Raw genomic sequence first — 115,343 nt, 5'->3', positions numbered from 1 at the left:
CGGGCTGAAGTGATGTTGGATCTGCGCCTGCAGTAATTCGGCAGTGGCAATGGCATCTATCAGAGCGTTATGGGCCGCATAGTGAGGCAGCCCATAGCGTTTTCTGCTGTCTGAAAGCCGGATGGATACCGGCTTTTCTCCAATCAGGCGCTTGAAGAAAGAGGGTTGGCGATCCGGGTGTAGGTGCGCCTCAATGGCCATGGTATCAACTAACGGAAACCGAATGCCTTCATTCAGGCGGTATTGCAGCGCCACATCGAGAAAAGGCCGCTCGATATGCCGGAAGTGCACCACGGGAATTCGGCCGTTCAGGCTAGCGAATACCTCTTCTAGTATGTCTGAAAGATCCGGAGCTTTTTCAATATCGGCGTGGGTGATGCCGTGGAAGGTGACTGACATTTGGTGCAACGGAAGTTTGGGCCGCACGATCCAGTGTTTTGCTTGGCTAAGCAAAATGGCATCTAGCGTGAAGGGCACCAAGCCGATACTAACAATCGAGTGGGCCTCTGACTCCAAACCCGTGGTTTCAAAGTCCAAGGCCACCATGGGCACGTCGCAAACCGGAGTGTCTGGAGCAACGCAACCGGCTTCGTAAAAGGCTTTTAATACCGGCGCCTTGGTATGCTTTGCCAGAGCTTGGAACTGCTCCGGCCATGGCAGGCATTTGATGCCGTCGGGCACGGAGGCGCTATCAGACATGCCGCGTCGCCTGCGAGTTGTAACGGAATCTGAGAAACTTCTGGGCGTTGCTCACAACTTGAAACGCGTCTTTGAGGTGGCTGCGTTCGAACGGCGACAGGTCTTCGGGGCGCACGTTGTTATCCGGCTCGCCTCCCGCCTCTAGCGTGAGCGCCTGATGGCGGATGCGCACAATAGAAATGAACTCCAGAGCGTCTCTCAGGTTGCTTAAATCGTCCTCCATGATGAGCTTGGTTTTGCCGATGCTCTTTAGACGCTCGAAGGAATTCTGCGCCCGGGAACCGCAAGCCAATGCGTGAATCCGGATCAGGTCAGATAAAGGCGCTGTGCCGCGGCGCTTCAAGTTAAAGGTTTTTTGATGTTTGCCGTCCTCCTCAAGCACAAAGGTGCGGAAAAAACCAAGTGGGGGCGTGCGGTTGAGCGCGTTGCGCGCCATCAGGGTTAAGAACAGTTGGCTGCTACTGGCCTTCTCGCAGATAAGAGTCTTGAGATCTTCCGCGAATTCAGTGCGGCCGTAGATGCCATCCAGATCAAAGAAGATATTACTGTTCAGTAGGGCTTGTGCCTTGGGGTTTTCAATCCAGTCGGTAAAGTAGCTGCGCCATACTTTTAATGGCTGGCGCCATTTCGGGTTAGTGGCCATGATATCGCCGGTGCAGTAGGTATAGCCGCATTCTGCTAAACCATCAGATACAAACTTCGCCAGCTCAAGAAAGTATGGATCGTGCTCTTCCGGCACGAAGCTGTCGTCCAGAATCATGGCATTGTCCTGGTCCGTCACTACCAGTTGCTCGTCCCGGGCCATAGAGCCCAACGCCATAAAGCAGTATGGCACGGGCGGTGGCCCCAGTTTTTCCTCGCCCAACTCCAGTAGACGTTGGGTAAAGCTGCGGCCAATGCCCGCCATGGCACTGCCGATCATGTGCGAGTTGGCGTCCTCATTGACCATGCGCACAAAACTGTCGCGCACATCGAGGCTTATCTTTTTCAGACCCTTTACGTGCTGCTGGTGGAAGATATTGCTCACCAAGTACAGGCTGCTCTGGCTTTCATACCGCACAATGTCGGCAAGGGCGATCACGCCTCGTACTTCCTCTCCGTCTATTACCGGCAAATGGTGCACGTTGTTGTGCAACATGGTGAGCATGGCTTCAAAAACGTAGCTGCTGGCGCGGATGGTAATCAGCCCTTCGGTCATGATTTCGCTGATGGGTGTTTCGGAGGGCAGTGCTTCGGTGACTGCGCGGGTGCGCAGATCTTTGTCTGTAATAATGCCCGTAAGGCGGTCGCTATCGCACTTATCTCCGCACTCCTCATCCATCAGCAGCAGCGCTGAAACACCCTGATCCGTCATGATCCGTGCAGCTTCCTGCAGGCGCACGGTGGTGGGTGCCGAGACGGTTTTACGGGAAATCAGGCGGCTAACGCGGGAGGTCATCAGTGCATTGGATTTTTCCCGGCGGGAGACGGCTGAGCGCAAGCGGCTCCGGTCCTCGATCTCCACAAAGTCGGCAAAGTTTTCGTCGTTTTCAAACAGGTGATGGAAGGTTTCGGCGGGAATGCTATACAGCAAGCTGTCTTCCAAGGCTCGGGCTGGAAACCTGACCTGACCCCGCATCAACAGGCCAAACTGGCCGAAAATCTCGCCTTCACCTATACGGTTATAAAGCTCGCCGGAACGGCGGAAAATTTCAACGGCACCGCTACGCACATAGTACATTCGGGTACTGATTTGCCCGGTCTCTGTTATCTGGGTTCCCGCCCGAACGTAGCTGATTTCTATGCTTTCGGTGAGCTGATTCACCAGCTCCTCCGGCATGTCATCAAATGGGGCATGCTGGATAAGATGGTTGCGAATGTCGATCAGTTCAGCCTGCATGCTGTCTCCCGGGTGGAATTGGATAACGCCTGCTCAAAACTATAGCAGAAACCGCCGTTTAGACAGTGAGACCTTCGCCGAAAGGCGATGTCGATGCAAGGCTGCGTATTTGGCCTTTTGCTTTGCGACGTGTTGGGCGGTTAGCATGCCAGCTTATCCTGCAGGGAAATAATCAATCATCATGCATACCCTTGTTCTAGGCGGTATTCGTTCCGGCAAAACTGCACTTGCAGAGCGGCTGGCGGGTGACACTCGAAACTCCGTGGTGTATTTGGCAACGGCAACAGCCGGCGATGATGAAATGCGCCTGCGCATTCAACGCCATCAGCAACAACGCCCGGCACAGTGGGGTCTTGAAGAAGAGTCTCTTGTTCTGGCTCCGGTGCTTGCCCGCCATGCATTGGCTCAAAGCCCGCCTTGCCTGCTGGTAGACTGCATGAGCTTATGGTTAAGCAACCTCTTGCATGCAGGTGAAAAAGCCTTCGCTCGTGAGCGGGAAGCTTTCTTAAATGAGGTAAGCCGTTATCCCGGCGAGCTGGTGATTGTTAGTAACGAAGTTGGGCTGGGCACCATTGGCATGGACCCGCTTACCCGTCGCTTTGCCGATGAGTTGGGGTGGCTGAACCAATCCTTGGCAAAGGTGAGTGACAAGGTGGTGATGAGTGTCGCCGGTCTGCCTATGGTGCTAAAGCCTTGAAGGCGCCGTGGGCGACCAAACTCTGAAATCGCCCATGGGCTGACGTGTCGACCTGTATCCTGCTTCGGCAGGCATAAGGTGTAGCGAGGCTGGAGAAGGCGTGTTCCAGTGGGATATTCATAACATCTGCAATGAGCATTCTGATCACGCCGCCATGGCAAACAATCAGGACGGTCTGGCTTGCAAGCTCTTGTTGCCAATACTGCCAGCTTTCAACGACACGGTGGTTAAATGCTCTCGCCGTTTCGCCGCCAGGGGGTGTGTTGGCCGCCGGGTTTGCCCAGAACTGGCTGAGCCTTTCGCCATCGCTCGCCATAACCTCATCCGCGGTGCGCCCTTCCCAGTCTCCAAAATTGATTTCCCGTAGGCGTTCATCCTTGTGCAGGGGAATACCGTAGCGATCTGACAATTCCTGTGCAAAGTGAACGCAGCGCAGCATAGGTGATGTAACAATAGCGTCCCAAACATCGCCTTCGGTAATGGCGTCGCGCATTTGCTGCCAGCCAGCCTCGCTCAGCGGGTCGTCTTTGCTGCCACGATACATGGGCCCGCCTTCGGGCTCGCCATGGCGAATTAGGTCAAATACGGTTGTGTTATCAGCCATAGTGGCGGTGCTCTTGCTAAGGGTTCGCTGTACGAGCCTTTTCCAAATGTTTTTTCTACTGCTCTTTGTTGCTAACACCAGCGTCTTCAAAACTGGCCATATTGTTGTGCAGGTCACAGGCTGCCCTAAGCAACGGAATGGCGACAGCCGCGCCGCTACCCTCACCAAGACGCATGCCCAGATCAAGCAGTGGTTCGGCGTCCAAAGCGGCTAGAATCGCTTGGTGTCCCGGCTCGGCCGAGCGGTGGGCGAACAGCAGCCAGTCCCGGATGTGGGGTTGCTGGCTTACCGCGAGCATCGCTGCAACCGATACAATATAGCCGTCGATCAGCACCGGGATAGACCGTGCGGCGCAGCCCGCAATGGCACCTGCTAGGGCCGCAATTTCAAAGCCACCGAAGGCCTTGAGTACAGCAATGGCATCCTCGCCATCATCGTCGTTATCGTGGCGTTGAATTGCCAGAATGATAACTTCGGCTTTGTGGCGAACACCGGCAACATTAAGGCCAGTGCCCGGGCCGGTCAGCTTCATGGGGTTTTTGCCCATGAGTGAACTGGCGATGGCAGTTGCAGATGTGGTGTTGCCTATGCCCATCTCGCCGCCAATAAATAGCTGGCTGCCTTTGTCTGCCGCCCGCTGGGCGGCTGCATCGCCATGGTTTAAGGCGGCGCATACCTGCTCGGTGGTCATGGCGTCGGTGGCGGCAAAGTTGCGGGTGCAGGGGGCGATGCGTGCATCTATAACACCGGGTAGGTCGGGTGGGACATCCGACACGGTGCCAAGGTTTATAACTTCCAGTTCCGCGCCCAGAGATTTGGCGAGCACGCTGATGGCTGCGCCGCCATTGGCGAAGTTGGCAATCATTTGTGCCGTAACCGCTTGGGGATAGGCTGATATGCCTTCTTCGCAAATGCCGTGATCACCGGCAAAAACGCTGATCTGTATGCGCTCAAGCGTTGGCGTGTCTGTTCCTTGCAGGCCAGCCAACTGAACGGCTGCGTTTTCCAGTCTGCCCAGAGAGCCCGCTGGTTTGGTCAGAATGCTTTGACGTTGGGCGGCCCGTTCAAAAAAGCGTACATCGGGCTGCTGGGGAGACGTGGTCCAACTACTGGGAAACGACATTTCACATACCTTCATGCATCAATAGACCGTAATGCAGAGTGCTTTTACGGTGATCAGGGCTTAGGTTCAAAACAGTATGGAGCGGGATCATACTCCGACTGGATGGAATCAGGTAGGCTTGACGGCTTCACCTTCTGAGCAGCCCGGAAATACTTGTGTTGTTATTCGCTCCATTGATTGTCTGTGTGCTTGCCCTGGCCCTTGATGTTCGGCTGGGTGAGCCGTGTCGCTGGCACCCGGTAGTCGGGTTCGGGCGCTTGGCCACTGCGCTGGAAAAGCGGCTTAATACCGCCCCTCAAGACCCCTTTCGAAGCTTGTTGGCGGGATTGTTTTCGGTGTTCTTGCTCACGGCGCCTTTGCTGGGACTCGTTATCTGGTTATCGGTGAAGCTTGATGGTGTTTTGCTGATGCTGGTACAGGCGGTAGCCCTGTGGTTGGCTATCTCTTTGCGAGGGCTGGCAGAGCATGGCAAGGCTGTCGCGGAACCCCTGAGTGACGGCGATCTTGAAAAAGCCCGGGATCAAGTGAGCCGTATTGTAAGCCGTAAGGCCAGCGCCTTGGATGAGCAAGGCGTAGCGGCCGCAGCAACCGAATCTATGTTAGAAAACGGTGCAGACGCCGTGTTTGCCAGTTTGTTTTGGTTTCTGGTTGCGGGAATGCCTGGGGTAATACTGCATAGAATGGTAAACACTCTGGATGCCATGTGGGGCTATCGCACGCCACGGTTTCTTTATTTTGGCCGAGTGGCAGCACGGCTCGACGACCTCATGGGTTGGGTGCCCGCCCGCCTGACAGCGCTTACTTATACGCTGTTGGGCCAAAGGAAGTTGGCTTGGCGGTGCTGGCAAAAACAAGCACCACAGTGGGACAGTCCCAATGCCGGGCCTGTTATGGCGGCAGGTGCAGGTGCACTGAATGTTCGGCTTGGCGGCCCTTCGCCCTATCCCTCGGGGGTTAAACATCGCCCTGTTTTGGGAGGCACCCAGAATGCAAGTTCAGACAGTGTAGACGGTGCGATTGGTTTGGTGCAGCGCGGCGTTTGGCTTTGGCTTGGCGTCATTCTGGTAGCTACGGCACTTTTGATTTTGCTGGTGTGCTTACAATGATGCTGGAGCATGGCGGGCGCTTAAACAAAGCGGCGGAGCGCTGGGGTATTCCCCGTGCGCAGTGGCTCGATCTGTCTACCGGTATCAATCCCATTGGCTGGCCAGTGCCTGAGATACCGGCGGCGTTATGGCAGAGATTGCCAGAAGCCGGTGATGGGCTAGAAGCAACGGTTTTGCAGTGGTCAGGAGCGCCGTCTTCAGCTGGTTGCGTGCCTGTGCCCGGCAGTCAGGCGGCGATCATGGCGCTGCCGAGGTTACGTAAACCCTGCCGTGTGGGTATACCCGTGCCCGGGTATCGCGAGCACGGGTACAACTGGCGGGAAGCGGGCCATAGGGTTGTTCCTATTGGCCCGAGGCAAACCTGTGGCGGAGCACCGGGTTGCGATGATCGCTGGCTGGATCAGCTAGATGTGATGGTGTGGATTAACCCCAACAATCCCACCGGAGAAATCATACCGCCCTCTACGTTATTGCGCTGGCATCGGCGGCTACAAAAGCGTGGCGGTTGGCTGATTGTTGATGAAGCATTTATGGATGCTACGCCCGCGTTCAGTGTGGCTCATCAAGCCGGGGCGCCAGGTTTGATCGTTCTGCGGTCGTTGGGAAAGTTTTTCGGGTTGGCGGGCGCGCGCGCCGGGTTTGTGCTGGCGGACGCGGCAGTGGCTAGCTCCTTGCAGAGCGTTTTAGGCCCATGGTCGCTGAGCGGGCCGGCGCGTTACGTGACGCAGAAGGCACTGAGCGATTACAACTGGCAGCGGCAAACCTTGCACAGATTACGAAGGGACTCTGATCGGTTGCGAAGCATGCTCCAGAAGGTTGGTTTTACACTTGTTGGTGGTAGCCCGTTGTTTCAGACAGTCTGGGCAGGTCAGGCACAAGCAGTGGCGGAAGGTTTTGCGCGCAATGGCCTGTTGGTTCGTTATTTCGAGCAGCCAGAAATGCTGCGGTTCGGGCTACCCGCGAGCAACCGAGACTGGGAACGGTTGGAGCGGGCAATGATGCAGCTTGGTTAACGGCATCATTGCCCTGAGCCGCTGCCTTACTTCTCGGTTTCCAAGAAGGTGACGGCAATGGGTAACAGCTGGGTTTCTACAAAGTCGACCTGCTCATCGGTGGCCGTATCAAGAATACGAATACCCTGAGCATTTGTGTTGGCATCGCCCAACCACAAGGTGCCTTCCGGGCTCAGGTTTAGAGTTCTGAAGTCTCCACCCGTTAGATCTGCGACATCTTCAAGGCTGCTCACGCCTTCAGAGGGGTTGAAGCGCTGCAGGGCAATGTTCTGCCAGCCTGAGTAGTTAAGAATGTAGGCTTGTGTTGGGCTAACAAAAACAGCGCTATTGATTTGTGTGGTGATATCTTCGTCTGCAATCAATGAGCTAACGGCATAGGTTTCCGGGTTAACAATGTCCAGACCTGTTCCGGTGAAGGGTGAACTGAATGCGCCCCGGTTAACCACGGTGAGGCCGAGACCTTCAACATGTTCGATGCGTGCTGGGTTCAGACCTTGGAGAGGAATACCTTTTAACGACTCTGAGTTCCCTGAGTTGGTGTCTATTTCCGTGTCGGTTGTTGTGTCAAACACGGCAACGTACGCGGTATTTGTCGGCTGGTAATTGCTGTCCAACCGCTGCAGCGTAATAAACAGCTTGTCGTTGGCGATCACGCCTGAGGACATGTTGGGTGCGCCAATGGTGTCTTCCGGAAGGTACGCTGACAGATCAAGTTCACCGATACGGAACTCGGACTCTGTTGCGGCTGAAGGGTTTACAATCCACGCTTTGCTGGCACCGTAGCGAAGCAGGTAGGCTTTTTCCTCATTCACGAAAACAAGCTTGTAGGGGTTGGACGACCCTTCGTCCCCCGCCGCCAATGTGGAGTACTCCCAGGTCGCTATGGCTGGCTCGCTCACATTTACTTTCTTAATGGAATCGCCGTTGAACTTTTCAATCAGGTAATAGTTCTCTCCGTATGCGTTCACGGTGATATCGGAGATCGTTGAAAAGTAGCCACCCGAAGCCGTTATATCCTCTTTATCAAGCTCCGCCAGTTCAACCTCGCCCGAGCTGTAATCGCTTGCAGCCGTTGCAATAACAGCCACATATTGCGTGTCTTCGCCTACTTGCAAATTGCCATCGTTGCCGCTTGAGCTTCCGCCACAGGCGGTAAGTGTCGCTGTGAGGGCAAGCACAAAGGGCAGCGCTAAGCTGCGTGCATAGTATTCAGTTTTCATTGATAAACTCCTTGGTTGTCGTTCATTAAAAGCGGTGTTTCATATTTACAAACCAGCCCCTGCCCGGCCCCGGGAAGCGGCTGAAGTCTTGGTAAACTTCATTCGTTATGTTCCGTAGCTCCAGAGCGATGTCACTCTCGCTGCGGTTTGCCCAGACCTTCGTCCAACTGGCGGAGGCGTTAACAAGCGTTCGCGTGTCTGCGGTCAATCGGTTGGCAGCGTCGTAATAGAGCTTGTCGTCATAGCTGTAGGAAATATCAAAGCGGAATGGCCGTATATGCCAGCGGCTGCCTGCAACGAATGATTCATGGTAAATGCCGGGCAGCCTGTGTTCGTAGCGGTCGCTGACACTGTTGTCGGTGTTTTCAGACTCTTGCAGCGTGGCGTTGGCGTAGACGTTCCACCAGTGGTAAATGCGCCATGACGCATCCACTTCTGCACCGTAAATGTGTGCGGATAAATTGGTATAGCGGCCAACGCCGCGGGCGTCATAAATAGCCGAAACTGCAGGGTCTAGGTCGCGATAGAAGCCGGTTAATTCAACATGCCCCCAACCTTGGTCTGTGCGCAGTGTGATTTCGTAATTTAGAGACTCTTCGGCTTGCAGGTCGGTGTTGCCAACAAACAACCCCTGCTGACCATAGAGCTCTTGCAAGGTGGGAACGCGAACCTGACGCGCCAGCCCGGCCGAGATTTCCCAGTTATCGGCAAAATAATGGCTCAATCCCAATTGCCAGCTGTTATAACGATTGGTGTTCGAGGTCTTCGTGATGGTGCCATTACCGAGTGTCTCGTCGGAATCGTCATCAACCCGGTACTGCCGCAGTGAAACCTGCGAGCGCCAGCGGCTGTTTGAGCTGAGCCATTGGTGAGAAAACGCAGCGGCAATCTGTAGGCGCTCTCTTTTGTCAGGAAGCTCAGAGCCCAGCTTGTCATGTTGATGGTAGTTGTAATGAGCGACATCGGCCGTCGCGGAAACCGTGTGATTGCCCAGCAGCCAAGTGAGGGTGTTGACCATGCCAAGCTGATCCGTGTCGGTAAAGACATCGGTGGTGCCTAGCCCAACGAGCCCGGTTGCGTTGTTGTAGCGTTCGCTGGTGTCCGACCAGATAAGCCGGTGGCTGGAGTGAATTTTGCCGTTCATCCAGCCTTGTTGCTGGTAGTGAAGTTGGGTGCGCAGTGTTTCGTTGGTGAGAAAGGCTTTGTTGTTGCGCCAGTTCTGAATGCTTGGAACATTTTGCTCGTTGTCGTTGTATTGGATCAGCGCATCCAGGTTGCTGGTGTTGTTGATCTCCCAGCCAAGTTTGGTGCTGACGGCATCCTGCTCGTACTCTGCGTTCCGGCGTCTGGTGTTCGCGCCATCGTTCGGATTGAACCAATTGCGGCTGTTAGGGTATTCAAAGTCGTTGTCGCTGCTTTGCCTGTCTAGCGATAGCCAGTAATAAACATCTTCATGGCTGCCGCTATCGAACAAGCCCATCTTGTAAGTATCAAACGAGCCAGCGCCCAGATTCAGACGGGTTGAGCCCTCGATATCTTTGCCGAGAGTTTCCAGTACAACAACGCCGCCAATGCCCGCTTGGGCAAATTGTGCGGGTGCGCCGTTGGGGTAAACCTGAATACGGCTTACATCGTGCAGGCCCAGCTTGCCCATATCCACACCGCCCGTAACCGGATCGTTCAGCAGCATGCCATCGACCACAACCTGAACCTGTTGTGCCGTGGAGCCTCTGAGCGACACGGAGGAATAGCTGCCTAAGCCACCACTTTGGCGGATTTGCACGCCGGTCTGCTCACTCAGTACATCCGCTAGATTTGCCGTGCGGTTTTCAAATTCTGAGCGAGGAACTACTCGTACGGGGCCAGTTGCCTTGGCGGGGTCTAGGGTTGCAGCGGCATTGGCCGGGGCACTCTCCACAACGATAAATGGCGAGGAATCATCAGCATTCGCGACGGCTAGAGGCAAAAGAAATAACAGGCAGACAATTCGTCGCATTGGAGCAGTAACCATGGCCAAATGAGCTATAAACTGCAGCCACAGAACTCTGTCTTAGCTGCGAGCACAGCTATCATCAGGAGGTTTAACGCCAACACGAGTGGGCAAAAACTCCGCGGTACCAGCCCTCCGCCAGTACACACTGATAGCCGGTAGCAGGCCGGTCTCCGGGCTTGCGGCTGGCGATGTCGCCAGAGTAGGATGCGCTCGCACCAGCTTGAAGGCTGGAACTGATCCTGCTCATTGCCACTTACCGTTGCGGGGGCAGCGTCGGACTTTAACCGAACTTCCCAGTTTCACCCTGTGCGCAATAATACGATAACGTATGTTGCGCAACGGGCACCTGCTACGGATAGAACTTGGCGCATAGTCTAGGGTCCCGTTTTATGTCAGTCAATTAATGTTGCTTGTGGCTCTGGGCCTGCCAATTTGATGGCGCTAAAAGGAATGGTTTCTTGATGGTTTTTCGTGTGTTTTTGTTGTTTTTCGCGCTCATTCCCGGTGCGTTTGCAGACGTTTGCGCCACAGATGATGCTGGGCAATCCCTTTGTCTGGCGGTTCCTGCGCAGCGCATTGCCACTTTGTCGCCGGGCGCAACAGAGCTTACTTTCGCAGCCGGGGCGGGTGACAAAGTCATCGCGGGTGTTAATTACAGTGACTATCCACCTGCCGCGCTCAAACTCCCCAGGGTTGGCAACCATACTCGAATAGATCTTGAGGCCCTCATGGCGCTTAAGCCGGATCTGGTTATCACCTGGGTAACAGGCAACCCACCGGCCCAGATTGAGTTGTTGGAGGAACTGGGTATTCCTTTGTTTGCCATTGAGCCCCGTACCTTTGAGGGGGTATCCAGCGTTCTTGAGCGGCTGTCGACTCTCGCAGGTACGGAGGAGTCAGGATTTGCTGAAGCAGAGCGTTTCAGAAAAGGCATTGCAGATATCACCGAAGAGTACCGCGATGCAGAGCCGATATCGGTTTTTTATCAGGTGTGGGAGCAGCCTCTGATGACAATCAACAATGATCATTTAATTGGCAAGGTTCTGCAGTTGTGCGGCGGAGTTAATGTGTTTGGTGACATGCCACGTTTGGTGCCTAGAATCAGCGCAGAGGTTGTTCTGGAGGCGAACCCCGATGCCATTCTTACCGGCAGTGCCGAAGGTGAAAGCGACGGCCAACTGGATCGCTGGAAGGAGTATTCCGGGCTGAGTGCGGTGGTTCGGAACAATCTTATTTTTGTTCCGGCGTCTCCCATTTCCCGACCAACTCCCAGACTGCTCGAGGCCAGTAAACTGATATGCCAAAAGCTGGAAGTTGCCCGTGGGCACTAACGGCCTAAGCGTGAACATGTGTGGTGGCGACCTGTGACTCGCGCACTTCTGAGTCTGGGCGCAATGGCATTGGCTGCCATGATGCTGGCCCTGGCTATGGGAAGTGTGACCGTCCCACTGCCTGATCTTTGGCAGGTTATTCAGGGTGACGGCAGCGCGTTACATCGCACGCTTGTTTGGGAATTGCGGCTGCCCCGCGCAGTCGCGGCCTTTGCTACCGGCGGCCTGCTTGCGGTAGCCGGTGCGCTGATGCAGGTATTGCTACGAAATCCACTTGCCGATCCTTATATTCTAGGGTTATCAGGCGGTGCGGCCGTGGGTGCGCTGTTGGCCATGCTGGCCGGAATGGGAACGCTGTTGATCTCGGGTTCGGCCTTTGCCGGTGCCATGTTGGCAACCCTGCTGGTGTTCGGCCTTGCCCATGGAACTGGCAGTTGGACACCCTCCCGCCTACTGCTCACCGGTGTTGTGGTCGCGTCCGGCTGGGGAGCTGTGATCACCCTTATGCTGGCAATTACGCCCTCCCACAAACTGCCCGGCATGCTGTACTGGCTGATGGGTGATGTTTCCTATGCTCGCACACCTTGGCCGGCTCTTTCGGTGTTGGTTGTATCGATTGCATTGATCATGCCGCTCGCCCGAAACCTTAACGTTTTAGCCCGAGGGCCTATGCAGGCAGCCGCATTGGGGGTTTCTGTGCGGCCGCTGGAGTGGTCGGTGTATCTGCTAGCAAGCTTGCTGACGGCAACAGCGGTAACGACGGCTGGCAGCATCGGCTTTGTCGGTCTGATTGTGCCCCACATGCTTCGGTTGGTGCTGGGTAATGATCAGCGCGTCATCTTGCCTGCCAGCGTTTTGGCTGGCGGCACTCTGTTGGTGCTGGCGGACACCTTGGCACGCACGGTGATTGCTCCCGAGCAGTTACCGGTTGGCGTTATTACGGCTTTGCTTGGCGTGCCTATGTTCCTGTATCTACTGCACCGGAGCCGCTGATGAGCACTTTGCGTACTCGCGATCTGATCATCAATATCCCAGAAAGGCGCGATGGCTTTGCGTTGAACATGACCATTGAGTCTGGGCAGGTCTGGGGTGTACTTGGCCCCAACGGCGCGGGAAAAACCACCTTACTGCATACACTTGCAGGGTTGTTGCCCGCCCGCAGCGGGTGGGTAGAGCTGAATAACGCTCCCGTGAAAGAGCTGAAGCGTCGTGCTATTGCCCGGCAACTGGGGCTGGTGTTTCAGGAACGTCAGGATACTTTCCCGGCAACGGTGATGGAAACAGCACTCATTGGTCGCCATCCCTGGTTGTCACCTTGGGAGAGCGAGCAAGGCGAAGATCAGGCGCTTGCCGAGCAAGCGCTGCGGGCACTGGATGTTGAAGGGTTGTCTAACCGCTTGCTCAACACCTTGTCTGGTGGCGAGCGCCAGCGTGTAGCCATTGCCACCTTAATGACCCAAAACCCGGATATCTGGTTACTGGATGAGCCCACCAATCATCTGGACCTGCACCATCAGGTCAAGGTGATGAACCTTCTTCGGAATCAAGCCCAGTCCGGAAAAACTGTGTTTATGTGCCTGCATGACCTGAACATGGCCGCACGCTGGTGTAGCCATGTTCTGCTGCTCTACACCAATGGCGATGCCTGTTGGGGGGCAACCGAAAGCATGTTGGTGCCGGAAGCACTGGAACGTTTATACAATCAGCGCCTTATCTCCTTGAAAAAGGACGGACTGTCGGTATTTGTGCCGGCTCAATAAAGCAACTTTGACATGAGGCTATCGCCATGAAGGAACGCGCAAAAGACCCCGAACGCCACGCCAAACGCATGGCAGCCAAGCAGAAAATCATGCAGGAGCGCATAGCCAAAGCCCAGAAAGAACAGGGCATATTGCTGGTGCTAACCGGTCCGGGCAAAGGCAAAAGCAGTTCCGGTTTCGGTATGGTCGCCCGCGCCCTTGGCCACGGCATGAAAGTTGGTGTTGTGCAGTTCATCAAAGGTGCTTTTAGTACCGGCGAAGAGGCGTTTTTTCGGAACCTGCCCAATGTGGATTACCACGTAATGGGCCAAGGCTACACCTGGGAAACCCAGAATCGGGAGCAGGATGTTGCAGCGGCCAATGCCGCCTGGGACATCGTTGCAGGCATGTTGAAAGACGACAGCTACGATCTGATTTTGCTGGATGAGCTCAATATCGCATTGAAGTACGACTACATCGATCTGGATCGCGTTTTGGATGACCTGCAGGCTCGCCCGGAGATGCAACATGTGGTTGTTACTGGCAGAAGTGCTCCGAAAGAACTGATCGACTTCGCAGATACCGTGACTGAAATGGGTGTGGTGAAGCACGCCTTTGAGGATCAGGGCATCAAGGCTCAGAAGGGTGTTGAGCTTTAACTCATGACCACCCTCATGATCCAGGGCACTACCTCCGACGCCGGTAAAACGACTGTCGTTGCGGCCCTGTGCCGCTGGTTGGCCCGTCAAGGTGTATCGGTTGCGCCGTTCAAACCACAAAACATGGCATTGAACAGCGCAGTCACGATCGACGGTGGCGAAATTGGCCGGTCCACCGCTCTACAGGCCCTGGCCTGTGGCCTTGAGCCACACAGCGACATGAACCCGGTATTGTTGAAGCCGCAAAGCGATTGCGGTGCCCAGGTTATTTTGCGCGGGCAAGTGCATGGCAATATGGATGCGCTGGATTATCATGCCTACAAAGCCGAAGCCATGGAGGCGGTTATGGCCGCCTGGCGCTCACTCAGCGAACGCTACGATGTAATCATTGCCGAGGGCGCTGGCAGCCCGGCCGAGGTTAACCTGCGGGCCAACGACATCGCCAACATGGGCTTTGCGGAAGCGGCAGATTGCCCGGTGTTGTTGGTGGGTGACATTGACCGGGGCGGCGTGTTTGCACAGCTGGTAGGCACGCTGGCGCTGATCTCAGGTAGCGAGCAGAAGCGTACCAAAGGCTTCATTATTAACCGTTTTCGCGGTGATATTGGCTTGCTGGAGCCGGGTCTGGACTGGTTGACCGAGCGCACCGGAAAACCAGTCATCGGGGTGTTGCCCTATCTTCACGGCCTGATTGTGGATTCTGAAGACAGCATAGGCACATCCGGCACCAGCGACGCCGGAGCGCTTAACGTAATTGTGCCGGTGTTGCCGCGCATCAGTAACCACAACGATTTCGACCCCCTGCGCCTGCACCCCGGCGTAAACCTCCAGTTTATCGGGCCAGACCAGCCCATCCCTCCGGCGGATCTCATCATCCTACCCGGCAGCAAAAGCACCCGCACCGATCTGGACTTTCTGCACAGCCAAGGCTGGGCCCAAGCCATCCGTAAACATCTGCGCTACGGCGGCAAGGTGTTCGGCATTTGCGGCGGTTTCCAGATGCTGGGTAAGCAAGTGGCTGACCCGAGCGGGCTGGAAGGAAACGCAGGATCTACAGAAGGCTTGGGTTTGCTCGAAATGACCACCAGCATGGTGGCCGGTAAACAACTGAGAAACGTGCAGGGCGTGCTAAACCTGACGGCAACGGATGGTGCGAAAGCCGAGGTTGGTTTCAGGGGATACGAAATGCACAATGGCGTTAGTGAGGGAGCGGCTCTGACGCGCCCGCTGGGCCGGATAAATGGCAGCAACGAGGGCGCGATGAGTACTGACGGCCAGATCGCCGGAACCTACGTGCATGGAATATTCGACGAGCCCACCGCCTGTGATGCAATCCTGCGCTGGGCCGGGTTGAATCAGTCGGGCGCTGCGGTGGATTATCAGCAGCATCGCATGGCGCAACTGGACCGATTGGCGGATCAGATAGAGCAGCATCTCGATACCGCGTGGTTGCGCGAACTGCTGAACCTGAGCCCGATAGCGTTCACCCCGGAGGACACCAGGCACAATGAGTCATTCAGATAACAGCTTCAGTGACAGCGAGCGCGCCGGACTCTACCGTGCCATATACGAACGCCGCGATGTGCGCTCACAGTTTCTACCAGACCCGATTCCAAAACCCGTGCTGGCAAGGCTCCTGAAAGCCGCGCACCACGCGCCTTCCGTGGGCTTTATGCAACCCTGGGATTTTATACTCATCGACAGCCTGGACGTTCGCGAGCAGGTATTGGCCAGCTTCAATGAAGAGAACGCAAAAGCCGCAGACAATTACACCGGGGAGCGCCAGCAAACCTATCGCAGCCTGAAACTGCAGGGCATTACTGAAAGCCCGATGAATCTGTGTATTACCTGTGATCGCAGCCGCGGTGGCGCCCATGTGCTTGGGCGTAACTCCATTGTGGATATGGATCTGTTCAGCACCTGCCTTGCCGTACAAAACCTCTGGCTGGCGGCGCGGGCGGAAGGCATCGGTGTGGGTTGGGTCAGTATTATCGACCAAACCAGGCTGGCCGATATTCTGAACCTGCCGGAAAACGTCTACCCACTCGCGTATTTGTGTCTTGGTTATGTCAGTGAGTTTCTGGACAAGCCGGAGCTGGAGGCCAAGGGCTGGCGATCACGTTTAGCCGTGAGCGAGCTTCTGCATGTTAATCGTTGGGGGCAATCGTTGGATGATGAGGCTCTTCAGGACGCGCTGAACCTCTGAAACCTTGTTGGGCCAAATCTTTGCCATTGCTCCGAATGGCGCTTGCTGGCAGCCACAGGCTAACCCAAAGCCCGGCCTGCCCGTCAGGCCGAGCGTTCAGCGTGAGCTGGCCGCGGTGAAGTTCCGCGATCCTGCGCGCGATAGCCAATCCCAGCCCTGCGCCGCCACCGAGCCGTTGGTCGAGCCGTACAAAACGGCTGAGGGCCCGTTCACGGGCTTCTGCTGCGATGCCCGGCCCCTGGTCACACAAAGTGATGTGATAGCCGTTGCCGGAAGGTGTCAGGCGGATCTCTACCAACGTATGTTCCGGGCTGTACTGAATGGCGTTGGCCAGCAGGGTTCGCATCAGCGTGCTGATCAGCGCATCGTTGCAACACACCGGAGCCTGACCGATATCGTCATACAAAACCGGTTCGATATTCTTTTTCAGCGCCAACGGCGTTACATCAGCAATACTTTGCTCGAGTATCGCGGACAGATCGTGATCTTGCTTCGAGAAACCGGCCCCGGAATCGACCCGGCTCAGCAGCAGCATTTGTTCCACCAGGTGCGTCATGCGGTCAACCGACTGGATCAGGGTCCGGAACTGCTGTGGGTCGTCTCCACAGGCTTTTTCAAGATTCAGGCGCAAGGCTGCCAGCGGTGTGCGCAGCTCGTGGGCAGCATCCGCTGAAAAACGCCGCTCCCGTTCCAAAGCCTGATCCAGCCGCTTGAGCAGGCTGTTTACCGCCTGCACCAGGCCTGCGACTTCCTTTGGCGCTTGCCGGTCATCAAGTGGATGGATACGTTCCGGAGCCATGTTGCGGATGGGGTGCTCCAGCCGGCGTAGCGGGCGAAACCCGACCTGGATGGCGGCGCCGGCGGCCAGCAGCAGCAGCGGTAAAGCCAGAAGCAAGGGCAGCACGTTACCCAGAGCCAGTTCCTGGCTCAGCTCCTTGCGAATTTCCTCACGCTGGGCGGTGCGAATCCAGAAGCCGGTCGCCGGGTCGCGAAGTGTGAACACGCGCCAGCGATAGCCTTGGGATTCAGCCCATGAGTAGCCCGGGGCCAAGCCTTTGGCGTCATCGGCCTTCAGCGTATCCAGCAGCGGCGTGCGATCGGGCGTCCAGACCTCAAAGGCCAGTTTTTTCTCGTATTTGTGCCCGGCACCATCGGGCAGAATTTCGTCACCATCGGCTTCCGGGCCGACATCCTGCGCAAGCGGCAAGGTCAAGGTTTCGCGCAGGGTTTGTGGCAGCTGCTCCATGGATTGGGTGTCCGCCAAGTGGCGAACCAGTCCCTGCACAATCCGCGAGCTTTGAGCCAGTTCGGCGTCGAACAGCTCTTCCAGTTCGTGATTGCTCTCAATGTAGCTCCAGGCGGCGGCAGTCAGGGCAATCAGCAGCACTGTGGAGGTAACAAGCAGCGTCAGGGTGCGGGTCAGGGACATTCCGGGTCTCCGCAAGCGGCCTGGCTGTCCAGCAGGTAGCCAACGCCGCGGATGGTGCGAATGGTCGCCTTGCCTATCCGGCGTCGCAGATGGTGAATATGCACTTCCAGAGCATTGCTCTCCGCACCCGGCTCCCAACCATAGAGCTGTTCTTCCAGCCGCCTGCGGGTGGCGACCTGGTCCGGGTGGCGCATCATGTACTGCAGAATCTGGAATTCACTGCGGGCCAGTGTGACGGACTCTGTGCCCAGGGTTAGCTGGCCAGAAGCTGTGTCCAGTGCCAGCCGGCCTAAAATCAACTCATTACGATTGGTTGCGGACTTGCGCCGGGTAACGGCGCGAATCCGGGCCTTGAGTTCGGCCATGGCGAAGGGTTTGGTCAGGTAGTCGTCGGCACCTGCATCCAGACCCTGCAGCTTCTCTTCCAGTTCCGCCCTGGCGGTCAGAATGATAATAGGAAGCTGATTGCCCTGTTGCCGGGTATGCCGAACGATATCAAGGCCGTCCACCCGGGGCAGGGTCAAATCCAGTAAGGCCAGATCAAAGTGCTCATCCACCAACGCATTCAGCGCCTGCTGGCCATCATCCAGCCAATCTACGGTGTGCTGGTCTGCCCGCAGCATATCCAGCATGGTTGTGCCCAGAAGTTGGTCATCTTCTACCAGTAATATGCGCATTAAGTAGGGCCCGTATTGGAATAGAACGTCAAACTTTCACACTTCAAATTCGTACTCGCGAAAAGTCATTTTACACAGGCATTCTTAAGCAAGTCTTAACGGATGTTCGGGAGAAACCTTAAGGCCTGTTTAAGAATTCTGGTGTCCGGGCTTAAGGCTCGGTTAAGGCTTGCGCTCTAATCTGACCGCTCACTATCACGGGCACCTTGCCCGAGAGCTGTTGGAGAGCGAGCATGACTGATCCGCTAACGATGTCCATACATTGCCCGCCAGATTCACCGGAGCTGGTTCCCGCCCTTCGTTGTGCCGGGCGCTGGTTGAGCGAGATTAGCCCGGGTACCGCGCTGGCGGCTACGGTCGCAGAGTTCATTCGGCGGCGGTTTTTGCAGGCCTATGGGGCGGAGCCCGCACTGCGGATACCTTTGTTGCTGGCCCTTACCTCGGCTCAGGGTACGCTGTTGGCAGCGGTGGGCGTTCGCGATGCCGCTCTGGAACCGCTTTTTCTTGAAGACTATTTACCTGCTCCGATTGAATCTGTAATGCCGGTGCCGGGTATTGCCCGTGAAAACATTGCAGAGATTGCCCACCTTGCCGGTGTAGAGGCGGGTGTCAGCAGGCACCTGTTTGTTTCGTTGACAGTGTGGTTGGCGGATGCCGGTTTTGAATGGGTGGTATGCACGGGCACTGATCAGTTACGGAACAGCTTTCATCGACTGGGTATTGCTACCCGGGTGTTGGCGCAGGCGGATCCAGAGCGTTTGCCCGATAGGGGCGCGGGCTGGGGCCGCTACTATGAGCACCAGCCGTTGGTGATAGCTATCAACGTGGCCGACAGTCTCAGCACTCTGCGCCAGGCAAACCTGCTGCGGCGTATTCAGCCGGTACAGGCAGGCTCTGGCTCAGGCGAATCAGAGCAAGGAGGCGCTTATGGCAACCTTGCCTGAACTGCTCCACCGGCAGGCGCTGGCGCACCCTTCGCACATCGCCTTGCGCGGGCCAGAATCAGATCTCAGTTACCAACAGATGATGCAGGCCGCAGAGGCCGTAGCGGAACAGTTGCGCCTGCAGGGCATAAAGCGGGCGGGAGTGTGTGGAGACAACACCATTGCCTGGATACTGGCCGATCTTGCCTGCCTGCTGGCAGGCGTTGTATGTGTGCCAATTCCGGCGTTTTTCTCTGAAACCCAGGTAGCGCACCTGATTGAACAGGCAGGCTTGCAAGGCCTGCTATCCGGCGAAGAGTCCGAGGAGAGTGAGTTTCTGGCCCGGAGTGTCTGGTTGCGGAGGTTGCAGGGTTCTTCAAAAGTCCTGCGAATGCCGGAAGGCACGGCCAAAATCACTTTCACCTCTGGCAGTACAGGAAGCCCCAAAGGCGTGTGCCTGTCGCTGGCGCAAATGACCGCAACCACCCTGGCCCTGAAAGAGCGGCTGGCGGAAGTAGAGCTGCAAAATCATCTATGCATTTTGCCACTGGCCACGCTGCTGGAAAACATTGCCGGGGTGTATCTGCCGTTGCTTATAGGAGCCACCGTGAACGTGGCGCCACTGGAGCGCCTGGGGGTGACTGGCAGCAGTGGCCTGAACCTGAACCGGCTGGTTGAGGGCATTCACCAAGGCCAACCCCAGTCCCTGATTCTGGTGCCGGAGCTGGCGATGGCACTGGTGAGCGCCGCCGAGCAGGGGCAGCTCGACAGCCGCTCTCTCCGGTTTCTGGCGGTTGGCGGTGGCCGGGTGTCCCCGGAACTTCTGCACCGTGGCCGTGCCGCCGGCTTGCCGCTGTATGAGGGCTATGGTTTGTCGGAATGCAGCTCTGTGGTGGCCTTGAACGTGCCGTCTGCCGAGTGCGAGGGCAGCGTGGGTAAACCACTGTCTCATGTGCAGGTGAGGGTGGATTCTGATGGCCACATCCGGATTCGCGGCAATACCCACCTGGGTTATCTGGGCGATCAGAAAGCGCCGTGTGAATGGTTGGATACCGGCGATCTGGGTGCGCTCAGCACGGGCGGTTTCCTGTCGGTTAATGGCCGTTCAAAGAATCTTCTGATCACCAGCTTTGGCCGCAATGTCAGCCCCGAGTGGCTGGAAAGTGAGCTGGTTCAGGGGCTGGGTATTCTCCAGGCAGTTGTGTTCGGTGATGGTGAACCGCAGCCCACGGCTCTGCTGACAGTGACCGATGGGCGCTCATCAGAGGCCCTTGCCCGGTCTGTAAAGCAAATCAATCAACGCCTCCCGGATTATGCCCGACTGGCCAGAGTGTATATCCGCCAGCAACCACTTCGCCAATCCGAAGGATTTATCACAGCAAATGGTCGCCCGGTGCGGGCGCAGATTCAGGCGCATTTGCCGGTCCTGCTGGCAGAAGCCTTCCCCCTGTTTGTTTCAACATCGTTTACTCATCCACAAGGAGAATCTCACATGGCATTTTTTGACAGATTGCAGCAGGAAACCGCAGAGGCACGGGCTCACGTTACCGGCGCGCCGGTGGTTAAAGCCATTGGCGAGGGCGATTTCAGCCTTGAGTCTTACACCTGGTTTCTGACTCAGGCATTCCACCACGTAAAACACACGGTGCCTTTGATGATGGCCTGTGGTGCCAGATTGCCCCGGCGCTTGGAGTTCGTCCGCAAGGCACTGGTTGAATACATTGATGAAGAGTACGGCCACGACGAGTGGATACTGAATGATCTGGAGGCCTGCGGTGCCGACAGGGAAGCCATTCGTAACGGCAAATCGGATCTGTCTATCGAGCTTATGGTGTCCTATCTGTACGACCAGATTAACCGGGGCAATCCGGCGGCGTTCTTCGGGATGGTTCAGGTGCTTGAGGGCACGTCCGTAGAACTGGCGACACCTCTGGGCGAACAGATCCAGAAACTTCTGGGGCTGCCGAATCAGGCGTTCAGTTACCTGTATTCCCATGGGGCTCTGGACCAGGATCACTTCGAGTTCTTCCGCAACCTGATGGATGGCATCACCGATCCGGACGACCAGCTGGCGGTTATTGACGCAGCACGTGTGGTGTACCGGCTTTATGGCGATATGTTGCACAGCATCCCGCTGCCCGCCACTCGCAAGGAGCAGCGGCATGAAGCTGCATGATCGGATTTTTCTCCTACTGGGGGGCACCGGCGGCATTGGCGAGGCTCTGGTCGATTCCCTGGCTCGGGCGGGTAGCCGTGTCATCGTGGCATCCCGGCACCCGGAGAATATCGGGCATAGGGAAGGCGTGTCCCCGGTACATCTGGATCTTGCTGCCATAGATCTGGATCAGCAGCTGGTGCGCTTGAGTGAGGCTTATCCGGACATCGATGGTGTGATCCATTGCGCCGGGCAGAATCGCTTTGCCGAGCTCGCTGCGATGGCAGTCAGCGAACTTGATGCCCAATTCAGTGTAAACCTGCGCTCTGCCATGCTTGTGGCCAGGCATTTTGTGCCCCGATTCCGGAAGGCTGGTAGCGGCGCCCTGGTCTTCGTAGGGTCGACGTTTGGCAGTATCGGTTTTCCCGGGTATACGGTCTATTGCGCCACCAAGTTCGGCCTTCGGGGGTTCACTGAAGCCCTGCGACGGGAACTGGCGGATACGGCGCTTCAGGTGGTTTACGTCGCGCCCAGGGCCACCGCCACGGAAATGAACCCCGAAGCGGTCAATGAGTTGAATCGTGCGCTGGGCAACCATGTTGACTCGCCACAAGCGGTGGCGTTGGTCATTCTGAAAGCCATGGAAAACGACGACCGCCGCCGCTTCCTCGGTTGGCCCGAGAAACTGTTTGTGGTGATTAACGGAATACTGCCGCGTCTTGTTGATAAAGCCATGCTCAAGAAACTACCGGTGATAAAACGCTTTCTCAATACAGGAGTACTGCAATGAGGTGGCTGTTGGTGATGATGGCATGGGTAATCGCCATGCCGCTCTGGGGCGCAGATTTTGAGACCGAGCTGAACGGGATTCAGCAGCGTTGGGCAGAAATTCAGTATCAACTGCCAGAGGCTAAACAGGAAAAAGCGTTTGCAGATCTGGCAACCGATCTGGAAGCATTCGTTGCCCGCCACAACGACCGTGCCGAGCCCCTGATCTGGCAGGGTGTTGTGTTGAGCACCTATGCCGGTGCAAAAGGTGGTTTGGGCGCGCTCGGGCTGGTCAAGGATGCCCGTAAATCGCTGGAAGCCGCTCTGGCCATTGATGCCGACGCGCTCGACGGCTCGGCCTACACCTCCCTCGGTAGCCTTTATTACCAGGTACCCGGTTGGCCTTTGGCCTTCGGGAACGACGACAAGGCCCGTGACTACCTGCAAAAAGCATTGGCCATTAACCCTGAGGGTATCGACGCGAATTACTTCTTCGGTGATTTTCTGCTGGAACAAGGCGAGCCGGAGCGGGCAAGAGCCTACTTCCGCAAAGTCCTGCAAGCACCCGCCAGGCCCGGGCGAAGCGTGGCGGATGCTGGCCGCCGTGAACAAGCAAGAAAGCGCCTGGAGGCTAACTGATTGGTTCCGGGCACGGCTTTTGAGCGCCCGCAGGTCGGGCGCGACTTCCCCGCTTCTTCAACGCCTCAAACCCGATAATCACATCCATCAGTTCGTTGGTAATTTCCGTTTGCCGAACTGACCGAAGCTCACCCTCTACCACTTCAATGCGTTCATCCACCGATTGCTCAGCCTGCTGCATCAGAGCCAGTCGGGCGGAATTTTCGGTCACCATGGCTTCGGCCGAGGCACGAAAAACGCTGGCGAAGATATGGCTGCGAATCAGGGATGATAACAGCGCGCCCGCCTCCATGGTGTAATCCGGAAGTGAGCGTGAGTCCCATTGTTTTTCACGCTGCAGCAGAGAAGGCGCAAGGGGAAGAAGGCTCTGTATGGTCGGCTCCCGCGTGCCATGTTCGCCGCGCTGGGTAAATGCCAGAGTGACGGCCAGATGGTGCAAAGGTTGGCCCCGGCTAAAACGGTCTATACGGGTAACGATATCTCCAGCAAGACGGCCTATACCTTCGGCAGAGGCCGGTGGCAGCAATACTGCTTCGGGCAGCAGGTCCTGATCATCCAGAGCATCGTTCATTTGTGCACCGATGCAGAACAGGCGCTGCTTGCCGATTGTCTGGCTCTGACAATGGTGCTGGACCACCTCTGCGAGGGCTTCGTTGTAGTTGCCGCAAAGCCCGTGATCGGAGCCAAATACGATCACCAGATGCTCCCAAGCCTCTTCCTGCTGCAGGTTGATACCGCTGGTTCGGTAAGCAAAGGCCGCAAAGCCTTCCAGTATGGTCTGGTGATAGGCCTCAATGGAGCGGGCGGCATGGTCATATGGCGCGGCGTTAATCGCAGACAGTGTTTTCATGGTGTGAACAATGCCGCGAATGCTGGTGAGGGTGTCGCTGTGCCGGGTCAGCGTCTCAAGTGTCTGGGGCACGGCTGACCTCATTTGCACTTTCAGGGTTCGCGGCCAGAGCTTTGCGCGCCGCCGTGATAATTCGTTTGCGGTCTTCCTCGTTTAAACCTTTGTTTTCACTGATGCGCTCATCGATGAATTGGAAGTGCTTTCGGGCAACGGTACGGATGCGGTCCATGGCATTGCCCAGTTGCTCTTCGGGCAAGGCATCGAAAATCCCTTCCATAGCGGCAATCAACACCGCCAGCTGCTCTGCGGCGGGCATGGGATCGCGTTCGGCCTGACGCATGGCGGTACGAACGGCCGCACCGCGAGTTAGCCGGGCGCGGGTGGTGTCGTCCAGTCTTGTGCCAAAGCGGGCGAAGTCTTCCAGTTCTTCGAACTGCGACAGTGTGACCCGCAAGTTACCAGCCACTTGCCGTAAGGTGCGGCTTTGGGCTTTGCCGCCTACGCGGGAAACGGACAAACCCAGATCCACAGCGGGGAACTGGTTTCGGCGCACCAGTCGCGGTGACAGGTAAATTTGTCCGTCGGTAATGGAGATCAGATTGGTGGGAATGTAGGCAGACAGGTTCTCCGCCTGGGTTTCCACCACGGGCAAGGCGGTAATCGAGCCTCCACCCGCTTCCTGAGTAAACTGGCCGGCCCGCTCCAATAAGCGCGCATGAACATAGAAAATATCGCCGGGGAAAGCTTCGCGCCCCGGTGGCCGGCGCAACAGAAGTGACAACTCCCGATAGGAGCGGGCGTGGTGGGTAAGGTCATCAAAAATGATCAATACATCCCGACCCTGATCGGAAAAGTATTCTGCCATGGCCATAGCGGAATAGGGCGCGATGTACGCCAACCCCGGTGTTTCTTCGTCACCGGCCGACATCACGATGCTGCGTGCCAGCATATTGCCTTTTTTCAGGGCCGCGATAACCCGGGATACGGCATCACCGCGCTGGCCGATAGCACAATAGAGACAGATAACATCCGAGCGCGACTGGTTCAGCATGGTGTCTATGGCAATGGAGGTCTTGCCGGTTTGGCGATCACCGATGATCAACTCGCGTTGGCCGAGGCCTACAGGTACGGCAGCATCAATGGCTTTAAGGCCGGTTGCCAGCGGCCGGAAAATAGCTGAGCGGCTGAGAATGCCCGGTGCTTCTGCTTCAATGGGGGTTTCTGCAACAGCGGCGATAGCTCCCAAACCATCCCTCGGGCGGCCCATGGCATCAACCACACGCCCGAGCAACGCGGGGCCGACGGGCACGCTCACCACCTTGCGGGTGCGGCGTACATCCTCGCCCAGAGTAATCAGCTCGGAAGGACCAAGCAGAATCACCCCGAGCCGGCCAGGTTCCAGATCCAGCACTATGCCCTGAACACCGCATTCGAAAATCAGCAGCTCATCGGCCAAGGCTCGAGCCAGACCGGTCACAATTGCAACGCCATCGCCTACTTCAGTGACCCTGCCGACCTCAGTTAATACCGGCGCAGGCGCGGGCGCCGCCAGCATGGATTTCCGCCATGCCTCGAACTGCTCGGCTGAATGCAATTCAGCGTGCGGTTGAGAATGTGATGGAAAGCGGTTTTCCGGAACACTGTGATCGGTGTCGGTCATAGCGATTAATCTTTCCTTTATTATTCACGACCGGGTTTATGTGCCCGTCGGCTGAATGCGCCCGGAAGCACCCGCAGCCATGCGCTCGTTTAGCAGCGCATCAAATTCTTCGGTATAGCTGTCCACAGTCCAGGCTACCTGTGCGCCGCCAACCCGCAGAACCAGGCCTGGCGACTGTTGCGGGTCGCTTTCAAAGCGCAGGTTTATGCCTGGTAGCAAGCTTTTAACGTCAGCAAGCAGCAGCGCCTGTGCCGCTTCGGGCAAGGTGTTGCGTGTGGTTGCTACCGCCTCCTTGCTGTCGCCGGCAGCATCCGAGAGTTCGCCAGCAATAGGCCGCAAACGCGCGCTTACATGGCGAACGATAGCCTCTTCCAGGGATTCATCCGCAAGATCCCGCAGTGCTTTGCGGGTCAGCTCCAGCAGGGTTTCTTCGCCGGTACGCTGCAGCTGTGCGGTGAACTTCTGGCGTTCACGCTCAAGGTGCTTGTGCCAGTCTTGCTGTTCCTGCTCCAGCTTGGCGCGAGCTTCGGCCAGCAGGCTGTCGCGCTGATCTTCCGATTCCCTCAGGGCCTGTTTGACCACAGCATCCTGATCCGACAACAGCTGTTTTTGCTGCTGGCGGAATTCCGCTTCGGCAGCCTGGGCCTTTTTCTCGGCCTCTCCTGCCTCTGCCATGCGGCGCTTTATTTCAGCCTCACGGGCATCTATGCCATCAAGAATCGGGCGGTAGAGAAAGCGCTTCAGCAGCCACACCAGCACCAGAAAGTTGGCGATCTGCGCGATAACGGTAATCCAGTCAATGGACATGATCGGCTCTAGCCTCCTGCGGCAACCTGCATGGCATCCCAGAACGGGTTGGCAAAAATAAGAATCATAGCCACCACAAAGCAGTAGATGGCGGTAGATTCAATCATCGCCAGGCTCACGAACAGGGTTCGTGACAGAGTTGGCGCTGCATCCGGTTGCTGTGCAATGGCGGCAATCGCAGCGGCGGCGGCTCGCCCTTCACCCAGTGCTGGGCCAATGGCGCCGATGGCAATGGTAAAACCCGCGGTAAATATCGAAATGGCCGCAATAATGGCGAGATCGGTCATGACTTATCCTCTTTTTTGAGCGCTGGAGCGTCTGGTTCTGCCGTGGCAGATGAAATGTAAACGGTAGCAAGAATGGCGAATATATAGGCCTGAATCATGCCGGTTAACAAGCCAAGCATGTCCATGACCACCGGGAAGAAAAACGGCGCGACGGTAAGCAGGATGGCCGCAATAACCGCCCCGCTCATTACGTTGCCGTAAAGACGGATGGCCAGTGAGATGCCCCGGGAGAACTCGCCGATGATGTTGAATGGCAACATGATGACCGAGGGCTCGATAAAGGTTTTGAGATAATGCCCTACGCCTCCACTGGCTATGCCGAATACCGGTACCGCCACCAGCACAGACAAGGCCAGTGCCGCTGTGGTGGATAGCGACGATGTGGGCGGTGAAAACCCGGGTACCACCAGCATCAGGTTTGATAAAGCGATGAACAGGAACAGGGTGCCGGCAAAGTACATCACGTGGCGTGCGGAGTTCCGGGTTACCTCTTCGATCTGGCCTTGAATCAGCTTTACGATCACTTCCAGCGAGGTGCGCCAGCGATTGGGCGGTACATCTGGCCGGAGGTTGCGGGTAATCAGCATGGAAATACCCACCAGCAACGCCATCACAATCCAGGTGTTAACGATGGTGGCGTTAACCTCCCAGCCGGCCAGCGTAAAAACGATAATGTCATCCGGGGTAAGCTGCATTATGCGCCCTCCTGTGTAGCCGTTGCGGGTGCCTTGCTGATTCTGGCCCAGAGCACGGCCACCAGCCGTGCCAGGAAAAACGCCAATGCGTAGCCGGCGATGGCCCAGTTACTGTCAGCGTAAGCCGTTACCAGAAAACCAACACCAAGCAGCATTGCAATCCGGCAAAACGAGCTGGCCATCAGCCAGAGGCCGGGCCGGTCAGAGCCCAGGGCGCGTCGCATACCCCAGGCCAGCCCTATGAAGAACAGCGCACTGACGGGTAAACCAAATGAAAACCCCAGCAATACCGCTGGCCAATCTACAATTACCAACGTTTGTCTCCCTTGCGGTCTGGCCCTTCCCGTTCGATCCAGCTCCAGGCAATGATGCCTCCTGCAACCACGCCACCCAGAATCAGGGCAATGGGCCAGGAAAAGTTCTGTGGTGCTACGTCGTTCAGCCACAGCCCCAGGAAAGCGCCCCCCACGGTGGGCACTGCAATCGACCAGCCGATGATTCCGAAGGCACCAAGCCCGCGCAGGGGGCTGACGCCGGGCTCATCCCTTGCGCGCTTCATGCGCTCGGCACTGCGCCGTATGTCCTCCGCTGAGCGATCATTTTTCTGGCTCATACTGTGGGTTTCCGTAAGTCGCCAAACCGCCGCACTATGCCTGCTTCCAGCCGGGACAAAGCCGAGCGTGCAACCCGTTCTTCCTCATCCACTTCGATAAACGCAGCCTGAATGGTTTCGTTCAAGGATTCTAGATCCTTGCCTTGAACGCCGCGACGTATGGCGATGTCTACCCGATGGCCTTTTTTCATCAGGACGCCCTCATCTACGCCAAAGAAAGCTTCGGTACCGTCGGCCGAAGTGAGAATAAGCACCGAGGGCACCAGTGCCGTCACAAAATCCGTATGGTTCGGGAGCATGCCGAAAGCACCGTTTTGCGCGGTGGCGAATAGCCGCTGTACGCTACCTTCGAACAGGGTTCGGGTGGGCAGGCGCAGTGTTACCTGCATGGATTCGGCAAGGCTCATGACTTTTTCTCCAGATCCTTCAGGGAGCCAATCATGTAGTAGTCAGTTTCGTTATCGTGAAACTCGCTCTGGTTCAGGATGGTTTCGCAACCGTCCAGAGTGTCCTTGATGGACACGCGCCTGCCGCTGTCGCCGGTCAGTGCGCCGACGGTGAAAAACGGTTGTGTGAGAAAACGCTCAAGCCGCCGCGCCCGCGCCACGGTGGCCCGGTCGGCGGCTGAGAGCTCTTCCATGCCCAGCATGGCAATAATGTCGCGCAGGTCTTCGTACTCGGTCAGGGTGCGCCTTACCGCCCGGGCAATGTCGTAATGGCGCTGGCCAACGATGGCCGGAGTCAGCATAACCGAGGCAGAACCGAGGGGGTCCACCGCCGGGTAAAGGCCCTCACTGGCACGCTTGCGCGACAGCACCACCGAGGCGGAAAGGTGCGAGAAAATGTGCGCCGCGGCCGGGTCGGTGAAGTCATCAGCAGGCACATAAACCGCCTGGATTGAGGTGATGGCACCATTGCGTGTGGATGTGATGCGCTCCTGCAACGTTGCCAGTTCGGTAGCCAACGTGGGCTGGTAGCCCACCCGGGAGGGCATGCGACCCATCAGGCCGGAGACTTCCGAGCCCGCCTGCACAAAGCGGAAAATATTATCGATGAGTAGCAGCACATCCTGTTTCTGCACGTCGCGGAAGTACTCCGCCATGGTGAGCGCGGTTTTGCCTATCAGAAACCGCACACCCGGGGCTTCGTTCATCTGCCCGAACAGCATCACGGTTTTATCCCGCACACCGGCATCGCCCATCTCCCGGTAAAGCTCTTCCGCTTCCCGCGAGCGCTCGCCAATGCCGCAGAACAGGCTTACGCCCTGATAATGTTGAACCGTGTTGTTGATCAGTTCGGTAATCAGCACGGTTTTACCTACGCCGGCACCGCCGAACAGGCCGGTTTTGCCACCGCGCTCAATGGGGGACAACAAATCGATGGCTTTGATGCCGGTTTCCAGAATGTTGCTGTGGATAACGCGGTCTTCCAGCGCCGGTGGCGGCTGGTGAATGGATCGCCGCTCAGTGGCGGCAGGAGCGGGCTTGTTGTCGATGGGTTCGCCAAACACGTTGAGCATGCGCCCGAGCACCGTATCGCCCACCGGAACCTGAATGGGCGCACCGGTGGCCTGCACCGGCATTCCCAAACCCAGCCCACGTACGGGTGCCAGCGCCATGCAGCGCACGGCGCCATTCTCAAGGAGAGAGGTAACCTCCATGGCCAGATTGCCAGCGTGAACCAGATCCTGAATACGGGGCGAGGTTGCCGGAAACTTTACATCGACAACACCGCCGCGAATTCCCACTATCTGCCCAACATCAACGATCTGATTCGACATGAATAGCAAGCCCGAGCAATTAAGAGTGATTGGTCGCGTCTTTAGTGATGAGTGTTCCGGCACGCCCATTCAGAATGTCCAGCGCATCTTCCAGCCGGCCAATGCCGCTGATGCCACCGGTGTCTGCAAAATCACAGGCCGCTACCACCTTCGGCCCCATGGAACCGGCTGGGACGTCCAGTGTTCTGCCCTGTTCGGGGGTTACGCTGCGAACAGGTGCGGCTGTGGGCGTCCCGAAATCACGATAAACCGCGTCCACATCGGTTAGCAGCAGCAAGGCATCGGCCTTCAGCTCCCGTGCCAGCAAAGCGCTGGCAGCGTCCTTGTCGATCACGGCTTCCACACCGGTCATACTGCCGTCGTTACGGCGCAGCACTGGTATGCCACCACCGCCGGTACAGATAATGACTACACCCTGATCCAGCAGTAACTTCAATACCCGCATATCGGGTATCTCTCTGGGCGCAGGCGAGGCTACTACTCTGCGCCACTTGTCACCGTCGGCTGCAATGTGCCAGCCTGCAGCCGCGGCACGGGATTCAGCTTCAGCTTTATCATAGACCGGGCCGATAAATTTGGTGGGGTTTTTGAAGGCAGGATCGTCCCGGTCGACAACCACCTGTGTAAGAAGTGTTGCCACCGGGCGGTCGTGACCCAGAGCGTTTTCCATCTCCTGCTCAATCATATAACCGATCATGCCGCCGGTTTCTGCGCCCAGCACATCCAGCGGGTAGGCTTCCTCAGGCTTGTACGCAGCACCCTGCAAAGCCAGCAGCCCCACCTGGGGGCCGTTGCCGTGGGTAATCACCAACTCATGACCGGCCTGTACCAGTTTGGCCAGTGATTTTGCGGCGATTTTTACATTGATGCGTTGGGCTTCCGCTGTCAGTGGCTCGCCGCGCTTCAACAGGGCATTGCCGCCCAGAGCTGCAACAATCAGCATACTGTGCATCCTTTGTCAGCAATTCGAGCCAGCGTCAGGCCCCGAGTGTGGCGACCAGCACCGCCTTGATGGTGTGCATGCGGTTTTCAGCCTGATCGAATACGATGGAGGCGGGGCTTTCGAAAACTTCATCCGTCACCTCCATGGCGGTAATGCCGAACTCGGCCTCTATTTCCTTGCCCACAGTGGTTTCGGTGTTGTGGAACGCGGGCAGGCAATGCATGAAGCGGGCTCGCGGGTTGCCGGTTTTTTCCATCAGAGCGGCGTTTACCTGATAGGGCATTAACAGCTTGATGCGTTCGCCCCACTTCTCCTTGGGCTCACCCATGGAGACCCACACATCGGTGTAGACAAAATCTACGCCAGCAACAGCGGCATCCAAATCTTCAGTAATCGTGATTCGGGCACCGGTTTCTTGGCCGAGGGCATGGGCTTCATCTATGATGCTCTGGTTCGGCCAGCAGGCTTTTGGTGCGCACAACCGCACGTCCATTCCCATTTTCGCGCCGCCGATCAACAAGCTGTCACCCATATTGTTTGCGGCATCTCCAACATAAACATAGGCCACCTCATGCAAGGGCTTCTCAACGTGCTCTTGCATGGTCAGGAAGTCGGCAAGGATCTGCGTGGGGTGGAACTCATCGGTCAGGCCGTTGTAAACCGGAACTCCGGCATACTCTGCGAGTTCTTCAACAATTTTTTGGCCAAAACCACGATACTCAATGGCATCGTAGACTCGCCCCAACACCCTCGCTGTATCTTTCACAGACTCCTTGTGACCGATATGGGTACCTGTGGGACCAAGATAGGTAACACGAGCTCCCTGATCGTAAGCGGCCACCTCAAAACCTACTCGCGTTCGAGTTGAGTTTTTTTCAAAGATCAAAGCAAGTTCTTTGCCGTTGAGTTGAGGAACCTCGGTACCGGCATATTTGGCTGCCTTAAGATCTTTAGACAGCTTCAGTAGAAAACCTATCTCTTGTGGAGAGAAATCCCGCAAGGTCAGGAAGTGACGGTTTTTCAAGTTAAACGCCATGATCTCTATCCTCTCTGGTCAGATGGGGTCACGCATTGTTGGGCAGCTCATGCAACGCCCGCCGCCACGGCCACGGCCTAGTTCGGCGCCGGGAATAGACAGCACTTCAATGCCTGCTGATTTCAATGCTGCGTTGGTGTCGTCGTTGCGGTCGTAGCCGATAACGACGCCTGGGCTTAGCGCCAGCACATTGTTGCCATCGTTCCATTGCTCCCGCTCACGTTCGGCGGGGTCATTACCACCGGTTGCGACAACTTCTAGAGATTGATAGCCGAGTACTTCTGCAACCACATCAAACAACGGTCTGGAATCCTGACGGAAAGCTAAGTGCTTATCACCGGTTCCCGGAGTGAGGTCGTAGCAGACTACTTCATCCGCGACCTCTTTGAACGCGGTGACAACGTTGCCGCCGCAGAATGTGAAAATGGTGTCCAAGTGCATGGCGGTTCGGGATTTCGGGATCTGACAGGCAATTACCCGTTCAGCCGTGCCTCTTTCGAATAAAGCATTCGCCAGTTGCCCTACAGCCTGCGGCGATGAGCGCTCGCCCATACCCACAAGCACAGCACCATTGCCCACGGGCATCACATCGCCGCCTTCGAGTGTGGCAAGGCCATGGTCTTTCGTAGGATCACCCCAGAGCACGTCCACCTTGCCAGCAAATTTCGGGTGGAAGCGATATACGCCCGCCATCAACAGGGTTTCAGGTTGGCGCGCAGCCCAGTACATGGGGTTTAGAGTTACACCGCCGTAGATCCAGGCGCTGTTGTCCCGTGTGAACAGGTAGTTGGGCAACGGCGGTAGTACGAAGCCGTAGTGGCCCAAGTGATTGCCGAATAGCCCGGTAGGGTCGAACGGCAGGTCTCCCACTTCAAGCCCGCCAATCAGGTATTCCGATAGTTTGATGCCTGGCAACTCGTCCATCCAAGCGCGTAGATCAGAAATCATCCCCACGCCTATGTCGTTCCAAGTAATCCGATGATCCAGAATCCATTTTCGGGCTTCTGGAATGTTCAAGGTTTCGGCCAGCAACTCGTTAACATCAAGAACCTCAACACCCCGCTCCCGCATCACGCTAGCAAACACATCGTGATCTTTTTGGGCTTGCTTCACCCAGAAAACGTCGTCAAACAACAGGGCGTCGCAGTTAGACGGGGTTAGCCTTCGGTGTGCCAGACCAGGGCGGCATACAATCACCTGCCGCAGTTTTCCGGTTTCTGAATGTACTCCAAGCTTATGTTCAGACATGTTTTAATCCTCCACTAAATGAGTGCAGCTGCGCTGATAACCACCGAAATGAAAATGGTAAGAATCAGAAGCAACGGCCAAATAAACGCTATCCAGCGGTCGTAGGACACACGGCCAATTGCCAAGCCGCCGACCACTACGGCAAAGGTTGGGTTGATCAGGTTTACTAGACCGTTGGCAGACTGGAAGGCAGTGACGACAAGGTCGCGGCCCACGTTGGCGAAATCAGCAAGCGGCGCCAGAATCGGCATTGACAGAACCGCCAGCCCGGATGAAGAGGGTACAAAGAAGCTCATGCCTATCTCAATCCAGAACATCAGGTTGATAAACGCCAGTTCCGGCAGCCCGCCGAGGGATGTTTCTGCACTGTGCAAAATGGTGTCGGCAATCATGCCCTGATCCATGATCACTACAATGCCGCGCGCAAGCCCCACAACTAGAGCAACACCCAACAGATCTCTGGCGCCATCCACAAAGCTGCCAGTAAGCTTTTTCTCGCCAAGGCGGGCAATAACGCCGATCACAATGGCGGCGCCAAAAAACAGCCCGCCCATGCGCGCCATCCACCAGCCCTGTGACGATACGCCCCATATCATGACTACGAAGGTAGCTGCGAAGATCACCAGCGCAACAATCTGTGTTCTGGTGAGAGTAGATGTTTCTATTTCATCGGCATGCTTGCCGAGAAAGAGCTTGCGATGCGCCTCCCACTGCTTCGAGACAGCAGAGCGGGATGGATCCGCTTTTACACGAACGGCGTACCGCATAACGTAGGCAGAACAAATCAGCAGACCGCCAATTAGTAGGATAAAGCGCACCACAATACCGTCAGTAAACGGGATTTGAGCAGCGTTGGCAGCAATAACTGTGGCAAACGGGTTGATGGTGGAGCCTAGCACGCCAATTCCAGCGCCCACCAGAATGATGGCGACCCCGGTTACAGCATCGTACCCCGCGGCCATCATGACCGGGATCAGAATGGCATAGAAAGCCAGAGTCTCCTCAGCCATGCCATAGGTTGTGCCGCCAATAGCAAACAGGGTCATCAATATAGGGATCATCCAGATTTCATGGCCCTTGAGATGTCGCATGGCGCTGCGTATCCCGGTATCAATGGCCCCGGTAGCGTTCATTACGCCGAGGAAACCACCCAGGAAAAGTACGAACAGGGCAACATCAATGGCATTGGCCACATAACTGTCTGGATCGTAGAATCCGGCGGTAGGCGCGAGCATTATTTCCACAAAACCCTGAGGGTTGGGATCGACCGTCTGATAGGTGCCGGGCACGGCTACTTCACGCCCGACTTCCTCGTTCATTGCCCGGTCGTATTGGCCGGCAGGTATAATCCAGGTCAGGGCAGCAACAAAGATGATCAGCAGAAACAGAATGGTGTAGGCGGTGGGGAACCGCGTTGCCAAATCCTGTTCAGGGTCGTTCGGTGGGGTGTCTAACGACTTATCAGAAGGGGCTTTTGAGGCGTTATCATGATCAGTCACAGCGATTCTCCTTTATACACATCGACAGCTATATAGGGCCAATGAAAGGTCTCGATCCCGGCTGTGAACTTTTTGCTCTTACCCAGCCAAGAGTGAGCACGATTTCCGGATCGTTAGCCTCCAAGGTAGTCGAGAAACCATGGAGTGAATTGAGTTAGGTCACTATTAATACGATTACGACATTAACTTTTGGACATATATCAATCATTAAAAGACGAGACATTATGCGTTTTTCAGATATCCATGAGCATGCCATCGCCCGCAAAGGCGGCCTCGAAGAGCTGAACGCCCTGCTGCCTAACCTGCCGCCAGCCAAAGTGCTGGAGGAACGAACAGACGACCGCTACCTCTCGGAAATCACCCGCTGTGTCTTTAACGCTGGCTTTGTGTGGCGAGTGATAGACAACAAATGGCCGGGTTTCGAGGCGGCTTTTCATGGTTTTGTGCCTGCCTACTGGCAGCAAGTGCCGCCGGAGGTTTTAGAAGAGCTGGCCCGGGATGAGCGGATTGTGCGCAACATGCAGAAAATACGCACAGTGCCGGAAAATGCCCGCATGATTATGGATGCGACGCGGGAATACGGTAGCTTTGGGGCGTTTTTGAAGCAGTGGCCTTCGGAAGACCAAGTGGGGTTGCTGCTTTGGCTAAAGCGCAACGGCTCTCGCTTGGGAGGCAACAGCGCGCAGTATTTTTTGCGTAGGGTTGGCTGGGATGGCTTTATCCTGTCCCACGATGTTGTTTCCGGCCTACGCCACGCCAAACTTTTGGATGCTTCGCCAATGAGCAAGAAAGGGTTGCAGCAGGCGCAGGCGGCGTTTACCGCTTGGCATCTGGAAACCGGCCTGCCCTACAGCCAGTTATCGCGCATTCTGTCGTATTCAGTAGATTAGGAGATTTATCGGGCCATAAACTAAACCCCCAGCAAAAATACCAACTCACAAAACACCACACTGGCCCCCAGTGCATCACCGGTATAGCCGCCCAACTGCCGCTGCAGATACCAGCCCCAAAGCAGCGCTACGACAATAACCGCAGTGGCTGCCACCAGCCACATGCCCGGTAACCACAGGCTGAAAACCACCGCGACCAGAGCGGTAAAGCCGCAGCTAACCCATAAACGATTGCGCGAAAACCCCTCTGCCACCGGCTTGCTTTTGCTTTTATTGGGGTCGGTTACATAGGGTAGAAATACCATCAGAAGCAAGGGGGTAAGCCTACTAACCGCAGGCGCTACCAGCAGGGCAAGCCAGATGCTTTGGGCGCTCATCAGCAGTGCCGCTTTCAGGCTCAGAGCCATTACCAGTGCAACGGTGCCGTAGGTGCCAATGCGGCTGTCTTTCATGATCTCCAAGCGTTTCTCAACGGTATAACCGCCACCCAGTGCATCCACGCTATCGGCAAGACCGTCTTCATGAAAGGCGCCGGTAATAAACAGGTGAAAACACAATACCAGAAGCACAGATACCAGTGGGCCCCAAGCGAAACTAAAGAGCGCAAATAAGCCTGCATACAAGGCGCCCAGCAACAGGCCTACCAATGGAAAGTACATGCTGCACTGGTTCATCAGTTTCTGGGAGTAATCAATGCGTGCCAGCATGGGAATGCGGGTGAGAAAACCAACGGCCAGCCAGAAGGCTTGCCATTCATTGGATAACGGGTCTTGTTTGACGGGCATGTGCGACTCGGTTTAGCAGAGAGTGTTCCCTCGGGCGATGAAGCGCCAGCTAGCAGGAGACACGGGAAGGTAACACGGACTTGGATGTTTTTCCCGATTTAATAGCTCTGTATGACCCTGTGAACTACACTTTTTTGAAAGAGCGAGAATGCGTGGTTAGCAAATGAGTGGCCCATGACAGCAAAGTTCAATCAGCGTCAGTTGGGAGCCGATACCGACCCTCCGCTGCGGAAATTGGTTTCCTCTATTCCCGATGTGCTCTGCACTTACTGGTTGAGTGCTGATGGCAGTTCTCATCGGTATCTGTTCATCAGTGAGCAGGTGAAGGCCATTTTGGGCATCGACCCTGGCGTGCTTCGAGAGAGCGCTGACGCTCTGTTTGCCGTAATTCACCCAGACGAGGTGTCCGATGTCAGGGCAAGTGTTGCTGAATCTGCCCGTGTTCTCACTCCTTGGAGTTATCAGGCTCGTTTGAAAGTTCAGACTGGGCACTATGAATGGTTTGAAGCCCGCGCCATGCCCGAACGCCAAGCTGATGGCAGCACAATCTGGTATAGCCAGTTTCATAAGATCCAACATTACAAAGACCTTGAACACTCCCTTAGGGAGCGGGAGGCAGAGTCTGCCTTTCAGGCTGACTTTCAAAAGTTGATTGCCAAACTATCCACCGAGTTTATCAACCTGAGCTTCGGCGCAATTGATCAATGCATTAATGAGCTACTGGAAGCTATTGGCGATTTTTTTCAGGTAGACCGGGCCTACTTGTATGAGTTTTCGCCGGATTATCGGGTTATGGATAACACTCACGAATGGTGCTCGGCCGGCGTAGCGACGATTATTGACAGTCAGCGTGATGTGCCGACTGACGGGTTCGATTGGTGGCAAAGCAAGATTGACGAGATGGTGGGTGGTAACAAGGTTATTTTTGTTGAAGAGATTGAGCAGATACCGCCGGGCCCCGAGCGTGTAATGCTGGAAGAGCAGGGGGTCTGCTCAATGTTCTGTGTGCCGGTTCGGGTACGAGGTCTGGTTACCGGTTTTTTCGGTGTGGACTCCATGCGTAATCGCACTTGGCGTGAAGATCAGGCTGATCTTCTCATCATCGTATCGGGCCTGCTCTCGGGGGCGCTTGAACGCAACCGACTTGAGACCGAACTTCTTAACCAGTCCATTCGGGACCCCTTAACAGGCCTGCATAATCGCCGCTACCTAATGCCACGGCTTGACGAAATGCTGGGCCGCTCCCGCCGTGATGGCGAGCCCTTTGCATTGGCCATGTTCGATCTGGATCGTTTTAAAAGCATCAATGACACCATCGGCCACCTCGGAGGTGATAGTTGCCTGCGCAGGTTTGCCGAGATTCTGCTGGAGCAAACCCGAACAACAGATGTTGTGGCGAGGTTTGGTGGCGAAGAGTTTGTGGTTGCGTTCAGTGGTGTAAGCCCGGCGGATGTGCGCCTAACCGTAAGCCGCATTATCTGTGCCGTGCGCGAGCATGACTTCATGTTTGAAGATAAAATTTTGCCGCTAACCGTAAGTGCGGGAATTGCTGCTATCGGAGAGCTGGATGCGATACCTGCGTCGCCAGATCCGTTGATCCGGTTGGCGGATGATCGCCTCTATTGCGCCAAGCAGGAAGGGCGCGACTGTATTGTTGATGCATCAGGGGTATCGCGCATATAAGAAAAGAGCATTTCACCTTATATTCCGTTTTGGTATATCCTTAGAATCAAACACTAAGAGCCCACCCCAACGGAGGTGAATGTCGTGAGTAACCCGATCGTTCAGCATTTTTTTGACGAACCCACCAATACCTTCAGTTATGTGGTTCGCGATCCTGCTAGTCAGGCCTGCGCCATTCTTGATTCTGTGCTTGATTTTGACTACGCCGCAGGCACAACCGATGTGCGTTCTGCCGATGAGATTATTGAGTACGTTCGGGCCAACGATTTAAAGGTTGAGTGGATTCTGGAAACCCACGTTCATGCGGACCACTTGTCTGCTGCGCCCTATCTCCATGAAAAACTTGGCGGCAAAACCGGCATTGGCGCCCACATACGGGACGTGCAGGAGATTTTTGGTAAGGCCTTTAACGCAGGTACAGAATTTGCCCGGGATGGTAGCCAGTTTGATCGTCTATTTCGGGAAGGCGATAGGTTCACCATCGGCGGTCTTGAGTGCGAGGTAATGCACACTCCGGGCCATACGCCTGCCTGCCTAACCTATGTGATTGGTGACGCGGCTTTTGTGGGCGACACGTTGTTTATGCCGGACTATGGAACTGCACGATGCGATTTCCCCGGTGGCGATGCCCGTGTGCTCTACCAGTCGATTCGCAAGGTGCTGTCGTTGCCTTCCGAAACCCGCATTTTCCTGTGCCATGATTACAAGGCCCCGGGCAGGGACGAGTATGTGCACCAGACAACCGTGGCGGAGCAGCGTGAAGCCAATATTCACGTACACGATGGCGTCAGCGAAGATGAGTTTGTGAAGATGCGCACCGAGCGCGATGCCACCCTTGATATGCCCCGGCTGATTCTACCGTCGGTGCAGGTGAACATGCGGGCGGGTGAAATGCCGCCGGCAGAGGATAACGGCCAGGTGTACCTGAAGATTCCGGTCAATTTGTTCTGAGCACGGAATGAACTTCAAACGCTATTTGCCGATTCTTCATTGGGCGCCTGGGTATGGGCGCAGCCAAGCCACCAGCGACATGGTGGCTGCGGTTATCGTAACCGGTATGCTGATTCCACAATCTCTGGCTTACGCTTTGCTGGCAGGTTTGCCTGCGCATATAGGTTTGTATGCCAGCATTCTTCCCCTGATCCTCTACGCACTCTTTGGCACAAGCCGCACGCTGTCAGTGGGCCCGGTGGCGGTGGTCTCCCTGATGACCGCCGCTGCTTTGGCGCCTCTGGCTGAGGCGGGAAGCCCGGAATACGTTGCCGGAGCCATTCTGCTGGCCGTGATGTCTGGGCTGATGCTCACCCTGATGGGCGTCTTTCGGCTGGGGTTTCTTGCGAATTTTCTAAGCCATCCGGTGATCTCCGGTTTTATTACTGCCTCTGGAATAGTGATCGCCGCCAGCCAGCTCAAGCATATTTTTGGCATAAAAGCGTCTGGCCAAAATCTGTTGACCATCGGTCAGTCGCTGGTTGGGTCCTTGGGCGATACCAATCTGCCAACACTGCTGATCGGCACGGGAGCCCTGTTGTTCCTCGTATTTGCCCGCAAGCAGTTAAAGCCGCTATTAATCCGTTTGGGCGTGGGCTCGAGGCTGGCAGATATACTCACGAAAACCGCACCGATTCTCGCGATAGTGGTGACCACACTGGTTGCCTGGCTACTCCAGCTTGATACCCAAGGCGTTCGGTTGGTCGGAGTTGTGCCTTCGGGACTCCCTGAATTGATTATGCCCTCCATGGATTTGGGGCTTTGGCAGCAGTTGACCGTCAGCGCCTTGTTGATCAGCGTGGTGGGTTTTGTGGAGTCGGTTTCGGTGGGACAAACCCTGGCGGCCAAAAGGCGCCAGAAAATCGACCCGGATCAGGAATTGATCGGCCTAGGCGCGGCCAATTTGGGGGCGGGGTTTTCCGGTGGTATGCCGGTAACCGGGGGATTTTCCCGCTCTGTGGTTAACTTTGATGCGGGTGCGGAAACGCCAGCTGCGGGCGCCTATGCCGCTGTCGGGATTGCCTTGGCAACCTTGTTTTTGACGCCTGCCATTGCGTTTTTGCCCCAAGCCACGCTTGCTGCAACCATTATTGTTGCCGTGGCAACACTGATTGACTTGCCTGCACTGGGCCGCACCTGGCGCTATTCCCGTACTGATTTTGGCGCCATGCTGGCAACTATTGTGTTGACGCTTGTGCACAGTGTGGAGGCTGGCATTATTGCCGGGGTGCTGCTTTCCATAGGGCTGTTTCTGTACCGCACGAGCCGGCCCCACTGCGCGGTTGTTGGCAGAGTTCCGGGTACGGAGCACTTTCGGAATGTTCTAAGGCACAAGGTTGAGCTGTGCCCGAAAGTCGCCTTTTTGCGGGTTGATGAAAGCCTGTATTTTGCGAACGCCCGCTTTCTGGAAGAGGCGGTGATGGATTTGGCTGCTTGCGAGCCGGAACTGAAAGACCTAGTGCTGGTGTGCCCGGCGGTTAATCTTGTGGATGCATCGGCCCTAGAAAGTCTGGAGGCCATAAATGAACGACTGAAGGATGCCCGGGTTCGGCTACACCTTTCCGAAGTGAAAGGGCCGGTTATGGATCGCTTGAAGCGCACAGAGTTTCTCTCGCATCTGAGCGGGCAGGTATTCCTCAGCACATACGAAGCCTGGCAGGCGCTCACTGGTAACCAGAGTCCATTAAAAGATGCCGCCTAGATAAGCCTCTGTTCCGGTTTTTGCTGCGTATCACCTAGATCATTGGTTACGGAGCAGGTAACACCGTTATCATGTAGCCGGTCACGGGTTTCAGAGAGCGCTTTTCATTATGGGCATGACCGACAATCTGCTATCAACCCTGCAGTGGTTTGTAACGCTGTTTCTGTTTCTGCTTATCCTGTTGCAAGCAGCACGTTCTGTGCGTTGGCACACTTTGCGCTCAGATAATGTGCTTCAGCATTCCTTTTTTGGCGCTGCAGTTGCTTTGGGTTTTATTTGGCAGCTGCGTGCTGGCATCTACCCCGGTCTCGCAATTCATATTTTTGGCATCACCGCAGTCACCTTGATGCTTGGCTGGGGGCTGGCGGTTTTCGCCGGGCTATTGGCCCTGATTCTCACGGTAGTCACCGGCCGTGAACCGGTCACCATGTTTGCTGCCAACGGGCTGGTAACCGTTATGATTCCCGCCCTTGTGACCCATGGCATCATGCTTTGGGAACGTCACCGGAATTTCAGTAATTTCTTTGCTTACATCTTTTTCTGCGGCTTTTTCGGGGCAGGTATATCCGTGGCTGCGGCAGGGCTGGTGATGTGCCTGATGCTCTGGTTTAGCGGAGTGTATGAGTTTTCGGAGCTGGTTCATGATTATCTGCGGTATTTGCCGCTGTTCATGATACCGGAGGGCTTTGTGAACGGTACGATCGTTACTGGCATGATGGTTTTCCATCCGGACCGGCTAACAACCTTGGATCAGCGTCGTTATCGATAGAAAATCGGTGTTCGGGGTGCTTACAGCTACCAACCTGCAGTGCTTGTGAGCGCTGGCCTCATCGAGTCGGGATAGCTCTGGCGCCATTGCTGAACCCACTCCAGAACAGCCCCGGCGGGCATCGGTCGCCCAACTCCGTAGCCTTGCATATATTCGCATCCCAAATCCCGCAGAGCATGGGCATGATCCATAGATTCAACACCCTCCGCCAGAATGGGATGGTGAAACCGCTGGCCCATAAAAATCACACTCTCTACGATTGCCCGGTCACTGGAGTCATTGAGCATGTTGATCACAAAACTTCTGTCCACCTTTACCAGATCGATCGGTAAAGTGCTGAGGTAGGACAATGACGAAAAGCCTGTGCCGAAGTCATCCAGAGCAACGCGGAATCCCAGTTTCTGGCAGCGGGCAAGCACATCGCTGGCACGTTTTATGTCATCCAGTGAGGTCGATTCCAGCACTTCCAGAGTTATCTGTTCAGGCTTGATTGCCGGGTGTCTATGCAAATAGTTTTCGAGGTAGGGTGTAAAATTCCTGTCCATCATGTGTCGAGCACTGATGTTTATACTGACAGATAAATCCTCACCTGCATCGTGCCAGAGACCCATCTGAATAACCGCCTCTTCAAGAACCCAGCGGCCCAAAGGCACTTCCAGATGGCTGGCTTCCAATGCTGGCAGGAAGGCGTCGGGATAAAGCAGGCCTTTGTACGGATGGTTCCAGCGAATAAGTGCTTCAAAACCAATGATTTTGTAATCTGATATTCGTACTTGAGGCTGGAAGTAGAGCTCAAACTCCTTGTTGTCCAGTGCACGGTTGAGTTCTATGAGTTGCGCGCGTTTCTGTTGGCGATGCTTGTTCTGTTGCGGGTCAAAAACGTGCAGTAAATTTCGACCTTTATCTTTGGCTGCGTACACGGCCTGATCTGCGTGGCGAATTAAGCCTTCAGCATCTGCATTGTCCGTGGGATAGCGAGTAATGCCGAGACTTGCTGTAATACTGATTGATCCCGCTTCGCCGCCAAGATCCACTGGCTCGTTGATGGTAGACAGTATCCGATCATACATAGCGTCATGGTTATCGCTTTGCAGGATAAGGCCAAATTCATCGCCGCCTATCCGGGCCACTGTGTCGCCGCTGCGCAGGCCTTGCGCCAGACGGCTGGCAAGAACGCGCAGAATTTTGTCGCCTGTCTCGACTCCAAGGTTTTCGTTGATAGCCTTGAATCCATCCAGATCAATATAGCCCACCGACAGGCTTGTTTGATGGATATCCGCCTGTATCTGGGCTTGGCGCAATCGCTCTTTAAGCAGCTGCAAGTTGGGCAAGCCAGTGAGATCGTCGTAATTTGCCGCTCTATCTATGTCTTTGGCGTGGTTCTTCAGCTCTGTAATATCGGTGAAGTTGGCCACATGGTAATAGCTTCCGTGATCGTCCAGATGAATGCGGCTGATGGACTGAAGTTCCACAAATTCTTCCCCGTTTTTCCGTCGGTTCCAAATTTCCCCTCGCCAGAACCCAAACTCTTCAATGCTTTTCCACATAGATCGGTAATAGGTCGGGGAGTGGCGCCCCGAACTGAGAATGGAGGGGTTTAGGCCCAGAACGTCGGCACGGCTGTACCCGGTAATGCGTGAGAAAGCCGGATTTACATCAAGTATGCGGTTATTCTGATCGGAAATGATGATGGCCTCGTGGCTTCGGTCAAACACACTGGCGGCAATACGAAGGCCGCGTTCGCTGTGCTTGTGATCCGAAATATTATTCATAATCACGATGAAGCCCGGCGCCACCCCTTGTTCTTCACCAATAGGCAGCCCGTAGGCGTGAACCCAGAATGGCTCTCCGGTGCGGGTGTAAAGCAAAACTTCTTCTTCGAATTGTTTTACCCTGTGCAGTTCCCGGGCGATGCGTGTCAACGTTTTCGTGTCTGTAGCGGGGCCTTGAAGCAGTTCAGGGGGGCGAATGCCGAAGATATCTTTCAGTTGGTGCCCCGTATAGCCAAGAAAGCTGGGGTTTGCCCACTCAATTGTACCTGCTGCGTCAAGGATCAGAATCAAATTGCGGCTGGCGCTTGCGATCAGAGACAAGCGTTTGGAGTCAACCTTGGGGGTGGGCACTTTGTTTACTGGATCCTCTATATTTGGCATTGTTCAATTTTCGCCTCCGCGGACAGTTCAGCGGTCATATCTAGAAAGCAGTCGTTCAGGTTACCTCTGATTGTGGGATCTCGATTTGACGTGCGTCAAGTAGGGGTCTGATCGTTCAATTGCGCCAACGAGAGTGTTTCTGCAGTTTGCGTTGCAAGGTCCTTCGGTGCATGTGCAAGGCTCTGGCAGTGGCGGACACATTTCCCTCGTGTTCGTTTAGCACCCGTTGAATGTGCTCCCACTCCATTTCTTCCACCGACGGCGGCTCGGGGCGCAGACCCGGAACTGTTGTTAGCGCTTCAAATCCGTTCAACAGCTGGCTGACGGTAACCGGTTTGCATAAATAATTGATAGCACCCCGGCGCATAGCCTCGACCGCCGTGGCAATGCTGCCATAGCCGGTGAGTACCAGCACGTTAAGACTCGGTTGTAGAGCAAGTAGTTCGGGCAGCAGTTGCAAGCCGCTCTCACCAGCAAGGTTCAAGTCCAGCACACAGTTTCGAAATGCCTTTTGGTTCAATGCGTTGAGTGCTTCGGCTTGGGTTTGGGCCCCCGTGGCCTCAATCCCTTGGCGGCTTAAAGCCCGTGTAAGCACCTCCAGAAACGCAGCGTCGTCATCAATTAGCAGCCATTGTTCGCTAGCGTTCACTTACTGCCTCCTAAGCTCGCATTGTCGGTGTCCACTCCCGGCAGGTCGATGATCATGGTTGTACCCTGTTGGTCAACGCGCGCCTTCAAGGTGCCGCCCAAGCGCTGGATGGTCGCGTTGGACAGGAAAAGCCCTACCCCCAAACCATTTTCCGAGCCCACTATCTGTTCACCCAGTGAGTCTTGGAAAGCCTCTTCCAGCCCGTCGCCATGGTCTTCCACTATCATTTCGACCCGGTTGTTTTCGGCGCATCGCACACTGACAGCCACCCACGATGGGCTGGCTGTCAGCGCGTTCGCAAGAAGATTCAGAATGGCTTGGTCCAAAGTGGCGTCTACCGCAACCCGGCAGTCGGGAACCTTGGCTGGCCAATCAATGGGCGCCGCTGGCCATAAGAGTGTTGCTGATTCCCTCAGCCGTGTTACCCACTTATGGGCAGAGATGCTCTCCAGCTGGGCTGTTTTTGCTTGAGTTGCCGCACTGGTTAGTTGCTGCAGGTGTTGTCCGCAAAGCCCTAGCTGTTTTTCCATTTGGGCAAGATCTTCCGCCAAAACAGGGTCTGGAAACGCGGAGCGCATTTCATCAACGAGCAGCGTCATGGTGTTCAGCGGCGTGCCAAGGCGGTGAGCTACAGCCGCCGCAGAAAGCCCTAGGGCAATGACTTGTTCATCTCGCAACCGGGTTTCACGAATGTTGGATAACTGGGCCTGTTGCTGGCGTATGCGCCTTGCCAATGCACCTACAACCAACAGCAGAATCACTGCCGTCATCGCGAAAGTGACCCACATCCCGGCCAGATGCAGCTGTGCCAGATTGGCATCGTGATGCCCCTCGGTGATCGGCGAGTGCCAAATAACCAGAGCGGTATACACGCCAATGCCTGCCAAAGTCAGGGCAATGCTTTGGCTCAAAGGCACCAGAATAATGGCTACAGCGATAGGTAGCAGCAATAAAGAAACAAGCGGGTTAGTGTAGCCGCCCGTGAGAAAAAGCCATCCGCCAATCAGGGCCAGATCAAGGGCCAAGCCCAAACTTACACTGGTTGGTGAGCGTGGCGGTCTGCGGGTAAACCAGAGCCAGCCCAGCGTGGCGAGAACGCCGTAAAGCAAGCAAAGAATGAGGGCTTCCGCTCGGTGGGCAAGGGTTACAATGGTTTCTGCTACCGCGATCGCAACAAGCTGAAGACCAACAATGGCCAAGCGCATGCTGAGCAGGTAGCGGGCAGCTTGTCGGAAACCGGTTTGAGAGTGAGTGAGCCATTCCATGAGTTAATTGTCCGGTATCAATCTTGGAAATAGCAAACCAGATTTTGGCTGACCACATCGCCGGTCAGTTGTAGCTGTGTTGCGCGCAGGTCGAAGCTTTGTATGGCGGCCAAAGGCGTGATCTCTTGTGTGTGCCCGCCTATGTCGACAAGCCGATCCGGTTGATAAACACAGTTCCGACCATTGGGGAAAAGTGCTACGTAGGCGATTCCGGCTTCGACTAAATCCTGAAAAAAATGTGAGCCGTAAGAAAGGTCTGGCACCATATTGCCGTCCATTTCCGCGACCTCCACCAGCGCTGCAACGCCTGCGATGTCTGCAAAGCGAACTGGTACACCCAGTTCCGGGCTGCTTGTTCCCCAGCGACCAGGGCCTATGAGCATAGTTTTGCCATTTTCTGTGCGCACTTGCTCGCCCACAAGGCTGGCAACCTCGTATTTTTGGCTCACGGTTAGTTGGCTGTAAACGCTCGCGTTCACCCGAATAACTCTTTGGATTCCGAGGTTTATGTTACCGCCCATGAAGTGTCCGACTGTACGGAATAGTAAATTCCGGTTAGATATCTCCGTGGGTATTTCGGTCGCGGTGGCTTCACCGATGGTAGCCAGCGGTCTGCACTGCACTAGGTTAAAAGTCGGTTCACCGACACTGTTCAGATGCAGGGTAAACTCCACATCGACCGGGTGGCTATACCCAGCTTCCAGCGCGTTCAGTAGGTTGGAAAGGCGAGCCACGAAATGGCCATTGCGTACGAGAGGCTGGAAGGTTAGTCGCCATACTGGTGAAGGCAAACTCAGCTCCCTTGCTCGCTGGCTGGCGGCCTGATCTACTTCGCCCAGGTGGCTGAGGGGTAGGTCTGAAACCTCTTGGGTAAGCTGGCTCAGTGGGCGTGTAGACAGTTTTCCTTCCCGTAGATCGAGAACATCCAGAAGGTGTTGTGAAAACCTGTAGCTCTCATCTTGATTTCGAAAGGGCTGACGGAGCGGGTAGTCCAGTGCCATAACGCAGGCGTGGTCGTCTTCAATTCGGTCAACAGCGCGTGTACCTAAGCCCATGACTAAGCGAACCATGCCCGCGGCGGGGTCCATGTCAGTGTCCCAAGCAAAGGTATTACGAGAAACACCAACACCTGCAGCATCTGGTAAATAGTAGCGCCCATGGAAGCGGCCATTAACTCGTTGGATCAGCAGGGCCATAGGCTCTTCTTTCTGATCTAACCCGTGTTGTTTGCGGTAGACCAGAGCGTCATTACTCATGGTGGATGCATAGACCTTGCGAATAGCGTCCTCAAGCGCAGCAAGGCGGTGTTCTGGTGCACCTTGATTGACTAGAAAAACGCTATCGTACTTACCGGCAAATGCGTTGCCGAAACCATCTTCTTGCAGACTGCTTGAGCGCACCAGAATCGGGTATTGGCCATAATGGTCTAGCAGGCGTTCCAGTTCGGCACGGATTTCTGGCGGGAAACTGCCTGCAAGCAAACCTTGGCGTAGTTCAGAAGCCTCGCTGAAGTAACCGTCGGCAGAGCGCTGGCGCATGATCGCTGGCCACAAACCATTGTGAACGAGAAAGGCGTAATAGGCATCTGAGCCCAGATAACTGGAGTCATGGGGCTCGAGACATTCCTGCCAGATGTCGGGCTTGTCGGTCAGCAGAATGCTGCGAGCTATCAGCATGCCAGCGGCTTTTCCACCAATGTAACCGCTTCCAACCATGCGGGCACGTATGGCCAGTAGGTCTTCAAGGCCAAGATAGTTCCTAGCCAAATCCAGCATGCGTGGATCCCGGCTAATCAGGACATTCAGCACGCGGTTTTGAATATCTGCAACGTGTTCTTGGTCACCACCTTCAAGTGCGCTGGCTACTTGCATAAACAGCCTGTCCCAGTAGTCCAGCAGCGGTTGGCGGTGCAGCTGGGCAAGCTCCAGACCTGCCTGAAGGCGGGTGGCATTACTGCTGTCGTCTACCGGGACAAAGCGGCCTTTGTGCTCGGTGTGCGGTAGAAACATGGTAGGGGATTGCCGACACCAGACTTTGATCGGCTGTATCTGTACGTCCTCACCTAGCCGGTGAACGTCCACCATAACTTGAGTGGTCTGTCGGATTCGATCCAAGGTGGTACGGGAGTGCCGATCCGGGTGCAGGGCAAACCAAGCGACGGTATCTAACTCAAAGAGGAAGGGGCAGACCACCCTAAAAAAATTACCGACCATGGCGTCGGTGGCCCAGGCGTCTAGGAGGTCGCTCAGGCAATCGCATACATAGAATGCGCCACGGCCATGTTCTTCAATTAGGCGCCAAACTCTTCCGGTAAAGGCCTCGAAACCACCCAGAGCGTCGACATTTTCGACATGGATGTTGGCACTTTGGGACACCAACGGCGGGTGTTGGCCGAAACGGAGGTAGATGATACGGCGCCCGGCGGACGCCGCAGACTCAATAAAAGGAGTAACGAATCGGCGATAGTCGTCTAGATCGCTGACTCTCCAGACCACATTGTCGCCAATTCTTAGGCCGTCAAGAACATCATCAAGCCCCGGGAGGCCAGTGGAAACCCGGTTATCATCCTGTAGGTTTCCGCCGCTCCCGTTCATGTGTTGCTACTCCGTGGTCAAATAACGCCCATGGACTGCATGGCGCGGGCTACCTTGATAAAGCCGGTAACGTTGGCGCCCAATACATAGTTGCCCTCGGAGCCAAATTCGGCCGAAGTTTCATAGCAGCTCTTGTGGATATCGATCATGATGTCCTCAAGGCGCTTTTGTGTGTAGTCGAAGGACCAAGAGTCACGGCTTGCATTCTGCTGCATTTCCAGAGCGGAGGTTGCTACGCCTCCGGCGTTGGCTGCTTTGCCCGGGCCGTACATCAACTTGGCATCTTGGAAGATGGCAATACCTTCCGGCGTTGTTGGCATGTTGGCGCCCTCAGCAACTGCTATGCAGCCATTCTCTACCAGAGTTTTGGCATCGTTGGCATTAAGCTCGTTCTGGGTGGCGCAAGGGAGTGCGATATCGCAGGGAACAGACCAGATGCTTCCGCCTTTGACGTATTTTGCATCTTTGTGGAACTCGGTATAGGCACTGAGGCGGCGACGATCCACCTCTTTGATCTGCTTCAGAGCAGCCAGATCAATACCTTTCTCGTCAACAATGATGCCGCCGGAGTCGGAGCATGCAATAACTTTGGCACCTAGCTCATGAGCTTTTGCAATGGCGTAGATGGCGACGTTACCAGAGCCGGAAACAACCACTTTTTTGCCTTCCATGGAGTCGCCACGGGCCTTCAGCATTTCCTGTGTAAAGAACACTGTGCCATAGCCGGTTGCTTCGGTACGTGCGCGGCTGCCGCCCCAGTCGAGGCCCTTGCCCGTAAGTACGCCGGACTCGTAGCGGTTGGTAATTCGCTTATATTGGCCGAACATGTAGCCGATTTCCCGCTTGCCCACGCCGATATCACCGGCTGGAACGTCTGTGTATTCACCAATGTGGCGATACAGTTCGGTCATCAAGCTCTGGCAGAAACGCATGATCTCATCATCGGAGCGACCTTTGGGGTCAAAGTCGCTGCCGCCTTTGCCGCCACCGATGGGCAGGCCGGTCAGGGCGTTCTTGAAGATCTGTTCAAAGCCCAGGAATTTGATGATGCCCAGATACACCGACGGGTGGAAACGCATGCCGCCTTTGTATGGCCCCAGAGCACTGTTGAATTCCACGCGGAATGCGCGGTTGATATGGATTTCACCCTTGTCATCCTGCCAGGGCACCCGGAAGATAATCTGACGCTCGGGCTCACAGATGCGTTGGATAATCTTCTTCTCGGCAAATTCCGGGTACTTCACCAAAACAGGGCCGAGTGTTTCCAGAACTTCATGTACAGCCTGGTGGAACTCGGTTTCACCCGGATTGCGGTGCAGAACGTCTTCGTAAATCAGCTCCAGTTTCTCATCGAGTCGGGCAGCCATAAAAGTCTTCCTCATTTCGGTTCTTGCTTATTGCAGGAAAGTGGAAAGGATGGTGGAAAAATGGGGCGGTGATTTGATCATATTGCGGGCAATTTGGCAAGCGAGTGCCAGGCAGGCGTTTGAACACATACCCCCATAGAGATGCGGCATTGTGTCTCACGCGCGTCGCATCCGGTCTGTTTATCATTTCCAGACAGTTTTGCTCTCCAGATTGATAAAAGAACCGTTCCGGGAAACCCTTGTATGAAAGACCGAGTATTTGCGAGCTGCGCAAAATCAGTTGTGATGGGCCTCGCAGTATTGCCAGCGCTGACCGCCGCTCAGACCACCGAAGACAATCTGGTTATCCGGGTAACCGAGGGCCGAACCAGTGAAAATGCCTCAGCTGTGCTGGCAAGTGAGCCGGTAAATCGGTTGGCTTCGGACCCGTCGGTCTCTCTCTCCCGAATGGGTGGTCGTGGTCTTGAGCCCATAATACGGGGGCAAAGTCAGGAAAGAGTAGACGTGTTGCTGGATGGTATTCGGGTAGAAGGTGCTTGCCCCAACCGCATGGACCCGCCGACCAGCCGCCTGAGCAGCGCGTTGACCCCGGCTCTGGAAGTCAGAACCAATAATCGCACATTGCGCTGGGGCCCTATTGCCGGTGGACAGGTGATTGCTACCACTGCCGCCCCGACGTTTAACGGGCAAGCCACTACCGGGCAGGTAACCCTTGGCGGATCGGACAACGGTAGTGGGAAGCTGGTAAACGCTGCTGCGGCAGTGGGCAGTGAGGATGCATGGCTAAGACTGTCAGGGGGCTATGACAAAGCAGATGATTACAAAGACGGCGATGGCAGCAAGGTGCGTAGCGCCTATGAAAATGCTGAAGGTCGCGTTGATGCTGCGTGGACGGCGGGGAGCGGACTCTTTATCAAAGGCATGGTCAGCCGGCAGGAAGAAAGCGATGTGAAATATGCCGGTTCCGGCATGGATGCGCCCCAAACCGACACAGATATTTACCGCTTGGAAGTTGGCTCCCCGATAGCGAAGGGCGAGTGGAGCTTGTTGGCCTGGCAGGCAGATGTAGACCACATTATGGATAACTTCAGCTTGCGGCAGGCTGGCATGATGAAAATGCAGACGGATTCCATCACCGAAACCCGCGGCCTGCGTTTTACTCTTGATCAAAGCCCTACTGGTTCAACAGACTGGGCTATAGGCGCAGATGTAGAGACCAACGACTGGGATGCCACCCTGCTTAACCTAACCAACCCCATGCCAATGACCGTATCACTTATGTGGCCCGGCGTGGAAAGGGAGCGTGTTGGGATGTTTGCTGAAGGCTTTCAGCGCATTGCACAGGATATAAAAGTGGGAGCGGGCCTAAGATACGACCGTGTGGAGATGGATGCCACAAAGGCCGGAAGTGTTGCGAGCATGAATATGACCCCCGCCATGCTATACCAAGGTGCCTATGGAACAACCGAGGTAGAAGTTGAAGACAATAATGCTAGTGGATTTGTCTCTGGTGAGTGGCGCTTGCCTCAGAATCAGGCGGTGACTCTCACAGGCAGCCGCAGCGTGCGAAGCCCAAGTGTTACCGAGCGCTATCTGGCTCGCAACACCATGAGTGACAGTTGGATTGGCAACCCCGATCTGGATACCGAAAAACACCACAAATTGGAGTTGGCCCTAAACGGCAGTAAAAACCAGTGGAGTTGGAAGCCGGTTGTTTGGGTTGATCAGGTGGATGATTTTGTACTGCGCTATAAAGAAACTCAGGCTCAATGCGGCAAATCCAAAGGTTGTACCCGTTATAAAAATATTGATGCGCGGTTGTTAGGTGTTGAAGTAAACGTCGGCTGGACAGACGGCACATGGACCAGCAGCAGTACGCTGGCTTCCGTTCGCGGTGAGAACCGTGATGATAATAAAGCCCTCTCACAAATTCCGCCGGTTCAGTTTGTGCAAACGCTGGGCTGGCAGAGCTTGGGCCACAGTATTGAAGCGCAGTGGCAGCTAGCTCGCCGTCAGGATCGCATCGATCCACTGTCTGGTCTGGATGCGGGAACCTCACCGGGGTATGGGGTGTTTAACCTTTCGGGTAGTCACCCGTTAATGGAGTACCTCACTTTTAGCTGGGCTCTGGATAACCTGTTTGATAACACCTGGGCGCCACATGTGAGCCGCGCAAACACAGACCCGTTCAATGCAAGCGCTGTGCGCGTGAACGAACCGGGACGCACTTTGCGCGCTGCACTGACGGCCAGATGGTAAACCCAGCAATGGCGGTTGCCCGCTACTCATAGCCAGCGGGTAGCACTTCGCCCCGTGCTGGATTTACTCCCCCTGCACGGGGCTTTTTTTTGTAGAAGCCGTTCTGAGCCGTCCCATTTGCTATGGACTATGCTCTGAATGAGAAAACGGCATGACTGAGGACTATTGGCTATGTCTTACTCTTGAATATATTGATAACCTATGGTTATTACCTAATAACTGTTTTCTAGGTGGCTGGTGGTGAGACACATTTCTGTACTGGGCGCGATTGTGCTTGGGTTGGTTTGCGCGGCACCCGCTCTGGGTGCGGACACGTCTGGCCAGTTGCAGACTGCGCCAGTTGAGCGCAGTGAGCTGCAGGAAACCTTGATGCTGGATGGTGTGATTGAGGCGGTTCAGCAGAGTACCGTATCTGCACAAACCAGCGGCACCGTTCAGCAGTTACCTTTTGATGTAGACGATTCGGTGGCTGCCGGCGATTTGATTGTGCAGCTGGATAGCAGTGAGCAGCGCGCCCGGCTCAATCAGGCGCAAGCTGGCCGGGACGAAGCCAGAGCTACTCTGGATGATGCCCAGCAGCAATTTGACCGGATTGAGAGCATCCACGAGCGCGGGCTTGTGTCCCGGCAGGAGTTTGATCGTGCCAGGAACAATCTGGCGGGTGCGAAGGCACGGTTGGAGCGCGCCGAGGCCTCATTGGCTGAAGCTCGTGAACAGTTGAGTTATACCCGTATTATTGCGCCTTACGGCGGCATACTGACGGAGCGTCACGTGGAACTTGGTGAGTCCGTCAGCCCCGGTCAGCCCCTGCTCAGCGGGCTATCCCTGGAGCAGTTGCGGGTTGTTGTAGATCTGCCCCAGCAATATGCAGATCTGGCCCGGCGTGATCGTCAGGCGAAGGTGACTCTGGGCGATGGCCGGGTGCTGGAAACCGGCGATATGACGTTTTATCCCTACGCCAATCCGGAGACGCACACCTTCCGTTTGCGGATGCGCCTGAATGAGCCCAACGGCTCGTTGTTTCCGGGCATGCTGGTGAAGGTGGGCGTTCCGGTCGCTGCGCGTGAAGTGTTGTGGATACCCGCCAGTAGCCTTGTTCGCCGCAGTGAGCTGAGGGCCGTGTTTGTGCTGGATGAACCGAACCGCCCACGGTTACGGCAGGTTCGTACCGGTGCGCAGCAGGACGACCGTCTGGAAGTTCTGGCAGGGCTGAGCGAAGGTGAGCAGGTTGTTATCTATCCCGGTGAGCTGGTGGGTTCAGATCGCTTGAGCAAGGAGGCTGGGAATTGAGCAGCAAACTGCCTCCGGTCGGCCCGTCAGGGGCGATTGCCCGGGTTTTTCAGGATAACCATCTAACGCCTTTGATAGCGCTACTGTCTATCATTTTGGGCGTGCTTGCGGTTGTGGTCACGCCAAAAGAGGAAGAGCCGCAGATAGACGTCACCATGGCGGATATTATGATCGCGTTCCCGGGGGCCAGCACCCAGGAAGTGGAAAGCGCTATCGCAACGCCTGCCGAGCAGGTAATGAGCGAAATTTCCGGCGTTGAACACGTGTATTCCGTGTCCCGTCAGGGTCAGGCCGTTATTACGGTGCAGTTTGAAGTCGGCATCCCGCGGAAGGAAGCGCTGGTTCGGCTTTACAACCAGGTGTATTCCAACCAGGACTGGCTGCCGCCGGAACTGGGTGCCTCTCAGCCGGTCATCAAACCCAAAGGCATTGATGATGTGCCGGTCATGACACTGACCCTCTATGACCCGGTTAATGGTCATACCGGAGAAGAACTGAGGCGCCTGGCCCACATGTTGGAAGTGGCGCTCAAACGGGTGCCCGGAACCCGGGATGTTTACACCGTGGGCGGCGTGCCCGACCGGGTGGATATCCATTTTGATCCGGCTCTACTTGCCGGGTTCAATCTTACCCTCGGCGATATTCGCGATGCCCTGAAAGCCGCCAATGCCAGCGCTCAGGAAACCCGCATTACTCGCGACAACCTGTCCGTTCCGGTTCAGGCCGGCACTTTGCTGGAAAGCGTCGACGATGTGCGCAGCCTCGTGGTGGGCATGCACGCTGGCGCAGCGGTGTATCTGGGCGACGTAGCCAGTGTCAGTCGCGGTGGCACTGCGCCGGACCAGAGCGTAATGACCGGCTTCGGGCCAGCAGCAGATGCCAGCAGTGTTGGCCAGTCTGGTGATGTGTACCCGGCCGTGACACTGGCCATCGCCAAGAAGCCCGGGCAAAACGCCGTGGATATCACTCGAGCCATCGAGCAGAGGTTGGAGCAGATCCGCAACCGGGCTTTGCCTGAAGGTGTGGAAGTGATTGTTACCCGGGATTATGGCGAAACGGCCTCTGCTAAGGCGCAGAACCTCATCTCTGACCTGATATCCGCCACCTTGGGCGTGGTTCTGCTGGTGCTGATCGCCATGGGTTGGCGTCAGGCACTGATCGTCGGCATAGCGGTACTGATTACCCTGTTGCTGACACTGGTATTCAGCTGGGCCTGGGGCTTTACCCTGAACCGGGTGTCCCTGTTTGCCCTGATTTTCTCCATCGGTATTCTGGTGGATGACGGCATTGTGATAACCGAAAACATCAACCGCCGCATTCGCAATTCCAACCACCCCTTGAAGGACATTATTCCGGTAGCGGTGGATGAAGTGGGTACGCCCACCATCATGGCCAGCCTGACCATTATGGCGGCGCTGCTGCCTATGGCCTTTGTGAGTGGTTTGATGGGGCCTTATATGAGCCCCATTCCCATCAACGCATCCGCCGGTATGGTGCTGTCCCAGATCGTTGCGTTTGTAGTCGCGCCCTGGTTGGCGTTCCGGTTGTTGAAGCGCAAAGAAGGCGAAACCGTTACGGAATCGGAAGAATCCGGCAGTTCCGCGGACGGGGTCAGCCCCATGGCCATGAAAATATTTGGCGGTGTTCTTACGCCCTTCCTGGGCGAGCACCACTGGCGTCGCCGCTTTCTGGCACTCGGCGTGATCCTGCTCACTCTGGCAGCGGCTTCGTTGCCGGGGTTTCAGGCGGTGATCATGAAAATGCTGCCTTTCGACAACAAATCCGAGTTCCAGATTGTGGTTGATATGCCCGAGCACACGCCGGTTGAACAAACCCAGCGGGCGCTTCTGGAGATGGGGCATTATCTGGAGACTGTTGACGAAGTGACCAGCTGGCAGAGCTACGCTGGCACCGCAGCGCCCATCAACTTCAATGGTCTGGTGCGTCAGTACTACCTGCGTAGTGACCCCTATCAGGGCGATATTCAGGTGAATCTCAGCGATGAGAGCGTGCGCCCCCGCCAGTCCCACGACATTGCCCAGGCGCTGCGTGCGCCCTTGACCGCCATTGGCGAGCGCTACGACGCCAGCGTCAAGATTGTTGAAGTACCGCCGGGGCCGCCTGTACTTTCGCCCGTGGTGGCAGAGATTTACGGTGCCGACGCTCATCAGCGCGCCAAACTGGCTCGCTCCGTAGCTGCCGGTATGGCAGAGGTGAAAGGGCTTGTGGATATTGATACCACGCTTGAAGCCCCCACACGGCAGTGGGAAATAGTAGTGGATCGCGCCCGGGCTGCCCGTTTGGGCGTATCTCAGGCGCAAGTGGTTGAGGCGTTACAAATGGCTCTGGGTGGTATGAACGTCAGCTTCTTGCACGACGATCATGCCAAATACCCTGTGCCTATTCGGGTAACGCTTGAGGATGCCGATAAGGCTCAGCCATCGGTGCTTATGTCTCTGCAGGTGCTCAGCCGGGCCGGTAATCTGGTGCCTTTGGCCAGCATTGCTCAGGTGCGTGAAGCCGACTGGATGGGAGCCGTCTACCACAAGAACTTACTGCCGGTGACCTATGTAACCGCCGATATGGCAGGGGATATAGATTCACCCTTGTACGGCATGTTTGCCATGGTGTCGCTACTGCAGCAGCATGAAGGCGCGCCGGAGCAGTTCTTTATTGATCAACCACCTCTGCCGGAAAAAGGCACGCTCAAGTGGGACGGTGAGTGGCAGATTACCTATGAAACCTTCCGGGATATGGGCGCAGCCTACAGCGTGGGTGTGTTTATGATCTTTGTGTTGCTGGTGGCGCAATTCCGTTCGTATATTCTGCCGTTGGTGATCATGGCACCCATACCGCTCACCTTGATTGGCATCATGCCCGGGCATGCTCTGTTGGATAGGGAGTTCACGGCAACCAGTATGATCGGGATGATTGCACTGGCGGGCATTATCGTGCGCAACTCCATTCTACTGGTGGTCTTTATCCAGCAGCTTCTGAAAGAAGGTATTGAGCTGGAAAATGCCGTGGTTCTGGCAGGCGCCGTGCGCATTAAGCCGATAGCCCTGACGGCTGTATCGGCGATGGTGGGCGCTTACTTCATCCTGAATGACCCGATTTTTAACGGGCTGGCAATCTCGCTGGTGTTCGGACTTGCGCTCTCTACCTTGCTGACCGTTGTGGTAGTACCCTTGCTTTACTACACGCTGGCCAGGTGCAAGTGGATTTAGCTGCCTGTCCAGTAGCGCTGCATCTTCATAAACAGGAACGAGGCGCTCCAGGTGATCAATACTAACCCTGTGAGCCCCTCGATTCCGGTCAGAAAACGTAGCGCGCCCAAGGGCTCGATATCACCGTAGCCAACGGTGGTGAAGGTGCTGAAAGAAAAGTAAACGCAGTCCAGAAAACTGCCGTTGAAGTTGCCTTCCAGCGTGCCCCATGTATCGGCGTGGTGCATGAAAAAGTAGGCCGCTGCAAACACCCACACCTGTGCCGTGTGGGCGAGCAAAACACCAAGGACGGCAGTGACCAGACGCAGGTTGTGCTGGGAGTGCATTACTTTCAAAAGTGCGCTCAGGCGAACAAGAGCCTCGCGGTGCATAAGCACAACCAGAACCACAATGAAGGAGTTGATGATTGTGGCGCTGAGCAGGTTTGCATAGTCTTCTGAGAACAAACGTATAGTACTCCTGAAGGTACTTTTTATAGCCATTTTAAAGCAATCGGGAGGCCTCTTTCAGAGGTGTCTCGTTACTCGTTCCCGTCTTGTGGCGGAGCTTTATTTACCTTAGCTGGCCCACACGCTATGTCCAAACGATTTATACCCGTAATTATTCTAGCAGCCGGAGTTTTGGGCTTTCTGTTTCTGAAAATGACCCGTCCGGAGCCAGCTCAGGTGTCTGCTACCGAGCGTAGCTGGCGGGTAGAGGTTCAGCGGGTTGAACCAAAAGCCCACACCCCTGTTTTGCCTCTGTACGGCGAGATAGTAGCGCCCGAGCAGGTATTGGTGGTTGCCACCATGGCTGGTCGCATAGGTGAGCGGCCCGTCGCCGAGGGGCAAAGGGTTAGCAAAGGTGACCTGTTGGTGGCTTTGGATGCTCAGGATATTGAACCAGCGCTTGCCCAGGCAAAGGCTCAAGTGGCTGACCTTGCGGCTCAGATTCGCTCAGAGCAGGTGCGTTATCGCAACGACCAAGTGGCGCTGAAAAGCGAGTTGGCCATTCTGGATAATGCCCGCAGGCAAAGAGAGCGTACTCGATCTTTGGTAGACCGTAATCTTGCATCCCAAGAGAACTTGGAAAGCGTAACCGACGGTGTGGCCAGAGCGGAACTCAGTGCCAGTAATCGCCAGCGCGCTATCGATGAACACCCGGCGCGGCTGCAAAGTTTAGAAGCCAGATTGGCTCAGGCCGAGGCAACACTGGCCACCACCCGGCGAGATGCCGAGCGCGCCCGAGTTGTTGCGCCGTTTGATGGCGTAGTAACGGATGTTCAGGTGGCGGTAGGCGATCAAGTATCAAGAAACCAGAAACTGCTCTCGGTCTACGCCACAGAAAGCATGGAACTCCGGGCCAGAGTGCCCGAAAGATATCGCCCTGAGCTGCTGAATGCGTTGGCCAAAGGCATGGATCTCTATGCGTACAGTGATAAGCAGCAGGTTCGTTTCCGGCTCGAACGTTTTGCTGGCACCAGCGACCCTGCTGGAACCGAGGCCATTCTCGCGTTGGTAGGAGACTCAGCGGGCTTACGCCCGGGTGCTCTTTTGCCCGTCAGCCTTGAACGGCCGCAGCGTGGCGGAACGGTGGCTATTCCCTTTAGCGCTCTATACGGCGCCGATAACGTATACCTGATTGCAGACGATGGCCGCATGCAGCGTGTCTCTGTTGAACGGGTTGGCGAAGCACTTTCCGCCAACGGCGAGAGGCGTCTTTTGATTGCCGGTGAAGCGCTCAAACCGGGCGTGCAATTGGTTGTTACCCACCTTCCGAATGCGCTTACCGGACTGAAGGTAGACATAGCAAATACAGGTGAAGACAAAGGGAGCGCCCCGGAATGAGGCGCAAAAAAGGCGTCATCGGCTTTTTTGTACACCACAAGGTTGCCGGCAATCTGGTGATGTTGATGATGCTGCTCGCCGGTACCTTGGCGCTTACCCGCATGAACGTGCAGTTTTTTCCCACCTTTGCGCTCGATATAGTCAGCGTGCGGGTGGTTTGGAGTGGTGCCTCTGCAGAGGATGTGGAGCAGGGCATTACCGATCCGCTGGAACAGCGGCTGCGCAGTGTGAATGGTCTCAAGAAAATGACCTCCACCTCGGCCCAAAGCATTGCCTCTATCACTCTGGAGTTTCAGGAAGGCACCAACCCGATCACTGCGCTGGATGATGTGCGCCAGCAAGTCGATGAATTCAATAACCTACCTACAGACGCCGAAGAGCCCCGAGTCGCCCGTATCGAGCGTTACGAACCTGTTGCCCGCCTGTTGATGTTCGGAGACGTTGATCGCAGCGAGTTGCGGGCTTTGGCTTACCGCTACGAAGACGAACTCTTGCAACAGGGCATAGACCGGGTGTCTTTTCGGGGGTTGCCCGAGCAGCAAATCAGTATCGATATACCTGTTGAAAGGCTGGAGACCTTGGGGCTTACACTTGGGCAGGTTGCCGACAGAGTGGCTTCGGTTTCGCGGGACTTGCCCGCCGGAATCATGGCGCAGCAAGACTCGGCGCGGGAGCTGCGGTCCGTAGAGCAAAGGCGCAGCCCTCAGGCGTTTGAATCGCTACCGCTCCTCAGCGATGAGCGTGTTCAGCTGCGGTTGGGGGATATAGCCGATGTTCGTCAAGAAGACCGCGATAGCCAAGTATCTCTTACCCGCAATGGTTTTCCGGCCATTGAATTGCAACTGCAAAGAGCCGAGAACGGCAACTCCTTGGCAGCCGCCAAGGTTTTGGAACAATGGCTTGAAGATACCCGGGCCACAATGCCGCCGTCGATACAGTTGGAAGTTTACGACGAGACCTGGCAGCTGCTGAACGACCGTATTTCCCTGCTCACTAATAACGGTCTCAGCGGTTTGATATTGGTTGTTTGCCTGCTGTACCTGTTCCTCCCCGGGCGCGTTGCACTTTGGGTGGTGGTCGGTATTCCCACGGCGTTTCTGGCGGCATTGGGCGTGTTCTGGCTGATTGGTGGCTCTATCAACATGATGTCCTTGTTTGCGTTGATTATGGCGCTGGGGGTTATTGTTGATGACGCCATTGTTGTTGGGGAGGATGCAGACGCCCACGCCCGCATGGGCGAGGCTTCCATCTATGCCTCGGAAGGCGCAGCCAAGCGCATGGTTTGGCCGGTGCTGGCGTCGTCGTTAACCACGGTTGCGGCGTTTATGCCATTGCTGGTGGTGGGTGGTGTTATCGGTAATATCCTTGGTGATATTCCGGTCATCATGATCTGCGTACTTATTGCATCTTTGCTTGAATGCTTCATTGTTCTGCCTGCGCACTTGCGGCATGCCTTTAAACCTCGAAATGCCAATAAGGATGTGCCAGAGCCTGCGGCGCCTAGCCGCAACCCCATCGCACGTTTCCGTGTGGGTTTTGAACGCCGCTTTGACCGTTTTCGAGAAGGTCCTTTTCGCCGGTTTTCCCAGCGCAGCTTGGAGCACCGCGGCATAACCATGGCCTGCGTGGTGGCTCTGGCTATAGTGACCCTGGGCCTGCTTGCTGGTGGTCGCCTCGGATTCAACTTCTTTCCAACGCCGGAACCCTCGGTACTTTACGCCAACGCCAGTTTCGTTGCGGGCACAGACAGCAAAACCGTTGATCGGTTTATGGCGGATATGCAGAAGACGCTAAACGAAACAGAGGCGGCGCTGGGCGGCAACCTGATTCTGCACGCCGTTACCACGGAAGGCGCAACACTGGGCGCGGGAGGGAGCTCCCGCTCCGGTGATGAGTTGGGTTCTATGATGATTGAGCTAGTGCCTTCCGACCGGCGCCCCGTGCGCAACCCGGAATTCATCAACGAATGGCGCAGCCGACTGGTCCTGCCTGCGGGGCTGGATAATCTGGCCATTTCCGAGCGTCAAGCCGGGCCTCCAGGCCGGGATGTGAATGTGCGATTAACCGGTGACAGCTCACAGAACCTGAAGCTTGCTGCTGAAGAGCTGGCACAGGCGTTATCGACTCTGCCGGGCGTATTGGATGTAGAAGATGACATGCCCTGGGGCCGGGAGCAGTTAATCTACCAAACCAGTGCCTACGGCGAAGCCTTAGGGCTCACCACAACCGATCTGGGGCGCCAATTGCGGGCGGCTTTCGATGGTCGCGTCGCCCAGATTTATCAGGACGGTCGTGATGAGATGGAAGTGCGTGTGCAGTTGCCTAAGGAGCAACGTGAGCGCTTATCCACTCTGTCTCGCGTGACGGTGCGCACACCCGACGGCCGTTTCGTGCCACTGGGGCAAGTGATGAACCTGAATCACCGTCAAGGTTTTGAGGCATTGCGCCACGCCGACGGCAGGTTGGCGGTTGAAGTTACCTCTGCCCTGAACACACGGGTAAGCACCACGGCGCAAATTATCGAGAGCTTGGAAGCGGATGCCTTGCCTGATATCGCGAGCCGCTACAACGTACGCTACAGCTTTGAAGGCCGGTCGGCGGATCAGCGGGAAACCATTGCCGATATGAAAACCGGTTTAGTCGTCGGTATCGCCTTGATGTACGTAATATTGGTGTGGGTCTTCGCCTCTTGGAGCCTGCCGCTGATCGTGATGGCTATTATTCCGTTCGCACTGGTAGGTGCCTTACTGGGCCATTGGGTGATGGGGATTCAGCTTACGGTTCTATCGCTGTTCGGGTTGTTTGGTCTCGCGGGCATTGTGGTGAACAACGCGATCATTCTGGTTTCCTTTTACAATCATCAGCGAGAGAAGGGTTTGGGGATTAACGAAGCGCTGAATGAGGCGGCTGTGCAGCGGGTGCGCGCCGTATTGCTGACCTCCCTGACCACCATTGGCGGCTTGCTACCGTTGTTGTTTGAGACCTCGCTGCAAGCACAATTTTTGATCCCTATGGCCACCTCTATAGCGTTTGGCCTGGGCCTATCGACCGTTCTGGTGTTGGTGATTATTCCGGCCCTGCTCTCTTGGCTGGAACAGTTTCGTGAATGGCGGGGGCTTAGATGACCGGATACGCTAACTGACGGTCGGGCTACCAGGTAATACTGTCCAAACCTGCTCCCGGGCCGAGAGGGCGTATATCGATAATGGTTTCGCGCTCGTTGGTCTCTTTTTCTATCAACTCCCGAAGCCGCAACCGTTCTTCTTCTAGCGGATCGGACATATCGATAATGATTTCGACGCGTCGGTTTTTTGCGCGGTTTTCCGAAGAGGTATTGCCTACTCTGGGCTCAGTGTCGGCCAAGCCTTTGACAGCCAAGCGCGTTGGTTCAACCGCACCTGTAGCCAATAGAACGTTCGCGACAGCTGCGGCACGAGCCGCCGAAAGGTCCCAGTTGCTGTAAAAGCGTTCCGTTCGGATGGGGATGTCATCGGTATGGCCCTCCACCGTAAGCTTGCCCGGCATATCGGCCAGTACTTTGGCCATCTCCAGAAGCAGGCCTTCAAACTCCCAGGTTAGCTTCGCTGAGCCAGAGGAAAACGAACCCTTTTCTTCAACTCGAATCACGATTCGATGCTGATCTTGGTCTGTTTCTACTGTAATGCGCCCGTCGTCGATAGCATCTTCAAGCACCTCTTGAATGCTTGCAGTTCTGGCTTCAAGAGCTTCTTCTGCTGCTGCGTCCAAAGCTTGTTCCGTGGGGCTTTTAAGGGTTTGCAGTTCCGGCTGTTGATCGGTAGTGGTTTGTTTAACTTCGTTAACCAGCGTTGGCTCCGGAGGGGCAGGCGAAAATGTGTCAAAGACCGGGCTGGTGCCCATGGGAATTTCCAGTGCCGGTACGTCTCGCTGCACACCAAAGGCTTTCGACAGTTCGCCTGCAATCTGCTTGAACTTCATTGCGTCGATTTCGGAAAACGACAGCAAAAGCACAAAGAAGCACATAAGCAGCGACATCAGGTCGGCAAAGGTCACAACCCAAGCTGGAATACCCGGTTTTTCTTCTTCTGGAAGCTCGTCCATGGCGCTTATCCGCTGGCGGCCTCCGCCTCGGGCGCTTTATCGCGCTTGTTCGGGGGCAAGTAGCTGGAAAGCATTTGTTCAATAACGCGCGGGTTTGTACCCTGTTGAATGGCCACCAGTGCATCGGTATAGAGCATCTGTAGGCGGGCTTCTTCGGTCATGCGCAGTGTAAGCTTATCAGCAATGGGGCCAGCCAGCATGGTGGCAATCATGGCGCCGTAAAGCGTGGTCAGCAGCGCAACCGCCATAGCAGGGCCTATGGATTTGGGGTCTTCCATATTCGAGAGCATTTGCACCAAGCCAATCAGGGTACCGATCATACCCATAGCCGGTGCTACATCGCCCATGGCAGTGAACACCTTGGCGCCGGAGCGGTTGTGCTCTAGCGTCATCAAACGTTCTTTGTCCAAAAGTTGCTTGATGGTATCGCCGGGCTGGCCATCCACCAGCATCTGAATACCTTTACCCAGAAACGGTGAGCTGAGCTCACGCCCTTCAAGGCCGAGAACGCCTTCTTTGCGGGCAACGTTGGCAACATCCACCAGTTCTTCAATACTGGTCTGTATCTCGGGAAGCTTAAACTTGAAGGCTCGGGCAGCGGCCTTGAAGGCACCAAGAAACTGGGGAATGCTGAATTTGGCGAGCACAACCAACAGGCTTCCACCAACAACGATTAGCAATGAGGCGCCGTTGAGAAAAACACCGGGGGCCGCACCAAGAACAACGGCAGTTACGATAAGTAAGATAGCGCCTAGAAGGCCAATCAGGGTGGCAAAATCCACATGCTCTCCGGGGAATTTAACGGTTTAAAATTGAAGGCGGTGAGGTTACCTGTAGTTCATTAATCGATCAATCCGATTGTGTGTGATGTCCGTGTTCTTCCTTATGCTCTTTCCAGGCTGCGTATTTGTGCAGATCCGACTCAACCAATTTTAAACATAGTGCAACAACGCCAACATCGTCCACAAATCCGATGCCAAAAATGAGGTCCGGAATAAAATCCAGCGGGTTCATGACGTAAAGCAGTGCCCCGGCCATAGCTGCAATACTCTTCCATGGCACGCTGCGGTAATTGCCATTCCAGTAATCCCGGATCATGGAAAACATCAGCTTGATATCGGCACTGAAGCGTTGCAGCTTGCCGCTGTTTTTGACTTTTTCCTCAATCGCCCTCTGCCGCTCAAGCAGGGCTTCCAAGTCAGCGCGGTTTACCTTCTCCGATTCAGCATCTAACTGTTTGCGTGCATCTTTCTGGCTGAACAAAGCCATGAACAAGAGTCCTCTGTTAGTTTATTGCCGGTAGCCGAACGTAATAATGTCATGAAATTGGCCAGTCCGCCGCATCTACGGTGTGCAGGCCAACGGGCTGCTTGGCCTGACCACGCCAATTAGTAACAAAGGTTCCGGCGGGGTCGTATTGCTGTGCCTGTTTTTCCAGATTAAACCGCCGCAGGCCTCGCGGGTCGGCACCCACACCTGCCAGATACTGCCAATTGCCATAGTTGCTTGCTACATCATAGTCGATTAACTGCTCTTCGAACCATGCAGCGCCGTAGCGCCAGTCCAGCTCCAGCTCGTTCACAAAGCAGCTGGCAACCAGCTGACGCCCCCGGTTACTCATATAGCCGGTTTCCCGGAGCTGGTTCATAGCGGCATTGACCAGTGGGTATTGGGTGTTGCCCTCACACCAAGCTTTGAAGCGGTGACCATAGAAGGTTACCGGCCGCCGTTTACGTTGCACGCCGTCACGGCGGAATAGATCAGCACCGTGCTTGAGGGCATACCAGTAGAAATACTCCCGCCATAACAACTCAAACCACAGCCAGTAGGTGGATTCGTTTTGGGTTTCTGTGCGCTCGTAGTGCGCAATGGCTTCTGCAACTTCCCTTGCTGAGAGTGAACCGTCGGCCAACCAGGGTGAGAACTTGGAGGAAGCGTCCCATTCACCAAATGCGTCGAGGGCGTTTCGCGTTTGCTTGTATTCACAGATGGCGTGGTTGCCGAACAGATACTCCTGTAATCTCGCCAGACCCGTCTGTTCTCCGCCGCTGAATGCACAGGGGTGTAAAGGGTCATCAACAGGTGGGCATTCTCCCCGGTTATCCTCGGGAAACCCCGGAGCCGGTGGCAGTGCGGTGAGGGTGCGAATTCTAAGTAGTGAAGGGCCGCGCTCTCCGGTTTGCTCAATCTGTTTGCGAAACTGGGAAAAGGTTTCTGGCAGTTCTTCCAAGCTCGTAGGAAGAGAGCCTTCGGTAAACAGGCTAAGCGTCTCGAATTCCTGAAAGGCTGTGTCTGGCAACTTGCTTTGCAGGGTTTGCCATTGGCCAGCTTCACGTGTTCCCGGTTGGCGTGAGCGGATAACGCAACTTATGCCATGGTTATGGACCAGTGCTGGAATCACTTCTTCAGGTTTGCCGTACGCAATGTGTAGCCGCTGCCCCAAAGCTCTTAGGCTACGCTCCAAAGCCATCAAACTTTGCCATAGAAAGCGCCAACGATGAGTGCCCATGGCTTTGGATTGCATGGGCCCGGGTGTGAACCAGCGCGGATCAACCGCGTACACACACAACAGCATATTGGCCTTTGAGGCTGCCAGCAGAGCTGCGTTATCGTGCAAGCGAAGGTCTCGGGTGAACCAATATAAAGTGCGCAAAGTAACAGCCCCGTGTTTCAAGTATTTACGAATGTCAATGTCAGTTTTACGCATCAGCTTGCCATAAGGATTGCCGGGGCTCAGTAGGTCAGCGAATTAGCCAGACGGGACACTAGTGGCTTTGTTCGATGGTACAGTAGCCTTTATAAGGCCGATGTCGGCTTTGCCAAACCGGATCAGAGGAGAATCAAGATGATTAAATCCCGTGCTGCTGTGGCCTTCGAGGCTAACAAACCGCTGGAAATCGTTGAGGTGGATGTGGCTCCACCCCAAAAGGGTGAGGTTCTGATTCGCATTGTGGCAACGGGTGTTTGCCATACCGATGCTTACACGTTGTCAGGTGCTGATCCCGAAGGCCTGTTCCCGACTATTTTGGGCCACGAAGGTGGTGGTATTGTGGAGGCTTTGGGTGAAGGCGTGACTGGTCTAGAGGTTGGTGACCATGTGATTCCGCTTTATACGGCGGAGTGCGGCGAGTGCAAGTTCTGCACCTCTGGCAAGACCAACCTGTGCGGCGCCGTGCGAGCAACGCAGGGCAAGGGCGTAATGCCCGATGGAACGTCTCGCTTCTCGTACAAAGGTGAGCCTTTGTACCACTACATGGGCTGCTCAACCTTCTCGGAATACACGGTATTACCGGAAGTGTCTCTGGCAAAAATCCCCAAGGAAGCCCCTTTGGATAAAGTGTGCTTGTTGGGTTGTGGCGTAACTACCGGCATTGGTGCGGTGTTGAATACTGCCAAGGTTGAAGAAGGCGCAACGGTTGCAATCTTTGGCTTGGGTGGTATCGGCTTGGCGGCGATCATTGGCGCCAAAATGGCAAAAACGAGCCGTATCATCGCCGTAGATATCAACCCCGGTAAGTTTGAGATTGCGCAACAGCTAGGCGCCACCGACGTGGTTAATCCAAAGGACTACGACAAACCCATTCAGGAAGTCATCGTCGATATGACAGACGGTGGCGTGGACTATTCTTTTGAGTGTGTTGGCAATGTTCAGCTTATGCGCTCGGCACTAGAGTGTTGCCACAAGGGCTGGGGTGAATCCATCATCATCGGCGTTGCCGGTGCGGGCGAAGAAATCAGCACTCGCCCGTTCCAACTGGTCACAGGCCGAGTATGGAAAGGCTCAGCGTTCGGTGGTGTAAAAGGTCGCACGGAGTTGCCGGGCTACGTGGAAAAAGCAGAGAAAGGTGAAATCCCACTGGATGTATTCATCACCCACGAAATGCCCTTGGAAGATATCAACAAGGCGTTTGAGTTGATGCATGAAGGTAAAAGCATTCGTACGGTCATTCACTTCTAAAACAAGTCCTGTTCCTTCGTACCAACATCCAACGTTGGTTGGCGAGTCGACATAGCGCCAAACCTGAGTAGCTGACATGGACCAGCTTCTCAGGTTTGCCTGCTTCGCTGCCTTTTAACTAGCCAGACGGGAGACTAGGGCCTTGTGGCCTATAACTGAGGATTAGCGGAGTTATACGAACGCATTCGTAAAACTCCCGAGTTCAACTGAGAAATGCCCGTAACTGCCTGATAGTTTGTGAAAGTAGGGGCTAGAATGGTGGAGTTATACGCCCATGAAGGGAGCAAGGGTGGCTCACTATAGGGCGCATAACTCCAGCGGTAGCTGTGGTGATGGAGCCTCAAGGTGCTGTTTTAATGGTGAAAGTTTTGTATTTTGGGCGCGATCCAGTAGAGTTTTACGAATGGGTGATATGCGAACGTGTTCGTATAATTAGCTGTTATATTGCAAGCCTATGATATATTAATAAGTGGACGGAAAATGAGAATAATACTAGTTTTTATAGCATCCATTATTTTTTCAGGATGTCAGTCAATGGTAGGGGCTGCTCAGCCTAAACAGCTAGAAATTTACAGCCAAGTATCCTGTACAGTAAAGAAAACAATGTTTGGTAGTTTTAATAAGCCTATCAAAATTGAAAAAGATTTTTCGAAGATAGAAGTCGATGGCGATTATATTCCCTGTACTAATATAAGAAAAAGTAGATGTTTGGCAACGAAGCAGATTCCTGATGGCTACAAATTCTATTCTATTAGTGCCTATACTTATGAATATCCCGGCTCTGGGTTTCTTGATTATGTAGAAATAATTAATGGAATGATTACTGATACAGACTATGTTTTAATGGAGTGCAACAGAACATGAAGTATTTAGTGTTTTTGGTATTAGCAAGCTTTACATTAAATGTAATTGCTTATGATTTCGAAGATGTTACTTGTTCTGTTGTTAAGGAAAAAACAGAATCAACTCCACGTGTTATAACTAAAATAAAAATTTCGAAATTAAAAAATATTGAATTAGATGAAGCAAGAAAATTAGGGGACTGGAGGCAAAAGTCAACTTCTACTGAGTTTGTTAATGTCGAAATACATTTAATAAACGGCATCATAAATAAAAGTTACTACCGGATAATTGATGGACAGCTTCACCAATCATTCCCGTCCGAAGATGGAGAGTATATATTTAGGCGAATAGTTCTGGACATGAATTCAAGCAATGGTAAATATGAAATGGTAAGCATCAGTGGGTCAAGCTTTCAGTCGTCTACCCTCAACAATATCCGCTGTGAAAAGAATTTATTTTAGAAAATTACTGGTATAACAATAATGATATAGAAAACAAATGGTAATTACCCAAGCTTCCATTTTGTCTTCAGCCTCACTCCAAAGTTGACCTAGATCGGAATGGTAAAATATTTATTTAATTTCGGTTAGTTTAAAACACATAACTAGGCGGTCAACCGGACACTGGACTTCCCCCAGTTTAGTGGACACGCATCGATAACTCCGCAGGAGGAGATAACCGATGCCGAAGATGATCACGGGGAAGAAAACCCAGCAGTACAGTGATGAGTTCAAAGTCAAAGCCGTAGAGTGGAGTCATCAGGCCCACCGCAGCGTCAAAAGCGTTGCCGAGGCTCTGGATATTCACCCCTTCATGCTGTCACGCTGGCGCAAAGAATACCGTGAAGGAAAATTTGCCATGAAACGGGTTAAGAAGGCGCCAGCAGAGGCCAAGAAAAAGATTCACGAGCAGGATGAGGTTGCTCGCCTGAAACGCCGGGTATCGGAGCTTCAGGAGGAGAATGACATTCTAAAAAAGTTTCGACGCTTTCAGGCAGAGGAACGGCGGAAGCGTTCCGGTTCGTCTGGAAGCACCGACGGAAACACAGCGTAAAAGCTTTGTGCCAGCACCTCAAGGTATCTCGATCCGGTTACTACGCTTGGGCCAGCAGGCGGCCCAGTCAGAGAGCCGCTGAGAATGCTGCTCTGCTGTTTAAGATTCGGCGCGTCTATAACGATAGCAAAGGGCGCTACGGCAGCCCTAGAGTCTGTCAGGCACTTCGTCGCAAAGGTGAAGTGGTTGGTGAGAATCGTGTGGCGCGGCTGATGCAGGAATGGGGCATGAGAGCGCGAGTGATGCGAGTGTATCGTCGAATGAACAAACGCCGAGACCTACTTAAAGCCCTTCCCAATCACCGCCTGAGCGTTGAAAAGCCTGTAGCGGTGAATCAGCAGTGGAGCAGCGATGTTACGTATATAAAGCTTGGTAGGAGGCATGTGTTTCTGGCGGTTGTTCTGGATCTATTCTCTCGTCGAATCGTCAGCTGGCGACTGGATGAAAACCTGAATGCGGCGCTGGCTAAAGGGGCGTTGAGAGAGGCGTTTGCAACAAGGCAGCCGGGCTCCGGACTGCTGTTCCATACGGATCGAGGCACTGAGTACCGCGCTCAAAAAACGCAGGCCTTCTTAAGTCAGAATGGCGTGCGTCACAGTATGAATCGACCGGGGCAATGCACGGACAATGCTGAGGTGGAATCCTTCTTCAAAACCTTGAAGGGAGAATTGCTGCATGCAACGAGCTTCGTCACGATGCGGCAATTACGAAAACATATAAAAGACTATATAGAAGGTTTTTATAACAGCCTACGACTGCACAGTAGCCTTGGTTACCGGACTCCGATAGAGTTCGAGGGAATTAACTGATGGGGCGTGTCCATTTTATTGGGGGAAGTCCAGTCTGGCAGATATATCGCGACTCCATAACCCGATTCTTCGGGGGTGGCTGGCGTACTATGGAAGGTTCTATCCTTCTGCCCTGTACCCGGTATTGCGACATTTCAATCAAACCTTAGTGGCTTGGGCGATGGCGAAGTTCAAGCGCCTGAAAGGACGGAAGATGCGTGCAAGCCAGCTTTTGAAGTCATTGGCTAAGACACGACCTTCCCTGTTTGTACACTGGCAGCGAGGCATGGTGGGTGACTTTGCTTGATGGGAGCGGTGTGAGTCGAGAGGCTCACGCACCGTTCTGAGAGGGGCCGAGGGTGCAATTCCTTTGGTCTACTCACCAAGGTTAGGAGACTTTCCCGACCCGAAATTGATCAATAAACGAACTAAAAATAGCGCTTATTCTTAAAATCTGGAGCACTCATCATCGAAAATACATCCAGATTTTACGTAGGAGCGCCGTCAACAAAAGGGGTGAGGGTTTTTCTACAGCCTCGTTACACGGTGGGTGTGGTAAATCCGATTTCGACCCAAAGCGGACATAATCGTATTAGTTAGAAATTATCGTACAAAAAACATGTAAGGAGAGATCTCCACAGATGGATGATTTTGAAGCCGACTATAAGAAAGCTATAGAAGCAGGTCAGCGCAATCTCCGAGCAAAAAAACTTCTAAGCAATTGGTGTTTTCATGCTGAGCTTGCTCGATCCCCAGGCAGGGGAATGATTGAAGCTGAAACAGGCCTCCCAATCGGGCATATGGGGGTACAGTGCAAGTTCTCCAAGAAAAACTCGATGATGTGTTGGCTTCTCGAAGATGGTGCATACGACTTCTACCAGAGTAACTGCAAAGATTGCAAAGAGAGGATTCCTGTCGGAGTCCCGAATATTATGGATTTTGTTGCACCAAGGGAAAAAGCTGCTGAACAAAGAAAAAAAGCCCGAGAAGAGGAAGAAAGCAAGAGGAAGCAAAGGCAAGCAGATAGGCAGAGCGAGCGAGCTGTGCTTCGTAGCCAGCTCTCCCTAGAAGAAACCTTTGTTCTTGATTTGCTGGACGAGCTTGATCAGGAAGATATTGCAACGGACGACCCTCGCCTGGAGCAGCTTGCAAACCTTGCTCCTGAGGCATTTACAAGAAAGGTAGTCGACCACCTTTTGCCTGCAGTATTGCACGAGCATGTGCCTTATTCGATGTCCGGAGCAAAGGCATTGCTCAACGCATCGTTGAAACCAGAGGAAAAACTATCAGTGGCATTACGCTTGGTGCGCAGTTATGCAAAATCACCGGATGCCATTGATGTGATTTTGTCTAATGCTGAAAAGCTTTCATGTAGTGAACTAACAAACGTTGCCCATCGGTTTGCATCGATGGCATTAGGTCCATCACCCGGGGCACATATCGGGGGAGTAAGAACAGTAAAAATTGATGCAGGCCCTATTCGCTCGCTCTACCAAAAAAGAAGGATAGATATTTCAGCCGAAGTCGATACTCTTTTACGTGATGCAAATGCTGGAAAGGTCTGCGCCGCGATAAAGATAATACTTGCCACCAATTGTGAGGCACAGTTTTCAACACATACTAGAAGCATCATCGCAAAGCTAATTCGTAGGCGTAGTCTATTTCCAGAAGAGCGACGTGATAGCGATTTACTCCACTACCTTCGGGAAGCGGCGTCAAAGTGCTTCGAGCATTATCCAGAAGAAACAGATGCGGTAATCCAATCATTTCTTGCAGGCTGTGACGATACAGGGAGAAAAGAGGCCCACAGGATCTATCAATCTGTACTGAAACACGAGTATCGAAAAAAAGCTCACATAGGATTGCCTCAAAAGATAGCCTTTAGAAGGTTACTTTGGGCAGCCGTAGAAAAGCCAGAGAATGGCATGGATGATGCCGGACAATTTTTCAGGCATTCTTGGGATGAATTTGCTGAACTCGCAGTTGAACATTTTGAAGATCTGGTCGGTGCAGCTGCAACTCTAAGCGAAAAATATGAGAAAGTAGGTACAGAGAGCACTCTGGAAGTGGTTGGAGATGTGTTCTCCGAGATGGACAAGAATAATAAGCTATCCGCCATTGACAGTTTACAAGAATCACTTATTGAGTGGGCTGCAATTGGCGCAAAATCAAACGGGATTAAGGGGATTGAAGAGTTTCTAGATTTTTATCGCCAGCTACCTAAAAATCAAACACAGATGCGTGGAAACATGATCACCCATGTTTCCAAATTATTGACCGGAGTTGACAGTTTGGCTCTAGTGTTGCCTGATTGGTACGGTGCGCTTATGGATGAAAGCACATTGGTGCGCGCCAGAGCTGTGAGGGCGTGGGAGGACGTGCCATATGATCTAGTAAATAATTTCCCTGGTCTGTTCTTTGAAGCATATTCCGTGCTAATAACCGACCCATATGTAATCGTTCATCGGTCGGCAGTTCGCGCTCTCAGGCGAAGATCATTTCCAGAGGAAATGAGAAGCCTTATAAAACAACCGTTATGGAACCTGATTGTTTACTACTCCCAAGAGAGTAAACGGGAAGACTTTGTTGTCGATTGCATTGATACTTTTACCTGCCTCTGCCTTTCACTTGAAGAAAGAAAAGCAAAGGTTGGGCAGCTACTTTCAAATATTTTACTCACTTTAGAAGGAAGTGCCCTATACCGTGCTGTTGATCAATTGCACTACGTCTTTAAAGAGGTTCCTGATTTCGTCAAGGTAGCAGTGAAATCAATTCAGGATGAATATACTCGCTCTATTTCTGTCGATGACTGTATGTCAGCAATTTTGAGTGCCCCACTCGAAGAGCTTCTAAACTGTACTGATGGGATCAGAAAGGCTTTTTTAGCTCTCAAACCATTTAGGCCTGAGGACTTTATAGAGGCGCTACTGTACGCTGCTGCTTTGACCAAAGCCGGAAAATATAAAGATGCAAGCGCTCTATTTAAAGAGCTTAAGGCGAGTATCCCCATAGAAGATCGATTTAAGCAGTGGCTACTTGAAGTCGCTATGGTAGAGGTGGCTGCGGAGATTGAGCACAAGATAGAAAATAGAGAGCTACTTGATGAGCTGCCTGAAAAATGGCGAAGTCTGCTTTCTGATTTGGAGAGAGAAAATGAAGAACGAGCCAAACTTCGAAACTTTCCACCAAGCTTTTTCTTCGAGGATTGAAATTAATGCCGCACTTGACGGAGCTTTGGATGCTTCAGTGCAGAATTTTGAGCGATTAAAAAAAGCTTGTTTGGAGCTTGAAACAACAATCTCCATAGTGGATAAGGGTGATGTTGAGGATCAGTATCGAGCTTATCACGCCGCCATAACCATTTTTGCAATCTTGGCTGAGTGGAAACACGCTATAAGGAATGCAGAGCAAGATGCTCAACGTTTTTTAAATTCAGCGAAGTTAAAGGCGTCAGAGGCAAAAAAATCCTCTGCGTTCTCTGCGGATGAACGGCTAAGAGTTTTTCTAGATCAAGTGGCCGGTGTCAAGAGCGTAAACGAATTAGACGTTATTCAGGATCATTTGAAACAGTGGTCGTTGCCTCTACTCCTATTTGCTAATCTTCCACTTAAAGGTTTCGGAGATGGCCGTATTCCCGTCTGGAATAGAAATTCGGAAGAGCCGGAGAAGCTCGAAACAACAGTGGCATTCTTAAAATTTGACATTGATGGAGAGCCAGCTCAGCAATGGAATTACCTTAAACCAGGCACATCTTACGATCTTACGATAGAAGTCAGGGTTTCACATTGGCCCAAAGGTGCAAGCTCCCTCTCGTTGAAACCCGTAACTGTCGACATTCGTGAGAAGGATTGGTTGCCAAGTTTCACCTTCGAGAAGCCGGAGGGAGACGGCCCATTCATTCTGACTGGTACTGGTAGGGCTGTTCTAGAGATCGCGCACTCATTCGGATCAAGGCCTTACGAGTTTCTCTACGCAGCCGAGTTTGATGACACAACTCATTGCCGAGATGTTGCTATTGTTGGGCATCGCCGCCTGTTGCTAGAAGGAAGTGACGTCAATGCAAATCCGTTGACTGGATTTTCAAATGTAGATCGCCATCTCCTAAGTATTCGCGATAAATTGCGCACTTTTCCGGGGTTACACACAGACGATCTTGCCAACACGATGATATTGCTTTCAGGTTTGGGTAACATCGCTGCTCAGGCCTTGAGAGATGGGCTTTTTGAAGCGGGTACGTCTGAAGCAATTTACCAGAATGAAGCCACCAAGATGCTTCGAAATAGAAGTGATATCGGGGAACACTTACAAGGTCATCCGGCAGCTGCTGGCGGAATCACCGATCTTACGTTCAGGGATATACCGCTTGAGTTAAAAGTCGAGAACGAAAAAGCTCTATTTCCTAAAGATTTTAAGAAATACTTCAAACAGACCGCTGCTTATGCAATAGGGCTTGGCAAGCGACTAGGAGTGTTGTCTGTCCTTGAGTCATCACCAAAAAATGAGCCCATTGGTATTGTTGAAGACGATATTGAAGTCTTTATGCATTCGAGTGGCCAGTCTCAAGTTATCATTGTTGTTGCAATTATACGTGGAGGATTTCCTAAGCCTAGTACCTATTCAAGATAGCTCCGCTAATGGCCGAATTTCGAAATAGCGAAGTTGATGTAGGTAACGTATAACAAGTGACTATGGTGCTCAATACCATGGTTAAAAACCAAGAACCGCGGCGGGAAAGGGTGACGTAATTTTGGGAGTTGACAACACAGTCAATTGTTAGCAAGCGCCACTGATCAACCATGGAGACTCTCATGAAAGGCAAATGTTTGTGTGGTTCTATTGAAGTTGTCTCTGAAAGCGAGACTGAGGTGGGGCTTTGCCACTGTTCTACGTGCAGACGCTGGTCTGGCGGCCCAATGTTTGCTGTCCACTGTGGCTCGAATGTAGAGTTTAAAGGATGAGTGCTATGCCCTAAAGGAGAGAGTGAATAATGAAGAACATCTGGGTTATATTTTTAGTCTGCATTTTGACCTCTGGATGTAGTAGCAAAGCTGTATACGACAACATCCAACGCAACAATCGCCAAGCATGCAACGATGTTCCGCCTGCTCAATATGAGGAATGCATGGAGCGCTCCAACAAGTCCTACAAAGATTATGAGAGAGAGCGTAAAGCCGTGGTTGGAGAAGATTGACCGGCTTACCCTTGGTTTTTATTCCGTTCAGGTAGTCGTGTCAGCGAATTTCGCCTGACGGCCATGTCTATGGGCCTTTTTAGCGTTTACTGAGGTAGGAAAAATGGCAGCTCTGCAGAGGTGGAGGCCCTGCAGAAAGGGCCGTTGAGGCAACCAACACAACAAAGGACTACTACTGTGAGGAAAGAGCTCAGAGAAAAGATTATCGAAGTATGTGATCTAAAAATAGAGAAAAAGGGTCCGACAGTGGGATTGTCGTTTTACGCGTTCTTCAAAAATAAAAATGATCAGCCAGAGGTTCTCATGGAAGCGGCTCGGTGGTGGATAGAAACTCACAGATTGGATCATTTCGAAAAAGCGGTAAAGATCAAAGATATGGTTCTGGCGGGTGCTTAGTCTTGCCTTCAGATCACATAGTAAACGGCTGTTGTCGCTCGGCTGGGTGCGTTGGTAGCGCTCAGCAGATACTTACACCATATTAAGGATGAAGTGAGAAAGATATGCGATACGGAGCTCTTATTGTTGCGATTTTGTTTGGCATTTCGGGATGTAGCTCATTGGGCACCGATCATGGAAATTACGCTCTGGAGATAGTTTCTCTCTCTCAAGAAGGAAAAACGCGACACGTAAAGTTCAATATACGTACTGGCGAAACTTGGTGGGCATCGAACACAGAGTGGAGGAAGATAAAAGACCCAAGCCCAATTCCTGAATCACTCTACGATGTCAAAATAGTCTCCACTGGTGAAAGCTGGAGAGCTATTCGTATCGACAGAAATTCTGGTACTTCTTGGAAAAACAGCCGGGGAACATGGGTTAAGTTTGCTCAAATACAGTAAGCAGATGTTATCCGCTATCGCCCCTGAAGCATAAAGGTTTCGTACTCCAGACGGTCGAACTTCCGCGACAGCATGGCCAGCCCGATTACCGAAGATAAGAGCGTAGCGCCCGCGTATCCGTAGCCGTAAAAGCTGGCGCCCAGCTCAATGGTGAGAAACGTAAGCACAATGTTGCTGGCAAAAAAAATCACACATAAAGACACGTTGATGTTTCTGGCGTCCAGATAAAACAAGACGTTCTGAATGGCGAGCAGAATCAGCTGCATGCTTACAGACACCAAATCGATATAGAACAGGGGCAAGTAGAGCGTGGATATCCCGATGGCGGATAGCAGTTCATCTGCCCACAGGAACAGAATAATGACGGTAAAGCTCTGAACCTTGCAGATCTCGTAAATGCCGTTGCGTGCAACACGCACCATTTCATCCCGAAAGCTGTTTATCCGAGCCAGAGTGTCGCCTTGGCGTACAGCGCTATAAAAGCGATCGTAGGCTTCGGAAAAGTCTGTTTCCATGCGTACTAGAAACACCGCCATACCGGGGATGATGGCCAGATAGGCGAGGAAAATCGGCAGGTCATAAATCACCGATGCTCTGAGTGTTCCGATGACGTGTTGGGAGGTGTCAGGGTGAAACCAGAAGATAAACTTATCGGCCCAAACGGCGGCGTTGAACAACAGGCCAGTGGCGATCAGCGCGGGGAAAATCTGTGCCCGGCGGGTAAAGTCGAAGCCCATGGGGGCGTCACTCGGGTACTGCCGGATGATGGTGAATAGAAAACTGAACAACAGCAGGCCATGGCCCATCAGCAGGCCGCCCATCAGACCTTCCAAGCCATACTTGGCTAACAGTATTGACGCGGCAATGGCGGTGAAGTAGCTCACTGCAAACAACGCCACAATCAAGGTGTAGGACTTCATGCCTGAAAGAAAGATGGTTACTGGCCAGAGATTACACAGCACTACAAAATTGGCCAACATCAGAAGCTTGTAGACTACGGAAGTGCCGGGCAGCAGAAACAGCGCTGCCGGTAGGCCGCAGGCCAGCGCCAGTAGGGTGGAAAACCAGAGCACGCCCATCAGGTTGGGCAGAATCAGCAGCTTGCGTTTTTCATAGAGCCGGTCTGCAACCCAGCGCGTAAACACGTGTTGAAACAGCCCCGACAGCGTTAGGGAAATGGCCATCAAATAGGTCACGGAAACCAGAAACTGAATGATCTCTCGTTCGGGAACCGACAGGTTGATACTGATAATACCAATCAGCATGACCCCGAGTACCGACAGCACCCAGGGCCCGGAGCTGATGATGCTGGCGAGGCCGTAGGCGCCGATCAGGCTGCTCAGGTTGTCGCGTTTGAGGATGCGCCTGAGTTCAAATCCAATGCCTGCCATTAGTCTTTCTGGCTCCCGCTGGCTATGGCTGTGTCGTAAATGTTGTGATAGGAATCAAACATGGCGTCCAGAGTGTAGTAGCGTTTCACCCGCGCCAGCCCCGCCTCACTTGCTTGCTGCCAGCGCTTCTCGTCCAGTAACAGCCGGATAGCTTCTCTCGCGGACGCTTCCGGGTCGGCAATGGGAACCACTGCACCACTGCGGCCCAGGCTTTGATCTTCCGGGGTGCCGCCCTCAATAAGCTCGCGACAGGCGCCAACGTCTGTGGCCAAACACGGCAGCCCTGCGGCATGGGCTTCCAGAATAACCAGCGGTAAAGCTTCGGAGATTGACGTTAGCACCATCAACCCAAGTTGCGGCAGTATGTCTTTTACGTTGCAGAACCCCAAAAACTTCACGCAGTCCTGCAAGCCCAGACTGCTGACGAGCTCTTTGCACTCGGTTACATAAGCCGGGTCTTCGTCCTCCGGGCCGACAATCCAGCCTTCGACATTCGGAACCACCTCGTACACCGAGCGCATGGCCCTGATGAAGGTTTTTATGTCTTTAATCGGCACTACCCTGCCCACAAGACCCATTACCATGGGTACAGTCGCAGGCCTCGCGGCGAGTGCGCCTTCGAACTGCTCCGGGCTGATGCCGTTCGGGATAATGTGGGTTCGTTCCGGGGCGGCGCCGTCCGCCAGTTGCCGTTGCTGATTACCTAGGTAGAGGGAAATGATGGGGTCTGCCTGCTGGTAGGTTAGCCTGCCCATGGTCTCGAAAAAACGAATCCACAACTGCCGGATGTAACCAAGTTGGTCGTTGAGGTTGGCGCTTACCTGATCACTGGCTTCTCGTATCCATTCAGCCTGAGATAGATCGATCTTACGCTCTTTCGTGTATATGCCATGTTCGGTCAGGATAAAAGGCACATCGCGCAAATCCCTTAGCATGGCGCCCAAAAGCCCGGCATAGCCTGTAGAGATGGAGTGTACTGCCCGGGTCTCCGGAATGTTTTGCGCTATGTCTGCAAGCATGAACAGGGGCGCGTGCATGATCCGTATGGTCCAGAAGTAGTCCACGAAGGACGGCTCGGTGCAGTACTTGCGGTAGCTCTCGTCAATCATCTGCCAACTTTCTTCGCTGTACAGAAAGTCTTCTTTGCTGATACCGCCTTTGCGCCCGAGGTCCCGTAGTGCTTGGCTGAGCACGCCTTCGGGCACAGGTTTATTGCTGCGGAACCGGTCATGCAAGGTGCGCTGGGTCTCGAAGGCTGGGCGACTACCCTTGCTGGGCCTTGGTTTGGTGTCTTCAAGGTTATCCATCAGGTAATGGCATTCAAGGTGCACAACATTGTCCGGCAAGGTGTATTGTTGCTTGCCGTAGTGGCTGCGATCGCCACCCAGAAATATCAGTGAAAAACGGAACTGGGGCAGACCGGTGATAATTTGGTGCACCCAGGATGAAACACCTCCGCGGATAAACGGATAGGTGCCTTCCAACAGCAGGGTGATATCGGCTATGGGGGCTTTTTGTTTGGGCGTGCGGCGGATCATAGCCAGCCCTCCATCAGGCTTTTGACCACAGGCGCGGGCCTAAATCGCGAACAGTTGGCGAGGTGAAAGCGCACTTTGCGGTAGTCCCTTGCGAGAAAAGCAATCTCTGCCTGATAGGGGAAAATTAATTCAGGCGGTGCGCCGTTTGCAAGCGCCGCTTCAAAAGCACGGCTGGCGGCTGTGGTGTGGTTCAGTGCCAGCTCTACCCGGCCCAAAAGCCGCCAGTCGTTGTGCTGGGATGTTGCGCCAGTTAGCTCCGCCAAAATGGTTCTGGCGTTTTCCAGATAGTATTGCCGCAGACCGCCCTGTGCCAGACCAAGGTAGGCCATTTCCCACCAAGTGTGGGCCAGCCTACGCTTCAGCCGGTTTCGATCAGGATGTTGCCGTTGCTCTAGAAGTTTTTGCAGGCTTTGGGCACGGGATGCCAAACGCTTCTCCTGCTGTTCCAGCATGGAGTAGGCCAGTAATCGCACGTCGTCGGATGGGTCTTTGAGCGCTTCTTGAAGAATGCTGATGGCTTCGCGGTCGGTTAGCTGTCGGGAGGCCAGTAGCGCTTTCAGGCGCCGTTCCGGAGCATGGGCTTCTCGGAGCACCTCGCGCAAGCCGCCTTCGCTGAAGGTCATTTGCTGGCTCATGTCCACCGGGCTGAAAGGCAAATCGGGTATGGCCGTTTCCTGCCAAGGGATGTTGTGCTCCGAGCGGGGCAAGTGCAGTGGCAGCAGCATACCGGCAAACACTCCGATGCTCCCGATCACCGGGATAGCAAACTGCAGAGTAAACAAAAGCAGGCCAGCCTGAAACCCCTTGCGGCGGTAGCTGGCAGGCAGCAGTGGCAGGCTCATAAGCGTGAACACCAAGCAAGCCAGTGCATGAATCGAGAGAAATGTCAGAAACGCAATGGCAGGCGGCAGGTCTGCAAAAAGGGATGCGATGCTGCCTGCTTCGAGTGACAGGCCCAGTGAAATCAACCAGGCGTTCATGCAGACTCCTTCCGGATTCTTTCAAGCCACTGGGTGATGTCGGTTGTGCCGCTGATTGGCTGTTGCCGGATGCGTGTCAAAGCTTCCAGCGATTGCCCGGTTTGTTGACGGATGTCGTCTGCCAACCTTTGCAAATAGGCTGCGCAGCCCAGTTCGTCTGTAAGTGGCATCAATATGGCCACTTGTGTCTCTGAAGTTTCAGGTGGGCAGGCTATAACATCGAGCCCCCGGCGCATCTTTTGCATCCGCTCGATAACCCGGGTGGCATCAGTCGCGTCTTTAAAGGAAAGGTGCACAAGGGAACCGGGAAGTTCGTGGTTCTGGGCATCAGACATAACCCGCGCCAATTGGAATTTGAACTGGCGCCATTCCGACGCGGATTGTTCCTGTATTTTCGTTTGCTCCTGAATCATATCTGCCATGTGCCCCGCCAAAATTGCCAATAAGCGCAGGGTTTTGGGCTGAAAGCTGAAAAAGGGCATGGCTTCCACGGCAATCATACCGATCATGACGCCGGTGGAATCAATGAGTGGCAGTGCTAGCAAAAGTTTGGTTTTCAGTTCGTCCCGGTTGTCGCGATATTCCGTGTGCACTGAAACCAGTGTTTGCTCTTGCAGGGCATGAGTTAGCAAGGGATCGTCGGTTTCTATGGATTGAAAGTTGCCGATGCTGGTCAACGGTGTATCCGACAGTTGATCCTCTTCAACCGCGTAAATGGCAGCAATCTGTAATTGGCCGTAGCGCACCATTAGGCGCATGATCAGCTCGCCGGTTTCCCGGTTGAGTCCTTGGCCTTGGGCGTGGGATATCTCGCTGTACAGGCGCCTTAGGGCTTCGCGCAGGCTGCTGGAGCTACCCGCCAGTTGTTGCTCCAGGCGATCGTGGGACACTTTCAGTAGATAGAAATTACGCGTGAACTCTTCCAGCCGCGTATGTCGGTACTGGTTGGCAGCTACCAGCTTTTCGATGCGCCGATCCCAATAATCGCGAAATTCCCCCGCAAGTAGGCCGATCGCCATCACGCCCAAGCCCCACACGTAAGGCAACTGATCCCCGGGCAACAGCTCTGCCCGCAAAAGCAGGCCCGCCGTTACGAGAATGACTGTGGAAGAGACAAGCGCCATGAAAAAACCGTATCTCAAGCCTGCGAGCAGGGTTACCAAAGCTGGCCATGGAAATATGTCACTGATAAACAGGGGGTCGTCCGGGCGATTCCAGAAACCCAAAGCGATAAACAGCGCCGTTATGGCGATGGTTTCAAACCACTTCAGCCAAATGGGTGACTGCTTGCTGGCCAGAGCCGGATCACTGTAAACGTCGGGTGTTTTCATCATGCCTTAGCGTGCGGAGTTGGTTACAGGCAGTGCGTCCAGCAGATCATCCAAGACCTTGTGCCCGGCAACGGTAACGCCTTCACGGCCCCAGCCGGTGCGGGCGCCTGTGGCAGACCAAAGCACCGAGTTGTCATCGGCGTTGCGGAACTCCAGAGTGATTCCGACAGCCGGTTCACCGTCTAACCCGGATTTGTAACGCCATTCGTCAACAGTGCCCGAAACGATAATGTCGGCGCCGTCTGACTGCGCGGCGGCGATGGCGTCTTGTTGCCTGGCCCGGTTGTCGTAGATCAGCGGGTTGTCATCGGCGGGCAGGTAAAGCTCCACCTCGGCCGCACCTTTCGCCCGCAGCAGTGCACTCAGGATGCTGGCGGCTTGGTCGCCAGCCTGCGGTGTTTGCGACAGGTTGCCCAGCGGGATAACCGCAAACCGGCTGTTCAAGTCTACAGGCTCGGACGCTTGCTGGCTTTGCATGACGGAACAACCGGCCAGAAAGGCCAGTGTCAGCACCAGTGTCATGGATCGGATGAGCATGATGAAAACTCCTGTTAATGGCCCAAATAAAGGGTATACGTTAATTTGGCATCTGCACGGGACTGACCGTCCAGACTGTCGGTGCTATAGCCAGCCGAAAACGCCAGCTCATCATCACCCGCAATACGCCAGCCGAGGCCCATGCGGGCGCCAAAGTCGAAGCTTGAGGTGGATAATACATAACCGCTGTCCAGTGCGAAAAACAATCGTGGCGATGGAGCGGTTCGGTTCAGGGCTTGAGGCTCCCCGTGGGACCACTGGGATGTGAGTCCGATGCGCCGATAGTCATCGGTTAACAGTCCGTCGGGTGCTAAAGGTACGGTCAGTTTGGCAAGGGTGCTGGCGCTTAGGCTGTTGCTCAAATTCAGCTGGCGGCTTTGATACCCCAGTGAAACCCGCCAAGCCGGGTCGTTCCGGAACAGGCTGTAAGTAGCGAGCAGGTCGGTGTTGTAGCCGCTGCCAATCTCGCCGCCGAGGGCTTCGTCTACTGAGATATAGTCAACATCACCGGTAACCTCCAGCCTTGGCCAAGGAGCGTAACTGCCAGAAACAGAGGCCCGGTTGGCAGACGTTAACCACCAGGCTTCCGCACTGTTGGTTACCCGTTCGTTGAACGCCAAGTCAGCGCCCAGAGTAAAGCGGTCCGAGGGTTGTGTTGTAAGCTCAAAAGCGGCCGACAGTTGGTCGCCACTGGCAAGGCGGTAGGTGCTAAGTTCGGTGCTCAGTAGAAGGTTCTGGTTGTTGGTCTGCCACTGCAGGCGACCGCTCTCTGACGGTTCGGGGCGCGCTAGTAGCAAGCCTTGGTTTTGGGCGCTGGTATGCTCTGCGGAAAAGAGCCAGCGGTAGCGGTCGTGGCTGAATTGTCCGGTCAGCCCGGCTGTGTGTAGTGAAAAACCGCCAAGATCGAGTATCTGTGCGCTTGCTTGCAGTGCCCGGTTGTCAAATCGGTAAAGGGGCTCTACGGGTTCTTGTATCGGGTCGCTCAGAACACTGTATAGCTGGGTAATGACCTCCGGGTCTGGCTTCTCCAGCTTTCGGGTGATGAGGACTGCATACTGCCGCAGAGCCTCTGCCTCGGCTTCAGACCGCGCGCCATTGTTGCGGGCGTAGTCAGACAACGATAGCAGTTGCGAGGGGTCGCCGCTGAGCTCTCTGCGGGCCTGTGCTAGCCAGGCCTCGGCCAATTCCGGTTCACTCAGTGCAAGGTGCCCATAGATTTGCAGCGGATAGGTGTCTGCGGAGTGGTAGTCGGCCAGTGTGGCTAGAATCTGCGGTAGTTGGCCGGGCAGCAGGCTGGGTTGGCTCAGTAAAAACCAACCCCAGTTGACCAGCATGTTGCCGTTATCCGGTGCCAGCGTGGCGGCTGCCAGAAACGCTTTTTGAGCGGCCCCGGGCTTGTTGTGGGCTTGGTGCAATCTTGCCGTCAGTATCCAAAATCGGGGATCGTTCGAGGCTTGAGAAAATGTACTCTCCCACTGCGCGAGCGATTCAGCCAGCTCGTCCCACAGGTTCAGAGAATTCTGCAGCTCTGCCATGGTGATGAGGTAGCGCAACTCTCCGGTCTCGCGATATTGCTGGCGGCTCAAAGCAAGGGTTTCGTGGGGCGAACCAAATTGCCAAGAGAGTGTGATTATGCGGTCTCTGAGTTCTTCGGGTATCTCAGCAACAGGCTGCTTGGCGCTGCGCTCATAGAATTGTTTGAGTAGATCTTTGCGGTTTAGCATGGTGGCGAGGTCCAAACGCATGGCCTCGGCTTCCTGAGCCAGCTCCGGATTTTGTGGTATAAATCCCAGCGCAGCCAGTGCTGATTCCGGATCCCGTGTGCGCCAATGCAGATTGGCGAGTCGCACTTTTTCTTCATCTGTCAGTGAGGGTGCTGCCTGCAGCAAGCTGATCGCGTCTTTGAAACGGCGGCTGTTCACAAGCAATACAAATCGGCGCTGTCGCAAGGCAGCGTTTTCGGGAAAACGGGCGATTCCTTGTGCCAAATACTGATCGGCAGCGCTCATTTCACCGGTACTGATGAGCGCGTCGGTAAGCTGGTTATAGCCTTCCGGGTTCAGTTGCTTGCGGGCGGCGCGCACCTTGAGCAGCTCGACGAGCGTTGGCCAACGGAACAGGCCGCTAGCCAAGCTGGTGGCCCGCTCATAGGCAATTGAAGACGTGTCTCCCGGAGCCTGGCTAAGAAACAGTTCGCGCCAATAACCCAGAGCTTCCGAGGGCATGCTGTTCCATTCGTATACCCGGGCAATACGCTCCATATCGCTTCTGGCCAATGTACGGCCGCTGCTTTCCATGCGTTTGATGGTGGTCAGGGCCTCGCGGATGTCGCCCTGGCTTAACTGCAACATTAGGAATCGACGCTGTACATCCATGTCGCCGGGTTCTTTCTGCGCCAGCAAAGCAAGCCAGTGCCCACTTACTTCCGGCTCACCCGCAAGATCGGCAAGGCGTATGCCTTCGCGCAGCTGTTGCGGGCTCAGTCTGGTGCTTTCGTGAGCTTCTTGAAACAGTTCCAGTGCTTTGCCTGCGTTTCCTGTGGCCAGCTCCAGCCGAATCAGGTTGCGAATAAATGCGCTTTCTTCGTCGCTTGGAACCAGCGGTAATATGGTTTCAAGGGTGTCTTTCGCGCTGTTCGGGTTGCCGGTGGCTTCCTGCAGGTTCGCAAGATCCTGTCCCAGCCGGAATCGGGCAGTGCCGCTAGCCTGTTCAAAGAGTTGCTGACGCACAGCCAACTGTTCCTCAACGGAAAGCAGTGGCAGAACGTCGGCGGCAAGCGCCCGCTTCTCGGCAATCGAGTAGTCCTGATTAAAGGCTTGCTCAAGTGTAGACGCAAGCTGGCCCCGAAGCTGCGATCGGCCCGCATCGGTCTCGGCGCGGAAAAACTCACCCCGGAGAAGCTCCGTTTGGGTGGACATAGCTTGGAGCGGAATCTGGGCGTTATCGAGCAAAGGTGCCAGTGTGTTCCTGGCTTTGGCGGGTTGACCGGCTTTCTGCTGCATTCTGCTGAGGTTGAGGCGCAGTTTTTGGTTGCCTGCATCGGATCTCAGTAGCGTTTCAAGATAAGCCAGAGAAATGCTGTCGGGGGCCTCAAGGTAGCGGGGGTCCTCGAAAACAGCCTGCCGCGGAAATAACAGGTATAAGGCCACCAAAAGCAGGCCAGCCAGAGCCAGCAAAGCTGGAAGGCTAAAAAAGGCAGGCTTGCGGTGGCGCATGAATCAGTGGCACTCCAGCTCAAAACGGCCACGGCTTTGTTCCGAGGCATGGAAGTGAAGACGTTTGTCGGAGTCTTTAGCAATGGACAGCTGCTGCCCTTTCACAGAGCAGCGAGATGCACCCGACAAGGTAAAGTCCAGTGGTTGATACCCTTCAAACGCCAGTGTTATGTGCCAGAGGTTGTTCCTCTGCTTGCGTTGCCATTGGACGATTTGCGCGTTTGCGGAATCCAGCACAGGCCCGATGACAGGGCCGGGGGAAAGGACCAGCAAGGGATCATCTCCTACGAGATGAACGAAGCGCAGCTTGCCCGCGTCATGAAAACCTGCGACGCCACGGCTGAGTGACATGTCGGGGTACTGGTCCTGACTGATGCGTACCGTTGAAGGCGGGCGTATACCGCGCCAACGAAAGCTGTGTTTATCAGGCTTCAGGAGAACCGAATAGTATTGTGCCTGCACCCGCTTGGCGTAGTCACTTAAATACAGAGGGGTTACCGGCTGGGAAAGTGCATAGGTGTAGACCTCTTCCAGCGCCCTGAGCGCTTCGGGTTTGGTGCCGGAGTAAAAGTGGTAATAGATGCTAATGGGTTTCAGGCGGTTGTTGGCTTCCAAAATCCGGAAGGTATCAATAACGTTGCGGAAGCCGTAAAACGGGCCGGTCCATAGGTCTGTGTACACGTTTTCATTCATTACGGCGGCATAGACCTGCAACTCGTCACCCACAGGGCGCGCATCGGGCCAAACGCCAGCCAACTCGGAATCGTAAGGCAGTGGGTGGGTATCGCCCCCGTTCACGTTGAGCAATCCCATTTCCCGGGTAACTCTCAGTGCCTCGGGGCCGGGGCGGGCATCTCCGGTCCAAAGAAACATAGACACGGGTTTATCATCGGGTGCCAAACGCTCGTTAATGTAACTGACCGAGTCGCGAATTTCCCGAACCAGAGACGGGGTGTATCCGGGTATATTCATTGAGTATCCGTAGAGGGTGTCCTCCGGATTCGGGGCGCTCTCGGGTCCGCCCTCAATCATGCGCCAGAAAAAAGGATGGCTGTATGAATGGGAAGCAACTTCCACATTGTCCATACGGAAAATAGCACGAGCACTTGCTTCTGCCTCTTGGCTGATGTCTGGATAGAGACCTTCCGGCGATGTTTCCGCTTCAATCACTGAAACGGTATGGGGAATATCGAAGACCTTGAGAATACGCTGCGCAATGGCGTCTGAACCCAGCGGGCTACCGGGCAGTTCGGCACGGGACACCAAGCCGTCGCCGTCAATGTGCGCAGTCAGTATGCGCCTGCCGCTTTCGGTGGTGCTGTCGATTGCCGGAAATGCTGGCAGTTTAAGAGCCTGTTTCAGAAAATCGAAAGGATCGAAAAGCCAGAATGCCTCATCCTCCGGGCCTCTTTCAAAAATGAACGGTGAAACAGCCACGCCGCCTTCAGAGTGGGTATAAACCGGGCTGAAACGGGTGCCGGTTACATCTGTTGCGCTAAGCCAGTAGTCAGCAGGGGACGCTTGCGGCAATGGTCCTGTAACCGCTGTAGGTAAGCGTTTACTTTCAAAGTTGCCCACAGAAGTGTGTTTGGGTGAGGTTTCGAGATCTCCGTTTGGCAAAGCCACGCGCTGGCTTTGCATCAGATTCCGACACTGGGTGTTTGTGGGTGTAAGCCCGAAAGTAACCACCGGCAGTTCTGACGATTGCCATCCGCTGAGCCAGCGACAGAAACCGGTTCTTTTAGCGTTGGCTTCCCACCAGACCACTACGCCTGCGTAGCGGTCATCCAAAGGTTCTTGCAAAAATGGCTGCAGGGTTGAGCGGTAGATAGGCACGAGCCCAAGCCGCTCTAACAGAATGCCAAGACGCCGGTGGGCGGCGCTTTGGTCAATTTGGCTTTGCGGTAGATCATGGAACACCAATACATGGCGCTTATGAACCGGCGGTTGTGTGGGGCCAAGTCGGTTCAGGTTGTGATCGGAAACATAGGGAATGAAGCCGTCCTGTGCGAGCGCTTCCGACTGTGCTTGGGTGTCGTCCTTGTTCGTGGCGTAGTCAATAGCAATGATCGGGGTGTCCGGGTGCACCTCGCGCCAGTGAGCAAGCTGGCCGGAGAGCCATTCACGGCTCTCGTCAGGAACACTGTGGTAGCGACGGCCGCCAGCTTCATAGCCGTGGCGCCACGATTCGAACGCTAGTGCATCCACTAGCTTATGGGCAGGCTCGGGCAAGTGGAAACCACGGTTTATAATGATGCGGCTTTGCGGGAAGCGCTCCCGAATATCCGCAATCAGCAGCCCCTGAGACTGGGCAAAAGCTTGCTGGTTTTCTTTGCCTTCAGAGGTAAGAAGATGGCTGTCTAGCGTATCCAGAAAAACGCCTTGAAACCCGCGGGCCATTTCCGGAGCGATTAACTGCTCCATCATGAAATTCCGAACATCGGCCCGGCGTATATCCAAAACCTCGCTCTTCCAAGCTTTGTTCTCCCCCAGCACCCAGTCGCTCTGTAGGCTTTTGGCTGCTTGGTGTGACCGGGCCATTTCTCCTGCGCTCAGATATACGATCGGGCGGGTTTGGCCTTGGTTCAATAGGTCGAGGCGGGCATTCGAGGTTTGGTCTGCTTGCAACACTAGCCAGTCGTAAGCGTATAGGCTGCCTATCGGCGCTTCGTTGCCGTAATAGAAGCCAACGTTGCGGGGAGATGCTGATTGTTGTGTGCCTGCAGCCAGCACAGAGGCGGACAAAAGGAGCAGTATACTGAGCAGGAAGTGTCGGATCATGTGGGCAGATGCTGCAAAAAATGTGTTGGAGTTCTACATTGTAACGCAAACTGAAACCAGTGACTTGCCTGCCTGATTTCCGAGGGTTGGCAAAGGAACCGGCGTGTTGATTGTGCAAGTCAGCGCTTCTGAGTCATTGGTACGCTTAATTTTTCTGCGGTATTCCGGCTTTTTTGAGCCGATAAGCCAGTGCTGGCCGGGTGAGCCCAAGCAAGCGTGCGGCCTCGGACACGTTCTGGCTTGCCTGACTCATCGCCCGCCGCATAAGAGTTTCTTCCACCTCATCCAGACTGATATTGTTGTTGATGATGCTCTCCGCCCAGTGCGCGGACCCTTCTTGTTGCAAATCGCCGGAGACTACCTGACCCGCGTCATCGATAAATTCCGAGGGTTGAGGCGAAGCCTGCTGGAATTCGCTGTTTCGGAAGACCGCAAAAAGCGCGTCCTGGCTGATGGACTCGTTATTGTCAGTGAGTATCACGCCGCGCTCGATCACGTTTTCCAATTCCCGGATATTGCCGGGCCAGCGATAGCGAAGGCAAAGCTCCAGCGCCTTGTCCGACAGGCCGAGGGTGTGTTTGTTATACTCTGCTTCGAACTTCCGTAGAAAGTGCTCGGTTAGAAGCGGGAGGTCTTCAAGGCGTTCGCGCAAAGGTGGAATCTGCACGGGAAAAACATTCAGGCGATAGTAGAGGTCTGCCCGGAATTTACCCGCTTCAACCGCCTCAGCAAGGCTTTCGTTTGTTGCAGTTATGATGCGCACATTGACCGATCGTGTGCGGTTATCGCCAACGCGCTCTAGCTCTCCCTCTTGAAGCACTCGTAGTAGCGAAGCCTGCGCTCGGGGTGTCAGTTCGACCACTTCATCCAGAAAAATCGTGCCTTTATCAGCCCGTTCAAATCGGCCCGGGCGGGATTGGTTAGCACCGGTAAAGGCGCCTTTTTCAACGCCAAAAAGTTCGGATTCAATAAGGTCCGGTGGTATGGCGGCACAATTGACGGCAACAAACGGCCTGTCAGCCCTTTCACTGCGCAAGTGAACACTGCGTGCGATCACTTCTTTACCAACACCGGTTTCACCAAGCAGCAACACCGAAACTTTTCCCAACGCTGCTTTATCAATCATTTTGCAGACTTTGTTGTAGGACGCCGACTGGCCAATGCCATAGTACTGCCCTTGTTGCTTTTCGAGGCTGCTGCGCAACGAGCTGACCTGAGATTGCAGATCGTAAAGTTCTTCTATGATGGGGTCTGCTTTGAAGTAACGGGCAAACTCTTCGGCGTCGTCCCACTGTTCAGCAGGCTTTCCTACAATAATGCATTTTTCATCCCCGCAGCCGCGGCAACTGGTTTCACGGAAAATGATTTCACGCCCCATGAACGAGGATGTATAGGCGCATGCATAGCCCAGCAAAGCCCAGCAAGCTGGCTCATCCATTTGCCCCAATTCGGTCTGGCAAATTTCCACTTCAAAAGAATCAATCCACTCCATTTCCGCATAGAAGTCGCCAGTTTCCTGATCGATGTCCACCTGAATAGGGGTAACGTTGACCATACCCTTCAGGGCATGGAGTTGCGGGCCAGCAAGAAAAATGTCCATCTCGTCGCAGTGCGGGCGAAGCTTACGTGCCAGCTCTGCATCCTTCAGGCCGGACTGGTAGCCAAGGCGCAGAAAAAAGCCCTTTGCTCTTGCAATGCCCATGCTGTTAACCATTTCGCGCCGGAATGCGCCCATGGCGCTCACAGCCATCAACAGCATGCGCTGCTCACCAAGCCAGATTTTTCCTTCGGAGCTCAGGAATCGAATTTGGTCAGTAAGGTCTTGAAATTTAATGTTTTTCAGTTTCGGCTTATAACTGACAGCCATGCTCGGGTCCCCTTTTGTTTTTGTGTGGGGTAAAGGCGAACGCTCGGAATCTGCGACAGTCATGTATCCACAGATTGATGTCGAAAATCAATCAAATGATAAAAAACAATCGGAAAGTACTAGATGATCTAGAGCGATTCATCAATTGCTCACTTAATTTTTTGTTTTTTATCAAATGATCAAATTTTCCTGATCAACCTCAAATTTTAAAAACTATTTTCTGATGCTTAAACAACTCCGATTCCTCTAAAAAATCAATAAAAACAGTTTTTTGGTATTGCTTTTGGCAGCCCTAAGAAAATTGTGGCACAGCCGTTGCTCAAACCTATTTAACAAACAACAACGATAACGGGGTCAGCAATGGAACACCGAGTAAAGACCTTCAACGAGTACACCCGCTACATCCGGGTTCGCAGCGCACCAGAGGACAAGTTTGTGGAGTTCGATTTTGCAATCGGCTACCCCGAACTGTTTGTCGAGCTGGTGCTGCCCCGAGGCGCCTTCAAGACTTTCTGTGAGCACAACAACGTAGTGCACATGGATTCCGCGATGATCCGCCAGATTGATGAAGACATGGTCAAGTGGCGTTTCGGAGAGAACGGCCACCGCTAGAAAGCAGCTAACCACCAGCGCCAACATCCACCTCACAACAACAATGATGGTAGGGCAGTTATGACTATTGAAATAAAAACCACCTCTGTGGAACCCATTCGCAATACCTACTCCGCGATAGCTCGCAGGTTTGGTGACAAGCCGGCAACCCGCTATCAGGAAGCCAGTTTTGATATCGAAGCCAAAACCAATTTTCACTACCGGCCGCTGTGGGATCCGAAGCGCACTTTGAACGACCCCAGCCGTACTGCCATGCAAATGGATGACTGGTATGCCGTAACCGATCCGCGCCAGTTTTTCTACGGCGCCTATGTCGGCAACCGGGCCAAGATGCAGGAAGCTGCAGAAAGCAACTTTGGCTTCTGCGACAAGCGAAACCTGCTGACCCGCCTGCCTGAGGAAACCCAGCACCAGCTCCTACGACTGTTAGTGCCCCTGCGCCATGTTGAGCTGGGCGCGAATATGAACAACAGCAAAATCGCGGGCGATGCTATCGCGACTACCGTTGCCCAGATGCACATGTTTGCTGCAACCGACCGACTGGGGATTGGCCAGTACCTGTCCCGTATTGCTCTGCTGCTCGATGGCAGCACAGGCAAGGCGCTGGATGAATCCAAAACCTTCTGGATGGACGACGAACTCTGGCAGCCCATGCGCAAACTGGTGGAAGACATGCTGGTGATCGATGACTGGTTCGAGCTCACGCTTGTGCAGAACGTTCTTCTGGATGGCCTTATGTATCCGTTGATCTACGACAGGATGGACGCTTGGTTGGGCGAGCAGGGTGCCGAGGATGTGTCTCTGCTCACCGAGTTCCAACGCGACTGGTTCAAGGAATCTCTGCGTTGGACCAACGCAATGACCAAGACCGTTGTTGGCGAGAGCGAGGGTAACCGTGAACAGCTCCAGATATGGGTGACCCAGTGGGAGCCTCGCGCTTATGAGGCCTTGAAACCGATTGCTCAGGCTACGACCGGTCTCGATGCCCTGGACGAAATCCGCGCAGAGCTTTCTGTCCGGCTTAAGAAAGTTGGTCTTGAAAGTACAGGAGTTCAGGCATGAGCCAGAAAGTATTTATCGCATTTCAGGACAACGACAACGCCCGCTATTTGGTTGAAGCGGTAATGCAGGACAACCCGGAGGCTGAGGTACAGCACCAACCGGCCATGATCCGGATTGAGGCGGAAAAACGTCTGGTTATTAACCGCGCAACCATGGAAGAGACACTCGGTCGCGAATGGGATGTTCAGGAAATGCTGATTGATGTGATCAGTATTGGCGGCAATGTCGACGAAGACGACGACCACTTCATTCTTCAGTGGAACTGATTGGGAGATCCAAGATGGCTATTAAAAACAAGAAGCTGAACCTGAAAGACAAGTACCAGTACCTTACCCGTGATATGGCCTGGGAGCCCACGTACCAGAAAAAAGAAGACATCTATCCGGATGAGCAGTTTGAGGGCATCAAGATTACCGATTGGTCGCAATGGGAAGACCCGTTTCGCCTGACCATGGATGCCTACTGGAAGTACCAGGCCGAGAAAGAAAAGAAGCTGTACGCAATTTTTGATGCGTTTGCTCAGAACAACGGCCATCAGAACATTACTGACGCCCGTTACGTTAACGCGCTGAAGCTGTTCCTTTCGGGCGTTTCGCCACTCGAATACGCGGCATTTCAGGGGTATGCGCGGGTTGGTCGCCAGTTTAGTGGGGCCGGTGCCAGAGTCGCTTGCCAACTGCAGGCCATTGACGAGTTGCGCCACTCCCAGACCCAGCAACACGCAATGAGCCATTACAACAAACATTTCAATGGCTTGCACGATGCGGCACACCAGCATGACAGGATCTGGTTCCTTTCGGTTCCCAAATCTTTCTTCGATGACGCACGATCTGCGGGCCCTTTCGAGTTTCTGACAGCCATTTCGTTCTCGTTTGAATACGTTCTGACCAACCTGCTGTTTGTGCCCTTTATGTCGGGTGCCGCCTATAACGGTGATATGGCTACGGTCACTTTCGGGTTCTCTGCCCAGTCGGATGAAGCACGTCACATGACCCTCGGCCTTGAGGTGATCAAGTTCATACTTGAGCAGCACGAGGACAACGTACCGATCATCCAGCGCTGGATCGACAAGTGGTTCTGGCGTGGCTTCCGCCTACTGAGTCTGGTGGGAATGATGATGGACTACATGTTGCCCAACAAGGTGATGTCCTGGGCGGAAGCCTGGGAAGTTTACTACGAGCAGAATGGTGGAGCCCTGTTCAAGGATCTGGAGCGCTACGGCATTCGTCCTCCCAAGTATCAGGATGTTGCGAATGCTGCCAAGAACCACGTCAGCCATCAGGCCTGGGGCACTTTCTACCAGTATAGTCAGGCCACCAACTTCCACACCTGGATGCCTGAAGAAGAAGAGATGACCTGGCTCTCTGAGAAGTATCCGGAGACTTTCGACAAGTACTATCGCGCTCGTTTTGAACACTGGGACAAAGAGCAGAAAGAGGGACGTCGTTTCTACAACAATACGCTTCCCCAGCTCTGTCAGGTGTGCCAGATACCGGTGATCTTTACCGAAAAAGACGATCCGTCAGTGTTCAGTCATCGCCAGATCAAGCACGAAGGTGAGCGCTACCATTTCTGCTCCGACGGTTGCTGCGACATCTTCAAGAACGAGCCAGAGAAGTACATACAGGCTTGGCTGCCAGTACATCAGATTTATCAGGGTAACTGCGGTGGTGCGGACGTCGCGACAGTGGTTGAGAAGTATTACCACATCAATCTTGGCGTCGACAACATGGAATATCACGGCTCGCCGGATCACCAGCGTTGGCTGGATATCAAGGGCCTGAAGCCATTGCAGTCGAATAGCGAGAAAAAGACCGCAGCCTGACCAGATTTGCCCGCCCTCGCTGTCAGCCCGGGCGGGCCACCAAAACAAGAAGGAGAACACCATGAGTGTTAACGCTATATCCGAATATCACGCAGAACCCAAAGACCGTGTCGAGAACTTCAACGGCATGCAGCTGCTTTATGTCTACTGGCCCAAGCATCTGATGTTCTGCGCACCTTTTGCGTTGCTGGTTGCGCCGGACATGACCTTTGGTGCGTTTGTAGACGAGCTGCTCAAGCCTGCGGCTGCCGGGCACCCGGATTCCGAAAAAGCTGACTTTCTGAATGCCCAGTGGCTGCTTAACGGTGAAGCCTTCACCCCAGACCCGGCCTCCACGCTGATCGACAGCGGTATTGACCATAAAAGCATGCTGACCGTAACCACTCCGGGCCTGGAAGGCATCCGGGGTTCCGCATCCTGAGGGTTGAGTTATGAGCCATACCGTAACCATTGAGCCGATTGGCGAACAGATTGAAGTTGAAGATGGCCAGACCATCCTTCAGGCCGCGCTTCGTAGTGGTGTGTGGTTGCCCTTTGCTTGTGGCCACGGAACCTGTGGAACCTGCAAGGTCCAGGTGGTCGACGGTGATGTGGATCTGGGAGAAGCCTCTTCATTTGCGTTGATGGACAGTGAGCGAGAAGAGGGCAAGGTGCTGGCTTGCTGCGCCACGCTTGAAAGTGACGTGACCATTGAAGCGGACATTGATGTAGATGAAGACTTTGAGGGGTATCCGGTTGAGGATTATCAAGCCACGGTCACCCAAATTGTTGACCTGTCGCCAACCATCAAGGGCGTGCACTTAAAGCTTGACCGAGGAATGGCCTTTCAGGCTGGCCAGTACATCAATATTGATTTGCCTGACGTGGAAGGCTCCCGGGCCTTCTCGCTGGCGAATCCTCCTAGCCGTGCAGATGAAGTGGAACTGCATATCCGGCTGGTCGAAGGGGGCGCGGCCACATCCTTCATTCACCAGCAGTTAAAAGAAGGTGACAGACTGAACCTGTCAGGGCCATACGGGCAGTTCTTTGTGCGCAGCTCCCAGCCGGGTGATCTCATTTTCATTGCCGGTGGCTCCGGGCTTTCCAGCCCCCAAAGCATGATTCTGGACCTGCTGGCGCAGGACGATGACCGGCAGATCGTGCTCTTTCAAGGCGCCCGCAATCTGGAAGAACTCTATAACCGAGAGCTTTTTGAAGGTCTGGCACGTGACCATGAAAACTTTACCTATGTCCCCGCCTTGAGTCAGGCCGAGGAGGACGTCAGCTGGCAAGGGTTCAAGGGGTACGTGCACGATGCCGCGAAAGCGCATTTTGACGAACGCTTTTCGGGCCGAAAAGCCTACCTCTGTGGGCCGCCACCAATGATTGATGCGGCCCTCACCGCACTGATGCGAGGGCGACTGTTTGAACGGGATATTTTCATGGAGAAATTCCTGACGGCGGCTGACGGAGCGGAAGATGGACAGCGCTCTGCCCTGTTTAAAAAAATCTGATGGGGGCCGGCCCATGGGCGAGTTCTTGCAAGTCACCGAACAGTGCAGTGGTCAGTCGTTTCGTTGCAAGTCTGGCCAGAGCGTTCTCAAGGCTATGGAGCAACAGGGGCTGAAATGCGTGCCGGTTGGCTGCAGGGGTGGTGGTTGTGGCTTCTGCAAGGTTACCGTGCTCAGTGGCCAGTATTCCTGTGGAAAGATGAGCCGGATGCACGTGCCCCCGGAAGCGCTTGCACAGGATCAGGTGCTGGCCTGTCGCATCTATCCATTGACCGATCTGATTATTGAATGCCGGCCGCAGCAACCTGCAGCCAGACACACGAATGAGCACACAACAACAAAAGCAATGAGGTAATGATTATGAAAAAGGGTGTAATGCGTCCCGGTCACGTCCAGATCCGTGTTCTCGATATGGATGAAGCCGTCAAACACTACAGCGACCTTTTGGGCCTGATCGAAATGGACCGTGATGATCAAGGTCGCGTGTATTTAAAGGCTTGGACCGAGGTGGACAAGTTCTCCGTCGTGCTTCGTGAGGCAGATGAGCCTGGTATGGACTTTATGGCTTTCAAGTGCCTCAGCGAAGAGGTGGTGGATCAATTGCGTGGCGAACTCGCCGCGTTTGGCTGTGAGATCGAAGACGTTCCCGAGGGTGAACTTAAGGACTGCGGGCGCCGGGTGCGTTTTATCGCCCCCACCGGACACGCCTTTGAAATCTTCGCTACGAAGAAGCAGACCGGTAAATGGGGTGTGGGCAATCACAACCCGGAAGCCTGGCCGCGCGGACTTGAAGGTATGAAGGCAACGCGTTTCGACCATTGCCTGCTCTACGGTCCTAACCTGGATGAAACTCTGAATTTGTTCCGTGATGTGCTCGGTTTTGATCTGGCTGAGCAAGTAATAGCTCCTGACGGCAAACGGGTTGCACAGTTCCTGACGGTCAGCACCAAGGCGCACGATATCGCGTTTATTCACCATGAGGAGCCGGGTAAGTTCCACCACGCATCGTTTTTCCTGGAGACCTGGCAGGACGTTCTCAAGGCCGCCGACCTGCTGTCCATGACCGACACCTCCATTGATATCGGCCCCACGCGTCACGGCCTGACTCACGGCCAGACAATCTACTTCTTCGACCCTTCAGGCAATCGCAACGAAGTTTTCGCCGGTGGTGATTATCACTACCCGGACCATGAGCCAGTGACCTGGGACGCCGAGGAACTGGGCAAAGCCATTTTCTACCACGACCGGGCACTGAACGAGCGGTTCCTGTCCGTACTGACCTGATAAACCGGGTGCTGGAAACAAGCACCCTCAGCACAGTTGCCGGTGACAGAATCACCGGCTGTTGCAGGTTTGTGGGTCTGGGTGCCGGTTCCCATCGAATAAGGAGAGGTTATGCCAATTGCACAGCTTTATATCATTGAAGGTCGCAGTGATGAGCAAAAGGAAACGCTGATCCGGGAGGTGAGCGAAGCCATGGCACGCTCCCTGGATGCACCTAAGGAGCGCATACGAGTGTTGATTACCGAAATGCCCAAACAGCACTTCGGCATAGCGGGTCAGTCTGCGAAAAAGCTCGGGCGCTAGATCAAAAACACAACTTCCAAAAATTACAAAAAAGGACGTATCGATGAGATACACAAAAATACTGACTCTGGCGGGCCTTTTGGCGGCGGCTCCACTTTCGTCTCCCGCGCTGGCCGCCAACGGACACTATGTTCCAGGCGTGGAAGGTATAGGTGGCCCTGCCGTTCCGCCGCCGGGGGTTTACTACCGTGGTTATCTGGTGCGTTACGACATCGACAATCTGAGAGACGGCCAGGCTAACAAAGCACCCGGCAAGAACACAGGTGAAGTGACAGCCTTGGCCAACCGGTTTATCTGGATCACGGATAAAACGTTTTTGGGTGCCAACTATGGTGTGGAAACCATAATTCCGTTGCAGAACACCTCGCTTGATTTCAGAGGCGTGGGCGTAAAGGACAGCGATAGCGGCCTCGGTGACATCTTTGTTGGGCCGGTTGTTTTGGGGTGGCATGGACAACAATGGGACGCGGTGTTTGCTGCGGGCCACTGGTTTGAGACTGCAAGTTATGAGCCCACGGAGCCAGCATCAATCGGTAAGGGGCATGGCACTACCATGCTGACCCTGGGTGGAAACTGGCATTTTGATGCAGATAAAAACTGGTCTTTTTCAGCGCTGTCCCGGTACGAAATCAAGACCGAGCAGGATGATACCGGTGTTACGCCCGGGGACAGCTACCTGATCGAGTGGGCCCTGAGCCACCGCCTGGACACCGGACTGGATATCGGTTTGGTGGGCTATGAAGCCTGGCAACTGGAGGGCGATAAAGGTGGCTCTACCGATAAAGCTGAGAAGCATGCTCTCGGCGCTGAAGCAGGCTATTTCTGGCCCAACCACGGGCTGGGTCTGAACGCCGCTTTTTACCAGGAATATAACAACGAGGCAGGGCCGGAAGGGGCTTTGCTGCGCCTGCATCTTACCAAGGTGTTTTAAGGTCAGGAGATCAAGCTCTCGAAAACAGGCGAGAGCTTGATCGAGCTAAGGACACTGAGATGTTACTCGAACAACCAGAACGCTGCGGCAGTGCGCAGACATAGTTAACGAAAAAGGTGAGCCATGAAAGAGTTCAAACATTTTATCAATGGCGAGTATGTGCCGTCTGCCAGCGGCAAGTTATTTGAAAACCGCTGCCCGGTCGACAACAGCCTGATTGGCAAGGTTTATGAAGCCGGTGAAGCGGAAGTCGATACTGCTGTCCGTGCTGCCAAGGCCGCCCTGAAAGGCTCTTGGGGTAAAATGACGCAAAAGCAGCGATCTGAAATGCTGTACAAAATTGCTGATCGCATTAATGAGCGTTTTGACGAGTTTCTGGATGCAGAGTGCCTCGATACTGGCAAGCCGCGCTCCATGGCCAGCCATATAGATATTCCCCGTGGTGCAGCTAACTTCAAAGAATTTGCGGAATCCATGAGCCATCCGACCGAAGGTTTCCGGATGGACACCCCGGATGGGGCAGGTGCCTTGAATGTTGGCCACCGCACACCAAAGGGGGTTATCGCTGTTGTCTCCCCATGGAACCTGCCATTGCTGCTGATGACCTTCAAGGTTGGCCCCGCGTTGGCCTGTGGTAACACCGTTGTTGTTAAGCCATCGGAAGAAACTCCGGCTACGGCCACACTGCTTGGCGAGGTTATGAACGAATGTGGCGTACCACCCGGTGTGTTTAATGTAGTACACGGCTTTGGCCCGGATTCTGCCGGAGCTTTCCTGACGTCTCACCCACTGGTGGATGCCATCACGTTCACCGGCGAAACCCGCACGGGTGAAACCATCATGAGAGCGGCGTCTGTGGGCTTGCGCAACGTCTCCATGGAATGCGGTGGCAAGAACCCCGGCCTTGTGTTCGCAGACTGTGATCTCGAAAAAGCCGTTGAAGGCACCATGCGTTCTGCGTTTGTTAACTGTGGCCAGGTTTGCCTGGGCACCGAGCGGGTTTATGTGGAGCGTTCGATTTTTGACCAGTTCCTTGCCCGCATGAAGGAAGAAGTAGCCAAGCTGAAGCTGGGCCGCCCGGAAGACCCCGAGGCTAACTTTGGGCCGCTGGTCAGCTTGGAGCATCGCGACAAGGTGAAGAGCTACTACGATCTGGCGCGGGAAGAAGGTGCAACCGTTGAGATCGGTGGTGGCATTCCGGACATGGGTGCCGAACTGAATGACGGTGCCTGGATTGAGCCGACGATCTGGACAGGTTTGCCTGATGACGCTCGCGTTGTGCGCGAAGAGATTTTTGGTCCCTGCTGCCATATCCGCCCGTTTGATACCGAAGACGAAGCCATCGCTTTGGCTAATGACACCAATTACGGCTTGGCCTGCGCAATCTGGACCGAAAACTCGGCCCGCGCAATCCGTGTGGCACAGCAGATGGAAGTTGGTCTGGCCTGGGTGAACTCCTGGTTCCTGCGGGATCTGCGCACTTCATTTGGTGGTGCCAAGCAGTCCGGCCTGGGTCGCGAGGGTGGTGTACACGGCCTCGAGTTCTACTCCGAAACCAAAAATATCTGCATCAAACTCTGAGGAACGGACATGGACAAGCAACAGATTCAGGCCTGTGGTGATGAGCTTTACGAGGGCATGATTAACCGCATTCCCGTGCGCCCGCTGACAGAGCGTTTTACCAATATCAGCATTGAGGATGCCTACAACATTTCTCTCCGGGTTATGGAGCGCCGTATCGAGTCTGGAGAAAAGGTTATCGGTAAAAAGATCGGCCTGACCTCGAAGGCTGTGCAAAACATGCTCAAGGTTGGCCAGCCTGACTTCGGGTACCTCACCGACAAAATGGCATACAGCCAAGGCGAAGAAGTTCAGATTTCCGACCGCCTAATGCAGCCCAAAGCCGAGGGTGAAATTGCCTTCATTCTGAAAAAAGACCTGATGGGCCCGGGGTTGACAGCGGCCGATGTGCTGGCAGCAACCGATTGTGTACTCCCTTGTTTTGAGGTGGTCGACTCCCGTATCGAAAACTGGGAAATAAAAATTCAGGACACCGTGGCCGACAACGCTTCCTGCGGTGTCTTCCTGCTGGGCGATCGCGCGGTGAATCCGCGCAAGGTGGATCTGGCTACCTGCGGCATGGTGGTGGAAAAGAACGGCTCGATTATCAGTACCGGTGCAGGTGCAGCGGCTTTAGGTAGCCCGGTGACCTGCGTTACCTGGCTGGCAAACACCCTTGGGCAGTTTGGCATTCCATTGAAAGCTGGCGAAGTGATCCTGTCCGGTTCGCTGGTGCCTTTGGAGCCAGTGCAGGCCGGTGACTTTATGAGTGTAAGCATCGGTGGAATTGGCAGTGCGTCTGTCCGCTTTATCTGACCGGCCCCATTGATAACAGGAATACGATTATGAACAAAAAACTTAAAGCGGTCATTATCGGCCCAGGCAATATCGGTACCGACATGCTCATGAAAATGCAGCGTTCCGAGTGGATTGAGCCCGTCTGGATGGTGGGCATCGACCCGGAATCCGAAGGTCTCAAGCGTGCTGCCGAAATGGGCATTAAAACCTGCTCAACCGGGGTAGATGGTGTTCTGGAACATATCATCGCGGATGATGTTCGCGTTGCTTTCGATGCAACGTCCGCCTACGTCCATGCCGAGAACAGCCGCAAGCTGAACGAACTGGGCGTCATTATGGTGGACCTGACACCTGCAGCCGTTGGGCCCTTCTGTGTGCCACCGGTGAACCTGACCGACCATGCCAGAAACCTGGAAATGAACGTCAACATGGTGACCTGCGGTGGCCAGGCGACGATTCCGATGATTGCAGCTGTCAGCCGTGTTCAGCCAGTGGCCTACGGCGAGATTGTCGCTACGGTGTCTTCACGTTCAGTGGGCCCGGGTACGCGCCAGAACATCGATGAGTTCACCCGCACCACAGCGGGTGCCGTGGAGAAAGTGGGTGGGGCCAAAGAAGGCAAGGCGATCATCATCATCAACCCGGCAGAACCGCCGCTGATGATGCGTGACACCATCCATTGTCTCACCGAAGGTGAGCCGGACCAGACCGCTATTACAGAATCCATCCACGCCATGGTGAAGGAAGTACAGAAGTACGTTCCGGGTTACACCCTGATCAACGGCCCCATTTTTGATGGCAACAAGGTCAGTTGTTATATGCAAGTGGAAGGGTTGGGCGATTTCCTGCCCAAGTACGCTGGCAATCTTGACATCATGACAGCCGCCGCTCTGCGCACTGCCGAGATGTTTGCTGAAGAAGCTGCCGACGGCACCATCACATTGCCGGCACGCGGCTAAGCGGGGGAGAGAACAATGAACTTGAACGGTAAAAAAGTCACGCTGCACGATATGAGCTTGCGCGATGGTATGCACGCAAAGCGCCATCAGATTAGTCTGGACGAGATGGTGAGTATCTCAACGGCCATGGATGAAGCCGGTATGCCGCTGATTGAAGTCACCCACGGCGATGGCTTGGGCGGACGCTCACTGAACTATGGCTTTCCGGCCCACAGCGATGAGGAGTACCTCCGTGCGGTGGTGCCGAAAATGAAAAACGCCAGGATCTCTGCGCTGCTGCTGCCGGGAATCGGTACGGTTGATCACCTGAAAATGGCGAAAGATTGCGGTGTTTCCACCATCCGCGTGGCCACCCACTGCACAGAAGCCGACGTGTCGGAACAGCACATCGGCATGGCCGCGAAAATGGAGATGGACACGGTTGGTTTCCTGATGATGGCGCACATGGTCAGTCCGGAGAAAATTCTGGAGCAGGCCAAGCTGATGGTTAGCTATGGTGCTAACTGCATCTACGCCACCGATTCTGCCGGCTACATGCTGCCGGATGATGTCACTGCGCACATCGGTTTGCTGCGCACCGAACTGCCTTCCAATGTCGAAATCGGTTTCCACGGCCACCATAATCTGGGCATGGGCATTGCCAACTCGCTGGCGGCGATTGAAGCAGGTGCATCCCGAATCGATGGTTCCGTTGCGGGCCTGGGTGCTGGAGCTGGGAACACGCCGCTGGAAGTGTTTTGTGCCGTACTGGAGCGCATGGGTGTAGAAACCGGTGTGGATCTATACAAGATCATGGATGTGGCTGAAGACCTGGTGGTACCGATGATGGACCAGCCGATCCGTGTGGACAGAAATGCCCTGACTCTGGGTTATGCGGGCGTTTACTCCTCGTTCCTGCTGTTCGCAGAAAGGGCCGAGAAAAAGTATGGCATTTCAGCCCGTGACATTCTGGTTGAACTGGGCCGGCGCGGCACCGTGGGCGGGCAAGAAGACATGATTGAAGACCTGGCGCTGACCATGGCTAAAGAAAAGGGATTGATCTGATGACTGAAGCATATGAGAACAAACTGACCCAGGCGCAGATTGAAGAGTTGGCGATCCACTGCGAGAACGCCGAACTTGAAGCTTATGAGATCACCAAGATCACCGACGACTACCCGCAAATGACCTATAAGGATGCCTTCGACATCCAGTGGGAAATGCGTCGTCGCAAGGAAGAGCGCGGTCACAAGATTGTTGGCATGAAAATGGGCCTTACCTCCTGGGCCAAGATGGCACAGATGGGTGTTGAGCAGCCTTGTTATGGTTTCCTTGCGGACTATTTTAGTGTGCCTGAAGGTGGTGAGATCAAGCACGATGAGCTGATTCATCCCAAGATTGAGGCAGAGCTGGCCTTTGTACTCAAGGACGAACTGAAAGGGCCGGGTGTACACATAGGCGATGTGCTGCGTGCCACCGATTTCGTTATGCCCGCGGTTGAAGTGATCGATTCCCGTTACAAGGATTTCAAATTTGACCTCAAAAGCGTGATCGCCGATAACTCGTCATCCAGCCGTTTCGTAACCGGCGGGCGCATGGCCGATGTTGCAGATGTAGACCTGAAGACCATCGGCGTGGTGATGGAAATCAACGGCGAAGTGGTTCAGACCGGTGCGGGAGCTGCGGTATTGGGGCACCCGGCTGCTTCGGTAGCCATGCTAGCCAATATGATGGGAGAGCGTGGAGAGAGCTTGCCGGCTGGCAGTTTTATCATGATCGGAGCTATCACGGCGGCGGTTCAGGTTGATAAAGGTGATGCTTTTACCGTGCGCTATCAGGATTTAGGCACCTTAAGCGGTAAATTTGTTTAAGGGCCTATGCTTTGCGTGTGTTTCAGACCCTTCTGAAACCCGATGTCACAGCTTTCTGATATCGGGTTACACAGAGGCCTGTGTGGTGTTGCTTGCGGTCCCTTATTCCATTTCGGAGGTTAAACAGGATGTCCCGATTTGAAACGGTCCCGGAGTACCCCCATGAGCAGGCTCAGCTACTGGGATTGACCGACAGCGAAGGTGAAATCACCTACGCGAGCAGGGCATTTTGTGCACTCAGTGGCTTCCTGGAAGACGAGCTGAAAGCAGGCTCGTTCAGGAAGTTGAGACACCCCAAAATGCCCAAGGGTCCGCTCAAGGATTTGTGGGATACCATTGGCCGGGGTGAATCCTGGATGGGTATGCTCTGTAATCGCAAGGCCGATGGATCGGATTGGTGGCTCGATGCGTTTGTCAGCCCCATTACGGACACAGAAGGCACGGTGCTTGAGTATCAGGCCATTTACCGGATACCTGATATTGATGTCATACAACGTACCGAGCAGGTTTATCGGGCTCGCAGCATGGGCAAGCAGCCCTTGGCGCTGAGAGTCCCCCTGCCAGGGCCAGCCACCCAGCAATGGCTTGTTGGTACGCTTTGCCTCACTCCTTCGCTAGTTGCGGGGATGTTCGGCCAGACTGGCCTGTCTGCTATCTTTTTTGCCTTGGGTGGTGCCGTTTCGTTTGGCTCTCTGTACTGCCTCAACCGCCCGCTGAACCGGCTGTACCATCGGTGTCGCAAAATCGTCAGCCATCCGATCAAGCAACTGGTTTATACCGGCGATGCCGGTCTGGTTGGTCAGATCGAAATTGCCATGCGGCTGGTGGAAGTGCGGCTGGAGGTCATGGCGACCAGAATCCGCGATAGCAGCGGGCAGATTGAGGACAATGTCCTGCAGGCCAACCGCTTGTTGCAGGTGAGCACAGACGCCTCTGAAAAGCAGCTGTTGGCACTGTCCACAGTGGCCACATCCATCGAAGAATTCAGTGCAAGCATTCGGGAGGTTTCAGAGAACACCGAGCAGGCCGCCAGTCTCAGTGCACGGAACAGGGCATCCGGAGAAGAGAGTGCTCGTTCGGCAGCCGCTGCCCGAAACAGCATTCGTGCACTGGCGCAGGAGCTGGAAGAGTCCGGCCAGATCGTGGAGGAGCTGGATAGGAATAGCCAGTCCATAGGCCGGATACTGGATGTAATCGTCGCCATTGCGGAGCAAACCAACCTGCTGGCCCTGAACGCTGCCATCGAAGCCGCACGTGCCGGAGACAGTGGTCGAGGGTTTGCTGTGGTGGCAGATGAGGTTCGCTCACTCGCGCAACGGACGCAGGAATCCACCGACGAGATTCAAGAGATGATCAACGCCTTGCAGGAAGGGTCCCGGCGGGTGGTCGAGTCCACCGAAAAGAGCAAGCGTCAGTCCGCAGTCAGTGTCGAACAGGTGTCTGCCAGCACCGAAGAGCTTCAGAATATCGTAGCGGGCATTTCTGAGAGCAATGGTCTGAATCAACAGATTGCCGCGGCCAGTGAGCAGCAAAACCAGACCGTACATCAGCTGAATCAGGACATTCACGATATACATCAAATAGCAGTCAGTACCAGCGAGCAGCTTCTTGATACCGTCAAGGCGGGTCAGGCCGTCGGCTATCATGTCGGCCGGCAGCACTTGCTGATCAAGCACCTAATGCCGGCCGATGCTGGCAGTACCCCGCAGGTATATATGAAATAAAGCACCCTAGAATAGATGGAGTGGCAATGATAGAGCTTGAAGTAGCGCCAGCGACACAGACGCGAAAAGTTGCTTTGAGTATATTTGTGCCATTCGCCGCTGGCTGCAACCACACCGGTAGCCTGGCTGCTGGAGGCAGCTGTTTATGGGCATGGTTGCGACCATGGCATCTGGCTGGCACGTAGCTGTACTGCCTCTATTCATGGCTGTAATGGGATTCCTGGGCTCCGCGTCCGCCACATTATTTTCTTTGGTGTCAGGTCACTTTGACAGAAGTCTGACTGGCCGAGCCAGCACCGCGCTCAACTTGCTGGTGTTTCTGGGGGGCTTTTGTTTTTCAGTGGGGCATTGGAGTCGTTATCGGGTTTTGGGGTGGGGCGAACGCTGGCGCATATCCGGCAGAGGGATGCCAGGTTGCATTTGGCTCCTTGGCCACCCTGCAGGCTATGATGGTGTTTAATGACCGCAAACTGGCAACGGGGACTCTTCACATGCTCAGTGTGCTCATGATCGGCGCAGGCGGAGTTGGGGGTTATTATGGGGCAAGGTTGGCTGAAGCCGGCCACCGGGTTGTTCTTACGGCCCGTGGTGCACACCTTGTGGCCCTGAAGAAAAAGGGCCTACTGGTTCATTACGAGAATCGTCAGATAGAGTGTCGGGTTCCCGCAGTTGATCATGCTACGTTGATGCAGGATTACCAGCCCGGGGACTTTGATGTTGTTGCCATTGCGTTAAAGTCCACCGCCACAAAGGCTGTGCTGGATGAGCTGGGCCCCTGGCTGGCACAAAGTGATGTGCCTGTTCTGTCGTTGCAAAACGGGGTGGATAACGAACCTTTGATTGCCAAAAGGCTTGGCGAGAGCCGTGTTCTTGGTGGCCTAGCTGTGCGCATCGGTGGCCATATCGTTGGGCCCGGCGTTGTTGAAGCGGAAGGCGTCGCGCAGATTATTATGGGCGAGTGGCCGGTGGTTCCGGATGAGCAGGACGCCCGTCGCCCGCTTCTGGAAATTCTGCAAACCGCATTTGAGAAGGCTGGCATTCCGTCAATCGTGTCGGATAACATTCGCTCTGAATTGTGGCGTAAGCTGGTGATCAACAATGGGGTCAATCCGATCTCTGCCCTCACCGGGTTGGATACGCAAAGCCTGACCCGACATCCCCGGCTCAGCCAGATCGTGCAGGGCATGATGGCGGAGGCCGCCGCAGCCGCAAAGGCCGACGGCGTGGAGCTTGGCAAAGCCGATGTTGACGAGATGTTCGCACTGATCAGCAGCTTCAACGCAATCAAAACATCCATGTTGGTCGATAAGGAAAAGGGCCGCCCTCTTGAGCTGGATGGCATCGCCGGGGCAGTGCTTCGCCGCTCCAATGAGCTCGGAATTGACGCCCCCTATACTACGACCGTGAATGCGCTTCTGGAGCATGGTCTGAATTAGCGGTCCGTCAACTTGATTTCGATGCGTCGATTTTTCTGTAAAGCCTCTGGAGTAGTGCCCTCCGCAACCGGGAAGAATTCGCCAAATCCTGCCGCAACCATTCGATTTTGTGGCACGCTTTGATCTGACAGGTAGCGAACAACGGCCACCGCTCGGGCGGTTGAAAGTTCCCAGTTGGAGGGAAACTGCGGCGTGTTGATGGGTATTAGGTCAGTGTGGCCATCAATACGCAGAATCCAGTCGAGATCCGCCGGTATGGTTTCGACCACTTCAAGCAGAACGCCGGCGAGTTTATCAAGTTCGCGCTTCCCTTCTACCCCCAGTCGGGCGGAGCCGGATGCAAACAGTAGCTCCGAAGGCAGCAGAAAGCGGTCGCCGACCACCCGAATGTTTTCATTGGCCGCCAGAATATTCCGCAGCCGCGAGAAGAATTCCGATTGGTACTGTTCCAGCTGGTTGACGCGCTCAGCCAGCAGGGTATTCAAGCGTTGGCTGACTTTTTCCAGCTCACCTTCTTTATCTGCAGTCATTTCCTGCTGCAGTTTAAGGGCGGCGGTTATCTGGCGCAGTTGGTTCTGAAGCGATGCAATTTGGTTGGATAGCCGCAGGATCATGTTCTGCTGGCTAACGGAGAGCTCCTCCTTGTCGTCCAGCTCTTGATTCATGTTTGCCAGCCTTTCTGCGCGGGCTTCGGCATCGGCGGTTTGCTGCATAAGCTGATTGCGGGTAGCGTCCAGCCGGTCTTTCAGGTCTTCGTTTTCAGCTTGGCTGTCGCTGAAGTTGCTTTGAACCGTGAGCATTTGCTGCTCCAGCGCCTCGGTTTTGCTCTGTTCCAGCCCCAGTAGTTGTGATATTTCACTTAAACGCTGGTTCAGGCGGGCCAATTCGGAATTGCGGTCCGATAGCGTTTGGGAAAGGTAAAGCTGGCTCACCACGTAAACCAGCAGCATGAATATCACCAGCATCAACAGGGCCGAGAGTGCGTCTACGTACCCTGGCCACACATTGATAGTGCTACGGCTTCGGCGTCTGGAACCGATCATGGCTGGGGTTCATTGCTGGTGAATGGGTCTAACAGGTTGGTTACACCGGTAAGCCATTCTTCCAGCCCATCGTAGAAGCGGTTCTGGGCGTGGCCAGCCTGAATATCGAGAAAGCCGAGTATTAGCGACCCACCAAGGCCAAACAGAGATGAGCTGAACGCGGTGCCCATGCCTTGTAGCGGCGTTAGCAGCCCGGCTTGGAGATCTGCGAATACCTTGCCGAAATCGCCTTGGCCCATGTCCAGATTGGTAATCACTTCACCTACCGCATTGATGGTACCGAGCAAGCCCCAGAAGGTGCCTAGGAGCCCGAGAAAAACCAACAGGCTGATAAAATAACGGGTGATCTCCCGCTGCTCATCCATTCTTGAATGAATGCCATCCAGAACGGTACGAAGCGACATGGTAGAAAGCGTGAAGCGGTCTCGCTTGGATTCTTCACCTAACTGCCGGGCCAGAGGTTTGAGCAGACGGGGTTCTTGCAATACCGAAAGGCCGGAGTGGCCGGTGCGGAACTGGGAAACCCAGCGCAGTTCCGGAAACAGGATAAATACCTGACGATAGGTGAGGCCGATGCCGATAAGCAACACGCCAACAATCAGCAGGTTGAAAACCCAGTTGGCCATAAAAGCGGAGGCCAGAGGTTTGTGGATCAGTACGCCAACCACTGCGACTACCGCGAGGAAGAGCGTCATCCAGAAAAGGGTGTGTTTTGGATTACTCATGAAAAAAGCCAGCCTTTTGAGATATTCTTCAAAACGTTAGCACAGACTGGCGAATGTTGGTGCTTAATTGCCGGAGATCGTGGCAGCAAAAATGCCCCGGCCAAGCAAGGGGCCAAGCCGGGGTCGCAGCTATCGCGCTGTCAGTCTTGCTGGAGGGTTTGCACTACCGCTTTGGCCGCACCCTCGGACGAGGCCGGGTTTTGGCCGGTAATCAGCTTGCCGTCCACAACAATATGCGGCGCCCAGTCGTCGCCTTTGGAGTAGGTTGCTGTGTTTTCTTTCAGCATGTCTTCCAACAGAAAAGGCACCACAGCGGTGAGGCCAGCTGCCTCTTCTTCGCTGTTGCTAAAACCGGTTACCTGCCGACCGCCAACAAGATTTTGACCCGGCTTAATCTCAACATTTTTGAACACCGCTGGTGCATGGCATACAGCACCAATGACTTTGTCTTGTTCATAAGCGGCCTTGAGCAGAGCGATGGATTTGTCATCGTTGACCAAATCCCATAGGGGGCCGTGACCACCGGGATAGAAGACCGCATCAAACTCGTTCATCTGCACATCGCTCAGTTTCTTTGTGCTAGCGAGGGATTCCCTGGCGTGGGCATCTGCCTGAAAGCGGCGGGTGGTATCGGTCAGCGCTTCATCGGCTTCGCTGTTAGGATCGATGGGAGGTTTTCCACCTTTCGGCGATGCGATGGTGATGTCTGCGCCGGCGTCGCGGAATACGTAATAGGGCGCGGTAAACTCTTCCAGCCAGAAGCCGGTCTTGTGCCCGGTGTCGCCCATCTGGTCGTGTGAGGTAAGTACCATTAGGATCTTCATAGTGCCTGTCCTTTTCATTGTGAAAAAAATGAGAGTCACCTGTTTTTATCTGGCTTGTTCCTTTGTCTTGTGCTGCTAGCGTGTGAATTCAACCGCTATAACATGAGTCTTTTTACGTAGGCAGAGGGTGCACGGATTTGAGAGCGTCTATACTGAGTAAAGTAGAAGGCCTGTACGAAGATCTGATATTGAAGTATACAGATAATTACACTCACTCGTTTGAGATGGTACGCCGGGTACAGCGATAGTTCCGGCGTCAATTTGTGGCTGAAAACCCGAGAACAGGATGCTCGCTAACGTGTTAGCTCATATAAAACATTCGCTCGGCGTCTCTGCCAGACTTTCTATCTTGCTGCTGGCAGCAATGGTGTTGTGCAAACCGGGATTGACGGAAGAGCGTGACTGCAAAACGCTAACGGTGAGCGGCAACCCCGAGTATCCACCACTGCTTTGGGAAGACTCCCGAGAGCCGGGGGCGCTTACCGGCGTTGCCACGGCATTGCTGGCGGAGATACTTGAGCCCCTTGGGGTGAAGCTTGAGGTTAAGAGCCTTGGCTCGTGGGCTCGAGTTCAGCGCCATGCCAGATATGGCGAGCTGGATATGATTGCTGGGGCTTTCATCACCCCCGAGCGCACCCGATATATGGATTATCTGTTGCCGCCGTTTACCCAACTTACGGTATCCGTTTGGGTGCCTAAAGATAGAGTTTTCGAGTATCGCCATTGGTCGGATCTACAGGGTAAGCACGGAGGTACACTAATCAATAACAGCTTTGGGCAAGAGTTTGACAGCTTTGCCCAAGAGAGTTTGGATATAGTTGGAGTGCGGACAATCGAACAATCCTTTGAAATGGCGCTTGCCGGGCGTGTTGATTACGTTTTGTATGAGCGGTTGCAAGGGCAAGTGAAGCTTCAACGCTTGGGGTTGGCAGACGAGTTTGTCGATTTGGATGTCCCCGTCAGCACAGAAGGGCTGTTCTATACGTTTTCCAAAAAATCGCCTTGCAATACGTTTGAACTGCGTGAGCGAATTGCCGACCGCTTGTATACACTACTCAGTTTAGGCCGCTTGGACTCGCTTATCAGCGAGTATACGGCCCGCTACATGTCACTTTAGCCAATAGGGCGACGGGGACAATTCATCCAACCAGCTAGAGAGTTCTATCAGTATGGCAATCTGGACCCGTACACCGGATCTTGAGCAGTTGGCGAAAGCCAGTGCAAATACGGCCGTTTCCCACATGGGTATTGAGTACACCGAAATTGGGGATGACTACGTAACAGGCCGAATTCCCGTAGATGAGCGCACGGTTCAGCCGTTTGGCATTCTCCATGGTGGCTCATCAGTGGTTCTAGCGGAAACGCTTGGCAGCATGGCAGCAAACTGTTGCCTGAAAGACCCGGCCACTGTTGCGGTAGGGCTGGAAATTAACGCCAACCACATACGCCCCGTCACCAAGGGCTGGGTATACGGAACCGCCAAACCCCTTCATATCGGCAGCTCTACCCAAGTGTGGGAGATTCGTATGACGAACGAAGAGGGTAAAACCACCTGTATTTCCCGCCTGACCATGGCGGTTACGCGTCGGCCCTAGCCCATAGACAGATGGGTGAGTTCAAACATTCTCGCACTGCCCCTTTGTAGCTAACCCTTCGGTTCTCTCAGGCTTTGATTTGCGCTTGGTTTAGAACTGCGGGAAAAGGTGCACGCGGTTTCGACCGTCGGCCTTGGATAGATACATGGCTTCATCGGCTCGTGATAGCAATGACTCGAGCCGGTCATCGTCCGGCGACAGCATGGCAACACCGAAGCTTGCGGTTGGGCGTAGCATCGTCTGCTTGTACCTTACCTTGAGGCCGTCAAGAGTGTTGCGTAGCCGCTCAGCGAGTTCCATGGCGTGCTCCTGAGAAGACTCTGGCAGTAGCACAGCAAATTCTTCGCCTCCAATGCGCGCGGCGATATCCGAGTCTCGCACTTCGGCTAGGAGCAACCTACCCACTTCCCTGAGAACGGCATCCCCGGCTTCGTGGCCGTAGGTGTCGTTGATCAGTTTGAAGTGATCCAAGTCAAACATGATTGCTGCGATGGATGTGTTGCGCCGTTTTGCGTGTTTTAGGAACTGCCCGCCAAGCTGGAAAAATGCTCGGCGGTTGTTTAGCTGTGTGAGCTCGTCTTGAAGGGATGTTGCTTCAGCCCGCTCTTGCGCTCTCAGCAGGGCTATTTCCATGTTTTTGCGGTCAGTAATGTCTGTGGCGATTTCAAGGCGAACGAGACGCCCGTCGGTCCAGGTTATAGCTTGATCGCGACATTGGTACCAGCGCTTGTTTACGGTGTTCTGGAACTCCCAAACATGAACCCCGGTGGCGTTGCCGGAGCTGTCAAGCAGCAGGTGATTTGTGCAGAAGCTGCAAGGACTATCAGCGTCTTGAAGAACCTGCCAGCACTTCTGCCCCTGTTGAAAGTCGCCCAGAATGTTGTACCCAAACGCATTCATGTATAGCAGCTCGTGAGTCTTGAAATCAGCCACATAGACCATGGCATCCAGATTATCGAGAATCGTTTTGAGCCCCGCATCACCTGCAGGCTTTTCAGGCTCTGAGCCAAGACTCCGGACTGGAATATTGTGCTCATTTTTACCGGTAGTCATTGGCGTCAGTTCTTTGAGGCTATTTGCCCAGTATAACAACGATTAATCGAAGGATGGCAGTTCCCGTTTGGCTATTGGCTTGCCTGCTTCCTGCCAAGCATCAAACCCCCCTTCAATGGATTGCACGTGCAGGTATCCCATGTCTTGAAGGGCTTTTGCGCTCAATGCTGAGCGGCCTGAATTTTTGCAATACAGCACGATTTTCATGCTCCGGTCTGCCAGTGCCGGATCGTTGCTGAACTTGAACTCAAGCAGCCCCCGGGAAATATTCGTGGCCTGTGGAATATGGCTCTGTCGATATTCGTCGCTATCGCGAACATCCAACAGCAAGTCTGCAGCCTGAATAGCGCTATCGGCTTTATCCAGAGGTACTTCCTGAATGTGTTTCTTTGCTTCCGCAACAAAATCTTGAGCTGTTTTCATGGCAGGCTCTCCATACTGTTATGAGTGTTTGGCCAGATTAAGACATATTGCCCAGGTGCGTAACCCATAGGGTGTGCTAAATTCTTTGTCACAGCTTAATGAGGAAGCTATTTAATGGCTCTGCCGGAATCCAACAAAGGCGTTCTATACGGTTTGTCTGCCTACACAATGTGGGGCTGTTTTCCGTTGTATTTTGCGTTGTTTGAAGGTGTGCCTGCCTGGGAAGTGGTGGTTCACCGGGTGCTTTGGTCCTGTGTGTTTCTCGCAATTATTGTTACCTTTTTGAAACGCTGGCAGCCGGTAAGAGCGGCGTTGGCGCACCCATCCAAGCTGGGGGTTGTGCTCGGTTGTGCCGTGCTCATTGCACTGAATTGGGGTGTGTACATCTATGCTGTCGAAAGCCGGCAGGTGTTGCAGGCCAGCCTTGGCTACTTTCTCACGCCTCTGGTAAACGTCGGGTTGGGTATGCTGGTGCTGAAAGAGAGCATTTCGCGGCTGCAGATTGTGGCGGTGGCGCTGGCAACCATCGCGATTCTTTATCAGCTGTTCCTGCTCGGTGTGGTGCCCTGGATAACTCTGGCTTTGGCGTTCAGCTTCGGCACCTACGGCCTGCTCCGCAAACAAGTAGCTCTAGACGGGCTTTCCGGTTTATTCGTAGAAACCCTTCTACTGCTTCCGGTTGGTATTCTTGCACTTTCGGCCCTGAGCTATGCCGGGGTTTCCCACTTCGGTACGAGCGCTGCGACCACACTTTTACTGCTATCCAGTGGCGTAGTTACAGCGGTTCCCCTACTCGCATTCGCTGGTGCGGCCCGCAGGTTGCGGCTTTCTACCGTTGGCTTCCTCATGTACATCAACCCGACCATTCAGTTCCTGATCGCACTGCTAGTATTTAATGAGCCCCTAAGCCCGGAAAAGCTAACGAGCTTTGTGATGATCTGGATAGCGCTGGGAATCTACTCCTGGTCTGCTTGGGCTGGGCGGGTCAGGCACGCAGTATCATGATGCCGAACACAGTATTTTCAGGTATTGCTCCAGACTTTTTATAAGCCCGTCGTTAGGTCTTATTCAAGATGTCGCAGGTTTGGTCGATAATAGGTGAATAAGAATTCATAATTAGGATCCGGTCAATGAATTTCATAAACTCTCTGCGCATTCGAACCCGCCTACTTCTTGCTGTGCTAATACCCGTTTTGGCTACTGCAGCCACAGTTTCCTGGATTTCTGTCAGCGAGATTCGAGCAAGTGGAGAGGCTGAGTTAAAGCGGCTGGAATCAAGTCTCCTTGATGCTAGAAAAGCGGGTTTGAAGAACCTTATTGATGCTGCAGAAGCCGTGGTTCTGGAAGCAAAGAATAATGCATCTCTCTCTGAGGCCGAGGCGAAAGCTGAGGCCGCCTCCCGCCTTCGCTCGATCCGGTATGAGAAGACAAACTATGTTTTTGCTTACACCCGTGATGCCTACAACCTCGCTTACGCCCCCGACCCTTCCAAAGAGGGCCCGACCAACAACCCTACGCTAAAACGATTGGTGGGAGATTTATTCGATGCTGGTGAATCTGGAGGTTATTACGGCTACGACTGGATGAACCCTGCGTCGGGCAACGAGGAACCAAAAATCTCTTATTCCACGATTATTCCTGATTGGGACTGGATGGTCGGAACGGGTGTCTATGTAACGGATATTGACAGTCAGGTTGCTGCCGCACGCGTAGAAATCGAGGAAAAGGTCGTTTCGACCCTAGGCTTTGTTTTGATGGTCACTGTCGTGGTAGTGGCGGCCTCGCTGGTTATTGGGGTATTGGTGGGAAGAACCGTGTCTCGACCACTGAGAAACGTGAGCGATATGATGCAGGAAATTGCCGATGGCGATGGTGATTTGCGCCAGCGGCTGCCAGAAGATGGCAATGATGAGTTGTCGGAACTGGGCCGTCGCTTTAATGCGTTTGTTGTCAAAATCCAGACAACCATTCAGGAAGTCGGTGCAACAACGCATCAGGTGGCCTCCGCGGCCGAAGAATTGAGCCGTGTTGCCAACGAGACTCGAGCATCGGTGCAAGAGCAAGGCTCGGAGACCGACCAAATTGCCTCGGCGATTAACGAAATGGCAGCAACAATCCAGCAAATTTCCGGTAACGCCAGCGAAGTTGAGGGTGCAGCCTCGGATGCCGACCGCATGGCCCGAGAGGGGGGAGAAACCATTGCCGGTGCCCAGAGCGCGGTGAACATGCTGTCTGAGGAGATTCAGGAGAGTGCCAACAGTATCAACGCGTTGGCTGAAAAATCAGACGATATTCAGCAGGTGCTGAGCGTTATACAGGCCGTTACTGAGCAGACGAATCTTCTCGCGTTGAATGCCGCGATAGAAGCGGCGCGGGCCGGTGATCACGGCCGTGGCTTCTCTGTGGTTGCCGATGAAGTGCGCCAGCTCGCGAAGCGCAGTGCGGAATCTGCAGATCAGATTCGGGAAATGATTGACGGCTTTGTAAACGAGTCACGCTCTGCCGTGGAGCGAATGAATCGGTCCCGGGACCGCTCATCCGAAACCGTCGAGCGCATTAACCACGCCACGGGAGCGCTGACCACTATTGAGAAATCTGTAGGGCAAATTCACGATCAGGTTATCCAAATTGCCACAGCTGCCGAGCAGCAGAGTCAGGTAGCTGAGGAAATAAACCAGAACGTGATACGGATTGTTGATGCAGCGCAGCGCAGTGAGACGGGTGTTAGCCAAACTAACGAAGCCAGCCTTGAACTTGCCCGGTTGGGTGAAAGTTTGCGGGATCTGGTGAACCAGTTTAAGATCTGACGCAGGCTGGCACGGCTAACGTCTGGCAAACAAAACCCGATAAAACAAAACGATAAATGGTGTTAACGATGATGACTCGCCTGTTCAGGGTAGCGGCAGTTGCACTGCTACTGTCTGTTAGTTCACTTGGCGTAGCGGCAGATAACTTCACGCTGCGACTCGCCCAAACCTGGGGCCCTAACTCCCCGATTCTTGGTGAGACTACCGAGAATATGGCCAAGATGGCTGAAGAAATGTCAGGCGGTCGCCTGAAAATCCGTATCGACAGCTCCAACAAACACAAAGCGCCTTTCGGTATTTTTGATTTGGTGCGCAATGGCCAGTACGACATGGGCCATACAGCGTCTTATTACTATAAGGGCACCATTCCGAACGCCATGTACTTCACCACAGTACCCTTCGGCATGATTGCTCCGGAAATGTATGCCTGGTTCTACCACGACCAAGGCATGGAGTTGATGCAGAAGGTTTACGAGCCGTTTGGTTTGCTGTCTTTCCCTGGCGGTAATACCGGCAACCAGATGGGCGGTTGGTTCAACAAAGAAATCAATTCCGTAGCGGACCTCAAAGGCCTGAAAATGCGCACCCCCGGATTTGCGGGCGAGGTTATGGCTGAGCTGGGTGTTGCTGTTACCAACCTGCCTCCCGGCGAGCTATACACAGCACTTGAGCGCGGCACAGTGGATGCAGTTGAATGGGTAGGCCCGGCTCTCGACTTTCCCATGGGCTTTCACCAAATCGCAAAATACTACTACTCGGGCTGGCAGGAGCCAGGCGCTGAAGTACAGTTCCTGATTAACGATAAAACATGGAACAAGTTGCCTAAAGATTTGCAGGCGATTCTGCGTATTGCCATGCGGACCGCCGCATACGATATGTACATTCAGACCACCCACGAAAGCGGTGTAGCCTGGGATCGCATGAAGGAAGACTATCCGAACGTGACCCACAAAACCTTCCCGCCGGAAGTAATCGACGCGATGCGCGACGCCACCAACAAGTTGCTGGCTCAGGAAGCGGGTAAAGATGATTTGGCAAAAGACATCATTAATTCCCAGCGCGATTATTTAAAGCAGGTTCGCCAGTGGACCAATATTTCAGATAAAGCCTATCTAAACAGTATTGCTACAGACTGATCTTGCACGTACACCCTGACTACTCCGGTGGTCAGGGTGCTTGCATTGCGGGCCTACTCTCGCATTTTCCTGCCTAAATTCTGCACGATGCTTTTTATATCGCCCGCTTTCTGGAAAAATACGCCGCAACAGGGGCTTTTTCAGAGGCTCACTTACTTTATTTTGGGTAGGGTTGATGACTGAAACACTCCTATCGCTGAGCGGTATCAGCAAGCAGTTTGACGAAAAAACCGTATTGGATGAGCTTAGCCTCACCATTGATGATGGCGAGTTTATTACCCTTTTGGGGCCGTCCGGCTGTGGTAAAACCACGCTGCTGCGCATGATGGCTGGTTTTGAGTTACCGGATAAAGGCACGGTTACGCTTTCCGGGGTTGATATCACTCAAACCCCGCCGGAGAAGCGACCGCTCAACACGGTTTTCCAGAACTATGCGCTATTTCCCCATATGTCGGTTTTCGACAATGTGGCCTATGGCCTGAAAATGGAAAAGCGGCCGAAAGCCGACATACAGGAGCGGGTTGAAGAAGCCCTCGCCATGGTTCAGTTGGAGGATTTTGCCAAACGCAAACCGCACCAGCTATCTGGCGGCCAACAGCAACGGGTTGCGATTGCCCGCGCTGTGGTAAAGCGCCCCAAAATGCTGCTATTGGACGAGCCTTTGTCTGCACTGGACTACAAATTGCGCCGTACCATGCAGGTAGAGCTCAAACGGCTACAGCGAGAGCTGGGTATAACCTTCGTATTTGTAACCCACGATCAGGAAGAAGCGCTGTCGATGTCTGATCGTATTGTGGTGCTCAAAGATGGCCGCATACAGCAGCTCGGCACGCCCCGCGAAGTATACGAGCGCCCGGCAAATGTCTTTACCGCACGCTTTGTGGGCCAGACCAATTTTTTCCCCGGCCGAGTGACCAGCATTGAGGGGGAACGCATCAGTGTGGATGTGTTCGGCCTGAACCGTGATCTAAGCAAGCCTCCATTCCGCGTTGCGATGAATCAGTCCTTACACGTTTTGTTACGCCCGGAGGATATCCGGGTACTTGCGCCGGATGATACCGAGGGCGTGGCAGGCCACATTGTAGAGCGTAACTACAAGGGCAGCACTCTGGATTCGGTTATTGAGCTGGAAGACGGCAGCCATGTGATGGCCAGTGAATTCTTTGACGAGGACGACCCGGCATTCGACTACAGCATTGGCGAGCGGGTGCGCGTTAGCTGGGTAGATGGTTGGGAATGGTTGTTGGCGGAAGAGGGCGACGAACCGTTGACCGACGAAGAGGAGCTGGCTGCCGATGATGCTGAGCATTAAGCAGCAGCCGTTCAGGGCGGCTGTTCTGGTGCTGGTGTGGGGGTGGCTTCTGTTCCTCGTGCTGGCGCCCAATATGCTGGTGGTCGGCGCGAGTGTGATGACGCGGGATCCATCCACCTTTATCTCCTTGCCCTTAAATCTGGACGCTTACCGGCAACTGTTCAATCCGCTGTATCTGGAGGTGTTCCTTCACTCCTTGTATATGGCTGCCATAACCACACTGATTTGCCTGTTGATTGGTTATCCCTTTGCTTGGGCTTTGTCGCGAGTGGACAAACGCCGACAGATGCTGCTGATCTTCCTGCTGATTGTGCCTTTCTGGACCAACTCGTTGGTACGTACTTACGCCCTGAAATTAATTTTGGCCACCAATGGGCTGCTCAACAGTGCACTTATATCCCTAGGCGTGCTCGATGAGCCAGCGCAGCTTTTGTACACCGAAGGCGCAGTTATTGTGGGGCTGGTGTATCTG

101 protein-coding genes and 1 riboswitch (2 of these 102 cut by a window edge) are annotated in these 115,343 nt (G+C 54.4%); of the genes, 56 read left to right on the top strand and 45 right to left on the bottom strand.

Features of this window, described 5'->3' with window-relative positions; translation table 11 throughout:
- Both FE845_RS08355 and FE845_RS08350 read right to left on the bottom strand, forming a co-directional pair.
- A protein-coding gene (locus FE845_RS08355; RefSeq protein ID WP_200363377.1) for a 3'-5' exonuclease crosses the window boundary here: on the bottom strand, window positions 1-699 show its 5' portion. It extends 30 nt beyond the left edge of the window; only the first 699 of its 729 coding nucleotides appear in the window; it begins with the start codon at window positions 697-699; its stop codon lies beyond the left edge, outside the window.
- Window positions 692-2,578 carry a DUF294 nucleotidyltransferase-like domain-containing protein gene (locus FE845_RS08350; RefSeq protein WP_200363374.1) on the bottom strand — a complete coding sequence of 629 codons (1,887 nt, stop codon included), beginning with the start codon at window positions 2,576-2,578 and terminating at the stop codon, window positions 692-694. The genes FE845_RS08355 and FE845_RS08350 overlap by 8 nt, the downstream gene beginning before the upstream one ends.
- 181 nt (window positions 2,579-2,759) lie before the next feature.
- Between FE845_RS08350 and cobU the strand changes: the two genes are divergently transcribed.
- Window positions 2,760-3,275, top strand: a complete 516-nt coding sequence (gene cobU / locus FE845_RS08345; protein ID WP_200363372.1) for a bifunctional adenosylcobinamide kinase/adenosylcobinamide-phosphate guanylyltransferase — start codon at window positions 2,760-2,762, stop codon at window positions 3,273-3,275.
- Here the strand turns inward: cobU and FE845_RS08340 are convergent.
- On the bottom strand, window positions 3,256-3,879 hold the full coding sequence (locus FE845_RS08340) for a histidine phosphatase family protein (protein ID WP_200363370.1): 624 nt from the start codon (window positions 3,877-3,879) through the stop codon (window positions 3,256-3,258). The two genes, cobU and FE845_RS08340, sit on opposite strands and share 20 nt — an antisense overlap.
- A gap of 55 nt (window positions 3,880-3,934) precedes the next feature.
- Window positions 3,935-5,002: a nicotinate-nucleotide--dimethylbenzimidazole phosphoribosyltransferase gene (gene cobT, locus FE845_RS08335; protein ID WP_200363368.1), complete on the bottom strand. Its 1,068-nt coding sequence runs from the start codon at window positions 5,000-5,002 to the stop codon at window positions 3,935-3,937.
- 155 nt (window positions 5,003-5,157) lie between these two features.
- Between cobT and cbiB the strand changes: the two genes are divergently transcribed.
- Together cbiB and cobD are read left to right on the top strand one after the other, a co-directional pair.
- On the top strand, window positions 5,158-6,108 hold the full coding sequence (gene cbiB, locus FE845_RS08330) for an adenosylcobinamide-phosphate synthase CbiB (protein ID WP_200363366.1): 951 nt from the start codon (window positions 5,158-5,160) through the stop codon (window positions 6,106-6,108).
- On the top strand, window positions 6,108-7,121 hold the full coding sequence (cobD, locus tag FE845_RS08325) for a threonine-phosphate decarboxylase CobD (protein WP_200363961.1): 1,014 nt from the start codon (window positions 6,108-6,110) through the stop codon (window positions 7,119-7,121). Before cbiB ends, cobD begins: the two co-directional genes overlap by 1 nt.
- A 26-nt stretch (window positions 7,122-7,147) precedes the next feature.
- Here cobD and FE845_RS08320 read toward each other — a convergent pair whose 3' ends face one another.
- Complete coding sequence (locus FE845_RS08320; protein WP_200363364.1) at window positions 7,148-8,341, bottom strand: hypothetical protein; 1,194 nt, start codon at window positions 8,339-8,341, stop codon at window positions 7,148-7,150.
- 25 nt (window positions 8,342-8,366) lie between these two features.
- Window positions 8,367-10,337 carry a TonB-dependent receptor gene (locus FE845_RS08315; protein WP_200363361.1) on the bottom strand — a complete coding sequence of 657 codons (1,971 nt, stop codon included), beginning with the start codon at window positions 10,335-10,337 and terminating at the stop codon, window positions 8,367-8,369.
- Between the two features lie 140 nt (window positions 10,338-10,477).
- Window positions 10,478-10,699, bottom strand: a riboswitch (cobalamin riboswitch).
- Between the two features lie 96 nt (window positions 10,700-10,795).
- Between FE845_RS08315 and FE845_RS08310 the strand changes: the two genes are divergently transcribed.
- From FE845_RS08310 to bluB, 6 genes are read left to right on the top strand one after another with little or no spacing between them, the layout of a single operon-like run.
- Window positions 10,796-11,665, top strand: a complete 870-nt coding sequence (locus FE845_RS08310) for a cobalamin-binding protein (protein WP_200363959.1) — start codon at window positions 10,796-10,798, stop codon at window positions 11,663-11,665.
- Between the two features lie 33 nt (window positions 11,666-11,698).
- Window positions 11,699-12,658, top strand: coding sequence for an iron ABC transporter permease (locus tag FE845_RS08305; protein ID WP_320159677.1), 960 nt, complete (start codon window positions 11,699-11,701; stop codon window positions 12,656-12,658).
- Window positions 12,658-13,425 carry an ABC transporter ATP-binding protein gene (locus FE845_RS08300; RefSeq protein ID WP_200363359.1) on the top strand — a complete coding sequence of 256 codons (768 nt, stop codon included), beginning with the start codon at window positions 12,658-12,660 and terminating at the stop codon, window positions 13,423-13,425. The genes FE845_RS08305 and FE845_RS08300 overlap by 1 nt, the downstream gene beginning before the upstream one ends.
- Window positions 13,426-13,451: 26 nt before the next feature.
- On the top strand, window positions 13,452-14,063 hold the full coding sequence (gene cobO, locus FE845_RS08295; RefSeq protein ID WP_200363357.1) for a cob(I)yrinic acid a,c-diamide adenosyltransferase: 612 nt from the start codon (window positions 13,452-13,454) through the stop codon (window positions 14,061-14,063).
- Between the two features lie 3 nt (window positions 14,064-14,066).
- Window positions 14,067-15,587, top strand: a complete 1,521-nt coding sequence (locus tag FE845_RS08290; RefSeq protein ID WP_200363355.1) for a cobyric acid synthase — start codon at window positions 14,067-14,069, stop codon at window positions 15,585-15,587.
- Entirely contained in the window at window positions 15,571-16,269 is a 699-nt protein-coding gene (gene bluB / locus FE845_RS08285) for a 5,6-dimethylbenzimidazole synthase (protein WP_200363352.1), read from the top strand. The genes FE845_RS08290 and bluB overlap by 17 nt, the downstream gene beginning before the upstream one ends.
- Here bluB and FE845_RS08280 read toward each other — a convergent pair.
- Window positions 16,211-17,698, bottom strand: coding sequence for an ATP-binding protein (locus FE845_RS08280; protein ID WP_200363350.1), 1,488 nt, complete (start codon window positions 17,696-17,698; stop codon window positions 16,211-16,213). The genes bluB and FE845_RS08280 overlap by 59 nt on opposite strands.
- A complete protein-coding gene (locus FE845_RS08275) occupies window positions 17,689-18,375 on the bottom strand; it encodes a response regulator transcription factor (protein ID WP_200363348.1) in 687 nt (228 codons plus the stop codon). The genes FE845_RS08280 and FE845_RS08275 overlap by 10 nt, the downstream gene beginning before the upstream one ends.
- Window positions 18,376-18,608: 233 nt before the next feature.
- Here FE845_RS08275 and FE845_RS08270 point away from each other — a divergent pair, with 233 nt between their 5' ends.
- From FE845_RS08270 to FE845_RS08255, 4 genes are read left to right on the top strand one after another with little or no spacing between them, the layout of a single operon-like run.
- Window positions 18,609-19,319 carry a thermostable hemolysin gene (locus FE845_RS08270; protein WP_227714190.1) on the top strand — a complete coding sequence of 237 codons (711 nt, stop codon included), beginning with the start codon at window positions 18,609-18,611 and terminating at the stop codon, window positions 19,317-19,319.
- Window positions 19,303-21,474 carry an AMP-binding protein gene (locus tag FE845_RS08265; protein WP_200363346.1) on the top strand — a complete coding sequence of 724 codons (2,172 nt, stop codon included), beginning with the start codon at window positions 19,303-19,305 and terminating at the stop codon, window positions 21,472-21,474. Before FE845_RS08270 ends, FE845_RS08265 begins: the two co-directional genes overlap by 17 nt.
- Complete coding sequence (locus tag FE845_RS08260) at window positions 21,461-22,243, top strand: SDR family oxidoreductase (RefSeq protein ID WP_200363344.1); 783 nt, start codon at window positions 21,461-21,463, stop codon at window positions 22,241-22,243. The genes FE845_RS08265 and FE845_RS08260 overlap by 14 nt, the downstream gene beginning before the upstream one ends.
- Window positions 22,240-22,860, top strand: a complete 621-nt coding sequence (locus FE845_RS08255) for a tetratricopeptide repeat protein (protein WP_200363342.1) — start codon at window positions 22,240-22,242, stop codon at window positions 22,858-22,860. The genes FE845_RS08260 and FE845_RS08255 overlap by 4 nt, the downstream gene beginning before the upstream one ends.
- Here the strand turns inward: FE845_RS08255 and FE845_RS08250 are convergent.
- The 13 genes from FE845_RS08250 to FE845_RS08190 are packed head-to-tail and all read right to left on the bottom strand — an operon-like array spanning window position 22,853 to window position 34,278.
- Entirely contained in the window at window positions 22,853-23,782 is a 930-nt protein-coding gene (locus tag FE845_RS08250) for a F0F1 ATP synthase subunit gamma (protein ID WP_200363340.1), read from the bottom strand. The genes FE845_RS08255 and FE845_RS08250 overlap by 8 nt on opposite strands.
- Window positions 23,766-25,370 (bottom strand): F0F1 ATP synthase subunit alpha, encoded by a 1,605-nt coding sequence (locus FE845_RS08245; protein ID WP_200363339.1) that lies wholly within the window; start codon window positions 25,368-25,370, stop codon window positions 23,766-23,768. The genes FE845_RS08250 and FE845_RS08245 overlap by 17 nt, the downstream gene beginning before the upstream one ends.
- A 36-nt stretch (window positions 25,371-25,406) precedes the next feature.
- Window positions 25,407-26,177: a F0F1 ATP synthase subunit B gene (locus FE845_RS08240; RefSeq protein WP_200363337.1), complete on the bottom strand. Its 771-nt coding sequence runs from the start codon at window positions 26,175-26,177 to the stop codon at window positions 25,407-25,409.
- 8 nt (window positions 26,178-26,185) lie between these two features.
- Complete coding sequence (locus tag FE845_RS08235) at window positions 26,186-26,464, bottom strand: F0F1 ATP synthase subunit C (RefSeq protein ID WP_200201421.1); 279 nt, start codon at window positions 26,462-26,464, stop codon at window positions 26,186-26,188.
- Window positions 26,461-27,159, bottom strand: a complete 699-nt coding sequence (locus FE845_RS08230; RefSeq protein ID WP_200363335.1) for a F0F1 ATP synthase subunit A — start codon at window positions 27,157-27,159, stop codon at window positions 26,461-26,463. The genes FE845_RS08235 and FE845_RS08230 overlap by 4 nt, the downstream gene beginning before the upstream one ends.
- Entirely contained in the window at window positions 27,159-27,473 is a 315-nt protein-coding gene (locus FE845_RS08225) for an ATP synthase subunit I (protein WP_200363333.1), read from the bottom strand. The genes FE845_RS08230 and FE845_RS08225 overlap by 1 nt, the downstream gene beginning before the upstream one ends.
- Window positions 27,467-27,772, bottom strand: coding sequence for an AtpZ/AtpI family protein (locus tag FE845_RS08220; protein WP_200363331.1), 306 nt, complete (start codon window positions 27,770-27,772; stop codon window positions 27,467-27,469). The genes FE845_RS08225 and FE845_RS08220 overlap by 7 nt, the downstream gene beginning before the upstream one ends.
- Window positions 27,769-28,179 carry an ATPase gene (locus FE845_RS08215; protein ID WP_200363329.1) on the bottom strand — a complete coding sequence of 137 codons (411 nt, stop codon included), beginning with the start codon at window positions 28,177-28,179 and terminating at the stop codon, window positions 27,769-27,771. Before FE845_RS08215 ends, FE845_RS08220 begins: the two co-directional genes overlap by 4 nt.
- Window positions 28,176-29,552, bottom strand: coding sequence for a F0F1 ATP synthase subunit beta (atpD, locus tag FE845_RS08210; RefSeq protein WP_200363327.1), 1,377 nt, complete (start codon window positions 29,550-29,552; stop codon window positions 28,176-28,178). Before atpD ends, FE845_RS08215 begins: the two co-directional genes overlap by 4 nt.
- Window positions 29,553-29,571: 19 nt before the next feature.
- Window positions 29,572-30,495, bottom strand: a complete 924-nt coding sequence (gene arcC, locus FE845_RS08205; RefSeq protein ID WP_200363325.1) for a carbamate kinase — start codon at window positions 30,493-30,495, stop codon at window positions 29,572-29,574.
- 34 nt (window positions 30,496-30,529) lie between these two features.
- On the bottom strand, window positions 30,530-31,531 hold the full coding sequence (locus FE845_RS08200) for an ornithine carbamoyltransferase (protein WP_200363322.1): 1,002 nt from the start codon (window positions 31,529-31,531) through the stop codon (window positions 30,530-30,532).
- 18 nt (window positions 31,532-31,549) lie between these two features.
- Window positions 31,550-32,779 carry an arginine deiminase gene (locus FE845_RS08195; RefSeq protein WP_200363320.1) on the bottom strand — a complete coding sequence of 410 codons (1,230 nt, stop codon included), beginning with the start codon at window positions 32,777-32,779 and terminating at the stop codon, window positions 31,550-31,552.
- Between the two features lie 14 nt (window positions 32,780-32,793).
- Window positions 32,794-34,278 (bottom strand): YfcC family protein, encoded by a 1,485-nt coding sequence (locus FE845_RS08190; RefSeq protein ID WP_320159676.1) that lies wholly within the window; start codon window positions 34,276-34,278, stop codon window positions 32,794-32,796.
- A 224-nt stretch (window positions 34,279-34,502) separates the two neighbouring features.
- On the opposite strand from FE845_RS08190, the gene FE845_RS08185 reads away from it, so the two are divergent.
- Window positions 34,503-35,168, top strand: coding sequence for a DNA-3-methyladenine glycosylase I (locus FE845_RS08185; RefSeq protein WP_200363318.1), 666 nt, complete (start codon window positions 34,503-34,505; stop codon window positions 35,166-35,168).
- 20 nt (window positions 35,169-35,188) lie between these two features.
- On the opposite strand, the gene cobS is transcribed toward FE845_RS08185, so the two are convergent.
- Window positions 35,189-35,953 carry an adenosylcobinamide-GDP ribazoletransferase gene (cobS, locus tag FE845_RS08180; protein ID WP_200363316.1) on the bottom strand — a complete coding sequence of 255 codons (765 nt, stop codon included), beginning with the start codon at window positions 35,951-35,953 and terminating at the stop codon, window positions 35,189-35,191.
- Window positions 35,954-36,127: 174 nt separating this feature from the next.
- On the opposite strand from cobS, the gene FE845_RS08175 reads away from it, so the two are divergent.
- The 4 genes from FE845_RS08175 (at window position 36,128) to FE845_RS08160 (ending at window position 41,097) form a co-directional block, all read left to right on the top strand.
- On the top strand, window positions 36,128-37,636 hold the full coding sequence (locus FE845_RS08175) for a sensor domain-containing diguanylate cyclase (protein ID WP_200363313.1): 1,509 nt from the start codon (window positions 36,128-36,130) through the stop codon (window positions 37,634-37,636).
- A gap of 84 nt (window positions 37,637-37,720) precedes the next feature.
- Window positions 37,721-38,587, top strand: a complete 867-nt coding sequence (locus tag FE845_RS08170; RefSeq protein ID WP_200363311.1) for an MBL fold metallo-hydrolase — start codon at window positions 37,721-37,723, stop codon at window positions 38,585-38,587.
- Between the two features lie 7 nt (window positions 38,588-38,594).
- Entirely contained in the window at window positions 38,595-40,328 is a 1,734-nt protein-coding gene (locus FE845_RS08165; protein WP_200363309.1) for a SulP family inorganic anion transporter, read from the top strand.
- 109 nt (window positions 40,329-40,437) lie between these two features.
- Window positions 40,438-41,097 carry an energy-coupling factor ABC transporter permease gene (locus FE845_RS08160; protein ID WP_200363307.1) on the top strand — a complete coding sequence of 220 codons (660 nt, stop codon included), beginning with the start codon at window positions 40,438-40,440 and terminating at the stop codon, window positions 41,095-41,097.
- A gap of 26 nt (window positions 41,098-41,123) precedes the next feature.
- Here FE845_RS08160 and FE845_RS08155 read toward each other — a convergent pair whose 3' ends face one another.
- The 5 genes from FE845_RS08155 to gdhA form a co-directional block, all read right to left on the bottom strand.
- Complete coding sequence (locus FE845_RS08155; protein ID WP_200363304.1) at window positions 41,124-43,250, bottom strand: putative bifunctional diguanylate cyclase/phosphodiesterase; 2,127 nt, start codon at window positions 43,248-43,250, stop codon at window positions 41,124-41,126.
- 115 nt (window positions 43,251-43,365) lie between these two features.
- Window positions 43,366-43,899 carry a response regulator transcription factor gene (locus FE845_RS08150; RefSeq protein WP_200363301.1) on the bottom strand — a complete coding sequence of 178 codons (534 nt, stop codon included), beginning with the start codon at window positions 43,897-43,899 and terminating at the stop codon, window positions 43,366-43,368.
- Window positions 43,896-45,164: a sensor histidine kinase gene (locus FE845_RS08145; protein WP_200363299.1), complete on the bottom strand. Its 1,269-nt coding sequence runs from the start codon at window positions 45,162-45,164 to the stop codon at window positions 43,896-43,898. Before FE845_RS08145 ends, FE845_RS08150 begins: the two co-directional genes overlap by 4 nt.
- 17 nt (window positions 45,165-45,181) lie before the next feature.
- Entirely contained in the window at window positions 45,182-47,758 is a 2,577-nt protein-coding gene (locus FE845_RS08140) for a PEP/pyruvate-binding domain-containing protein (RefSeq protein ID WP_200363297.1), read from the bottom strand.
- A 17-nt stretch (window positions 47,759-47,775) separates the two neighbouring features.
- Window positions 47,776-49,125 carry an NADP-specific glutamate dehydrogenase gene (gene gdhA / locus FE845_RS08135; protein WP_200363295.1) on the bottom strand — a complete coding sequence of 450 codons (1,350 nt, stop codon included), beginning with the start codon at window positions 49,123-49,125 and terminating at the stop codon, window positions 47,776-47,778.
- A gap of 243 nt (window positions 49,126-49,368) precedes the next feature.
- On the opposite strand from gdhA, the gene FE845_RS08130 reads away from it, so the two are divergent.
- The 3 genes from FE845_RS08130 (at window position 49,369) to FE845_RS08120 (ending at window position 55,901) form a co-directional block, all read left to right on the top strand.
- Window positions 49,369-51,384 carry a TonB-dependent receptor domain-containing protein gene (locus tag FE845_RS08130; protein WP_227714188.1) on the top strand — a complete coding sequence of 672 codons (2,016 nt, stop codon included), beginning with the start codon at window positions 49,369-49,371 and terminating at the stop codon, window positions 51,382-51,384.
- Between the two features lie 240 nt (window positions 51,385-51,624).
- A complete protein-coding gene (locus tag FE845_RS08125; RefSeq protein ID WP_320159675.1) occupies window positions 51,625-52,674 on the top strand; it encodes an efflux RND transporter periplasmic adaptor subunit in 1,050 nt (349 codons plus the stop codon).
- The gene (locus FE845_RS08120; protein WP_200363293.1) at window positions 52,671-55,901 is read left to right on the top strand and encodes an efflux RND transporter permease subunit; all 3,231 of its coding nucleotides are present in this window, start codon (window positions 52,671-52,673) and stop codon (window positions 55,899-55,901) included. Before FE845_RS08125 ends, FE845_RS08120 begins: the two co-directional genes overlap by 4 nt.
- Here the strand turns inward: FE845_RS08120 and FE845_RS08115 are convergent.
- Complete coding sequence (locus FE845_RS08115) at window positions 55,898-56,323, bottom strand: potassium channel family protein (RefSeq protein ID WP_227714225.1); 426 nt, start codon at window positions 56,321-56,323, stop codon at window positions 55,898-55,900. The genes FE845_RS08120 and FE845_RS08115 overlap by 4 nt on opposite strands.
- A gap of 153 nt (window positions 56,324-56,476) precedes the next feature.
- Between FE845_RS08115 and FE845_RS08110 the strand changes: the two genes are divergently transcribed.
- Complete coding sequence (locus FE845_RS08110; protein ID WP_200363289.1) at window positions 56,477-57,727, top strand: efflux RND transporter periplasmic adaptor subunit; 1,251 nt, start codon at window positions 56,477-56,479, stop codon at window positions 57,725-57,727.
- Complete coding sequence (locus tag FE845_RS08105) at window positions 57,724-60,852, top strand: efflux RND transporter permease subunit (protein ID WP_200363287.1); 3,129 nt, start codon at window positions 57,724-57,726, stop codon at window positions 60,850-60,852. Before FE845_RS08110 ends, FE845_RS08105 begins: the two co-directional genes overlap by 4 nt.
- Window positions 60,853-60,877: 25 nt before the next feature.
- Here FE845_RS08105 and FE845_RS08100 read toward each other — a convergent pair whose 3' ends face one another.
- The 4 genes from FE845_RS08100 to FE845_RS08085 all read right to left on the bottom strand — a co-directional run bounded on the left by FE845_RS08100 (window position 60,878) and on the right by FE845_RS08085 (window position 64,460).
- On the bottom strand, window positions 60,878-61,807 hold the full coding sequence (locus FE845_RS08100; RefSeq protein WP_200363285.1) for a MotB family protein: 930 nt from the start codon (window positions 61,805-61,807) through the stop codon (window positions 60,878-60,880).
- 5 nt (window positions 61,808-61,812) lie between these two features.
- Window positions 61,813-62,589: a MotA/TolQ/ExbB proton channel family protein gene (locus FE845_RS08095; protein WP_200363282.1), complete on the bottom strand. Its 777-nt coding sequence runs from the start codon at window positions 62,587-62,589 to the stop codon at window positions 61,813-61,815.
- A gap of 67 nt (window positions 62,590-62,656) precedes the next feature.
- Window positions 62,657-63,076, bottom strand: coding sequence for a YkvA family protein (locus tag FE845_RS08090; protein WP_200363280.1), 420 nt, complete (start codon window positions 63,074-63,076; stop codon window positions 62,657-62,659).
- Window positions 63,077-63,125: 49 nt separating this feature from the next.
- Window positions 63,126-64,460, bottom strand: coding sequence for a DASH family cryptochrome (locus FE845_RS08085; protein ID WP_265092008.1), 1,335 nt, complete (start codon window positions 64,458-64,460; stop codon window positions 63,126-63,128).
- A gap of 192 nt (window positions 64,461-64,652) precedes the next feature.
- On the opposite strand from FE845_RS08085, the gene FE845_RS08080 reads away from it, so the two are divergent.
- From FE845_RS08080 to FE845_RS08040, 9 genes are all read left to right on the top strand, one after another.
- Window positions 64,653-65,765 carry an S-(hydroxymethyl)glutathione dehydrogenase/class III alcohol dehydrogenase gene (locus FE845_RS08080; protein WP_200363276.1) on the top strand — a complete coding sequence of 371 codons (1,113 nt, stop codon included), beginning with the start codon at window positions 64,653-64,655 and terminating at the stop codon, window positions 65,763-65,765.
- A 480-nt stretch (window positions 65,766-66,245) separates the two neighbouring features.
- Window positions 66,246-66,629, top strand: a complete 384-nt coding sequence (locus FE845_RS08075) for a hypothetical protein (RefSeq protein WP_200363274.1) — start codon at window positions 66,246-66,248, stop codon at window positions 66,627-66,629.
- Window positions 66,626-67,069: a hypothetical protein gene (locus tag FE845_RS08070; protein ID WP_200363272.1), complete on the top strand. Its 444-nt coding sequence runs from the start codon at window positions 66,626-66,628 to the stop codon at window positions 67,067-67,069. Before FE845_RS08075 ends, FE845_RS08070 begins: the two co-directional genes overlap by 4 nt.
- 220 nt (window positions 67,070-67,289) lie before the next feature.
- A protein-coding gene (locus FE845_RS08065; RefSeq protein ID WP_200363270.1) for an IS3 family transposase occupies window positions 67,290-68,470 on the top strand; the annotation gives its coding sequence in 2 pieces (ribosomal slippage) (window positions 67,290-67,586 and window positions 67,589-68,470; 1,179 coding nt in all).
- Window positions 68,471-68,504: 34 nt separating this feature from the next.
- Window positions 68,505-68,756: a group II intron maturase-specific domain-containing protein gene (locus tag FE845_RS18975; RefSeq protein WP_200363947.1), complete on the top strand. Its 252-nt coding sequence runs from the start codon at window positions 68,505-68,507 to the stop codon at window positions 68,754-68,756.
- Between the two features lie 334 nt (window positions 68,757-69,090).
- Window positions 69,091-71,658, top strand: coding sequence for a hypothetical protein (locus tag FE845_RS08055; protein ID WP_200363268.1), 2,568 nt, complete (start codon window positions 69,091-69,093; stop codon window positions 71,656-71,658).
- Window positions 71,603-73,075 (top strand): hypothetical protein, encoded by a 1,473-nt coding sequence (locus FE845_RS08050; protein WP_200363266.1) that lies wholly within the window; start codon window positions 71,603-71,605, stop codon window positions 73,073-73,075. The genes FE845_RS08055 and FE845_RS08050 overlap by 56 nt, the downstream gene beginning before the upstream one ends.
- Window positions 73,076-73,436: 361 nt before the next feature.
- Window positions 73,437-73,640 (top strand): hypothetical protein, encoded by a 204-nt coding sequence (locus FE845_RS08045; protein WP_200363264.1) that lies wholly within the window; start codon window positions 73,437-73,439, stop codon window positions 73,638-73,640.
- Between the two features lie 177 nt (window positions 73,641-73,817).
- Window positions 73,818-74,036, top strand: a complete 219-nt coding sequence (locus FE845_RS08040) for a DUF6500 family protein (RefSeq protein WP_200363262.1) — start codon at window positions 73,818-73,820, stop codon at window positions 74,034-74,036.
- A gap of 457 nt (window positions 74,037-74,493) precedes the next feature.
- Here the strand turns inward: FE845_RS08040 and pelG are convergent, their stop codons facing one another.
- The 8 genes from pelG to FE845_RS08000 all read right to left on the bottom strand — a co-directional run bounded on the left by pelG (window position 74,494) and on the right by FE845_RS08000 (window position 88,119).
- Entirely contained in the window at window positions 74,494-75,870 is a 1,377-nt protein-coding gene (gene pelG, locus FE845_RS08035; RefSeq protein WP_200363260.1) for an exopolysaccharide Pel transporter PelG, read from the bottom strand.
- Window positions 75,870-77,408, bottom strand: a complete 1,539-nt coding sequence (gene pelF, locus FE845_RS08030) for a GT4 family glycosyltransferase PelF (protein ID WP_200363258.1) — start codon at window positions 77,406-77,408, stop codon at window positions 75,870-75,872. Before pelF ends, pelG begins: the two co-directional genes overlap by 1 nt.
- The gene (locus FE845_RS08025; RefSeq protein WP_200363255.1) at window positions 77,405-78,388 is read right to left on the bottom strand and encodes a polysaccharide biosynthesis protein; all 984 of its coding nucleotides are present in this window, start codon (window positions 78,386-78,388) and stop codon (window positions 77,405-77,407) included. The genes pelF and FE845_RS08025 overlap by 4 nt, the downstream gene beginning before the upstream one ends.
- Window positions 78,385-79,722, bottom strand: a complete 1,338-nt coding sequence (locus tag FE845_RS08020) for a PelD GGDEF domain-containing protein (RefSeq protein ID WP_200363253.1) — start codon at window positions 79,720-79,722, stop codon at window positions 78,385-78,387. The genes FE845_RS08025 and FE845_RS08020 overlap by 4 nt, the downstream gene beginning before the upstream one ends.
- Window positions 79,723-79,725: 3 nt before the next feature.
- Window positions 79,726-80,256: a hypothetical protein gene (locus FE845_RS08015; RefSeq protein ID WP_200363251.1), complete on the bottom strand. Its 531-nt coding sequence runs from the start codon at window positions 80,254-80,256 to the stop codon at window positions 79,726-79,728.
- 14 nt (window positions 80,257-80,270) lie between these two features.
- Complete coding sequence (locus tag FE845_RS08010) at window positions 80,271-83,471, bottom strand: tetratricopeptide repeat protein (RefSeq protein ID WP_200363249.1); 3,201 nt, start codon at window positions 83,469-83,471, stop codon at window positions 80,271-80,273.
- A gap of 3 nt (window positions 83,472-83,474) precedes the next feature.
- Entirely contained in the window at window positions 83,475-86,252 is a 2,778-nt protein-coding gene (locus tag FE845_RS08005; RefSeq protein WP_200363247.1) for an endo alpha-1,4 polygalactosaminidase, read from the bottom strand.
- A 145-nt stretch (window positions 86,253-86,397) separates the two neighbouring features.
- On the bottom strand, window positions 86,398-88,119 hold the full coding sequence (locus FE845_RS08000; protein WP_200363245.1) for a sigma-54-dependent Fis family transcriptional regulator: 1,722 nt from the start codon (window positions 88,117-88,119) through the stop codon (window positions 86,398-86,400).
- Window positions 88,120-88,479: 360 nt separating this feature from the next.
- On the opposite strand from FE845_RS08000, the gene FE845_RS07995 reads away from it, so the two are divergent.
- The 17 genes from FE845_RS07995 to FE845_RS07915 all read left to right on the top strand — a co-directional run bounded on the left by FE845_RS07995 (window position 88,480) and on the right by FE845_RS07915 (window position 103,953).
- Window positions 88,480-88,731: a phenol hydroxylase subunit gene (locus FE845_RS07995; protein ID WP_200363243.1), complete on the top strand. Its 252-nt coding sequence runs from the start codon at window positions 88,480-88,482 to the stop codon at window positions 88,729-88,731.
- Window positions 88,732-88,791: 60 nt separating this feature from the next.
- Window positions 88,792-89,793, top strand: a complete 1,002-nt coding sequence (locus FE845_RS07990) for an aromatic/alkene monooxygenase hydroxylase subunit beta (RefSeq protein ID WP_200363241.1) — start codon at window positions 88,792-88,794, stop codon at window positions 89,791-89,793.
- On the top strand, window positions 89,790-90,059 hold the full coding sequence (locus tag FE845_RS07985; protein ID WP_200363239.1) for an MmoB/DmpM family protein: 270 nt from the start codon (window positions 89,790-89,792) through the stop codon (window positions 90,057-90,059). The genes FE845_RS07990 and FE845_RS07985 overlap by 4 nt, the downstream gene beginning before the upstream one ends.
- A gap of 14 nt (window positions 90,060-90,073) precedes the next feature.
- Window positions 90,074-91,618, top strand: coding sequence for an aromatic/alkene/methane monooxygenase hydroxylase/oxygenase subunit alpha (locus FE845_RS07980; RefSeq protein WP_200363237.1), 1,545 nt, complete (start codon window positions 90,074-90,076; stop codon window positions 91,616-91,618).
- 61 nt (window positions 91,619-91,679) lie between these two features.
- Window positions 91,680-92,039 (top strand): phenol hydroxylase subunit P4, encoded by a 360-nt coding sequence (locus tag FE845_RS07975; RefSeq protein WP_200363235.1) that lies wholly within the window; start codon window positions 91,680-91,682, stop codon window positions 92,037-92,039.
- 10 nt (window positions 92,040-92,049) lie between these two features.
- Window positions 92,050-93,111 (top strand): NADH:ubiquinone reductase (Na(+)-transporting) subunit F, encoded by a 1,062-nt coding sequence (locus FE845_RS07970; RefSeq protein WP_200363233.1) that lies wholly within the window; start codon window positions 92,050-92,052, stop codon window positions 93,109-93,111.
- Between the two features lie 13 nt (window positions 93,112-93,124).
- Window positions 93,125-93,463 carry a 2Fe-2S iron-sulfur cluster binding domain-containing protein gene (locus tag FE845_RS07965; protein WP_200363231.1) on the top strand — a complete coding sequence of 113 codons (339 nt, stop codon included), beginning with the start codon at window positions 93,125-93,127 and terminating at the stop codon, window positions 93,461-93,463.
- Between the two features lie 5 nt (window positions 93,464-93,468).
- Complete coding sequence (locus FE845_RS07960) at window positions 93,469-94,392, top strand: catechol 2,3-dioxygenase (RefSeq protein WP_200363229.1); 924 nt, start codon at window positions 93,469-93,471, stop codon at window positions 94,390-94,392.
- A 111-nt stretch (window positions 94,393-94,503) separates the two neighbouring features.
- Window positions 94,504-94,695 (top strand): 2-hydroxymuconate tautomerase, encoded by a 192-nt coding sequence (locus FE845_RS07955; protein ID WP_200363227.1) that lies wholly within the window; start codon window positions 94,504-94,506, stop codon window positions 94,693-94,695.
- 43 nt (window positions 94,696-94,738) lie between these two features.
- Complete coding sequence (locus FE845_RS07950; RefSeq protein ID WP_200363225.1) at window positions 94,739-95,626, top strand: transporter; 888 nt, start codon at window positions 94,739-94,741, stop codon at window positions 95,624-95,626.
- A gap of 123 nt (window positions 95,627-95,749) precedes the next feature.
- On the top strand, window positions 95,750-97,207 hold the full coding sequence (locus tag FE845_RS07945; RefSeq protein WP_200363223.1) for a 2-hydroxymuconic semialdehyde dehydrogenase: 1,458 nt from the start codon (window positions 95,750-95,752) through the stop codon (window positions 97,205-97,207).
- Window positions 97,208-97,216: 9 nt separating this feature from the next.
- Window positions 97,217-98,002: a 2-oxopent-4-enoate hydratase gene (gene dmpE, locus FE845_RS07940; protein WP_200363221.1), complete on the top strand. Its 786-nt coding sequence runs from the start codon at window positions 97,217-97,219 to the stop codon at window positions 98,000-98,002.
- Between the two features lie 29 nt (window positions 98,003-98,031).
- The gene (locus FE845_RS07935) at window positions 98,032-98,943 is read left to right on the top strand and encodes an acetaldehyde dehydrogenase (acetylating) (protein ID WP_200363219.1); all 912 of its coding nucleotides are present in this window, start codon (window positions 98,032-98,034) and stop codon (window positions 98,941-98,943) included.
- Between the two features lie 15 nt (window positions 98,944-98,958).
- A complete protein-coding gene (gene dmpG, locus FE845_RS07930; protein ID WP_200363217.1) occupies window positions 98,959-99,987 on the top strand; it encodes a 4-hydroxy-2-oxovalerate aldolase in 1,029 nt (342 codons plus the stop codon).
- Window positions 99,987-100,793 (top strand): 2-oxo-3-hexenedioate decarboxylase, encoded by an 807-nt coding sequence (dmpH, locus tag FE845_RS07925; protein WP_200363215.1) that lies wholly within the window; start codon window positions 99,987-99,989, stop codon window positions 100,791-100,793. The genes dmpG and dmpH overlap by 1 nt, the downstream gene beginning before the upstream one ends.
- 128 nt (window positions 100,794-100,921) lie before the next feature.
- Window positions 100,922-102,517 carry a methyl-accepting chemotaxis protein gene (locus tag FE845_RS07920; RefSeq protein WP_200363213.1) on the top strand — a complete coding sequence of 532 codons (1,596 nt, stop codon included), beginning with the start codon at window positions 100,922-100,924 and terminating at the stop codon, window positions 102,515-102,517.
- Window positions 102,518-102,945: 428 nt separating this feature from the next.
- Window positions 102,946-103,953 (top strand): ketopantoate reductase family protein, encoded by a 1,008-nt coding sequence (locus tag FE845_RS07915; protein WP_227714187.1) that lies wholly within the window; start codon window positions 102,946-102,948, stop codon window positions 103,951-103,953.
- Here the strand turns inward: FE845_RS07915 and FE845_RS07910 are convergent.
- From FE845_RS07910 to FE845_RS07900, 3 genes are all read right to left on the bottom strand, one after another.
- Window positions 103,950-104,996: a peptidoglycan -binding protein gene (locus FE845_RS07910; RefSeq protein ID WP_200363211.1), complete on the bottom strand. Its 1,047-nt coding sequence runs from the start codon at window positions 104,994-104,996 to the stop codon at window positions 103,950-103,952. The two genes, FE845_RS07915 and FE845_RS07910, sit on opposite strands and share 4 nt — an antisense overlap.
- Window positions 104,993-105,721: a MotA/TolQ/ExbB proton channel family protein gene (locus FE845_RS07905; protein ID WP_200363209.1), complete on the bottom strand. Its 729-nt coding sequence runs from the start codon at window positions 105,719-105,721 to the stop codon at window positions 104,993-104,995. Before FE845_RS07905 ends, FE845_RS07910 begins: the two co-directional genes overlap by 4 nt.
- A 140-nt stretch (window positions 105,722-105,861) precedes the next feature.
- Window positions 105,862-106,545 carry a type 1 glutamine amidotransferase domain-containing protein gene (locus FE845_RS07900; protein ID WP_200363207.1) on the bottom strand — a complete coding sequence of 228 codons (684 nt, stop codon included), beginning with the start codon at window positions 106,543-106,545 and terminating at the stop codon, window positions 105,862-105,864.
- 298 nt (window positions 106,546-106,843) lie between these two features.
- On the opposite strand from FE845_RS07900, the gene FE845_RS07895 reads away from it, so the two are divergent.
- Together FE845_RS07895 and FE845_RS07890 are read left to right on the top strand one after the other, a co-directional pair.
- Window positions 106,844-107,662, top strand: coding sequence for a substrate-binding periplasmic protein (locus FE845_RS07895; protein WP_320159674.1), 819 nt, complete (start codon window positions 106,844-106,846; stop codon window positions 107,660-107,662).
- 52 nt (window positions 107,663-107,714) lie between these two features.
- A complete protein-coding gene (locus FE845_RS07890) occupies window positions 107,715-108,140 on the top strand; it encodes a hotdog fold thioesterase (RefSeq protein WP_200363205.1) in 426 nt (141 codons plus the stop codon).
- Window positions 108,141-108,230: 90 nt separating this feature from the next.
- Here FE845_RS07890 and FE845_RS07885 read toward each other — a convergent pair whose 3' ends face one another.
- The gene (locus FE845_RS07885) at window positions 108,231-109,193 is read right to left on the bottom strand and encodes a sensor domain-containing diguanylate cyclase (protein WP_200363203.1); all 963 of its coding nucleotides are present in this window, start codon (window positions 109,191-109,193) and stop codon (window positions 108,231-108,233) included.
- A 42-nt stretch (window positions 109,194-109,235) separates the two neighbouring features.
- Complete coding sequence (locus tag FE845_RS07880) at window positions 109,236-109,616, bottom strand: rhodanese-like domain-containing protein (RefSeq protein ID WP_200363201.1); 381 nt, start codon at window positions 109,614-109,616, stop codon at window positions 109,236-109,238.
- 114 nt (window positions 109,617-109,730) lie between these two features.
- On the opposite strand from FE845_RS07880, the gene rarD reads away from it, so the two are divergent.
- From rarD to potB, 5 genes are all read left to right on the top strand, one after another.
- The gene (gene rarD / locus FE845_RS07875; RefSeq protein WP_200363199.1) at window positions 109,731-110,621 is read left to right on the top strand and encodes an EamA family transporter RarD; all 891 of its coding nucleotides are present in this window, start codon (window positions 109,731-109,733) and stop codon (window positions 110,619-110,621) included.
- A gap of 125 nt (window positions 110,622-110,746) precedes the next feature.
- On the top strand, window positions 110,747-112,423 hold the full coding sequence (locus FE845_RS07870) for a methyl-accepting chemotaxis protein (RefSeq protein WP_200363196.1): 1,677 nt from the start codon (window positions 110,747-110,749) through the stop codon (window positions 112,421-112,423).
- Window positions 112,424-112,491: 68 nt separating this feature from the next.
- The gene (locus tag FE845_RS07865; RefSeq protein ID WP_227714186.1) at window positions 112,492-113,559 is read left to right on the top strand and encodes a TRAP transporter substrate-binding protein; all 1,068 of its coding nucleotides are present in this window, start codon (window positions 112,492-112,494) and stop codon (window positions 113,557-113,559) included.
- Between the two features lie 175 nt (window positions 113,560-113,734).
- A complete protein-coding gene (gene potA / locus FE845_RS07860; protein WP_200363194.1) occupies window positions 113,735-114,871 on the top strand; it encodes a spermidine/putrescine ABC transporter ATP-binding protein PotA in 1,137 nt (378 codons plus the stop codon).
- Window positions 114,855-115,343 carry the 5' portion of a spermidine/putrescine ABC transporter permease PotB gene (gene potB / locus FE845_RS07855; RefSeq protein WP_200363192.1) on the top strand. The gene runs 372 nt beyond the window's last position, so only the first 489 of its 861 coding nucleotides appear in the window; its start codon is at window positions 114,855-114,857; its stop codon lies beyond the right edge, outside the window. Before potA ends, potB begins: the two co-directional genes overlap by 17 nt.

The organism is Marinobacter sp. 1-4A (assembly GCF_016597725.1).
Lineage (GTDB): Bacteria > Pseudomonadota > Gammaproteobacteria > Pseudomonadales > Oleiphilaceae > Marinobacter.
This window is presented reverse-complemented; position numbering and strand designations above follow the sequence as displayed.

What these genes read in the sequence shown, in the direction of transcription:
- FE845_RS08350 (WP_200363374.1), bottom strand. Translation starts at nt 2,578, where the DNA reads ATGCAGGCTGAACTGATCGACATTCGCAACCATCTTATCCAGCATGCC.
- cobU (WP_200363372.1), top strand. Translation starts at nt 2,760, where the DNA reads ATGCATACCCTTGTTCTAGGCGGTATTCGTTCCGGCAAAACTGCACTT.
- FE845_RS08340 (WP_200363370.1), bottom strand. Translation starts at nt 3,879, where the DNA reads ATGGCTGATAACACAACCGTATTTGACCTAATTCGCCATGGCGAGCCC.
- cobT (WP_200363368.1), bottom strand. Translation starts at nt 5,002, where the DNA reads ATGTCGTTTCCCAGTAGTTGGACCACGTCTCCCCAGCAGCCCGATGTA.
- cobD (WP_200363961.1), top strand. Translation starts at nt 6,108, where the DNA reads ATGCTGGAGCATGGCGGGCGCTTAAACAAAGCGGCGGAGCGCTGGGGT.
- FE845_RS08320 (WP_200363364.1), bottom strand. Translation starts at nt 8,341, where the DNA reads ATGAAAACTGAATACTATGCACGCAGCTTAGCGCTGCCCTTTGTGCTT.
- FE845_RS08315 (WP_200363361.1), bottom strand. Translation starts at nt 10,337, where the DNA reads ATGCGACGAATTGTCTGCCTGTTATTTCTTTTGCCTCTAGCCGTCGCG.
- FE845_RS08310 (WP_200363959.1), top strand. Translation starts at nt 10,796, where the DNA reads ATGGTTTTTCGTGTGTTTTTGTTGTTTTTCGCGCTCATTCCCGGTGCG.
- FE845_RS08300 (WP_200363359.1), top strand. Translation starts at nt 12,658, where the DNA reads ATGAGCACTTTGCGTACTCGCGATCTGATCATCAATATCCCAGAAAGG.
- cobO (WP_200363357.1), top strand. Translation starts at nt 13,452, where the DNA reads ATGAAGGAACGCGCAAAAGACCCCGAACGCCACGCCAAACGCATGGCA.
- FE845_RS08290 (WP_200363355.1), top strand. Translation starts at nt 14,067, where the DNA reads ATGACCACCCTCATGATCCAGGGCACTACCTCCGACGCCGGTAAAACG.
- bluB (WP_200363352.1), top strand. Translation starts at nt 15,571, where the DNA reads ATGAGTCATTCAGATAACAGCTTCAGTGACAGCGAGCGCGCCGGACTC.
- FE845_RS08280 (WP_200363350.1), bottom strand. Translation starts at nt 17,698, where the DNA reads ATGTCCCTGACCCGCACCCTGACGCTGCTTGTTACCTCCACAGTGCTG.
- FE845_RS08275 (WP_200363348.1), bottom strand. Translation starts at nt 18,375, where the DNA reads ATGCGCATATTACTGGTAGAAGATGACCAACTTCTGGGCACAACCATG.
- FE845_RS08270 (WP_227714190.1), top strand. Translation starts at nt 18,609, where the DNA reads ATGACTGATCCGCTAACGATGTCCATACATTGCCCGCCAGATTCACCG.
- FE845_RS08265 (WP_200363346.1), top strand. Translation starts at nt 19,303, where the DNA reads ATGGCAACCTTGCCTGAACTGCTCCACCGGCAGGCGCTGGCGCACCCT.
- FE845_RS08260 (WP_200363344.1), top strand. Translation starts at nt 21,461, where the DNA reads ATGAAGCTGCATGATCGGATTTTTCTCCTACTGGGGGGCACCGGCGGC.
- FE845_RS08255 (WP_200363342.1), top strand. Translation starts at nt 22,240, where the DNA reads ATGAGGTGGCTGTTGGTGATGATGGCATGGGTAATCGCCATGCCGCTC.
- FE845_RS08245 (WP_200363339.1), bottom strand. Translation starts at nt 25,370, where the DNA reads ATGACCGACACCGATCACAGTGTTCCGGAAAACCGCTTTCCATCACAT.
- FE845_RS08240 (WP_200363337.1), bottom strand. Translation starts at nt 26,177, where the DNA reads ATGTCCATTGACTGGATTACCGTTATCGCGCAGATCGCCAACTTTCTG.
- FE845_RS08235 (WP_200201421.1), bottom strand. Translation starts at nt 26,464, where the DNA reads ATGACCGATCTCGCCATTATTGCGGCCATTTCGATATTTACCGCGGGT.
- FE845_RS08230 (WP_200363335.1), bottom strand. Translation starts at nt 27,159, where the DNA reads ATGCAGCTTACCCCGGATGACATTATCGTTTTTACGCTGGCCGGCTGG.
- FE845_RS08220 (WP_200363331.1), bottom strand. Translation starts at nt 27,772, where the DNA reads ATGAGCCAGAAAAATGATCGCTCAGCGGAGGACATACGGCGCAGTGCC.
- FE845_RS08215 (WP_200363329.1), bottom strand. Translation starts at nt 28,179, where the DNA reads ATGAGCCTTGCCGAATCCATGCAGGTAACACTGCGCCTGCCCACCCGA.
- atpD (WP_200363327.1), bottom strand. Translation starts at nt 29,552, where the DNA reads ATGTCGAATCAGATCGTTGATGTTGGGCAGATAGTGGGAATTCGCGGC.
- arcC (WP_200363325.1), bottom strand. Translation starts at nt 30,495, where the DNA reads ATGCTGATTGTTGCAGCTCTGGGCGGCAATGCCCTGTTGAAGCGCGGC.
- FE845_RS08200 (WP_200363322.1), bottom strand. Translation starts at nt 31,531, where the DNA reads ATGGCGTTTAACTTGAAAAACCGTCACTTCCTGACCTTGCGGGATTTC.
- FE845_RS08195 (WP_200363320.1), bottom strand. Translation starts at nt 32,779, where the DNA reads ATGTCTGAACATAAGCTTGGAGTACATTCAGAAACCGGAAAACTGCGG.
- FE845_RS08185 (WP_200363318.1), top strand. Translation starts at nt 34,503, where the DNA reads ATGCGTTTTTCAGATATCCATGAGCATGCCATCGCCCGCAAAGGCGGC.
- cobS (WP_200363316.1), bottom strand. Translation starts at nt 35,953, where the DNA reads ATGCCCGTCAAACAAGACCCGTTATCCAATGAATGGCAAGCCTTCTGG.
- FE845_RS08175 (WP_200363313.1), top strand. Translation starts at nt 36,128, where the DNA reads ATGACAGCAAAGTTCAATCAGCGTCAGTTGGGAGCCGATACCGACCCT.
- FE845_RS08165 (WP_200363309.1), top strand. Translation starts at nt 38,595, where the DNA reads ATGAACTTCAAACGCTATTTGCCGATTCTTCATTGGGCGCCTGGGTAT.
- FE845_RS08160 (WP_200363307.1), top strand. Translation starts at nt 40,438, where the DNA reads ATGGGCATGACCGACAATCTGCTATCAACCCTGCAGTGGTTTGTAACG.
- FE845_RS08155 (WP_200363304.1), bottom strand. Translation starts at nt 43,250, where the DNA reads ATGCCAAATATAGAGGATCCAGTAAACAAAGTGCCCACCCCCAAGGTT.
- FE845_RS08145 (WP_200363299.1), bottom strand. Translation starts at nt 45,164, where the DNA reads ATGGAATGGCTCACTCACTCTCAAACCGGTTTCCGACAAGCTGCCCGC.
- FE845_RS08140 (WP_200363297.1), bottom strand. Translation starts at nt 47,758, where the DNA reads ATGAACGGGAGCGGCGGAAACCTACAGGATGATAACCGGGTTTCCACT.
- gdhA (WP_200363295.1), bottom strand. Translation starts at nt 49,125, where the DNA reads ATGGCTGCCCGACTCGATGAGAAACTGGAGCTGATTTACGAAGACGTT.
- FE845_RS08130 (WP_227714188.1), top strand. Translation starts at nt 49,369, where the DNA reads ATGAAAGACCGAGTATTTGCGAGCTGCGCAAAATCAGTTGTGATGGGC.
- FE845_RS08110 (WP_200363289.1), top strand. Translation starts at nt 56,477, where the DNA reads ATGTCCAAACGATTTATACCCGTAATTATTCTAGCAGCCGGAGTTTTG.
- FE845_RS08105 (WP_200363287.1), top strand. Translation starts at nt 57,724, where the DNA reads ATGAGGCGCAAAAAAGGCGTCATCGGCTTTTTTGTACACCACAAGGTT.
- FE845_RS08100 (WP_200363285.1), bottom strand. Translation starts at nt 61,807, where the DNA reads ATGGACGAGCTTCCAGAAGAAGAAAAACCGGGTATTCCAGCTTGGGTT.
- FE845_RS08090 (WP_200363280.1), bottom strand. Translation starts at nt 63,076, where the DNA reads ATGGCTTTGTTCAGCCAGAAAGATGCACGCAAACAGTTAGATGCTGAA.
- FE845_RS08080 (WP_200363276.1), top strand. Translation starts at nt 64,653, where the DNA reads ATGATTAAATCCCGTGCTGCTGTGGCCTTCGAGGCTAACAAACCGCTG.
- FE845_RS08075 (WP_200363274.1), top strand. Translation starts at nt 66,246, where the DNA reads ATGAGAATAATACTAGTTTTTATAGCATCCATTATTTTTTCAGGATGT.
- FE845_RS08070 (WP_200363272.1), top strand. Translation starts at nt 66,626, where the DNA reads ATGAAGTATTTAGTGTTTTTGGTATTAGCAAGCTTTACATTAAATGTA.
- FE845_RS08055 (WP_200363268.1), top strand. Translation starts at nt 69,091, where the DNA reads ATGGATGATTTTGAAGCCGACTATAAGAAAGCTATAGAAGCAGGTCAG.
- FE845_RS08050 (WP_200363266.1), top strand. Translation starts at nt 71,603, where the DNA reads ATGAAGAACGAGCCAAACTTCGAAACTTTCCACCAAGCTTTTTCTTCG.
- FE845_RS08045 (WP_200363264.1), top strand. Translation starts at nt 73,437, where the DNA reads ATGAAGAACATCTGGGTTATATTTTTAGTCTGCATTTTGACCTCTGGA.
- pelG (WP_200363260.1), bottom strand. Translation starts at nt 75,870, where the DNA reads ATGGCAGGCATTGGATTTGAACTCAGGCGCATCCTCAAACGCGACAAC.
- pelF (WP_200363258.1), bottom strand. Translation starts at nt 77,408, where the DNA reads ATGATCCGCCGCACGCCCAAACAAAAAGCCCCCATAGCCGATATCACC.
- FE845_RS08025 (WP_200363255.1), bottom strand. Translation starts at nt 78,388, where the DNA reads ATGAACGCCTGGTTGATTTCACTGGGCCTGTCACTCGAAGCAGGCAGC.
- FE845_RS08020 (WP_200363253.1), bottom strand. Translation starts at nt 79,722, where the DNA reads ATGATGAAAACACCCGACGTTTACAGTGATCCGGCTCTGGCCAGCAAG.
- FE845_RS08015 (WP_200363251.1), bottom strand. Translation starts at nt 80,256, where the DNA reads ATGCTCATCCGATCCATGACACTGGTGCTGACACTGGCCTTTCTGGCC.
- FE845_RS08010 (WP_200363249.1), bottom strand. Translation starts at nt 83,471, where the DNA reads ATGCGCCACCGCAAGCCTGCCTTTTTTAGCCTTCCAGCTTTGCTGGCT.
- FE845_RS08005 (WP_200363247.1), bottom strand. Translation starts at nt 86,252, where the DNA reads ATGATCCGACACTTCCTGCTCAGTATACTGCTCCTTTTGTCCGCCTCT.
- FE845_RS08000 (WP_200363245.1), bottom strand. Translation starts at nt 88,119, where the DNA reads ATGGCTGTCAGTTATAAGCCGAAACTGAAAAACATTAAATTTCAAGAC.
- FE845_RS07995 (WP_200363243.1), top strand. Translation starts at nt 88,480, where the DNA reads ATGGAACACCGAGTAAAGACCTTCAACGAGTACACCCGCTACATCCGG.
- FE845_RS07990 (WP_200363241.1), top strand. Translation starts at nt 88,792, where the DNA reads ATGACTATTGAAATAAAAACCACCTCTGTGGAACCCATTCGCAATACC.
- FE845_RS07985 (WP_200363239.1), top strand. Translation starts at nt 89,790, where the DNA reads ATGAGCCAGAAAGTATTTATCGCATTTCAGGACAACGACAACGCCCGC.
- FE845_RS07980 (WP_200363237.1), top strand. Translation starts at nt 90,074, where the DNA reads ATGGCTATTAAAAACAAGAAGCTGAACCTGAAAGACAAGTACCAGTAC.
- FE845_RS07975 (WP_200363235.1), top strand. Translation starts at nt 91,680, where the DNA reads ATGAGTGTTAACGCTATATCCGAATATCACGCAGAACCCAAAGACCGT.
- FE845_RS07970 (WP_200363233.1), top strand. Translation starts at nt 92,050, where the DNA reads ATGAGCCATACCGTAACCATTGAGCCGATTGGCGAACAGATTGAAGTT.
- FE845_RS07965 (WP_200363231.1), top strand. Translation starts at nt 93,125, where the DNA reads ATGGGCGAGTTCTTGCAAGTCACCGAACAGTGCAGTGGTCAGTCGTTT.
- FE845_RS07960 (WP_200363229.1), top strand. Translation starts at nt 93,469, where the DNA reads ATGAAAAAGGGTGTAATGCGTCCCGGTCACGTCCAGATCCGTGTTCTC.
- FE845_RS07955 (WP_200363227.1), top strand. Translation starts at nt 94,504, where the DNA reads ATGCCAATTGCACAGCTTTATATCATTGAAGGTCGCAGTGATGAGCAA.
- FE845_RS07950 (WP_200363225.1), top strand. Translation starts at nt 94,739, where the DNA reads ATGAGATACACAAAAATACTGACTCTGGCGGGCCTTTTGGCGGCGGCT.
- FE845_RS07945 (WP_200363223.1), top strand. Translation starts at nt 95,750, where the DNA reads ATGAAAGAGTTCAAACATTTTATCAATGGCGAGTATGTGCCGTCTGCC.
- dmpE (WP_200363221.1), top strand. Translation starts at nt 97,217, where the DNA reads ATGGACAAGCAACAGATTCAGGCCTGTGGTGATGAGCTTTACGAGGGC.
- FE845_RS07935 (WP_200363219.1), top strand. Translation starts at nt 98,032, where the DNA reads ATGAACAAAAAACTTAAAGCGGTCATTATCGGCCCAGGCAATATCGGT.
- dmpG (WP_200363217.1), top strand. Translation starts at nt 98,959, where the DNA reads ATGAACTTGAACGGTAAAAAAGTCACGCTGCACGATATGAGCTTGCGC.
- dmpH (WP_200363215.1), top strand. Translation starts at nt 99,987, where the DNA reads ATGACTGAAGCATATGAGAACAAACTGACCCAGGCGCAGATTGAAGAG.
- FE845_RS07920 (WP_200363213.1), top strand. Translation starts at nt 100,922, where the DNA reads ATGTCCCGATTTGAAACGGTCCCGGAGTACCCCCATGAGCAGGCTCAG.
- FE845_RS07910 (WP_200363211.1), bottom strand. Translation starts at nt 104,996, where the DNA reads ATGATCGGTTCCAGACGCCGAAGCCGTAGCACTATCAATGTGTGGCCA.
- FE845_RS07905 (WP_200363209.1), bottom strand. Translation starts at nt 105,721, where the DNA reads ATGAGTAATCCAAAACACACCCTTTTCTGGATGACGCTCTTCCTCGCG.
- FE845_RS07900 (WP_200363207.1), bottom strand. Translation starts at nt 106,545, where the DNA reads ATGAAGATCCTAATGGTACTTACCTCACACGACCAGATGGGCGACACC.
- FE845_RS07890 (WP_200363205.1), top strand. Translation starts at nt 107,715, where the DNA reads ATGGCAATCTGGACCCGTACACCGGATCTTGAGCAGTTGGCGAAAGCC.
- FE845_RS07885 (WP_200363203.1), bottom strand. Translation starts at nt 109,193, where the DNA reads ATGACTACCGGTAAAAATGAGCACAATATTCCAGTCCGGAGTCTTGGC.
- FE845_RS07880 (WP_200363201.1), bottom strand. Translation starts at nt 109,616, where the DNA reads ATGAAAACAGCTCAAGATTTTGTTGCGGAAGCAAAGAAACACATTCAG.
- rarD (WP_200363199.1), top strand. Translation starts at nt 109,731, where the DNA reads ATGGCTCTGCCGGAATCCAACAAAGGCGTTCTATACGGTTTGTCTGCC.
- FE845_RS07870 (WP_200363196.1), top strand. Translation starts at nt 110,747, where the DNA reads ATGAATTTCATAAACTCTCTGCGCATTCGAACCCGCCTACTTCTTGCT.
- FE845_RS07865 (WP_227714186.1), top strand. Translation starts at nt 112,492, where the DNA reads ATGATGACTCGCCTGTTCAGGGTAGCGGCAGTTGCACTGCTACTGTCT.
- potA (WP_200363194.1), top strand. Translation starts at nt 113,735, where the DNA reads ATGACTGAAACACTCCTATCGCTGAGCGGTATCAGCAAGCAGTTTGAC.